The sequence below is a fragment of the Pseudomonas sp. MYb541 genome (assembly GCF_037479595.1).
GTDB classification, from domain to species: domain Bacteria; phylum Pseudomonadota; class Gammaproteobacteria; order Pseudomonadales; family Pseudomonadaceae; genus Aquipseudomonas; species Aquipseudomonas canadensis.
In genome coordinates this window covers 169,130-282,978 of sequence record NZ_JBBGYS010000001.1, presented here as the reverse complement: position 1 = coordinate 282,978, position 113,849 = coordinate 169,130, and the positions used below count along the sequence as shown (strand labels likewise).

Genomic DNA, 113,849 nt, shown 5'->3' with positions numbered 1-113,849 from the left:
TGCTGGGCTATGAACTGGAAGTGCTGAACGAATCGGAAACCCCGCCGTTCCCGCTCAACGAATACTCCGACGTCGGCGAAGAAACCCGCCTGCGTTATCGCTTCCTGGACCTGCGTCGTCCGGAAATGGCCGAGAAGCTGCGCCTGCGTTCGCGCATGACCACCAGCATCCGCCGCTTCCTCGACGAAAACGGCTTCCTGGACGTCGAGACCCCGATCCTGACCCGGGCCACCCCGGAAGGTGCGCGTGACTACCTGGTACCGAGCCGTACCCATGCAGGTTCGTTCTTCGCCCTGCCGCAATCGCCGCAGCTGTTCAAGCAGTTGCTGATGGTGGCCGGCTTCGACCGTTACTACCAGATCGCCAAGTGCTTCCGTGACGAAGACCTGCGCGCTGATCGCCAGCCGGAATTCACCCAGATCGATATCGAGACCAGCTTCCTCGATGAGAAAGAGATCATGGGCCTGACCGAGCAGATGATCCGTAATCTGTTCAAGGAAGTGCTGGACCTGGAGTTCGGCGATTTCCCGCACATGACCTTCGAAGAAGCCATGCGCCGTTACGGTTCCGACAAGCCAGACCTGCGTAACCCGCTGGAACTGGTGGACGTGGCCGACCAACTCAAAGCAGTCGACTTCAAGGTGTTCAGCGGCCCGGCCAATGACCCTAAGTGCCGCATCGCCGCCCTGCGCGTGCCTGGCGGCGCGAGCATGCCGCGCAAGCAGATCGACGACTACACCAAGTTCGTCGGCATCTACGGTGCCAAGGGCCTGGCGTACATCAAGGTCAACGAGCGCGCCAATGGCGTTGACGGCCTGCAATCGCCGATCGTCAAAAACATCCCGCTGGACAACCTGAACGCGATCCTCGACCGCGTCGGTGCAGTCGACGGCGATATCGTGTTCTTCGGCGCCGACAAGGCCAAGATCGTCAGCGAGGCCCTGGGCGCACTGCGCATCAAGCTGGGTCACGACCTGAACCTGCTGACCTGCGAATGGGCCCCGATGTGGGTCGTTGACTTCCCGATGTTCGAAGAGAACGACGACGGCAGCTTCAGCGCCTTGCACCACCCGTTCACCGCGCCGAAGTGCTCCCCGGCCGAGCTGGAAGCCAACCCTGCGGGCGCGCTGTCCCGCGCCTACGACATGGTGCTCAACGGTACTGAGCTGGGTGGCGGTTCGATCCGTATCCACCGCAAGGAGATGCAACAAGCGGTCTTCCGCCTGTTGGGCATCAACGAAGCGGAACAGGAAGAGAAGTTCGGCTTCCTGCTCGACGCCCTGAAATACGGCGCGCCGCCGCACGGTGGCCTGGCGTTCGGTCTGGACCGCCTGGTGATGCTGATGACCGGCGCCCAGTCGATCCGTGAAGTGATCGCCTTCCCGAAAACCCAGAGCGCTGCGGACGTCATGACCCAGGCTCCGGGTGTGGTGGATGCCAAGGCACTGCGCGAGTTGCACATCCGCCTGCGTGAGACGCCTAAGGCTGAGTAAGGCTGCTGCGTGAAAGCGCACTGAGGTTTACGCAGTCTAAAAAGGCGCATCTTCGGATGCGCCTTTGCGTTAAAGGACTATTCCTCGCCTGGGGCGGGGTTGATCAAGGTTTCTATAGAATTTCGGAGTTGTGTTATGGCTGGCCATTCCAAGTGGGCGAACATCAAGCACCGCAAAGAGCGTCAGGATGCCAAGAAAGGCAAGATCTTCACCAAGTGGATCCGCGAGCTGACCGTCGCCGCCCGCCAGGGCGGTGGTGACCCCGGCTCCAACCCGCGTCTGCGCCTGGCGTTGGACAAGGCGCTTGGCGCCAACATGAGCCGCGACATCATCGACCGCGCCGTGGCCCGTGGCGCCGGTGCTGCCGATACCGACGATATGGTCGAACTGAGCTACGAAGGCTACGGCCCGGGCGGCGTGGCGGTGATGGTCGAGTGCATGACTGACAACCGCAACCGTACCGCGGCAGCCGTGCGCCACGCGTTCAGCAAGTGCGGTGGCAACCTTGGCACCGACGGTTCGGTGGCTTACCTGTTCGAGCGCAAGGGGCAGATCACCTTCGCCCCCGGCACGGATGAAGACGCGCTGATGGAAGCGGCGATGGAGGCAGATGCCGACGACGTGGTGACCAATGAAGACGGTTCCATCGACGTGTTCACCTCGTTCGCCAGCTTCTATGCCGTGCGCAATGCCCTTGAAGCCGCGGGTTTCAAAGGCACCGACGCGGAAATCGTGATGCTGCCGACCACCAGTGCCGAGCTGGACCTGGATGGCGCGCAGAAAGTGCTGAAGATGCTGGATATGCTGGAAGACCTGGATGATGTGCAGAACGTGTATTCGAATGCCGACATCCCTGAGTCTGTAGCCGAACAGCTAGGCTGAAGGGCAATGTAGTTTTAAATGTGGGAGGGGGCTTGCCCCCGATAGCGGTGGTTCAGTCGATTGAGAGATAACTGACACACTGTCATCGGGGGCAAGCCCCCTCCCACAATGGGCCTCCCCGGTATCAAAAAATGTGTTTACCCAACCCGCAGGCGTTATGACTTTAATCCTAGGTATCGACCCCGGTTCGCGCATCACCGGTTTTGGCGTGGTGCAACAGACCCCGCGCGGCTGTGTCTACGTCGCTTCGGGCTGCATCCGCACCGGCGCGGGCGAGTTGGCCGAGCGCCTGCAGATCGTCTATCGCGGCGTGCGTGAGGTGATCCAGACCTACGGACCGGTCACCATGGGCATCGAAAAGGTGTTCATGGCAAAAAATGCCGACTCCGCGTTAAAGCTTGGCCAGGCCCGTGGCGCTGCCATCGTTGCCGGGGCGGAGGAGGGCATGGAGATCGCCGAGTACACGGCGACCCAGGTCAAGCAGGCCGTGGTCGGCACCGGTGCGGCGAATAAAGAGCAGGTGCAGATGATGGTCATGCACATGCTCAAGCTCACTTCAAAACCGCAGATCGACGCCTCCGACGCCCTGGCCATTGCCATTTGCCATGCGCACACCCGTTCCAGCTTGCTGCCTCATGGGCTGGGTACGGCACGCAGTCGTGGCGGGCGGCTGCGTCTCTGATAGCATCAGCGCAATCGTAATTTCCGGTCAGGCCATGCGCTGACCCCAAGCTTTAAGGATCTGAACCGTGATTGGACGCTTGCGCGGCACCCTGGCTGAGAAACAGCCGCCGCACCTGATTCTGGATGTAAACGGGCTGGGGTATGAGCTGGAAGTGCCCATGACCACCCTGTATCGCCTACCGTCGGTCGGTGAGCCGATTACCCTGCACACCCACTTGGTGGTGCGCGAAGACGCGCAACTACTCTATGGTTTCATCGGCAAGCGCGACCGTGACTTCTTCCGCGAGCTGATCCGCCTCAACGGCGTGGGCCCGAAACTGGCCTTGGCGTTGATGTCGAGCCTGGAAGTGGATGAGCTGGTGCGAGCCGTTTCGGCCCAGGACACGTCCGCGCTGACCAAGGTGCCGGGTGTCGGCAAGAAGACTGCCGAGCGCCTGCTGGTGGAACTCAAGGACCGCTTCAAAGCCTGGGAAGTGGTACCGAGTATGTTCGCCCTGGTGCCGAATCAGCCGGATATGCCGGCGGGCCAGGTTGCCAGCGCCGAAAGCGATGCCGTCAGCGCGCTGATTTCCCTGGGCTACAAGCCACAGGAAGCCAGCAAGGCCGTGTCGGCCATCAAGGACAAGAACCTGAGCAGTGAAGACATGATCCGCCGCGCCCTGAAGGGAATGATTTAAGTGATTGAAGCTGATCGTCTGATTGCAGCCACTGGCCCGCGCGACCGTGAAGAGGTCCAGGACCGCGCCATCCGCCCCCTGAGCCTGGCCGAATACATCGGTCAGCCCACTGTGCGTGAGCAGATGGAGTTGTTCATCCAGGCTGCGCGCGGGCGCAGTGAGTCCCTGGACCACACGCTGATCTTCGGGCCGCCTGGGTTGGGCAAGACCACCCTGGCCAACATCATCGCCCAAGAAATGGGTGTATCGATCAAGTCCACCTCCGGCCCGGTGCTGGAGCGTCCGGGGGATCTGGCGGCGTTGCTGACCAACCTCGAGCCCCATGACGTGCTGTTTATCGACGAGATCCACCGGCTCTCGCCGATCGTCGAGGAAGTGCTGTACCCGGCGATGGAGGACTTCCAGCTCGACATCATGATTGGCGAAGGCCCGGCGGCCCGTTCGATCAAGCTCGATCTTCCGCCTTTCACCCTGGTGGGGGCCACCACCCGCGCCGGTATGTTGACCAACCCGTTGCGAGACCGTTTCGGCATTGTTCAACGTCTAGAGTTCTATAGCACGGCGGACCTGGCGACCATCGTCAGTCGTTCGGCGAGCATTCTCGGTTTGCCGCTGGACCCGGAAGGCGCGTTTGAAATCGCCCGCCGGGCCCGTGGTACGCCTCGGATCGCCAACCGTCTGCTGCGCCGTGTGCGGGACTTTGCCGAGGTGCGGGCCAAGGGGCATATCACCAAGGCGGTGGCCGATCTGGCGTTGAACCTGCTGGATGTGGATGAGCATGGCTTCGATCACCAGGATCGGCGTCTACTCTTGACCATGATCGAGAAGTTCGACGGCGGGCCGGTAGGCGTCGACAGCCTGGCCGCGGCCATCAGTGAAGAACGCCATACCATCGAGGATGTGCTGGAGCCATATCTGATCCAGCAGGGTTACATCATGCGTACTCCGAGGGGGCGAGTCGTCACGCGCCACGCCTATCTGCACTTCGGGTTAAACATTCCGTCACGATTGGGCGAGATGCCTGTAGTAGACGAATTCCTCGATGCAGTGGACGATTAAAAGCTTAACGCCAGACGATTTATCCGAGGTTTGTGCTGTCCTAGTGGCTGGTGACGTCATCCAGTCACTCGAAATGTTTCGATGGATTAAAAAACAGTTGCCCAGCCGGATTGGCAACCTGAGGAGTAAGCACTAGAGTATGCGCGCGCAAAACGGGGATCAGTCGTTCGCACATCGCTGTCGCGTTTATTACGAGGACACCGATGCGGGCGGCATCGTGTATTACGTCAACTACCTCAAGTTCATGGAGCGGGCTCGAACCGAGCGGCTACGGGAGCTGGGCTTTGCCCAATCCCAGCTGGCAGGGGAGGACCTGTTATTCGTCGTGCATTCCAGCGAGGCGCGCTATCACGCGCCGGCGCGGCTGGACGACGAACTGTTGGTCAGCGCTGAAGTAATCGAATTGAACCGTGTCAGCCTGCGTTTCAAGCAGCAGGTCAGGCGGGCAACGGATGCAACGCTGCTCTGTGAGGGGCAGTTCCTGGTGGCCTGTGTGCGCACCAATAGTTTGAAACCCCGGGCCATTCCCGAAGCTCTACGTGCGGCCTTTGCCGACGTAAGCGGCGCGGGTAAACAATCAAAGCAGGAGATTTAGCGTGGAACCTACCGTCGTCGACCATTCCTCCATGTGGAGCCTGGTCAGCAATGCCAGTGTTGTGGTTCAACTGGTCATGCTGACCCTGGTAGCCGCATCGGTTACCTCTTGGGTCATGATTTTTCAGCGCAGCAATCTGTTGCGTGCCGGTCGACGTGCCCTGGAGAGCTTTGAAGAGCGCTTCTGGTCGGGTATCGACCTGTCCAAGCTTTACCGTCAGGCGGGCAGCAACCCGGACCCGGATTCGGGCGTCGAGCAGATCTTCCGCGCCGGCTTCAAGGAATTCTCACGCCTGCGCCAGCAGCCAGGTGTTGACCCGGAAGCTGTGATGGAAGGCGTGGCCCGTGCCATGCGCGTCGCTATTTCCCGTGAAGAAGAGAAGCTTGAGCAAAGCTTGCCGTTCCTCGCCACCGTTGGCTCCGTAAGCCCGTATATCGGCCTGTTCGGTACCGTGTGGGGGATCATGAACTCCTTCCGTGGCCTGGCCCAGGCCCAGCAAGCGACCCTGGCCACCGTGGCTCCAGGTATTGCCGAAGCCCTGATCGCCACCGCGATCGGCCTGTTTGCTGCTATCCCCGCAGTAATTGCCTACAACCGTTTTGCCGCCACCAGCGAAACGTTGATCGGCCGTTACTACACCTTCGCCGATGAATTCCAGGCGATCCTGCACCGTAAAGTGCACACCAGCGAAGAATAAGCAGGTAATTCCCAATGGCTTTAATCGCTCGAGCTCGCAAAAAGCGCAAGCCGGTCGCCGAGATGAACGTAGTGCCTTACATCGACGTGATGCTGGTGCTGCTGGTTATCTTCATGGTGACCGCGCCGATGCTCAATCAGGGCGTGAAGGTTGATCTGCCCAAGGTTTCCAGCGAAGCCTTGCCGCAAGACAACAACACCCAGGTCCTGACCATTTCGATCAAGGCTGACAAGACCTATTACTGGAACCTTGGCAGCGAAGTCGATACCCAGAAACAGCAGGACAAGGCCATGACCTTGCCGCAGATGACCGACGCGGTGACCAAAATCATCCGCTCCGGCAATGAAGGTGGCAAGCACACCCAGGTCTTCATTCGTGGTGACAAAGTGGTCGACTATGGCTCTGTCATGGGCGCCATGGGCGGACTGCAGAAGGCCGGCGTGGGTAACGTTGGCCTGATTACCGAGGCGCCCTGATGCAGCAACAGCGAGAGCCGTCCGCCTCGGAAAGCTTCTTCTGGCCTAGCGTCTGGGCAATTGCCCTGCACGTCCTGGTGTTTGGCATGCTGTTCGTCAGCTTTGCCATGACCCCGGACCTGCCGCCAGCCAAGCCGATCGTGCAGGCGACCCTGTATCAGCTGAAATCGAAAAGTCAGGCCACCACCCAGACCAATCAGAAGATTGCGGGTGAGGCCCAGAAGTCGGCTGCGCGCCAGACTGAAGTCGAACAGATGGAACAGAAGAAGGTCGAGCAGGAAGCGGTGAAGGCTGCTGCGGAACAAAAGAAAGAAGAGGCGGCTCAAAAGGCCGAGGAATCGAAAAAGGCTGACGAAGCCAAGAAAGCTGACGAGGCGAAAAAGGCTGATGAAGCCAAGAAGTCCGAGAAAGCTGCCGAAGCTAAAAAGGCTGAAGAGAAACAATTGGCTGATATAGCCAAGAAGAAATCTGAAGAAGAAGCCAAGAAAGCTGCTGAAGAAGAGGCCAAGAAAAAGGCCGCTGAAGAAGCCAAGAAGAAAATAGTCGAAGACGCGAAGAAGAAAGCCGCCGAAGACGCCAAGAAAAAAGCTGAAGCAGACGAGGCGAAGAAAAAAGTCGCCGACGACGCGAAGAAGAAAGCTGCCGCCGACGCCCAGAAGAAAAAGGCCCAGGAAGCAGCGCGCAAATCCGCCGAAGAGAAAAAGGCCCAGGCCTTGGCAGACTTGCTCTCCGACACGCCGCAGCGTCAGCAAGCCTTGGCCGATGAACGTGGTGATGAAGTCGCGGGCAGTTTCGACGACCTGATTCGGGCGCGGGCAGCAGAAGGATGGACACGTCCACCTTCGGCACGTAAAGGCATGACAGTAGTGCTGCAGATCGGCATGTTGCCGGACGGTACGGTGACTTCGGTCAGCGTGTCCAAGTCCAGTGGTGACGGTTCGTTCGACAGTTCGGCGGTTGCCGCGGTCAAGAATATTGGCCGGTTGACCGAGATGCAGGGAATGAAACCAAGCGACTTCGCTCCCTATCGTTCATTCAAGATGACATTCACACCTGAGGATCTAGCCTTGTGAGAAACCTTCTTCGAGGAATGCTTGTCGTTATTTGCTGTATGGCAGGGATAGCGGCGGCGGATGAAAAGAACATCCTGGTCACCAGCGGTAGCGACCGGGCCACCCCGATCGCGGTAGTACCGTTCGGTTGGCAGGGCGGCAGCGTGCTGCCGGACGACATGGCCCAGATCGTCAGTGACGACCTGCGCAACTCCGGCTACTACGCACCGATTCCAAAAGGCAACATGATCAGCCAGCCAAACCAGGCCAGCGAAGTCGTGTTCCGCGACTGGAAAGCGGTGGGTGCGCAGTACCTGATGGTCGGCAATATCACGCCGGCCGGTGGTCGTCTGCAAATCACCTACACCTTGTTCAACGTGGCGACCGAACAGCAGGTCTTGACCGGCAGCGTGTCGGGCACTGCCGAGCAGATTCGCGACATGGCCCACTACATCTCGGACCAGTCGTTTGAAAAGCTCACCGGTATCAAGGGTGCTTTCTCGACGCGTCTGCTGTACGTAACGGCTGAACGTTTCTCTGTAGACAACACTCGTTACACTTTGCAGCGCTCGGACTACGACGGTGCACGGGCTGTGACCTTGCTCCAATCTCGTGAGCCAATCCTGTCGCCGCGCTTCGCGCCGGACGGCAAGCGTATTGCCTACGTGTCCTTCGAGCAGAAGCGTCCGCGTATCTTCGTCCAGCACATTGATACTGGCCGTCGTGAGCAGATCACCAACTTCGAAGGCCTCAACGGTGCACCGGCCTGGTCGCCGGATGGTTCGCGCCTGGCGTTCGTGCTGTCCAAGGATGGCAACCCGGATATCTACGTGATGAACATGGCTTCGCGCCAGATTTCCCGCGTAACCAGCGGCCCGGGCATCAACACCGAACCGTTCTGGGGCAAGGATGGTTCGACCATCTACTTCACCTCTGACCGAGGCGGCAAGCCACAGGTCTACAAGGCGAACGTGAATGGTGGTGGGGCAGAGCGTGTTACTTTTATCGGTAACTACAACGCCAACCCTAAGCTTTCGGCCGATGAAAAGACGTTGGTGATGATTCACCGTCAGGATGGTTTCACTAATTTCCGGGTTGCGGCCCAGGATTTGCAGCGCGGAACCGTAAAAATCCTCACAGATACCAACCTTGATGAGTCAGCCACTGTTGCGCCCAACGGCACCATGGTAATCTACGCCACCCGCCAGCAGGGCCGGGGAGTCTTGATGCTCGTGTCCATAAATGGACGCGTAAGGCTCCCACTTCCTACCGCACAAGGCGAAGTCAGAGAACCATCCTGGTCCCCTTACCTGAACTGACGCGGCGCTACAAAAAGAAGTACTTAACACACTGGGGTTCATTAGGAGTTTCACGATGGAAATGCTGAAGTTTGGTAAGTTTGCTGCTCTGGCTCTGGCTCTGTCCGTAGCCGTTGGTTGCTCGTCTAAAGGCGGCGACAATGCCGGTGAAGGCGCAGCTGTTGATCCAAACGCTGGTTACGGCGCTAACACTGGTGCGGTTGACGGCTCCCTGAGCGAAGAAGCTGCTCTGCGCGCTATCACCACTTTCTACTTCGAATACGACAGTTCGGACCTGAAACCAGAAGCCATGCGCGCTCTGGACGTTCACGCGAAGGACCTGAAAGCTAACGGCGCTCGCGTTGTACTGGAAGGTAACACTGACGAACGTGGTACTCGTGAGTACAACATGGCACTGGGCGAGCGTCGTGCGAAAGCCGTTCAGCGCTACCTGGTACTGCAAGGTGTTGCTCCAGGCCAACTGGAACTGGTTTCCTACGGTAAAGAGCGTCCAGTTGCTACTGGCCACGACGAGCAGTCCTGGGCTCAAAACCGTCGCGTCGAACTGCGTAAGTAATTCGTCATGCGAACGTGCCGTCGTGCTCTAACTGTATTGGCTCTCAGCCTCGCACCGCTTGCGGTGTGGGCTGCGGTTCCTGTGGAAGATAGCAACTCTGGCTATAACAATAGCGGGAGCAGTTATCCGCCAGCAGGTTATGGCACGAACGGCGCCTATGCGGGGGGAGCGGCTACGTCCGCTCCCTCGGCACAGGGCGAACTGTTCAACCAGCTGCAACGTATGCAGGATCAACTGGCGCAGCAACAAGGCACCATTGAAGTACTGCAGAACCAAGTGAACCAGCTGAAGCAAGAAGGCCTGGAGCGTTACCAGGATCTTGATCGACGCATTGGAGCCGGCGTTCAACCTGCCGCAACTCCTGATAATTCTTCTGCCGGTGGCGCGCCAAGCGCTGCTGCCGGTGGTGCAGCAGCAGGGGCGGCTGCCAGCCAAGCCCCTGCCGCGAGCAGCGAACCGGGTGATCCGGCTAAGGAAAAGCTGTATTACGATGCAGCCTTCGACCTGATCAAAGCCAAGGATTTCGATAAGGCCAGCCAGGCATTTACCGCTTTCCTGCGTAAATACCCGAACAGCCAGTACGCGGGCAACGCCCAATACTGGTTGGGTGAAGTCAACTTGGCCAAGGGTGATCTACAGGGCGCGGGCCAGGCATTTGCCAAGGTCAGCCAGCTGTACCCCAAGCACGCCAAGGTGCCGGATTCGCTGTACAAACTCGCTGACGTAGAACGCCGCCTGGGTCATACCGACAAGGTCAAAGGCATTCTGCAGCAGGTTGTGGCCCAATATCCGGGGACTTCCGCTGCCCAGTTGGCCCAACGGGATCTGCAACGCTTGTAAGCGATGCAGCCCGTTCAGAAGAAACCCGCGCCTGGCGCGGGTTTTTTCGTTAGAATCCACGCCCTTTTATGAAACACGCTTTTTGGGGTCTACGCGTTGGCGGGGTCCCTCAAAGTGCCTGACGGAGGCGGACAGCCTGTTTAGCTGTTACGCCCGTGGCGACTATGCAAGACACATTACGTATTACCGAAGTCTTTTACTCGTTGCAGGGTGAAACGCGAACGGCTGGCCTGCCCACAGTATTCGTGCGCCTGACCGGTTGCCCCTTGCGTTGCCAATACTGCGACAGCGCCTACGCCTTCAGTGGCGGCACGGTGCGCACCCTCGATGACATCCTGGAGCAGGTCGCCGGCTACAAGCCGCGCTACGTCTGTGTGACCGGCGGCGAGCCGTTGGCCCAGCCCAATGCCATCCCGTTGCTCAAGCAGCTGTGTGATGCCGGCTACGAGGTCTCCCTGGAGACCAGTGGCGCCTTGGACATCTCTGCGGTCGACCCCCGTGTCAGCCGCGTGGTCGACCTCAAGACCCCCGACTCCAAGGAAGCGCACCGTAACCGCTACGAGAACATCGAGCTGCTGACGGCCAACGATCAAGTCAAGTTCGTGATCTGCTCCCGCGACGACTACGACTGGGCGAACTCCAAGCTGATTCAATACGGGCTGGACCGCCGCGCAGGCGAAGTACTGTTTTCGCCAAGCCACCATGACCTGAACGCACGCGACCTCGCTGATTGGGTGGTTGCGGACAATCTCCCGGTGCGCCTGCAATTGCAGCTGCATAAATACCTTTGGAACGACGAGCCAGGACGCTGATATGACTGAACACACCATGGATCAAAAACGCGCGGTAATCCTGCTGTCCGGCGGCCTCGACTCGGCCACCGTGGTGGCCATGGCCCAGGCGCAAGGCTACAGCTGCTACACCATGAGCTTCGACTACGGCCAGCGTCACCGCGCCGAGCTGAACGCCGCCGCGCGTGTCGCCCGTGAGATGGGCGTGGTCGAGCACAAGGTGATCGGCCTGAACCTCAACGGCATCGGCGGCTCGGCGCTGACCGACAGCAGCATCGATGTGCCGGAAGCGCCCAGCGAAGGCATCCCGGTGACCTACGTGCCGGCACGCAACACCGTGTTCCTGTCCCTGGCCCTAGGCTGGGCAGAAGTGCTCAACGCTCGCGACATCTTCATCGGCGTCAATGCAGTGGATTACTCCGGTTACCCGGACTGCCGCCCAGAGTTCGTCGAGTCGTTCGAGCGCATGGCCAACCTGGCGACCAAGGCCGGTGTAGAAGGGCAGGGCTTCCGTATCCTGGCGCCGCTGCAAAACCTGAGCAAGGCCGATATCGTGAAGGCGGGCGTAGGACTTGGTGTCGATTATTCGCTGACTGTTTCCTGCTATCAGGCAGACGATGACGGTCGTGCTTGTGGGAAATGCGACAGCTGCCGACTGCGTGCAGAAGGCTTCCAAGCGGCCGGAATTACTGACCCAACGCGTTATTTCTGATTTATTTCAAATAAGGTGTTGAATAATCCTTAGAAATCAGTATTATACGCGCCACCACACAGCGGGTCGTTAGCTCAGTTGGTAGAGCAGTTGGCTTTTAACCAATTGGTCGTAGGTTCGAATCCCACACGACCCACCATTTTTGGCGGTTTAGAAAATCCGGAAGGCCCACGCAAGTGAGGATTTCCGGGTTTTTTTTTGCCTGTTGGAATACAGAGAAAGCCCCAGGCATACAAAGTGCCTGGGGTTTTTTGTATCCGGGCCATTGTCAGGCTCTGTTCAAAACCACTGGGTCATGATCGGGCTTCAAGGTCATTATTGGGAATGAAAAAACAGCTAAAGTCTTTGAATTCCCTAGGATTGTCCGACAATCACCCGCATGAAAAACTCTTCATAAACCCCTCGCTCGAACGTTGGTAGCTTCCTCGTCGCTGCCCCACAATTCGAGTCCTAATAATGAATAACAAAACTCTTAAAGGCGCCTTGGCGCTCGCCGTTTCCCTTGCCTCAACCCAGCTGTTCGCCGGTGGTTTCGCGCTCAATGAACAAAGTATCAGTTCAATGGGCACGGGTTATGCCGGTCGTTCCTCATCGGCCGAAGACGCCAGTACCGTGTTCGGCAACCCCGCCGGTATGTCTCGCCTGAAGCAGAATGAAGTCAGCCTCGGTGCGACTTACCTTGATGCCAAAACCAACATCAAGGACGCCAGTTCCTCACAGTTCGGTGCCGACAACCCAGGCACCAACAAGGGCGATATGGTGCCCGGCATTGCCGTGCCGATGGGGTATCTGGTCACGCCTATCGATGAGCACTGGGCGTTCGGTTTAGGTATCTATGCGCCGTTCGGCCTGGTGACCGACTATGAGCACAGCTTCCAAGGCAATGGCTTCGGCAACAAGAGCAAGGTGTCGGTCATCACCGTGCAGCCCACCGTCAGCTACGCATTCAACGACAAGATTTCGGTAGGCTTTGGCCCGACCTTCAACCGCATCAGCGGCGAGCTGGATTCCAATGTGCCACTGGGTGGCGGCGCTGGCGAAAGCGTGAAAGTCAAAGGTGATGACAACGCCACCGGGTTCAACGCCGGTATCCTGGTGCAACCCCTCGAAAGTACGCGTATCGGCGTGACCTACCACTCGCAGGTGGTCTACCACCTCACCGGCAAGACCCACGTCTCCGGGGTGATTTCCGATGCCTTCGACGGTGGGCCCCAGCACTATGACGCCAGTTTGAACGTCACCACGCCATCCTCGGTGGATTTCTCGGTTACCCATCAACTGAATGACGACTGGACCCTCTACCTCGGCAGCACCTACACCCGTTGGAGCCAGTTGAAGAAGATCACGATCAACAACGATGGCGTGTCCGATCTCACTGCTCAATTTGGTGGCCTTGGCTCGATCACCGAGCAACAGCACTGGCATGACACCTGGTCCCACGCCATCGGCGCGGCGTATCGGGTCAACAAACAACTGGTGCTACGGACCGGCTTCTCGGTGGACCAGACGCCGACCAATAACACCGACCGTTCCGTGCGGATTCCTACGGGTGACCGCACTGTTTTCAGCCTGGGCGCCGGGTGGACGCCTGTCGACAACCTGACCTTCGATGTGGCGTATTCCTACCTCAAGGAAGAGCCGATCAAGGTCCATCAGAACCTTTCCCAGGTGGGCCTGACCTACGATGCCAAGTACGAGAACAGCGCCAATGGCTTCGGCGGGTCGGTGACTTACCGCTTCTGATGTTCGCAAAATCGCAAGGAGCCAGCTTTTTGGCGTGGCTCTTTGCTATCTATGTGCTGTCAATCGATCGAAGTCTTGGTTAAATTGAGCATTGTCCAGCTCAAGACAGGGATCGTCATGACCACGCTTTCGCCTATTAATACCGGCAATACGCTTATCGCCCGTCCGACAGAAACGCCGCCTGCAACCCAGACGCACAACATTGAAGTCAGCCTGAAGAGGCCCTCTTCAGTCGTCAGCCTGGGCAACGTCGTCTCCGATACGCTTTCCGACACCTATTCCCGTCGCGGGCAATTACCGGGTCAAGAGACCGTGCGCGCCTGGGAAAGTGACAGCCAGGACGCGCTCAGCAAATCGCTCAACGCCAACTTCAATTCGCAGTCGACGGCCAACCGCTTCAGTGGCTTGGGTGCTGGCCTGATTGCGCAGTTCGCCAAGGGCGGGGCAGGGGTTTCCCAGTCGGTGATGTTCGCGAGTGCCGACCGCGCGGCGAACGCAGGTGAAATCAAAGTTGATCAGGGTCTGCTGCACACTAAGGCCGACAACCTGGTCAGCCTCAGCATCAAGACGGCCAGCGGCAAGACCGTCACCTTCAGCCTCTCGAGCCAGACCGATGGCCTGGGTGTGCAGGCCACGGTAGACGGTGGCACCTTGAGCGATGAGGAGCTCAAGGCCGTCGGCAAACTGGGCAGCGCCTTCCAGTCCGCCGTGGATGGATTGACGGCAACGCCGCCGAAGCTCGACCTGAGCCAACTGACGCAGTTTGATACCAAGTTGCTGGCGTCGGTGGACCTCAATGCCAAGCTCAAATCCCTGGACGGCCAGGACCTGAGCCTGGCGTTCCATGCCGACAGCCAAAGCCGCACCACCCGCATGGGGGGGCCGCTCGGCGAGTTGAACCTGGCCGTCGACCTGAAAAACGCCGCGATCCTCGGCAACGCCAAGCAACAGGCCAAGGCCCTGCAAAGCTATCTCGCCCAATTCGACCGGGCACAGGAGCGCGGCAGTGCCAAGCCAGAGCTGATGGCGATGTTCAAAGACGCCTTCAGCGCCATGAATAGCCATTATCCACAGGGCGTTACTCTGCCCGAAGCGTTGACGCGCAACTCAACCGATCAGGGCTTGCTGACCGGCTTGGCGGACTTCAAGGCATCCATCAAACAGGCCAGCGAATCGCCGAACCCGATGCGTCCGTCTGAGGTGGACAGTTTCGCCTATGAGGTTTCGCAAAAGACCCGCGTCGGCGGCACCAGCACCTTGGATCGCAGTGTCAGCCAGGACCAGCAGTCGAGCCTGTCCGCGAGTTTCCATAAAGGGCTCAAGGGCGGCAAAGCGCCTGCCCTGGACGGCAACGCAGAGTCGCAGAACTATCGCTACATACAAGTGCAGGACAGGGCCAGCAGCTCGGCCAAGCTCTCCTACAAGGACGGCCTGCTAGCCAGGGCAACCCTCGATCAAAGTGCCAGCCAGAACACCCGCACGCAGCAGTATGTGATGGGCAAGTTGGTGGAAGACACCACGGTGCCGAAAGAGGCGTCGGTCAAGCGCGACTACCTGGTGCTGCTCGAATACGCCGCCAAGGAAAGCAAGAAGTCCAAGGATGCGCTGGAGGAGTCCACTGTTAAGGAAGCCCTGGCCAGCCTGCATGCTTCGGTAATGTTGCAGGAAGATCCGTCCGCACTGGCACGCTGATACGGCTGTAAAAAAGGCGCCTCCAGTGATGGAGGCGCCTTTTTTTTGCCCGACAGACGCACCGGCGAATGCCAGATTAGGCTTTTGAAAGCCTTGGATATTCTGTAGCCTTGCGCAGCTTCACTTTAACCCGTGCTTGATGAACACAATCACTTCGTCCGGCGGCGCCCGAAGGGCTCCAGAGCCGGTGGTACACTCGACTTTCGCGCAACTGCGCCTGCAGGTCTTGCGAACATGACGCAAATTTCCGAACGCCTTCTGGTTCAAGCCCATCTCGACGCCAAGCAGCCCAAGGCCCTCAGCGCCGCAGAAGAGGCGAACCTGCGTACTGCCATCGCCGCCGAGCTCAAGGCTCAAGACGCGGTGCTGGTTGCCCACTTCTACTGTGACCCGGTGATCCAGGCCCTGGCCGAAGAAACCGGTGGCTGCGTCTCCGACTCCCTGGAAATGGCCCGCTTCGGCGCCGCCCACCCGGCCAAGACCGTACTGGTCGCCGGCGTGCGTTTCATGGGCGAAACCGCCAAGATCCTCACCCCGGAAAAACGCATCCTCATGCCCACCCTGGAAGCCACGTGTTCCCTGGACCTGGGTTGCCCGGTGGAGGAATTCTCGGCGTTCTGCGACCAGCATCCCGAGCGCACCGTGGTGGTGTACGCCAACACCTCGGCGGCGGTCAAAGCCCGGGCGGATTGGGTGGTGACTTCCAGCTGTGCATTGGAAATCGTCGAAAGCCTGATGGACAACGGCGAGACGATTATCTGGGGGCCGGACAAGCACCTGGGCACCTATATCCAGCGTCAGACCGGTGCCGACATGCTGCTGTGGGACGGTGCCTGCATCGTCCACGAAGAGTTCAAGTCCAAGCAGCTTGAAGACATGAAGGCGTTGTACCCGGATGCAGCGATTTTGGTGCACCCTGAGTCGCCGACGGCGGTGATCGAATTGGCGGATGCCGTAGGTTCGACCAGTCAATTGATTGCTGCCGCTCAGCGCCTGCCGAACAAAACCTTCATCGTCGCCACTGACCGCGGCATTTTCTACAAGATGCAGCAGCTGTGTCCGGATAAGGTCTTTGTCGAGGCGCCTACCGCTGGCAACGGCGCGGCGTGCCGCAGTTGCGCGCATTGCCCGTGGATGGCGATGAACACGCTGGAGCGCACGCTGCAGTGCCTGCGTGAGGGCAGCAACGAGATCTTCGTCGAGCCGTCAGTGATTCCGCAGGCAGTGCGCCCGCTCAAGCGCATGTTGGATTTCACCCAGGCCGCCCGCCTCAAGCTGGCCGGCAACGCATAACCTTGCAGGAGCCGGTTACTTTTTCTGTTTGGGGATACGAACCAGCTGGCTGTCGGAATAGATGTCATGCCAGCTGCGTTTGCGCTTATCCACCAGCGACCAGATAAACCCCAGCCCCACGCACAACCACGACGCAATCGACACCACAAAGCGCAACAGCGCCTGCCACAGGCTGATGCGCGAGCCGTCAGCGTTCTGTACGCGCACGCCCCACACCTGCATGCCCAGGGTCTGCCCGGAATGGGTCCAGAACTTGGCAAAGAAGCCGAACAGCACAAACAATAGAATCGTCGACAACAACGGGTCGCCGTCCAGCGCGCCGGATTCGGTGAGGGTGCGCATCTTCGCCTCGCCGACAAACGCGATCCAGATCAGCTTGTAGATAAACGCCGTGACGATCAGCAGGGCAGTGCACAACAGGAAGTCATAGAACATCGCTGCCAGACGACGGCCCAGGCCAACGGCGGGGAACTCGCCTTGGGGGCTCAGCAGGGGTTTTGACATGGCAGGGCTCTCTGATTAAAAAAGCCATTTTACGAGCATACGCATATAAAAAAGCCCCTGATGTCACCATCAGGGGCTTTTTGTCGCAGCAAGGATCAGCCTTCTGCTTGTACTTCGTCAGCCTGCATGCCTTTCTGGCCTTGCACGGCTTTGAAAGTGACCTTTTGGCCTTCTTTCAGGCTCTTGAAGCCGTTGCCCTGAATAGCGCGGAAATGCACGAACAGATCCGGACCGCTTTCTGGAGTGATAAAACCAAACCCTTTTTCGTCGTTAAACCACTTGACGGTACCGCTCTGACGATCAGACATTTTCTTCTTTCCTTTGACGCTAAAAATTAATGACAGCCCCTTTCGCATGAAAGAGTACTGGGCTGGGTTGCAGGAAAGTAAGAGACGTCGAACGGGTTGTAGCGCAACTACTTCAGCTACTGCCCAGGTCCAGGTTCCAAGCGACCCATGCAAACACAGTGGATAAACTCTACGCCAACTAATAGAGAAAAAACAAGCCCTGCCAAAAGCCCAGGTTTTGCTAGGGCTTATGGCACTTGGGTGGATGTAGTGGATCCCACTTATTCGATAGAGTTGATCACTTGTTATAGCTTGGTCCCTATAAGAAAGACTATCGGGAGTGCACTGTTTTATGGCGATTGCGTTACAAATTAGTGCGCGTTAACGCAATCGCGTTACTTATAGAAACAGTCAATCAGCCACGGTAGTAACGTTGCGGCACAAATGGCATTTTACTTACACGAAGTGGCACCTTTTTCCCACGTACCAACGCAGACACTTCGGTATCCAGCGCGATGAATGCGCTGTCCAGGTAACCCATGGCCAGCGGACCGCCCAGGGTCGGACCGAAGCCACCGCTGCACACGCTGCCGATCACGGTGCCGTCTGCGTCGACGATTTCCGCGCCTTCACGTACGGGCGTGCGCTCTTGTGGCAACAAACCTACTCGTTTGCGGCTCACACCGGTTTGCTGCTGGGTGAAGATGTTGTCCGCACCCGGGAAGCCACCGGCACGCGTACCGTCGGCACGGCGGGCCTTGGAGATCGCCCACAGCAGGCTGGCTTCGATTGGCGTGGTGTCGGCGTTCATGTCGTGGCCGTACAGGCACAGGCCAGCTTCCAGGCGCAGCGAGTCGCGGGCACCCAGGCCGATGGCCTGTACTTCGGTCTCGGCCAGCAGGCTGCGCGCGAGGCTTTCGGCATTGGCGGCAGGCACGGAGATCTCGAAGCCGTCTTCGCCGGTGTAGCCCGAACGGCTGACATAACAGTCCACGCCCAGCAGACGCAGCGTGGCGAACTGCATGAAGGTCATCTTGGTGACTTCCGGTGCCAGGCGCGCCAGTACCTTCACCGCCGCCGGACCTTGCAGGGCCAGGAGTGCGCGTTCTTCGAACAGCGGCTCAATGGTGCACTGGTCACCGATATGCTGGCGCAGGTGTGCCAGGTCCTGGTCCTTGCAAGCGGCGTTGACCACCAGGAACAGTTCGTCGTTACCCAGGTTCGCCACCATCAGGTCATCGAGAATACCGCCCTGGTCATTGGTGAACATCGCGTAGCGCTGCATGCCCACCGGCAGGTCGATGATGTCGACCGGCACCAGGGTTTCCAAGGCTTTAGCAGCATTGGCCCCGGTGAGGCGGATCTGGCCCATGTGGGACACGTCGAACAGCCCGGCCTGATCACGGGTGTGCAGGTGTTCCTTCATCACGCCCAACGGGTATTGCACCGGCATGTCGTAGCCGGCGAAGGGCACCATGCGTGCGCCCAGCTCGATGTGCAGGGCGTGCAATGGAGTTTTCAACAGGGTTTCGGTGGACATATTCAGCTCCTGAAAAACGTGCTGGCGCGCCTTGGGGCGTCAGCACTCGATAATGTTGACCGCCAAACCGCCACGGGCGGTTTCCTTGTATTTGCTTTTCATGTCGGCGCCGGTCTGGCGCATGGTGCGGATGACCTTGTCGAGGGACACAAAGTGCTGCCCATCACCGCGCAAGGCCATGCGCACCGCATTGATCGCCTTGACCGAGCCCATCGCATTGCGCTCGATACAGGGCACCTGCACCAGCCCGCCAATCGGGTCGCAGGTCAGGCCGAGGTTGTGCTCCATGCCGATTTCGGCGGCGTTTTCCACCTGGGAAACGCTGCCGCCCAAGACTTCGCACAACGCACCGGCTGCCATGGAGCAAGCCACGCCGACTTCACCCTGGCAGCCAACTTCCGCGCCGGAGATCGACGCGTTTTCCTTGTACAAAATCCCGATGGCAGCGGCGGTGAGCAGAAAGCGCACCACACCGTCTTCGTTCGCGCCGGGGATAAAGCGCATGTAGTAATGCAGCACCGCCGGCACGATGCCCGCCGCTCCGTTGGTGGGCGCCGTAACCACGCGGCCGCCGTTGGCGTTTTCTTCGTTGACGGCCAGGGCGTAAAGGTTGACCCAGTCGAGTACCGACAGTGGGTCGCGCAGCGCCGACTCCGGGTGTTTGCACAATTGGCGATGCAGGGCCGCGGCGCGACGCTTGACCTTCAAGCCGCCGGGCAGAATCCCTTCGTTGCGACAGCCCGCGTCCACACAGTCCTGCATCACTTGCCAGATCTTCAGCAGCCCGGCGCGGGTTTCCGCCTCCGGGCGCCAGGCGCTCTCGTTGGTCAGCATCACCTGGCTGATGGACAGCCCGTAGGTGGTGCAATGGCCGAGGAGGTCTTTGGCATGCTTGAAGGGGAAGGTCAGCGGTGTGGCATCCTCGACAATCCGGTCGGCGCCGGCGGCGTCTTCATCCACCACAAATCCACCACCGACCGAATAGTACTCGCGGCTGCGGATCTGGATATTGGCGGCGTCGAAGGCACGGAAAATCATGCCATTGGGATGGTAGGCGAGGGGTTTGCGAATCATCGCCAGGTGTTCTTTCTCGTTGAACGCAATGCTGTGTTCGCCGAGTAAATTCAAGTGGCCGTCCTTGCGCATCTGCGCCAGGCGGGTGGCCACGGTTTCGGTATTCACGGTGTCCGGGTGTTCGCCTTCCAGGCCCAGCAACACAGCCTTGTCACTGCCGTGGCCTTTGCCGGTGGCGCCCAGCGATCCGTAGAGTTCCACCTTGATGCCGGCGGTAGCGCTCAGCAGGTTGTCACGCTTGAGGCCCTCGACGAACCGAGCGGCGGCGCGCATCGGGCCGACGGTGTGGGAGCTGGAGGGGCCGATGCCAATCTTGAACAGGTCGAACACGCTTAAAGACATGGTTGTTCTCCGGTTTCTTATTATTTATCAGGTGTACTCGGTCAAATGTGGGAGCGGGCTTGCTCGCGAAAGCGGTTTCTCAGTTGATACACCTGGTGACTGATCCCCGCATTCGCGAGCAAGCCCGCTCCCACATTTACACCGAGTACATCCTCAGGTTACGCGTAGCTCTCGATCGATGGGCACGCACACACCAGGTTGCGATCGCCAAACACGTTATCCACACGCCCCACCGGCGGCCAGTACTTGCCTTCGATCAACGATGGCACCGGATACACCGCTTGCTCGCGGGTGTAGGGATGGGTCCACTCGCTCACCAGTTCAGCGGCGGTATGCGGCGCGTTTTTCAGCGGGTTGTCGTCCTTGTCCAAGGTGCCGTTTTCCACCGCGCGGATTTCTTCGCGGATGGCAATCATCGCGTTGCAGAAGCGGTCCAGTTCTTCCTTGGATTCGCTTTCGGTCGGCTCGATCATCAAGGTGCCGGCCACCGGGAACGACATGGTTGGCGCATGGAAGCCGAAGTCGATCAGGCGCTTGGCCACGTCGTCTACGCTGATGCCGCTGCTGTCTTTGAGTGGGCGCAGGTCGAGGATGCATTCGTGCGCCACCAGCCCGTTGCTGCCGGTGTAGAGCACTGGGTAGTGCTCTTCGAGGCGACGGGAGATGTAGTTGGCATTCAGGATCGCCAGTTGCGAAGCGCGCTTGAGGCCCGCACCGCCCATCATGCTGATGTACATCCAAGTGATCGGCAGGATGCTCGCGCTGCCGAACGGCGCCGCACACACCGCGCCTTCCTTGCGCGCCATGGCCGCGTGGCCGGGCAGGAACGGCGTGAGGTGCGATTTGACGCCAATCGGGCCAACGCCCGGGCCACCACCGCCGTGAGGGATGCAGAAGGTCTTGTGCAAGTTCAGGTGGGACACGTCGCCGCCGAACTTGCCTGGTGCGCACAGGCCGACCATGGCGTTCATGTTGGCGCCATCGATGTACACCTGGCCGCCGTTGTCGTGAATGATGCCGCAGATTTCGCGGATACCTTCTTCGAACACGCCGTGGGTGGACGGGTAGGTGATCATCAGCGCGGCGAGATGGTCACGGTGCTCGATGGCCTTGGCGCGCAGGTCTTCGATGTCCACGTTACCGCGTGCATCGCACGCAGTCACGACAACGCGCATGCCCGCCATGTTGGCGGTGGCCGGGTTGGTGCCGTGGGCCGACGAGGGGATCAGGCAGATGTCGCGGCGCTCATCGCCACGGCTCTGGTGATAGGCGCGGATGGCCAGCAGGCCCGCGTACTCGCCCTGGGAACCGGCGTTCGGCTGCAGGGAAATCGCGTCATAACCGGTGGCGGCGCAGAGCATGGCCTCCAAGTCGGAGGTCAGCTCCAGGTAGCCAGCGCTTTGCTCAGCCGGGGCGAACGGGTGCAGGGCGCCAAACTCGGCCCAAGTCACCGGGATCATTTCGCTGGCAGCGTTGAGCTTCATGGTGCACGAGCCCAGCGGGATCATGGTGCGGTCCAGCGCCAAGTCCTTGTCGGCCAGTTTGCGCAGGTAGCGCATCAGCTCGGTTTCGGAGTGATAACGGTTGAACACCGGATGGCTGAGGACTGGCGACTGGCGCAGCAGCGCGGCCGGCAGGGTGCTGTCTACTTTGGCGGCGAAGTCCGGCAGGGCCTTACCGTCGGCGAAGATTGCCCACAGGGTTTCGATATCGGCCTGGGTGGTGGTTTCGTCCACCGACACACCAAGACGCTCACCATCCACCACACGCAGGTTGATGCGCTGGGCGCGCGCCTTGTCGTGCAGCGCGGCAGTGTTGGCGCCGGTGTTGAGGGTGATGGTGTCGAAGAAGTTTTCCTGCTCGACCTTCAAGCCCAGGGCGGTCAGGCCCTTGGCCAGAATCGCGGTCAGCTGGTGCACACGCTGGGCAATCTGGGTCAGGCCTTTAGGGCCATGGTACACGGCGTACATGCTGGCGATGTTCGCCAGCAGCACCTGGGCGGTGCAGATGTTCGACGTGGCTTTCTCGCGGCGGATATGTTGCTCGCGGGTCTGCATGGCCAGGCGCAGGGCCGGCTTGCCGAAACGGTCCACGGACACACCGACCAGACGGCCCGGCATGTCGCGTTTGAACGCATCCTTGGTGGAGAAATACGCCGCGTGCGGGCCACCAAAGCCCAGCGGTACGCCGAAACGTTGCGCGCTGCCGATGGCCACGTCGGCGCCGAACTCGCCCGGTGGGGTCAGCAGGGTCAGGGCGAGCAGGTCGGCGGCCACGGCCACCAAGGCATTGGCGGCGTGGAAGCGCTCGGTCAGTGCGCGGTAGTCGAACACGTCACCATTGCTGGCCGGGTACTGCAGCAGGGCGCCGAAGAACGGGCTGACGTCGGTCAGTTCACGTTCATCGCCCACCACCACGTCGATGCCCAAGGGCTCGGCACGGGTACGCAGCACGTCGAGGGTTTGCGGGTGGCTGTGGATCGAGGCGAAGAAGGCATTGCTGCCCTTGTTCTTGCTCAGGCGCTTGCAGAAGGTCATGGCTTCGGCGGCGGCGGTGGCTTCGTCGAGCAAGGATGCGTTGGCGATCGGCAGGCCGGTGAGGTCGCTGATCAGGGTCTGGAAGTTCAGCAGCGCTTCCAGGCGGCCTTGGGAAATCTCGGGTTGATACGGGGTGTAGGCGGTGTACCAGGCCGGGTTTTCCAGCAGGTTGCGCAGGATCGGCGACGGCGTGTGGCAGTTGTAGTAGCCCTGGCCGATGTAAGTCTTGAACAGCTGGTTCTTGCCGGCGATGGCCTTGATCTTGGCCAGTGCGTCGGCTTCGCTCAGGCCGTCTTCCAGGCCGAGCACGCTGGTGCCCTTGATGCTTTCCGGGATCACGCTGGCGCTCAGGGCTTCTAGGGAGTCGAAGCCCAGGCTGGCGAGCATCTGCTGCTCATCTTCCTGGCGCGGGCCGATGTGGCGGGCGATGAATTCGTTGGCGGTGCTGATGTTGATAGACATGGCGCGCTCCTCAGGCTTCAGCGTTGGCTTTGATCAGGCGGTCATACGCGTCCTGATCCAACAGTTTAGCGACCGCACCGGCATCGGCCGGTTTAAAGCGGAAGAACCAACCTTCGCCCATCGGGTCTTCGTTGACCAGCTCCGGGCTGCCATCCAATTTGTCGTTCACTTCAAGGACTTCACCGTCCAGAGGCATGTAGACGCCGCTGGCCGCTTTGACCGACTCAACGGTGGACGCCTCGGCACCCTTGTCATAGGCCTGCAACTCCGGCAGTTGCACGAAAACCACATCACCCAGCGCGTTCTGCGCGAAAGCGGTGATACCCACGGTGACGCTGCCGTCGGCTTCGGCGCGCAGCCATTCGTGATCTTCAGTGAAACGCAACTCGCTCATGGAAACTCCTCAGGGCCAGATTCGTCTGGTGGACGGGATTGGAATAATGAGGAGTTGCTTAGCAATATCGCGGCCAACGTTGTTAAGTCGTTATAAATCAACGAGTTAAATAAAACGGTTATGACGATATGCCGGTTGGCTGTAGCGATTTCGCTACACTCGGGCGCCTGAAAAAAAGCCTATGTGGATCAAAGCCTTGCATGGCGCGCAAAAAACAAGGTTGTAGCGAAATCGTTCCACTGTAGCGCTTTCAGTACACTGGATGTCGTTCCTGGACCAAAACTTAAAGCTCGAATTGCAATTCCTGCGATAGCGGTGTGCCTGGCCCACCGCTATCGCAGGCAAGCCAGCTCCCACATTTTGATCGGCGCTCGGCTTCAGGGCTTATTTGGAATGCCGTATTTGCGCAGGCGATGGGCGATGGCCGTGTGCGAGGTCTGCAACCGGCTGGCCAGTTGGCGGGTCGAGGGGTAGCTGGTGTAAAGCGTTTCCAGCAGGTTGCGCTCGAAGTCTTCCACCGCCTGCTCCAGGCTGTCGATTTCACCGTCGCTCTGGCGCGCCACTGACGTGCCGGCGATGTCCAGGTCGCCAATGTCCACCAGGCTGCTTTCGCAGATGGCTGCGGCGCGGAAGATCACGTTCTGCAATTGGCGCACGTTACCCGGCCAGCGGTTGCCCAGCAGTGCCGGGTAAGTACCAGGCGCCAGGCGGCACACCGGGCGCTGGATCTGCGCGCAGGCCTGCTGCATGAAGTAGCGGGCCAGCAACAGGATGTCCTGGCCGCGTGCGCGCAACGGCGGTACTTCGACGTTCAGCACGTTGAGGCGGTAGAACAGGTCCTCGCGGAAGGTGCCCTCGCTGACCATTTTTTCCAGGTCGCGGTGGGTGGCGCTGAGGATGCGCACATTGACCTTCACTTCACGGTCCCCGCCCACGCGCCGGAAGCTGCCGTCGTTGAGAAACCGCAGCAGCTTGGCCTGCAAGTACGGCGACATCTCACCGATCTCATCCAGAAACACCGTGCCTTGGTTGGCCAGCTCCATCAGCCCCGGCTTGCCACCGCGTTGTGCGCCGGTAAAGGCGCCCGGTGCATAACCGAACAACTCGCTTTCCGCGAGGTTTTCCGGCAGCGCCGCGCAGTTCAACGCCAGGAAGGGTGCACTGTGGCGCGCGCTGATCGCATGGCAGGCACGCGCCACCAGCTCTTTGCCGGTGCCGGTTTCGCCCTGGATCAACAACGGTGCATCCAACGCCGCCACCCGCTGCGCGCGGGCCTTTAGCGTGCGGATGACCGGGGATTCACCGAGCAGCGCGTCAAACCCTTCGGCATGGTCATGGTGCAGCGCCGACAGTTGTTCGCCGATGCGATTGGGCTGATAGAGGGTGAGCAGGGCGCCGGCGTCGGTGATCGGCGTGGCGTCCAACAGCAGGGTCTGACCGTTGACGCTGATCTCGCGCAGCGGCAAGCGAAAGCCGTGTTCCAGCAGGGTGTCCAGCAGCGCCGGGTCATTGAACAGCTCGCTGATGCTTTCGCCGGCTGGCTCACGCCCATACAGGGCGATGAGCGCCGGGTTGGCCAGCAGGATCTTGCCCGCGCTGTCCAGCGCCAGTACCGGGTCGGTCATGGCGGCCAACAGGGCGTCGAGTTGCAGGTGGCGGCGTTGGCCAGGGAGGATGTCCACCACGGTGACGGCCTGTACGCCGTGCACGCTGAAAAGGGCGTCGCGCAGTTCTTCAAGCACCTCGGCGCTGAGGGTCGGTGCGTCGATGTAGACATTGGGCGGCACCATCTCCACCGCATCCAGGTTGAGATTGCGCCCACCGAGCAGGGCCAGGACTTCCTGGGTGATGCCGACGCGGTCGATGAAGCTGACGTGGATACGCATGGGACGGTTGTTGGTTCTGGCGTACTGAGGGTGGCCAGTATGCCTGACAGGTGATGGAGATCAAAAATGTGGGAGCGGGCTTGCTCGCGAATACGGTGGGTCAGTGAAAAAATTGCTGACTGACACACTGCATTCGCGAGCAAGCCCGCTCCCACATTTGATTGTTGGTGCCTGGGAAATCGGGTTATTCGAGGTGTTCGGGCTTGACCGGATCGCCTGCCTTCACATCCAGTTGATGCCGTACATCCTCGAACATCTGGTCGTACTGCTTGTGCATCGAGCCGTTCAACACGGCAATCTTCGGCATGCCGTATTTCTGCGCGATGTTCATCGCATGCCGCGCAAAGTCGAACGCCCGGTCCTTGGGCAGGAAAAACTCCTCCTTCAGGTCCTTGCCCTGCACCGAGCCATGCAGCTTGAACAGCATCCCCTTGCCTTCCTTGGGATCCTGGCTGACTTCGTAGTCGATGCACAGGTTGTAGCTGTAGTCATCCTTGTTCAGCGCGTGACGTTCAACGTGCAAGTGACCCGGTTCAAAGGTGGCCATAGGCGTCTCTCCTCTACTTCACAGATAGGTGATGCCAGGTGTTGCCGTGCTGATGCGCGTACCGGCGCTGCCCTGGACGATGGCTTCGATGTCCGAGAGTGAACCGATGACGGCGGTTTTGCTAGTCTGGCGGGCGAACTCGCAGGCGGCTTGTACCTTGGGGCCCATGGAACCGGCGGCGAAGCCGAGTTTTTCCATGTCGTCGGGGTGGGCCTGGCCGATGGCTTTCTGGGTGGGTTTGCCGAAATCGATAAAAGCGGCGTTGACGTCAGTGGCGATCACCAGCAAATCGGCTTCCAGTTGGCTGGCCAGCAGCGACGAACACAGGTCTTTGTCGATCACCGCTTCAATGCCGCGCAGCTTGCCGTCCTCGCCGTACATCGTCGGAATGCCGCCGCCGCCGGCACAAATCACGATACTGCCTTTGTCCAGCAGCCACGTGATCGGGCGAATTTCAAAGATGCGTTTGGGCCGTGGGCTGGCGACCACGCGGCGGTACTTGTCGCCATCCGGGGCAATGGCCCAGCCTTTTTCGGCGGCGAGTTTTTCCGCTTCGGCTTTGGAGTACACCGGGCCGATGGGCTTGGTCGGGTTCTGGAAGGCCGGGTCCTTGGCGTCCACTTCGACTTGGGTGAGCAGGGTGGCGAACGGCACTTCGAAGTCCAGCAGGTTGCCCAGTTCCTGTTCGATGATGTAGCCGATCATGCCTTCGGTCTCGGCGCCGAGCACGTCCAGCGGGTACGGCGACACCTGGGTGTAGGCCGCCGCCTGCAACGACAGCAGGCCGACTTGCGGGCCATTGCCGTGGGCGATCACCAGCTCGTTGCCGGCATGAATCTTGGCGATCTGTTCGGTGGCGATGCGGATATTGGCGCGTTGGTTGTCCGCCGTCATGGGTTCACCACGGCGGAGCAGGGCGTTGCCGCCCAGGGCTACGACGATGCGCATAGCATATGTCCTTCTAAAAGCTCGGCTGAAGGAACGCGGTCAATGTGGGAGCTGGCTTGCCTGCGATGGCGGTGTATCAGGTATACCGCTATCGCGGGCAAGCCCGGCTCCCACATTGGATCGCATTGCCAGCTTGATGGGTTAGATATCTGCGAGTGCCGACACCAGAATCGCCTTGATGGTATGCATGCGGTTCTCCGCCTGCTCAAACGCGATGTTGGCCGGCGACTCGAACACGTCCTCGGTCACTTCCACGCCATTGGCCAGGTTTGGATAACGCGCGGCGATGTCCTTGCCCACCTTGGTTTCGCTGTTGTGGAACGCCGGCAGGCAGTGCATGAACTTCACGCGCGGGTTACCCGAGGCTTTCATCATCTTGGCGTTGACTTGGTACGGCAGCAGTTGCTCGATGCGCTCGTCCCACGCTTCCACCGGCTCGCCCATGGACACCCAGATATCGGTGTGGATGAAATCCACGCCTTTCACCGCTTCCTTCGGGTCTTCGGTGATGGTGATACGCGCGCCGCTTTCTTCGGCAAACGCCTGGCATTGCTTGATGAAATCTTCGTGCGGCCACAGGGCTTTCGGCGCGCCGATGCGCACGTCCATGCCCAGCTTGGCGCCGATCATCAGCAGCGAGTTGCCCATGTTGTAGCGTGCGTCACCCAGGTAGGCGTAACTGATGTCATGCAGCGGTTTGTCGCTGTGCTCGCGCATCGTCAGGGTGTCGGCGATCATTTGGGTGGGGTGGAATTCAGCAGTGAGGCCGTTGAACACCGGCACACCGGCGAACTTGGCCAGCTCCTCGACGATTTCCTGTTCGAAGCCACGGTATTCGATGGCGTCGAACATCCGGCCCAATACGCGGGCGGTGTCTTTCATGCTTTCCTTGTGGCCGATCTGCGACGACACCGGGTCGATGTAGGTGACGTGGGCACCCTGGTCATGGGCCGCGACTTCGAAGGCGCAGCGGGTGCGGGTCGAGGTTTTTTCGAAGATCAGCGCGATGTTCTTGCCCTTCAGGTGCGGACGCTCGGTGCCGGTGTACTTGGCGCGCTTGAGGTCGCGGGACAGGTCCAGCAGGTAGTGCAGCTCGCGGGTGGTGTGGTGCATCAGCGACAGCAGGCTGCGGTTGCGCATGTTGAAAGCCATGATGGATCTCCTTCTGTTTAGGTTATCCCCTTGGCCGGCGCCTTATGGGCGACGGCCAAGGCCTGGAAATTAATAGTCGATAGGGTCGCGGATGATCGGGCAGGTCATGCAGTGGCCGCCGCCACGGCCACGGCCCAGTTCACCGGCACTGATGGTGATGACTTCCACACCAGCCTTGCGCAGCAGGGTGTTGGTGTAGGTGTTGCGGTCGTAACCGATCACCACGCCCGGCTCCACGGCCACCACGTTGTTGCCGTCGTCCCACTGCTCGCGTTCGGCGGCGAAGCTGTTGCCGCCGGTTTCGACGACGCGCAGCGCCTTGAGGTTGAGGGCTGCGGCGACGGTTTCGAGGAAGTTGGTTTTCTCGCGCTGGATGTCGATGCCGTGTGGCTTGCTTTCATCCGGGCGCAGGGTGAACGGCACGATTTGGTTGACCACTTCGGGGAAGATGGTGACCAAGTCGCGGTCGCAGAAGCTGAACACGGTGTCCAGGTGCATCGCCGCGCGGGATTTCGGCAGGCCGGCCACGATGACTTTCTCCACCGCCTTGTTCTTGAACAGGTTGCGCGCCAGTTGGCCGATCGCCTGGTGGGACGAACGCTCGCCCATGCCGATCAGGACTACGCCGTTGCCGATGGGCATCACGTCGCCGCCTTCCAGTGTGGAAGCGCCGTGTTCCTGATCCGGGTCGCCGTACCAGATCTGGAAGTCGGCGTTGGTGAACTCCGGGTGGAACTTGTAGATGGCCGAGGCCAGCAGGGTTTCCTGGCGTCGTGCCGGCCAGTACATCGGGTTCAGCGTGACGCCGCCGTAGATCCAGCAGGTGGTGTCACGGGTGAACTGGGTGTTGGGCAGTGGCGGCAAGATGAAGCTGGAATGCCCGAGGAAGTCGCGGAACATCTCGATGGTCTTGCCACCGAAGCTGCTCGGCAGGTCATCGGCCGACACGCCACCAATCAGGAATTCGCTGATTTTGCGCGGCTCCAGGCTGCGCAGCCAGGAGCTGACTTCATCCACCAGGCCCAGGCCGACGGTGTTGGCGGTGATCTTGCGCTCCAGGATCCAGTCCAGCGCTTCGGGGATGGCGACGATGTCAGTGAGCAGGTTGTGCATTTCCAGCACATCAATATCCCGCTCGCGCATCTTGGTCACAAAGTCGAAATGGTCGCGCTTGGCCTGGGCCACCCACAGCACATCATCGAACAGCAGTTCATCGCAGTTGTTGGGGGTCAGCCGCTGGTGGGCCAAGCCTGGGGAGCACACCATGACTTTGCGCAGTTTGCCGGCTTCGGAATGTACGCCGTACTTCACTTTTTCCGTGGTCATTACAGATCCTCCAGTGAACAAAAGATTCAGGTGTTACAGGGTCAGGAAGCCGTCGTAGAGCCCATAGGCCGCCACCAGGGCGCCCATGACCACTGCGGTGAAAATCAGCTTCTCGACGTTGGTGAAAATCGGTTTGCCCAGTTCACGCTTGGCCTTGGCGAACAGAATCGCGCCGGGCGCATAGAGCAGGGCGGAGAGCAGCAGGTATTTAGTGCCGCCGGCATACAGCAGCCAGATCGCGTAGATCAGGGCGATGGCGCCGATGAACAGGTCTTTCTTGCGCTCTTTGAGGGCGTTTTCGTAGGTCTCGCCGCGCACCGCCAGCAACAGGGCGTAGGCCGCCGACCACAGGTAAGGCACCAGGATCATCGAGGTGGCGAGGTAGATCAGCGACAGGTAAGTGCTGGCGGAAAACAGCGTGATCACCAGGAACAGTTGCACCATGGCGTTGGTCAGCCACAGGGCGTTGACTGGCACATGGTTGGCATTTTCCTTGCGCAGGAACTCCGGCATGGTGTGGTCCTTGGCGGCGGCGAACATGATCTCCGCACACAGCAGCACCCACGACAGCAGCGCTCCCAACAGCGAGATGATCAGGCCGACGCTGATCAGCACCGCGCCCCAGTGGCCCACCACGTGTTCCAACACGGCGGCCATCGATGGGTTTTGCAGCTTGGCCAGTTCCGGTTGGGTCATGATGCCCAGGGACAGCACGTTCACCAGCATCAGGAACAACAGTACGGTGATAAAACCGATCACCGTGGCCTTGCCCACGTCGGAGCGTTTTTCCGCACGGGACGAGAAGATGCTCGCGCCTTCGATGCCGATGAATACCCAGACGGTGACCAGCATCATGTTGCGCACCTGGTTCATCACACTGCCCAGGTCCGGGTTTTTCACGCCCCAGATGTCAGCGGTGAAGATGTCCAGCTTGAATGCAAACAGCGCGATCAACACGAACAGCACCAGTGGCACGACCTTGGCGACGGTGGTCACCAGGTTGATGAATGCCGCTTCCTTGATGCCGCGCAGCACCAGGAAATGCACGGCCCACAGCAGCACCGACGCACCGATCACCGCTGCCGGGGTATTGCCTTCGCCAAAGATCGGGAAGAAGTAACCGAGGGTGCTGAACAAGAGTACGAAGTACCCCACGTTGCCCAGCCAGGCGCTGATCCAGTAGCCCCAGGCTGAAGAGAAGCCCATGTAGTCGCCGAAGCCGGCCTTGGCGTAGGCATACACGCCGCCGTCGAGGTCGGGTTTGCGGTTGGCGAGGGTCTGGAACACAAACGCGAGGGTCAGCATGCCGATGGCGGTAATCACCCAACCAATCAACACGGCGCCGACATCGGCACTGGCGGCCATATTTTGCGGCAGTGAGAAGATCCCGCCGCCAATCATTGAGCCGACGACAAGTGCAACCAGTGCGCCCAATCGAAGTTTTCCGGGAGATTCAGACATCGCATAACTCCAATGCAGGAGAAGAGAGACCACAGAATAAATCCGTGCGCTAATCAAACAGCTGACTCAGATCACTTCATTGGCACATTCCATTGTGAATTAATGACTTAGGGTGCAAAGCCGTGGGCAATAGTTTTCCGCGCAAAGGGGCTTTCCAGAGCGATCCCTGCGGTATTGGTTAATCATTTAGTGCTACGTGTGGACGTTTTAAGCTAGTCCGTTTTTCCGAATGTGCAAACTTTTCATACAGGCGACAATAAGTAGCCAATACACGACAAAGTAGTTGCTGTATTTAAATTCTAAATAAGCCTAAACCCTATAAACTGACATGCCCTTGGGTTATTAGCGCCGTGTTTTATCGCGGTCTCTAATAAACGCTACACTCGCTGGGTTAATTAGTTGAGTGCACAGTTGTCAGCTAAAAGCGTTTTATTCATTCAGGAGTGTTCATGTCCCAACCCGCCCAGAAACTTCGGCTCAGTGCCCTGATCGCCCTGGTAGTGGGGTCGATGATCGGCGGGGGGATTTTCTCGTTGCCGCAGAATATGGCCGCACGCGCCGAGGTGGGCGCCGTGCTGATCGGTTGGGCGATCACCGCCGTGGGTATGTTGACCCTGGCCTTCGTGTTCCAGACCCTGGCCAACCGCAAGCCTGAATTGGACTCGGGTGTGTATGCCTATGCCAAGGCAGGCTTCGGCGACTACATGGGCTTCTCGTCGGCCTGGGGTTACTGGATCAGCGCCTGGATGGGCAACGTTGGTTACTTCGTGTTGCTGTTCAGCACCCTCGGTTATTTTTTTCCGATATTCGGTCAGGGCAACACGCCGGTGGCCATCGGCTGCGCGTCCTTGCTGCTGTGGGCCGTGCATTTTCTGGTGCTGCGTGGGATCAAGGAGGCCGCGTTTATCAATCAGATCACCACCGTGGCCAAGATCGTGCCGCTGCTGATGTTTATCGTGATTGCCGGCGTGGCATTCAAGGCAGAGATCTTCACCCGTGATATCTGGGGCGCGGGCAACCCGACTATCGGCAGCGTGGTGGACCAGGTGCGCAACATGATGCTCGTCACCGTGTTTGTGTTTATCGGCATCGAAGGCGCCAGCGTGTACTCGGCGCGCGCCGAGAAACGCTCGGACGTGGGCCGCGCCACGGTCATCGGTTTTCTGGGCGTGCTGGCACTGCTGGTGCTGGTGAATGTGTTGTCCCTGGGGATCATGAACCAGCCGGAACTCGCGCACTTGCAGAACCCGTCCCTGGCAGGTGTGCTGGAACATATCGTCGGCCCTTGGGGCGCGATGGCGATCAGCATCGGCCTGGCGGTTTCGCTGCTCGGCGCCTTGCTGTCCTGGGCGTTGCTCTGCGCGGAAATCCTCTACGCCACGGCCCAGGACAAAACCATGCCGGCCTTCCTGAAAAAGGAAAACGTCAACCAGGTGCCGGTCAATGCGCTGTGGCTGACCAACGTGATGATCCAGGTCTTCCTGGTGATCACGCTGTTTTCCCACAGCACCTACACCACCCTGATCTACCTGGCATCCTCGATGATTCTGGTGCCCTACCTGTGGTCGGCCGCCTATGCGGTGCTGTTGAGCGGGCGCGGCGAAACCTATGAAGGCGCCCACGGCCAGCGCATGAAGGACCTGCTGGTGGGTCTGATTGCCCTCGGCTACGCCGTGTGGCTGCTCTATGCCGGGGGCTTGAAATACCTGCTGCTGTCGGCGCTGTTGTATGCGCCGGGTGTGATCCTGTTTGCCCTCGCCAAGCGTGAGCAGGACCAACCCTTGTTTACCCACATGGAAAAAGGCATTTTCAGCTGCGTGATCGCTGGCGCAGGGCTGGCGGCGTATGGGTTGTACAGCGGGGTGTTGTCGTTGTGAGACTGACGTATCAGCCGCCCTACGACTGGGCGGCAATGGTGGGGTTTCTGTCGGCGCGGGCGATCGGCGGGATGGAGACGGTCGAGGCGGGGGTGTACCGGCGCAGTATCAGCCTCGACGGGCAGCACGGCTGGATCAGCGTGGCAATGGGGGATGGCGATTGGCTAGACGTGAAGGTGGATTTTCCAGAAGCGGCGGCGTTGCCTGAGATCGAACGGCGTCTGCGCACGATGTTCGATCTGGATGCCCAACCCCAGTTGATCAACCCGCAACTGGCGACGGACCCATTGATGGCGCAACTGGTCGCAGCGCGCCCGGGCTTGCGTGTGCCGGGCACCTGGGAGGGTCTGGAGCTGGCGATTCGCGCGGTGCTGGGCCAGCAAATCACCGTGGTGGCCGCGATTCGTCTGGCGGGCAAGTTGGTGGCGCAATACGGTCAGCCGTTGGCAACGCCGCATGTCGGTATCACCCATGTGTTCCCCGCTGCTGAGGTGTTGGCGGCGGCGGACCTGGCGACCCTGGGCATGCCCAAGGCGCGTGGGCGGACCTTGTCGGGTGTGGCCCAGGCGTTGCTGGATGATCCCCGATTGTTCGAACCCCAGGCCAGCCTCAAGGCCGGTGTGGCGCGGTTGGTGGCGTTGCCGGGCATTGGCGACTGGACCGCGCAGTACATCGCCATGCGCCAGATGCGCGAGGTGGATGCGTTTGCGTCGGGGGATATCGGCTTGATCAATGCGCTGGTGGCGTTGGAAGGTGGGCCGGTTTCGGCGCGGCAGTTGTTGGCGCGGGCTGAGGCTTGGCGCCCGCTCAGGGCGTATGCGGCGCAGCATTTGTGGACGTCGTTGCAAAGGTCGGATTGATAGTGCCTGTACTGGCCTCTTCGCAGGCAAGCCAGCTCCCACACTTGACCGAGTTGCCTGATTGGAATGCGGTCACCTGTGGGAGCTGGCTTGCCTGCGATAGCGGTGGTCAGCTCACCACTGCGGCCGGTGCGACCCCAATTCCCCAGCCGGTAAGTCCCACTGCAACGGCGTGCCGCTGATAGCGACCGGTGGCAACAATCGATGTGCCGGGCCCCAGGCTGTCTGCTCCGCCAACAGGCCTTGATCTGCTGGCTCTTCGGCGCGCAACGCTGGCTGCTCCGGCACCTGTCCCGCCTCTACCAGCAACTTCGCCGTACGCGCCAATGACAACCGCGCCGAACCACCCCGCCCGGTTTTCACCCGCTCACTGAATGCCTGGATCGCACTGGCCGCCATCAAATACCCGGTCGCGTGATCCAGCGCCTGCAACGGCAGGGGCACCGGTTTGTCCGTCTGTTTCCAGGCCATGCCAGCGGCGGCGATTCCGCTGCTCATCTGCACCAGGCTGTCGAAACCACGACGGTTGCGCCACGGGCCGCTCCAACCATAGGCGTTGAGGCTCACGTCGATCAGGCCGGGGGCGAGGGTTTGCAGTCCATCGGCGGTGTAACCCAGCTGTTCCAGGGCATCGGCGCGGTAGCCGTGGAACAGGATGTCGGCTTCCTTGAGCAGGCCTTCGAAAACCTGCCGGCCTTCCGGGCTTTTCAAATCCAGGCGGGCGCAGCGTTTGCCCAGGGTCATTTCCGGTACTACGCCGGGCTCATTCCAGGTGGGCGAATCGATGCGCAGCACGTCAGCGCCCAGGCCTGCGAGAAAGCGGCTGGCTACCGGGCCGGCCAACACGCGGGTCAGGTCCAATACCTTGAGGCCCGCCAGTGGCCGCGCAACCGCGCCGAGCCAGGGCTTGTGGGTGGTGGTTGCAAAGGTCTGGCGCTGCACCAGTTCCTCAGCATTCACTGCCAGCCCTTGGGGATGTGCCTGCCAGGCTTGCCACTCACGCATCTGCGCGGCGCAACCCCCTTCATCGACAAGCGCCTGCTCCAGTTCGGCGGCGTTCCATTTGGCGACCTTGACGGCCATTTCGGCCCGGTCGGTCACCTTGCCCAGCACACGCTCAGCCGCCGCGCGGTGATGGGGCGCATTGGTGTGCAGTCGAATCCAGCCATCGGCGCTGGCATAGTCGCCGGCCACCGGGTCCCATAGCGGCGGTACTTGCCAGCCAACCGGGCGGATCGAAGAAGAAAACCAGAACGACGCAAGTCGCCGGTCCACGCTGACGCTGGGCAGGCGCCCGGTCTGTTGCTGGATCAGTTGCGCCACCGCCTGGCCGGCAGCGCCGATGCTGGCGCTGGCCAGCTCAGTCACGGCGAAGGTCGAGGGCAGGGCGCCGGCTTCGGTAAAGGTCAGTGGTGTTTGTGGTAGAGCGAGTGCGGCTTGGATGGGAGTCAGCAGGTCAGTCATCAAAGGCCCTCCGTAAGAGAAGGGCCACTATAGAAGATCATCAGGCCGGTGTGACAACCCCAGGTTCCAACGGCAGGTCGATACTGGCAACAAAACCGCCGTCAGGATGATTGGCCAAGATCAGGCTGCCACCATGGCGTTCGGCGGCGCGACGCGCAATCGCCAGGCCCAGGCCATGGCCTTGTGCGGTCTGGCCGGGGGCGCGGTAGAAGGGTTCGCCGAGCTGGCTCAAGTGTTCGGCCTCAACGCCGGGGCCGTTGTCGCGCACGCTGATCAGGATCCGATCACCCTGGCGCTGGGCGTGCAGTTCAATCGGCTGGCCCGGTGGATTGAAGCGCTGGGCATTGCGCAGCAGGTTATCCATCGCGCGTTCGATCATGGTCGGCCAGCCCTTCAGGTGCAAGTCGGTGTCGGCGTTCAGTTGCACTAGCTGGTCCGGCGCGCCGAGTTGGGCGTCCTTTTGCAGGGTCTTGAGCAGGGAAGTGAGGTCGACCTCTTCGGCGCTGGCGTTGTCGGCATCGACACGGGCCAGTACCAGGATTTCGCTGATCAAGGCTTCCAGTCGGTCGCATTCACGGGTCAAGCGCGGCCAGAGTTTTTCCCGCTCTTCGGGGCTGGCGCGTTCGGCCAAAGCCAGGGCGATACGCAGACGTGCCAGGGGCGAGCGCAGTTCGTGGGACACGTCGCGCAGCAACTGGCGCTGGCTGCCGATCAGGCTTTGCAGGCGGGCGCCCATGCGGTTGAAGTCGGTAGCCAGCACGCCGAATTCATCGCGGCGGTTGGCCAGGCGCGCCAAGCTGTTTTGCTGATAGGTGGCCTGGCCAAGGTCATGCACCGCGCCACGCAAACGGCTGAGGGGCCGGGTGATGGACAGTGTCACGAACAGGCTGAACAGGGTCAGCACCACCAGCGCAATTGCCAACGCGCTCAACGGCCACAAGAGGCTGCTGCGGTGCCAGGCGTCGAGTTCCGGGTGGGGGATGCGGTAGATCAGCAGGTAGGTGTCGCCGGTCTTTTCGCTCGTGTACTCGGCGGTCAGGCGGCGCCAGGGCAAGTGGCCGTCCTGGCTGTCATTCTGGCGCGCTTCGAAAGCGGCGGCGCGGCGCGGAAAGGTGCCGCGCACCACCGGCTCGCCGCTTTCATTCAGCACTTGTACGTCGATGTGGTACTGGCGCTTGCGCTGTTGCAGCAGATCCTGGGCGGCATCCTCGCCCTGGGCTTCGTAGAGTTGGGTCCACTCTTCGGCCAGGTTATTGAGGCCGGGGTGACGGCTGAGAATCCAGGCGTCTTGATTGAGCATGTGCCCCAGCAGGATCGACAACCCGGCAACCAAGGCGATGGCCAGCCAGAAGCTGGCCAGGATGCGCCAGAACAATGAACGCACAGGAAACCCTCAAACAGGAAAAGCCCAGTGGCGAGGGCCACTGGGCTGGGAGTGTTAATGCGGGTGCATTATTGCGCTTTTTGCGGCTGTTGCGCTTTCCAGGCCTGGAATTCCTTCCATTCGGCGCGACGCTGTTCCTGCTGCTTCACGATCTCGTCGAACTTCTTCTGCTGGTCAGGCTTGAGGACCGCACGGATGTCCGCCTGGGTTTTCTGCTTGCCGGCGGCGATTTCGTCCTGCATGGCTTTCTGGTCAGCGGCTGGCAGTTTGTCCAAGTACTTCTTGGTCAGGTCTTTGCGAGCGTGCCATTGGTCGCCCATCAACTTGCCGATCTGCTGGCGCTGTTCCTTGCTCAGGTCCAGTTGGCTGAAAGGGCCGCCTTTGCCACGCGGACCGTGTTCACCGCCGTGGCCCGGGCCACCCATCATGTGGCCTTCCGGGCCGCCCATCGGGCCTGGGCCTTCAGGCATTGCCGCCATGGCAACGGTGGGCAGGGCAGCGGCGAACATCAAAGCGATAAGGGTCTTGCGCATGGTGATTCTCCTGTCTCTATTCCGGTGAGTCCGGATGTGAGTAGATTACGGAGATCAAGGTCAGCGGCGGTCAGGTGTGGGTAAAGCTTGGGTAAAGACGATTGGGGGGGGAGCTGACAAAACCAGGAGCCCAGGGGCTCCCGATTTCAGAGGCTGTAATAGTAGCCCCGGCTACGCAATGCCACGATCCGTGGCCGGCCGTCCGGGTGTGGGCCGATCTTTTTGCGTAGGTTGCTGACGTGCATATCCAGGCTGCGATCGTAGAGGGTCAGCTTGCGGCCCAGGGCGATCTGCGCCAGTTCCTGCTTGTCCAGCGGTTCGCCGGGCTGGCGCAGCAGGGCTTCCAGCAGGCGGCTTTCGGAAACAGTCAGGGCAAACTCCTGCTCGTCGATGCTGACCACGCCGCGCACCGGGCTGAAGCACAGGTCGCCCAATTCCAGCTGGGTCGACACGGCAGCCGGATGGCTGCGGCGCAATACGGCACGCAAGCGGGCGGTCAGCTCGCGTGGGTCGCAGGGCTTGGCCAGGTAATCGTCGGCGCCCAGTTCGAGGCCGAGGATGCGGTCCAGCGGTTCGCCACGGGCCGAGAGCATCAGCACCGGCAGTTCCGGGTGGTCGTTGCGCAATTGCTTGAGCAACTCAAGGCCACTGCCGTCAGGCAGCATCACGTCGAGCACCACCGCAGCCGGGGCACTGTCGGCCAAGGCTTTGCGGGCGCTCAAGCCGTCATGGCAGGCACGCACCTGGAAGCCTTCCTGGCTCAACCAACTGGTCAGCAGCTCGCAGAGCTCCTGGTCATCATCTATCAGTAACAGCTCGCTCATGACTCACTCAATTTAGCCATTGTCGACGGCGACGGTGCCCACCACTGGCGAAGATCCCGCACAGCAGGGCGATCAGTGCGACGGCCCCGCCGGTGACGAACCATTGCTGTTGCTCGGTCAGCCAGCGGGTCAAGGCGCCGCCCTGTGTCTCTTTGAGTTGCTGGGCCAGGCGTTGGTTCTCTTGGCGAAGGCGACTCAATTGGGCGCTTTCGCGGGCAGCATCTGCGCTTTGCAGTTGCTTGCTCAGTTCTTCACGCTGGCGTTCGCTTTCTTTCAAACGTTGCTGCAACTCGGTGATCTGGGCGCCGACACTCAAGGACAGGGGCGTGGAACTGCCGGTGTTCGAGGTTTCTTCAGCGTGGGCCGAAGCCCCGATCATTACCACTGCCAACAGACACAACTGACGTAAGCGCATCGGAACTCCTGATTCCACACGAATATTCAGAACGTTGTCGGCAGGTTACCGAGAATAATGAGCCATTAGGCGTACGCCGAACCGATAAGGTTCGGCGCGGCCGTTATCAAGGCAGGACTTGCTTGAACGGCTTGATCACGACGTCAGCGTAAACGCCGGCGGCGACATAAGGATCAGCCTTGGCCCACGCCTGGGCATCGGCCAGGGAGGCGAACTCGGCAACGATCAGGCTCCCGGTGAAACCCGCATCGCCTGGGTCGTTGCTGTCTACCGCGGGGTGCGGGCCGGCCAGCACGATACGGCCTTCGGCCTGCAGCTGCTTGAGGCGCTCGACATGGGCCGGGCGTACGCTCAGGCGTTTTTCCAGCGAGTTGGCCACGTCGGTGGCAATGATTGCGTAGAGCATGTCAGTCCTCGGTTTTAGGCGTGGTAGGGGCAACGTCATGCAGGTGGCGCGACAGGTAGATACCCTGGCCTACCAGGAACAACACGGTCATGGCCAGGCTGCCGAACACTTTGAAGTCGACCCAGTAATCCTGGAAGGTAAAGGCCACGAACAGGTTGGCGGCGCCGCAGAACAGGAAGAACACGATCCAGGCCACGTTCAAGCGTGTCCACACCGGCTCCGGCAGGGTCAGCGCATGGCCCATGATTCGCTTGATCAGCAGGCGATCACCAATGAAGTGGCTGCCGGTAAACACCAGCGCGAACAGCCAGTTCACCACTGGCGCTTTCCATTTGAGGAAGGTTTCGCTGTGGAAGGCCAGGGTCAGTCCGCCGAATACCAGGCAGGCGATGAGGGTGAGCCATTGGCTTTTTTCCAGCTTGCGCTGGGAGATGAAGATAGCGCCATAGACGACGATAGAGCTGATGATCAGGACGGCGGTGGCGCTGTAGATGCCCCCGAACGACACCGGGTGACCGGCGATATCGATGACCCTGGGGTCGAGTTTGGTAACGATGAAAAACAGCAACAGCGGGATGAAGTCGATGAATTGTTTCACAGTAAGAGCCAGAAGCTGGATGTGGCGGCATAATAACAAACATCCTTGGTAGCGAAAGCGCCAGCTGACTTGAGGTTACACATCCCCGTGAATGTTGATTTGCACTGCCACAGCACGGCCTCCGACGGCGCCCTGGCGCCCGCGGTACTGGTTGCGCGTGCGTTTGAAAAAGGCGTGCGAGTCCTGGCGTTGACCGACCACGACACCCTCGAAGGCCTCGACGAAGCCCGGGTCGCGGCCCACAGCCTAGGCATGCAGCTGGTCAACGGCGTGGAATTGTCCTGCACCTGGGGCGGCGCCACCATTCATGTGCTCGGCTACGGTTTCGATCAACAGGCCCCGCCGCTGGTGCAGGCCATCGCCGATTTGCACGATGGCCGCTGGCTGCGGTCCGAAGAAATAAGTCGCAAGCTCAGCCTCAAAGGCATGCCCAACGCCCTTGATGGCGCCCGCGCCATCCAGCAGGAACTGGGCGACAGCGGCAATGCACCGGCCCGGCCGCACTTTGCCGACTGGATGGTGCGTGAAGGGTTTGTCAAAGATCGCGCCGAAGCCTTTCGCAAGTGGCTGGGCGCCGGCAAGTTGGGCGATGTGAAGCAACACTGGCCGACCCTGGAAGACACGGTCGGGACTCTGCGTGCCTCCGGCGCCTGGGTGAGCCTGGCCCATCCTTGGCATTACGATTTCACCCGCAGCAAGCGCCGCAAGCTGATCAGCGACTATATTGGAGCGGGCGGCCACGCGATCGAAGTGGTCAACGGGCATCAACCCGCCGAACAGGTTGGCAGCCTGGCGATTCTTGCCCGCGAATTTGGTCTGCTGGTCAGTGCCGGCAGTGATTTTCATGGTCCAGGTGGGTGGTCCGAAATCGGCGAGTATCGCCAGGTACCCGAAGACCTGCCGCTCTTGTCGGGGCGATTCAAGCATGACCCCATTACTGCCACCGTCTGAACAGGTAGAACACGTGAGTCAATTCTTCCAGATTCATCCGGAAAACCCCCAGGCGCGCCTGATCAAACAGGCCGTCGAGATCATTCGCGCCGGCGGCGTGGTGATCTACCCGACTGATTCGTCCTACGCCATCGGTTGCCAGATCGGCGACAAGGGCGCGGTGGAGCGTGTAAGACGCCTGCGCCAGTTGGACGACAAGCACAACTTTGCGCTGATCTGCAGCGATCTGTCCCAGCTTGGGCTGTTCGCCAAGGTCGATACCGGCACTTTCCGCCTGCTCAAGGCGCACACGCCGGGGCCCTACACCTTTATTCTCAACGCCACCCGCGAAGTGCCGCGCCTGCTGTTGCACCCCAAGAAGCGCACCATCGGCCTGCGGGTACCGGAACATCCCATCGCCCTGGCGCTGCTCGAAGAACTGGGTGAGCCTTTGATGAGCGTGTCGCTGATCATGCCGGGCGAAGATGAGCCGTTGTACGACCCATACGAAATGCGCCGCCTGCTGGAAAAGCATGTCGACCTGATCATCGACGGCGGTTACGGCGGCAACAAAGCCTCCACCGTGATCAACCTGGCCGACGGCGAACCCGAGGTGATCCGCGTGGGTTGCGGCGACCCGGCCCCGTTCATGGTCGAGGCCTGAATGTCAGCCGTGGAAACCGTTGATCCCCAGGCGGGCGCCCAGCAGGAACTGCCGTTTGCCATGGTGTATGGCCAGGCGGTCATGGAAATGCCCCTGGACCTGTACATTCCGCCGGACGCCCTCGAAGTCTTCCTTGAAGCCTTCGAAGGCCCGCTGGACTTGCTGCTCTACCTGATTCGCAAGCAGAACATCAACATCCTCGACATCCCGGTAGCGGAAATCACCCGCCAATACATGGGCTATGTCGAGTTGATGCAGTCGGTGCGCCTGGAGCTGGCCGCCGAGTATCTGGTGATGGCCGCCATGCTCGCCGAGATCAAGTCGCGCATGCTGCTGCCGCGCTCGGAGACAGTGGAAGCCGAAGAAGACGACCCGCGCGCCGAACTGATCCGCCGCCTGCAAGAGTACGAACGCTTCAAGGCCGCCGCCGAAGGCATCGACGGCTTGAGCCGCGTGGGCCGCGACGTCGTAGTGCCGAAACTCGACGCGCCTGAAGCCCGCGCGCGCAAGTTGCTGCCGGACGTGAGCCTGGAAGAATTGCTGATGTCCATGGCCGAGGTGCTGCGCCGTGGCGATATGTTTGAAAGCCACCAGGTCAGCCGCGAGGCGTTGTCGACCCGCGAGCGCATGAGCGATGTGCTGGAACGCCTCAAGGGCGGCGGTTTCGTGCCCTTTGTCGAGCTGTTCACCGCTGAAGAGGGGCGCCTGGGGGTGGTGGTGACCTTTATGGCGATCCTTGAATTGGTCAAGGAATCGTTGGTCGAGCTGGTCCAGAATGAGCCTTTTGCGGCTATCCACGTGCGGGCGCGAGCCGAATAAAGAGCTGAATCGATGAATCTGACTGAACCCCGCGAACTGGCGCCGCTGCTGGAGGCGTTTCTCCTGGCCTCTGGCAAACCGCAATCTTTGGAACGCCTGTTCGAGCTCTTTGAAGAAGCCGAGCGCCCTGAGCCGCCGGTGTTCAAGAAGGCGCTGGAGATCCTGCGCAAGTCCTGCGAGGGCCGCGCCTTTGAATTACGCGAAGTGGCGTCGGGTTACCGCCTGCAGATCCGTGAGAAGTTTTCCCCCTGGGTCGGCCGTTTGTGGGAAGAGCGTCCGCAACGTTATTCGCGGGCGATGCTGGAGACCATGGCGCTGATCGCCTATCGCCAGCCGATCACCCGGGGCGAGATCGAGGATGTGCGGGGCGTGGCGGTCAACAGCCATATCGTCAAGACCTTGCTGGAGCGCGAGTGGATCCGCATCGTCGGCTACCGCGACGTGCCCGGAAAACCGGCGATGTTCGCCACCACCAAGGTGTTTCTCGACCATTTCAACCTGAAAAACCTCGACGACCTGCCGCCGCTGGCCGAACTGCGCGAGATGGAAGCCGAGCCGGTGCTCGATTTCGACGACGCGCCGGTGCCCGCGAGCCTGCAGGAATTGGCCGACGCCAGCGCCGAGCCGGAAGAGCCGAAGGACGAGACCAGTTTTCATACGTTGTTGCTGGAATTGGACGACATGGAGCAGGGCATCAAGACTGACTTCGACGACCTGCTGCGTGACGGCGTCGCCGAACTTGAAACTCAACCGAACGTTGAGGCTGAGCCTGAAGTCGAAGCAGAACCTGAGCCAGAGGAAGACATCCTTGGCGTTGCTGAGGCCCGCGAAAAACTCCTCGCCGCCGTCGCCGCTCTCGAACAACCGCCTTTGAGCGACGAAGAAGACGAAGCCCGGGCCCTGGCCGAAGCCATCGAAGCCGAGCGCCGCCAGTTCGAAGACTGACGCGATACACCTGTGGGAGCGGGCTTGCTCGCGAATGCGGTGTATCAGCTTGCAGATGCATTGACTGAGCCACCGCATTCGCGAGCAAGCCCGCTCCCACATTTAGATCTCCAGTGTCAGGTACAAAACATGAGTTCCACCAAAGACCCCTGCATCAGCATCTGCAAATTCAGCGATGACATCTGCGTTGGCTGTGGCCGCAGCAAGCGTGAGATCCGCGCCTGGAAGAAACTCGACAAAGCCGACAAGCGCAGCGTCCTGGCCGAAGCCGAGCTGCGATTGCTGGCCCTGGGCGCCACCGGTCGGCGGAAAAGCAAATGACTTGGCGCTTATCGACTAGTCTGTGATGCGCAACGCGCGTCTTGCGCGTATGATTCGCGACCCTTTGCCGAGCTATTCGGCCAAAGCCCCGCTTTCAACACTCTTCAGGCCACGCCTGAATCGACCCACCGGGAGGTGCTTAAGATGAACGACAAAGACCAGAACGACAGCCAGGAAATCGGCCCAGCAGGCGAAAAACTGCAGAAGGTGCTGGCGCGTATCGGCGTGGGCTCGCGCCGCGACGTCGAAGCCTGGATCACCCAGAAGCGCATCAAGGTCAATGGCGTCGAGGCCACCCTCGGCCAGCGCGTCGACCTGCACGATGCAATCACCATCGATGGCAAGGTCATCAAGCGTGAAGAGGCCGCCGAATCGGTGCGCCGCGTGATCATGTACAACAAGCCCGATGGTGAGATCTGCACCCGTGACGACCCGGAAGGCCGTCCGACCGTGTTCGACAAGATGCCTAAGCCGAAGGAAGGCCGTTGGATCAACATCGGTCGTCTAGACATCAACACCACCGGCTTGCTGATGTTCACCACTGACGGTGAGCTGGCCAACCGCCTGATGCACCCGTCCTACGAGATGGACCGCGAGTACGCCGTGCGTGTACGTGGTGAAGTCGATGATGAGATGATCGAGCGCCTGAAGGCTGGCGTGGTGCTGGAAGACGGCCCGGCCAAGTTCACCGACATCAAGCAAGCGCCTGGTGGTGAAGGTTTCAACCACTGGTACCACTGCGTGGTAATGGAAGGCCGTAACCGTGAAGTACGTCGCCTGTGGGAATCCCAGGGCCTGGTGGTCAGCCGCCTGAAGCGCGTGCGTTTCGGTCCGGTGTTCCTCAACTCCGATCTGCCGATGGGCCGCTGGCGCGAAATGAGCCAGTACGAAGTCGACATTCTCAGCGCCGAAGTCGGCCTGACGCCCGTCGCTATGCCGCAGATGAACGCCAAGAGCAAAGACAAGCTTGAGCGTATGCAGCGTAAATCGTCGCGCCCCGTGGCTCGCACCGAACGGGTTGCCCGCACCCTGCGCCCGGCGCTGAATGCACCGGCGACCGGCGGTCGTATTTCCCGTGAGCCGCAGATTGAAGGTGAGCGTCGCCCAACCGCGCCGTCGCGTCAGGAAGGCGAGCGCGCGCCACGTGCGCCGCGTCCTGCTCCGTCGGGTGGTCGCAGCAACCGTGGTGAAGCCGATCGCCCGGCCGACAACGCCAGCACTAAGCGTCCAGCCAAGCCAGCGGCGAACAAGCGCCCTGGCCCGAAACTGGTCGCGGACGAGCCATCGGGCAAGCGCCGTGGCGCCCCGGCCGGTTCGGGTCAGCGTCCGGGTTTTGGTCGCAAGAAGCCGCAGTGATGCGCTAAAAGCTGCACAAAAACGCCAACCCTCGGGTTGGCGTTTTTTTTGGATTTAGATTTGAAATGCAGTCAATTGTGGGAGCTGGCTTGCCTGCGATGGCGGTGGGTCATTGGGTAAATATGCCAACTGATCCACCGCCATCGCGGGCAAGCCCGGCTCCCACAGGGGGCCTCGTCATCCTGATGTCCTTCTAAAACGCGAAGGTGCCATCAAACACCGGCTTGTCGTCGAGCGCCAACACCCCGCTGGCAAAGATCAAATCCAGGTGATGACTGCCTTTCTGCCCGCCCCCCAGGCCCAGGTGCAACCCACAATGGCGCTCCTCAAACCCGGCATTGCGCGCATACAGATCTTTCACGCCTTCGTTGGTACCAATCCCCAGCTCCTCGACGCGCCGGTTCGACGGGTTGGCGTTCAGGTACTTATTGAAATCATCCGCCAGCCCCGGCACGTCACTGGCCACGCTGCAGATGGTCGAGTTCTCGATCCACAGCTCCAGCGGTGACGCCAGCACGCCATATTTGCGCGCGAACGGGATGGTGCTGAGAAAGGTGCCGACAAACCGCACCTGGCCATTGATGGCCTCGCTGTGGGTGGCGATCTCGCCGGGGGCCAGGTCGTGGTTGCCGATGCCGTTGATGTTGGTCCACTTCTTGATACTGCTCATCGGCGCTTCCAGGCGTGAGCCGTGCTTGTCGGTAAAGCTCAACACCGTGGCCTGGGACATGCGCCGGATCAGCGTGGCATTGAGGTCGGCAATGCGCTGGGGCTCGACGCTGAAGGTGTCGTAGAAGTAGTCGCCGTAATCCTTGAACAGCAGGGACTTTTTCCAGTGCTCAGCCATCACGCCTTGCAGGGCGCGGATAAAGTCCGGGCCTTCGGCGCTTGGGTTGGGCAAGGTCGAGGAATCGTAGAGAAACAGGTACAGGTCGCAGGCTTCAATGGCCTCGGTCAGGGTGTCGCTGGCGGCCAGTTCCAGGCGCTGCAGCTGGAAGTTGAAGCGGGCGGCGCTGCTGTGGGTGATCGCCTGGGCGATGGCGTCGTAGCGCTCGGTATGGCCCAGCAGCACGGTGGGGCGGCTCAGGCCATTGAGGGCCGGATGGTGCGCGAGGTAGTAGAGAAAGTGTTCGACGGCGCGGGCCTTGTCCATGACGTACTTCCTTCTGTGCCTTGGGTAAGGGGGCAGGTGCCGTGCACGGCACCTGCCGAATGCCTGCCGGTTTTTAGAATGGCCACATCGCTGTGCCGAAGGGCACGACGGCATCGGCTTGCATCATTTCAACGGCGGCCTCATGGGTCGGCGCTTCAAACCAATCGTCGAGTTGCAGTTCGGTTTCCAGGTCGTTTTCCAGTGCTTGCATGGTGTATCTCCTAGAGGACGTTGTTTGAGAACGGCTTGCCAACGGGCTTCGCTGGCAAGTGGGAAGAACCTAGGAGAGAGTGTTTCAAAATGCAAAATTTTTATTGACACGGTTTCATTTGGATTTTTTGTTCTGTTTTTTGGGGCGGACTATTTCTTGAATAAATACAGGGAGCTGGCGCGACTAATCTTTCGGAAATTTCCTACCGCCAATTTTTATCGAGATCATGGCTGTAACGTTAATTTTCCGTGCTGTAACGATTAATTTACGAGTAAATGGCGACATTATTGGTCGATCCAGCCCTGTAAGGATTACCTGACAGATCGTCGCACGCTTCTTTCGAGGGCGCCCTCAAGCTGGCGAGCGGTGTACAATCCGCCGCGTTTTACTGTGACCCCCTTGCGTAACCACGCAAAAGGCCAAGACCTCGGGGTTTATCCACCCTGATCACTCCGCCTGGCCACGAGCCGGACGGGTTCGATTTCGTCACAGATAAAAACAAACAGGTGACGCATGACCGTTAGAAAGACGCTGTACTCCTGGTGCCTGCGCTGGGGTTTGAGCGGCGCTGCTTGAGTCGGTAATTCAAGGCAGCAACCTGCATTCAACATCATCAAACCTTGCGTGAGAGCCTTTTCATGAGTGTTCCCCCTTCCTCTTCAGGCGAGCTGAAACGCGGCCTGAAAAACCGGCATATCCAGTTGATCGCCCTGGGTGGCGCCATCGGCACCGGCTTGTTCCTCGGCTCGGCCGGGGTGCTCAAATCCGCCGGCCCGTCGATGATCCTGGGCTATGCCATTTGTGGCTTCATTGCCTTCATGATCATGCGCCAGCTCGGCGAAATGATCGTCGAAGAGCCGGTCGCCGGTTCCTTCAGCCACTTTGCCCACAAGTACTGGGGCGGTTTCGCCGGCTTCCTGTCGGGCTGGAACTGCTGGATCCTGTACATCCTGGTGGGCATGTCGGAGCTGACTGCTGTCGGCAAGTACGTGCACTACTGGTGGCCGGAGATTCCGACCTGGGTCTCGGCCGCAGCCTTCTTCGTGCTGATCAACCTGATCAACCTGGCCAACGTCAAGGTTTTCGGTGAGGCAGAGTTCTGGTTCGCCATCATTAAGGTGGTGGCCATCGTCGGTATGATCGCCCTGGGCAGCTATCTGCTGGTCAGCGGCAGCGGCGGGCCACAGGCCTCGGTGACCAACCTGTGGGAACACGGCGGCTTCTTCCCCCATGGCGTCGGCGGGCTGGTGATGGCCATGGCGATCATCATGTTCTCCTTCGGCGGCCTGGAAATGCTCGGCTTTACCGCCGCTGAAGCGGACCAGCCACGCACGGTGATCCCAAAAGCGATCAACCAGGTGATCTACCGCATCCTGATCTTCTACATCGGTGCTCTGGTCGTACTGCTGTCGCTGACCCCATGGGACAGCCTGTTGACCACCCTCAACGCCTCCGGTGATGCCTACAGCGGCAGCCCGTTCGTGCAAGTGTTCTCGATGCTGGGCAGCAACACCGCTGCGCATATCCTCAACTTCGTGGTCCTGACGGCGGCGCTGTCGGTGTACAACAGTGGCACCTACTGCAACAGCCGTATGCTGCTGGGCATGGCCGAGCAGGGCGACGCGCCCAAGGCCCTGGCTAAGATCGACAAGCGCGGTGTGCCAGTGCGTTCCATCCTCGCGTCGGCGGCGATTACCCTGGTCGCCGTGTTGATGAACTACCTGATCCCGCAACACGCGTTGGAACTGCTGATGTCCCTGGTGGTGGCCACATTGGTGATCAACTGGGCGATGATCAGCTTCTCGCACTTCAAGTTCCGCCAACACATGAACCGTACCGGCCAGGTGCCGTTGTTCAAGGCGCTCTGGTACCCATACGGCAACTATGTATGCCTGGCGTTCGTGGTGTTTATCCTGGTGATCATGCTGATGATTCCGGGGATCCAGGTGTCGGTGTACGCGATCCCGGTGTGGGTGGCGTTCATGTGGGTGTGTTACGGCATCAAGAACAAGCGCATTGCGCAGCGAGCCTTGGAGGTGGCTGCTCCAGCAGTGAAGTGAGGCGTGCGTGAGATAAACCAAACCCGGCCTTGTGCCGGGTTTGTTGTTTCAGGAATGGCCGCGCGCATTCGCGTATCCTTGGTTGCCCCCACAGAGGATCCCGCTGCCTATGCTGGTGATTTCCAACAACGTCCACCTGCCCGATGCCGAGATTGAGCTGACCGCCATTCGCGCCCAGGGTGCGGGTGGGCAGAACGTCAACAAGGTGTCGAGTGCGATGCACCTGCGTTTTGACATCCCGGCGTCGTCGCTGCCGGAGTTCTATAAGGAGCGCTTGCTGGCGCTGCGCGACAGTCGTATCACCAGCGAGGGCGTGCTGGTGCTCAAGGCCCAACAATATCGGACTCAGGAGCAGAACCGCGCGGATGCGTTGGAGCGTCTGGTGGAATTGATCCTCAGCGCCACCAAGGTGGAGAAGAAACGCCGCCCGACCAAGCCGACCCTGGGGTCGAAAAAGCGCCGCCTCGAATCCAAGACCAAGCGCGGCAGTATCAAGGCCGGGCGCGGCAAGGTCGACTTCTAGTCGCCACGCGCCTCACGGGCCTTGGGTGCCTGGCGGTACAGGTACACGCTCAGCAACAGACCACCGAGGGCGGCAAGCGCGGCGAACAGGAAGATCGACGCAAAGCCGAAGCCGGCTGCCACAGCCCCGGCGAGTGGTCCGGTGATGCCCAGTGACAGATCGATAAACAGCGAGTAGGCGCCCACCGCCGAGCCGCGGCTGGAGGCTGGCACCAGGTTGACGGCTTCGACGCCCAAGGCCGGAAACACCAGGGAAAAGCCGAACCCACTCAACGCCGCGCCGGCCAGGGCCAGGTTTGCGTCCGGTGCCAGCCACAGCAACAGCAGGCCGAGGATCTCCACTGACAAGCAGGCAATCGCCACGCGAAAACCGCCGATCCGGTTGATCAGGTTGCCGAACAACAACCGCGCACCGATAAAGCTGGCGCCGAACAGGCTCAGGGCCCACACCGCGTTATCCCAATGCTGGGTGGTGTAATACAAGGTGATGAAGGTGGCGATGGTGCCAAAGCCAATGGAACCCAGCGCCAAGGCGCAGCCGTGGGGCAATACGCGGCCCAGCACATTCATGAAGGGCAGGCGTACGCCGGCAACAATCGGTGCAGCGACTTTGTTCCAGGCCAGCAGCAGGCCGACGATGGCCAGCAGGATAATGCTGACCCCCATGCTCCACAGTCCGAAATGCCTCACCAGCAACACGCCCAGTGGTGCGCCGACGGCCAGCGCGCCGTAGCTGGCGATACCGTTCCAGGAAATTACCTTGGCGGTGTTCTGCGCACCGACCCGGCCGATGCCCCAACCGATGGCGCCCGAGCCCACCAGGCTTTCCGCGCTGCCAAGGACCAGGCGGCCGATTAACAAGCTGCCCAGGCTCAAGGCCGGCAGGCTTGAGAACCACGCCGCGAACAGCATGAACACACCGCTCAGGCCACAGCCCACCAGGCCGATCAGCACGGCGCGCTTACTGCCCAGGTTATCGATGATTTTGCCCGCATACGGGCGGCTCAGCAGGGTGGCCAGGTATTGCACGCTGATCACCAGGCCGGCAATCACCGCGCCGTAGCCCAGTTCACTGTGGACATAGCCTGGCAATACGGCGAGGGGAATGCCGATGTTCAGGTAGCCAATGAAGGTGAACAACACGATGGAAACAACTTGCAGCGTGACCGCCATGGGGCGCTGGGTATCGGGCATGGGAGAGGTCCACTGTCGCGGCAGGTAAAGATAGGCTGCTAATGATACCGGTGGTTTGGCTCGCGCAGGGCGGTAAAACGCAAAAACCTCAGCTCAGAAAGACGTCAGGCTTGGGTAGGGGCGAGCAATTGGGTGGTGACCAGGGCGGCCAGTGCGTTTTCCTGGGTGCCGAAACGCTTGAGCAGCAGCGCTTGTTTGTCGGCGCTGAGGCGGTTCCAGATCTCGACCATCTGCAAGGCAGCGTCGAGTACGGCGGTGTCCGGGTTGTCGGGGAGGGTATCGGTCATGGCGGGCGTCTCGATTGATTCAGGCAGTGTGGAAAGCGCTCAATGTTGCGCTTTCCACACGGTCTGGTACGGCGTCAGTCCTGGCTTTCGCTGTCGACTGGTTTTGCTTCTTTGGCCTCAGGCTGTTTGTCACTGGCCTGCTGCGGTGTTGGCTGCTCTGTAGGGTGCAGGCTTGGGAAGGGGAGATTAGGTATCTCGTGCATCGTCGTCGCTCCTCGCAAGGTCTGTTTTTTCAATCGCAGGTGATTCCGCGCTCTCAAAAAGCCTTGGCAGGATACAGCACTGCAAATGACAAAAAGATTTTAATGTCGGCAGATGGATGAACTTTCATCGTTTAAACGGTCGTTTGGCTAGAAGGGTACCTTGCCCAGGATCATGTCGCGGTACATCACGAAATCCCCCAACAGGCTGTAGAACGGGTGTTGAAAGGTCGCTGGGCGGTTCTTTTCGAAGAAGAAGTGGCCGATCCAGGCAAAGCTGTAACCGGCGATCGGCAAGGCGATCAGCAGGAGAAGCGAACCTCTGCCAATGGCATACGCCAAAATGCCGATCACCAGCGTGGTGCCGATAAAGTGCAGGCGCCGGCACGTGCTGTTGGCGTGTTCGCTCAGGTAATACGGGTAGAACTCAGCAAAGCTGTTGAATCGCTTGACGTTTTCCACGGTGACCGGCCCTTTTGATTGTTTTGCCGCCCAACAGATGTTCGGCGGGGAGCTTATTTGAGTCTAGAGTGATCAGTGGTAACAGCCAGTGACAATAGATGCCACTTTAGTATCCTTGGCTTCCTGGCTGCCGTTTGAGCCTGCTTTATTAAGAAGACGCCATGAGCGAACGAACAACTTCTGCAAGCTGGGCGATGGGGATAGTCAAGGCATTGGAAATGGACGGCCTGGATTGCCGCGCCTTGTTCAAGCAGCTCGGCCTCGACTACGCCGCCCTGAACGACCCCGATGCGCGGTTCCCGCAGGATTCCATGACCCGCCTGTGGCAGCGGGCGGTGGAGCTGTCGGGCAACCCGGCGATCGGCCTGAACATGGGCAAAGTGGTGCGCCCGGCGTCGTTTCATGTGGCCGGCTACGCGCTGATGTCCAGCAATACTCTGGCCGAAGGCTTCATGCGCCTGGTGCGCTACCAGCGGATCATCGCCGAAAGTGCCGACCTGAGTTTCAGATTGGTCCCCGAAGGTTATGCGCTGATTCTGACGGTACACGGTGACCACCTGCCGCCCACCCGCCAAAGTGCCGAAGCCTCGCTGGCCAGCGCCCTGGCCCTGTGTGGCTGGCTGACCGGCCGTACCCTGCAGCCGCGCAAGGTGGTGTTGCAAGGTGAGCAACCGGCGGACCTGGCACCCTATAAACAAGCCTTCCATGCGCCGCTGGAATTCAACGCGCCCTATGACGCGCTGATTTTCGAACAGGCGGACATGGACGCGCCGCTGCCCACGGCCAATGAGGCCATGGCCCTGCTGCATGATCGATTTGCCGGTGAATACCTGGCGCGTTTCTCGGAAAGCCGCGTGACCCATAAGGCGCGGCAGGTGTTGTGCCGCCTGTTGCCCCAGGGCGAGCCCAAGCGTGAAGTGGTAGCCCAGACGCTGCACTTGTCCCAGCGCACTTTGCAGCGGCGCTTGCAAGAGGAGGGCACCAGCTTCCAGACCTTGCTCGACGACACCCGCCGTGAACTGGCCGAGCAATACCTGGCGCAGCCCAGCATGACCCTGCTGGAAATTGCCTACCTGCTGGGCTTTGCCGACCCAAGCAACTTCTTCCGCGCGTTTCGACGCTGGTTTGATGCCACGCCCGGCGAATACCGGGCGCGGTTGCTGGAAGTGTCGGGCGTCAGTGGCGCCAAAACGCCGGAATGCACAGAACAAAGACCGTAATGATCTCCAGCCGGCCGAGCAGCATGCCCAGCGACAGGATCCACTTGGCCGCATCCGGCAGGCTGGCGAAATTACCCGCCGGGCCAATGGTTTCGCCCAGGCCCGGGCCCACGCCCGAGACGGTACTCGCGGCACCGGTCAAGGCAGTCATCCAGTCCAGGCCGAGCAGCGACAAGGCCAGGGCAATGGCGCAGATGGTGATGGCGAAGAAGAACGAAAAGGTCAGGATCGAGCGTACGATTTCTTCGTCAAGACGGTGGCCGTTGTACTTCTGCTTGATCACCGCACGTGGGTGAATAAGCTGGTTCAAGTTGGCCTTGAGCAGGATATAGGCGACCTGGAACCGGAAGATCTTGATCCCGCCCGCCGTGGAGCCCGAGCAGCCGCCGATAAAGCCCAGGTAGAAGAACAGCATCAGTGAGAAGTTGCCCCACAGGCTGTAGTCGCCCAGTGCAAAGCCTGTAGTCGTCACCACCGACGTGACGTTCAGCGCCACATGACGCAGTGCGTCCAGCCAGTGCAGGTTGGTGGTCCACCAGTACCAAGTGCCGAGCACCAGCCAGGTCACGATCAACAAACCGAGCAGGCCTTGTACCTGCTGGTCCTTGATCAGCGCTCGGCGGTTGCCGCGCAATGTGGCCACGTACAAAGTGAACGGCAAACTGCCGAGGATCATCACCACCACCGCCACCCAGTGCACCGCCGGTTGTTTCCAGTGCGCCAGGGATTCATCAGAGGTGGAGAACCCACCTGTGGAAATCGCCGACATCGCGTGGTTGATCGCATCGAACAAGCCCATCCCAGCCCACCAGAACGCCAGGCTGCCGAGAATGGTAATACCCACGTAGGCCGCCACGATCAGCCGCGCCACCATGTGCGAGCGGGGCATGACCTTTTCCGAGCGATCCGAGGACTCGGTCTGGAACAGGCGCATGCCACCGATGCGCAGCAGCGGCAGGATCGCTACTGCCATGCCGATAAAGCCGATACCGCCCAGCCAGTGCAGCAGTGAACGCCACATCAGGATGCCCGGCGACATGGCATCCAGGCCGCTCAGCACCGTGGAGCCGGTGGCGGTGATGCCAGACATGCTTTCGAAAAACGAGTCGGTGTAGCTGATGTGCTGGGTCAGCAAAAAGGGCAACGCGGCGAAGATACACACCACCACCCAGCTTGTAACGGTCAGCAGGTACATGTCCCGCGGGCGCAAGTGCACATGCTCGGGACGACCGGGAATCACCAGCGCCAGGCCGGCGATAAAAGTGATCATGCTGGCCCACAGGAACGAGGGCAGGTCGCTGGTGCGTTCGAAGATCACCAGGGTTGCCATGGGCACAACCATCGCGATCGCAAGGGTGATCAGGAAGATGCCGATGATGAAACCGATGATGCGCAGGGTCGGCAACGCCATGAAATTCGCTCGGATGTTTGAGGTGGCGCCATTCTACCTGCGGTGCAGGTCTTGTAAACCGGGGCTTGGAAGCGATGTGAGTCTAATGTGGGAGCGGGCTTGCTCGCGAAGGCGGCGTGTCAGTTGAAGAATTTGTATCTGATAGACCGCATTCGCGAGCAAGCCCGCTCCCACATGGATTGTGTTGTGTCTGATTGATTGTCGACATCCGCGCACAAAAAAGGCGACCCGAAGGTCGCCTCATTTAATTGCGCACTGATCAGAACTCGTGATCAGCGCTGTCCGGGTTCAAGTCGCTGATGCCCAGCTTGCCCGCAGCGGCTTCGATCGAACCGGTCTGCTTGACCAGTGCCGCGATGGCGTCACGGACGATCTGATTGCCGGCATCGTTACCAGCAGCGATCAATTGGTCGTAGTGCTCACCCTTGTTGGCGTGGTCAACCATGACCTGGATCTTCGCTTCGGTGGCTGCCAGGTCCGCTTTGAGCGCGGTGTCGGCTGCCGGGTCGGCCTTGGCCACCAGGGATGACAGGCTGGCGCCGGTCATTTTGGTGCCGTCGACGCGGGTGTACTCGCCCAGGTAGACGTTGCGGATACCCTTGGCGTCGTAGAAGTGCGAGTTGTGGGTGTTGTCGCTGAAGCAGTCCTGCTCGTCTTCCGGCGAGTTGGCTTCCAGGGAAACCTTCATGCGCTCACCAGCCAGTTCGCCCAGGGACAGGCTGCCCATGCCGAACAGCATTTTGCGCAGGCCGTCGGTGGCAGGTTCTGCCTCCAGGGTGGCGCGGTAGTTGTCTTCGACGTTGGGTTTCCAGTTGCCGACCATTTCTTCCAGGTCGCTGACCAGCAGTTGGGTCACAGCGCTCAGGTAGGCGCGGCGACGCTCGTTGTGGCCGCCGGTGGAGCCGTCGCCGGTCAGGTAGTCCGACGCAGGACGGTTGCCGGCGCCTGGGCCGGTGCCGTTCAGGTCCTGGCCCCAGAGCAGGAATTCGATAGCGTGGTAGCCGGTGGCGACGTTGGCCTCGGAACCGCCCAGCTCGTTGAGGCTGGCGAGTTTTTCCGGGGTGATGTCTTTCACGTCGACCTTGTCTTCGCCGACCTGGATTTCGTTGTTGGCAATGATATTAGCGGTGGCACCTGGGTTACCCAAGGCGTGTTCGTAAGACTTGTCGACGTAGTCGATCAGGCCTTCGTCCAGCGGCCATGCGTTCACCTGGCCTTCCCAGTCGTCGATGATGGTGTTGCCGAAGCGGAACACTTCGCTCTGCAGGTAAGGAACGCGAGCGGCGATCCAGGCGGTGCGCGCGGCTTTCAGGGTTTCGTCGTTCGGCTTGGCGAGGAATGCGTCGATCGCGGTTTGCAGGGTTTTCGCGGTGGACTCGGCATCGCTGTAGACCGCGAACACCATGTCAGCGTAATGCGCGACCACGGCCTTGGCGGCGGCTTCGTCGACCTGGCCGGCAGGCGTGGCAGCCGCTGGAGCGGTAGTGCTGGCAGCCGGGGTCGGCGCCTGGGGCGCTGCGGCCTTGTCTTTACCTTCGCCGCAACCGGCGAGAGAAATGGCAATGGCCAGCAGACTGGCGGTGGCCAGGGGCATACGAATCATGGCGAACATCCTGCTTCGGTTGTTGATGGGGCGCGCGGGGGAGCGCAAAAACTGCGACATAATGCGAAAGATTTGCATTTTGTGTAAAGGGTTAAACGCGGGAAATATTCAGTATCGGTTTACCGGGTCAAAGAATTGCGGCGTTATTGCGTTCCGACTGCTTCAAGAACGCCGCCAGCTCTCGTGCCGGCAGGGGTTTGCTGTAGTGGTAACCCTGACCTTCATGGCAGCCTTCGGAGATGATATAGGCCTCCTGCTCGGCGGTTTCCACACCTTCGGCGATCACTTGCATGCCCAGGCTTTTGCCCAGTTGGATGATCGCCCGCACGATGGTGGCGTCGTCGTCATCATCCAGCAGGTCCTGCACGAAGCTCTTGTCGATCTTGATCTTGTCCAGAGGCAGGCTTTTTAGATAGCTAAGGGATGAGTAGCCGGTGCCGAAGTCATCAATCGCAATCAATGCCCCGGAACGGCGCAGGCTCAGCAGGTGCTGGGCGGCGGTGCTGATGTCTTCCATCAGGCCGGTCTCGGTGACTTCCAGTTCCAAGCTGCGCGGTGGTAGGCGGTAGATCTGCATCAGGTTGTTGACCACCCGCGGCAACTCGGTGTGGTGTAACTGCACGGTGGACAGGTTGACCGCCATGCGCAGCTCGGTGAAACCCAGGTCGTGCCATTCGCGTAGCTGTCGGCAGGCCTGGTCCAGCACCCATTCGCCAATCGGGATGATGGTGCCGTTCTGCTCGGCCAAGGGGATAAACAGATCCGGCGGCACCAGGCCGTGTTCCGGGTGCTGCCAGCGGATCAGCGCTTCCACGCCGACCACATGATGATCGCGGTAGCTGATCTGCGGCTGGTACACCAGGTGGAACTGGTCGCGGCTGAGGGCGTCGCGCAGGTCTTTTTCCAGCTCGCGGCGACGGCGCATTTCGCTGTCAACGCTGGCGATATAGAACTGATAGCGATTGCGCGAGCGGGTCTTGGCGAGGGTCATGGTCTGCTCGGCTTTCTGCAGCAGCTTTTCGGTGCTGTCACCGTCTTCCGGGAACAGGGTGATACCGATCGTGGCGCGCAGGCGGATGCTTTCGTGGTCGAGAGCGAATTCTGCTTCCAGGTCATCGAGGATGCTTTGCGCCAGTTCGGCGGCTTCGTAGGGCTGGTCGATATCGGCCTGCACCAGGGCGAACTGGTCGCCGCCCAATCGGGCCAATGCGCCAAGGCGACCGCTGTGGGCGCGCAAGCGGTCAGCCAACGCCAATAGCAGTTTGTCGCCAGCCTGGTAGGTGAACTGCTCGTTGACACTTTTGAAGTCGTCCAGCCCCACACACAGCACAGCCACACGGCGCTGGCGGCGGCCGGCGTCGATGAGGATCTTGTCCAACTGCTCCTGTAGCTTTTGGCGGTTCGGCAGGCCAGTCAGGAAATCGTACTGCGCCATGCGCAGCAGGCTGCTTTCAGCTTCATGGCGAAGATGGGTATTGCGTTCGATGGATTCAAGCAACTGATTGGCAGTATTGATCCACAACCCCAGTTCGTTGCGCTCGTGGCCCTTGAGCTGCGGGATCTTGTGTTCGCTGGGCCGGTCGGGGTTGATGGAGGTCAGGTGCCCGATGATCCGTGACAGCGGCTTGGTCAGCAGCCAGTGGTAGACCAGGTACAGCACCAGCCCCATCGCCAGCGCGCGCAACACCCCGGAAATAAAGATGATCACCGAACTGACAATAAACCCCTTGCCGTAGGTGGCCGTGTCAAGGGTGATGCTCAGGTCGCCGTAATACTCACTGTAGGGGCCTTTGCCGACCAAGGCGGTGGTGAATGTGCGTTCCTGGCCGAGTATCAGATCGGTCAACCAACGGCTGGACGATTGCTGCAGGGCGCGGTTTTTTTCGGCCAGCATGGTCTCGTTGGGATGGCCGATGGACGCCATGCGCACGGCATCATCCTGGAACAGGCCCTCAATCACTTGCATGCCCATCTCGCGGTCCAGGCTGTAGACGGCCTGGGTCGAGGGGTCGCGAAACATGTCGAGGATGCGCTGGGCATCGCCGGCCACGGCCTGGCGCGTCTTGTAGGCATCGAAAACGATCTGCGCCACGCTCAGCGCTACGCCCACGATCAATGCCGACAGCAGCACAACCCGTAGCAACTTCACCGACAAGCTGTTCTTGAGTTCCAGCTTCAAAGGGTCATTCCTTGTTCCATGCGGGTGGCCTCAATATGCCATGAGTATTGGCAATCTGGTGAGGGCAGTCAAAGGAACATTGGGGTAAAACCGGGTTTGAAGGGGGAGGCGAGGCGGATTGCTGTCCGCCCGCCCGTTACGAGGCCGCAGCGGCGGGTCGTTTAGAACGTCAGCGTGCGTTTTCCGATTTCCTGTGTGTTCGAAAAATCCACCGATTTCTGGGTGGGTTCGAAAGTCTGGTCAAGCATCTTGCCCAAAGCCTTGGCTGCGACGTCAGCAAAGGGTTGGGCCAGCGGTGCGAGGGACTTGGTGATGTCGCCAGCGGTTTTGACGAGGTCGCCAACGATAGGCAGAGCTGCGAGTGCGCCAATGGTCATGGTGATTTCTCCGACAGATAAGAAAGGCTGATTCCTCTCCAGAGACTGCGTGGTCAAGGCTTGTCACTCGGTTCCATGGCGCATGAAAAAGCCCGGCATTCGCCGGGCTCTTTTTTACTGCAAGCAGTGCTTAGGCAGTGAAGGTCTTGCCTTCGAACTGCTCAGCCACGAACTTCCAGTTGACCAGGTTCCAGAACGCTTCCACATACTTTGGACGCACGTTGCGGTAGTCGATGTAGTAGGCATGTTCCCACACGTCGCAGGTCAGCAGCGGAGTGTCGCCGTTGGTCAGCGGGTTGCCGGCGCCGATGGTGCTGGCCAGTGCCAGGGAACCGTCAGCCTTTTTCACCAGCCAGCCCCAACCGGAACCGAAGGTGCCGACGGAGGTTTTGGTGAACTCTTCCTTGAACTTGTCGAACGAACCGAACGCGGCGTTGATGGCTTCAGCCAATGTGCCGGTTGGTTGGCCGCCGGCGTTTGGCGCCAGGCAGTTCCAGTAGAAAGTGTGGTTCCAGACCTGAGCGGCGTTGTTGAAGATGCCGCCCGAAGAGGATTTGACGATCTCTTCCAGGGTCTTGCCTTCGAACTCGGTGCCTGGCACCAGGTTGTTCAGGTTCACGACGTAGGTGTTGTGGTGCTTGTCGTGGTGATATTCCAAGGTTTCCTTGGAGATGTGCGGCTGCAGGGCATCGTGTGCGTAGGGCAGCGGCGGCAATTCGAAAGCCATGATGATTCTCCTAATCAGGTCAGTTGCGGTGAGCGCAAGGCCGATCACGGGCGGCCAAACAAGCGCCGGGGAGTTTGTACTCTTTGCGGCGCAGGGTCCGGATCATAGCACCGGGGGTGCGGCAAAACCACGCAACAACTGTGTGGGATAGAGGTTCCAGAGCGTTTTGGAATATTCCTCAGGCGGTGATCAGTTGATAGGCCACGCTGAACATCATCGCGGCCACCAACAGGTCGAGCAAACGCCACGTGGCCGGGCGTGCCAGCCAGGGGGCCAGCCACGCCGCGCCGAGTGCCAGGGTGGCGAACCACAGGAACGACGCGCTGGCGGCACCGGCCACGTAGGCGCCGGGCTCGGTCTGTTGGGCGCCGAGTGAGCCGATCAGCAACACGGTGTCCAGGTACACGTGCGGGTTGAGCAAGGTCACGGCCAGTGCGCTCAGCAGCACCGCGCGCAGTGAGCGCACCTTGAGATTGTCGCCTTGGTCCAGGCTTTGTTTCGAAAACGCCCGGCGCAGTGCGCAGGCGCCGTACCAGATCAGGAATGCCGCGCCGCCCCAACGTGCCACCGCCAGCAGCACCGGGCTTTGCGCCAGCACCGTCGCCAGGCCGAACACCCCAGCGGCCACCAGCAGGGCATCACACACCACGCATAGCGCGGCGACTGGCAGGTGATGTTCGCGGCGCAGGCTTTGCGCCAGCACAAAGGCATTCTGAGTGCCGATGGCCATGATCAGGCCCAGTGCCACCAGCAAACCATTCAGATAACTCTGCCACATAGCATTTACTCCGCGTCTGCTGCCAGTTGCCGCAACACCTGCAGGGCGCGCTCGGCATCGGCACGCCCGACGAACAGGTGGTCGTGGTAATAGCCGGCAATCACATTGCAACTGATGCCGGCCTGGCCCAGCGCACTGGCGAAAGCGGCGGTGAGGCCTACGGCTTCCAGGGCCGAATGCACGTTCAAGGTGATCCACGCGGCGACGTAGTCAAACGCCAGGCCGGCCTGTTCCGCTTGTTGACGTTCAACGATCAGGGTCAGGCCTTCCTGCTCGCGAAAGCTGCCGATCACCTCGCAGCCAGCCGGGATGCGGTTGTCGGGCACGGTGCAGAACACGTAGTCGCCGTCATTGAGCTGGGGGCTCATGCTGCGCAGCAGGGTTGCCAGGGCGGTTTCGCCAGCCATGGGAGGTTCCTTATAAAGAGAGAAGCGATGCTGGCTATTCTCAGGGTGCAGGCTGTATAAGAAAAACCAATATTGCTGATCGCTCATTAGAGAAACTGATGTTCGACTATAAATTGCTCTCTGCCCTGGCTGCAGTGGTGGAACAGGCCGGCTTCGAACGCGCCGCACAAGTGCTGGGACTGTCGCAATCGGCAATCTCCCAGCGCATCAAGTTGCTGGAGGCGCGCATTGGCCAGCCGGTATTGGTGCGGGCCACACCGCCGACGCCCACCGATATCGGCCGGCGCCTGCTCAACCATGTGCAACAGGTGCGCCTGCTGGAGCGTGACCTGCAAAGCCAGGTGCCAGCGCTGGATGCAGAGGGCATGCCCGAACGCCTGCGCATCGCGTTGAACGCTGACAGCCTCGCCACGTGGTGGGCCGAGGCCGTCAGTGGGTTTTGCGCTGAGCACCATCTGCTGCTGGACTTGGTCGTGGAAGACCAGACCGTTGGTCTCAAACGCATGCGCGCGGGTGAAGTAGCGGCTTGTATCTGCGCCAGCGAGCGTCCGGTGGCGGGCGCGCGCAGCCTGTTGCTGGGTGCCATGCGCTATCGGGCACTGGCCAGCCCGGCGTTTATCGCCCGGCACTTTCCCCAGGGCGTACGGGCGGATCAACTGGCGCGTACCCCGGCATTGGTGTTCGGGCCGGATGATTTCCTGCAGCACCGCTACCTGGCATCCCTCGGCGTGGACGGCGGTTTCGAGCATCATTTATGCCCATCGTCCGAAGGCTTCATCCGCTTGACGGAGGCGGGCCTGGGGTGGGGGCTGGTGCCGGAATTGCAGGTTCGCGACCAGCTGGAAAAGGGCATATTGGTCGAGTTATTGCCAGATAAGCCCATCGATGTGCCGTTGTACTGGCATCATTGGCGCAGTGGCGGGCAACTGTTGGGGTTGTTGACCAACCATCTGGCCCAGGCCTGTGGTCAATGGTTGGTGCCGTTGGAGTGATGGCGCGCGTCAAGGCAACAGCGATGAAAAACGAAAGAACATGGGGTAATACATGAAGATTCTGGTCACCGGCGCAAGCGGCTTCATTGGCGGACGCTTTGCGCGTTTCGCCCTGGAGCAGGGCCTGGACGTGCGGGTCAACGGGCGACGTGCCGAAGGTGTGGAGCACCTGGTCAGGCGCGGCGCCGAGTTTATCCAGGGTGATCTGAATGACGCCGACCTGGTACGCGACCTGTGCCGTGACGTTGAAGCCGTGGTGCATTGCGCTGGCGCCGTCGGCCTATGGGGCAAGTATCAGGATTTTCATCAAGGCAACGTGCTGGTCACCGAGAACGTCGTCGAAGCCTGCCTCAAGCAGCACGTCGGGCGTTTGGTGCATTTGTCATCGCCCTCCATCTACTTTGACGGCCGCGACCACCTGGGCCTGACCGAAGAGCAAGTGCCCAAGCGCTTCAAGCACCCTTATGCCGCCACCAAATACCTGGCCGAGCAAAAGGTGTTCGGTGCCCAGGAATTCGGCCTCGAAGTGATTGCCCTGCGCCCGCGATTCGTCACGGGCGCCGGCGACATGAGCATCTTCCCGCGCCTGTTGAACATGCAGCGCAAGAACCGCCTGGCCATCGTCGGCGACGGCCTGAACAAGGTCGACTTCACCAGCGTGCACAACCTCAACGAAGCCTTGCTCAGCAGTTTGCTCGCGCCGGGCTCGGCACTGGGCAGGGCCTACAACATCAGCAACGGTGCGCCGGTGCCGGTGTGGGATGTGGTGAACTACGTGATGCGTCAAATGGAAATGCCGCAGGTGACACGGTATCGGTCCTACGGTTTGTCCTACAGCGTGGCGGCGCTCAACGAGGCGTTTTGCGCGATGTGGCCCGGGCGTCCAGAGCCGTCACTGTCGCGCCTGGGCATGCAAGTGATGAACAAAGATTTCACCCTCGACATCAGCCGCGCCAGGCATTATCTGGACTACGAGCCCAAGGTCAGCCTGTGGACTGCCCTGGACGAGTTCTGCAGTTGGTGGAAAGCCCAGGATCCGGGGGGCAAGTAAGCACACAAGCGGCAACACTTCGGGAACCGAATCCGGCGTTCCGAGTCGATCAGTGCGCCGGGAACGCGGTTTATACTCCCGTCGCTCGCCACTTCACCGATTCAGGGTTGATACATGCGCAACGATGCTAAAGACGACTTCGACAACGTTCCCAGCCTGCGGGCCGATGTCGGGGATGACGATGATTTCGAACCGACCCCAGCCACCTCGGTGCGCTCGCGCAACACCAAGGTGGTCAAGGTCAAGAGCGCCAGCACCGGGCCATTGTGGGCCTTGATCGGCGCGCTGCTGATCGCGTTTGCGGGCCTGGCCTGGTGGAGCTTCCAGCAGATCTCCCTGATGGGCCAGCAGTTGGTGGCCACCCAGGAAAGCTTCGCGCGCATCAGTGAGGAAGCGGCGGGGCGCCTGCAGGACATTTCCGGCAAGGTGGTGGCCAGTGAGGCCAGCGTCAACAACGGCAGTGAAGCGCTGAAACTGCAGATCAAGCAGCTTGAAAATCAGTTGCTGGAGCAGGGCAAGCAGCAAGTCGGCGTGGCCGGGCAGGCCACCGAGTTGGATAAGCGCCTGGCGCAAATGACCGCCAGCACCACCGACCTGTCCAATGCCAACAGCAAGCTGCAGGGCCAGGTCCAGGCGTTGACCGACGCCGTGGCGACACTTAAAGCGTCGCAAGGTGATGTCGGCAAGCGTGATAGTGAAATCAAAGAGCTTTCCGCTGACGTGGCCGCCTTGAAGAAACAGGGCAACCCAAGTGCCGCCATTGCACGTATCGAGCAGGACCTTGTGGTGCTCAAGAGCGCCCAGGAGAACCAGCCGGCCAACAGCGATGCACCGACCAATAAAGAGTTCGACGTGTTCCGCATCCAGACCACGCGCAACATCACCACGTTGCAAAGCCAGGTGCAGAACCTGAACCAGCAACTTAACGCGCCGGCGAAGATCACCCCTCTCGGCCAATAAGGCGGCGATGGAAATGTCACCATTTGGTGACATTTCCCATCCCCTTCGTTACTTGCCGCCACCTCGCCCTTGTTTAGACTCCGGTCATCCCACAAAAAACAATAAGGGCTACCCATGACCATGCAACCGCTGCCTGCCAGCAGTTGGCTGAACGCGCCTGCCCATCACGCCTGGCTCGCGGCCGAAGGTCAGCGCCTGCTGGCGTTTGCCAAGGCGTCCCGACTGGCCGACGGCTTTGGCAACCTGGACGACAAAGGCCAGTTACCGGCCGATGCCCACGCCGAAACCATGAACACTGCCCGCATGACTCACAGCTTTGCCATGGCTCACGCCTTGGGCTTGCCGGGGTATGCCGAGCTGGTTGCACATGGCGTTGCAGCCCTCAGTGGCCCGCTGCGTGACAGTGAACACGGTGGCTGGTTCGCCACGGCCTACGCCCTTGATGGCAACCGTGGCAAGGCCGCTTACCTGCACGCGTTTGTTGCCCTGGCCGCCAGCTCGGCGGTAGTGGCCGGTGCGCCGGGTGCACACACCCTTCTGACCGACGCCATCCATATCATCGACCAGTTTTTCTGGAGCGAGGAGGAAGGCGTGATGCTCGAATCGTTCGCTCAGGACTGGAGCGGCATCGAAGCCTATCGCGGCGCCAACAGCAACATGCACGCCACCGAAGCCTTCCTCGCGCTGGCCGATGTGACCGGCGATACACGCTGGCTGGATCGGGCGTTGCGCATTGTCGAGCGCGTGATCCACACCCACGCCGCCGGCAACCAGTTCATGGTGATCGAACATTTCGACACGCACTGGCAACCCTTGCTCGGTTACAACGAAGACAACCCCGCCGACGGCTTTCGCCCCTACGGCATCACCCCCGGCCACGGTTTTGAGTGGGCGCGGCTGGTGCTGCACCTGGAAGCCGCGCGCCTACAAGCCGGGCTCGCCACGCCCGAGTGGCTGGTGACCGATGCCAAGGGCCTGTTCGCCAGCGCCTGCGAATACGCCTGGTCCGTGGATGGCGCCCCCGGCATTGTCTACACCCTCGACTGGAACCAGCGCCCGGTGGTGCGTGAACGTCTGCATTGGACCCACGCTGAAGCCAGCGCCGCTGCCCAGGCCCTGCTCAAACGTACGGGCGAGTTGCATTACGAAACCTGGTACCGGCGTTTCTGGGAGTTTTGCGAAACCCACTTCATCGACCGTGTCCACGGCAGTTGGCACCACGAACTCAGTCCACACAACCAACCCAGCAGCAACATCTGGGGGGGCAAGCCGGACCTGTACCATGCCTGGCAAGCGGTATTGCTGCCTGCGCTGCCGCTGGCGCCAAGCATGGCCAGTGCCATCGGGGCTGGGCGCTATGTCACCAGATGGTGACATTTGTGCATCCCTTTGTTACCTGCGCCTGAAAAATCCATGTTTAAACTCCGTGCAGCGCAAGCCTAAGACTTGCATGCATAACAACAAGAAAAGGTACTCAGATGAACGCGATTAATCGCCTCGCCGTTGCTATTTCCATTGCCTCGTTGTTTCCTCTCTCTGCATTTGCCGCCGACTCGAAAGGTACGGTTGAAGTTGTGCATTGGTGGACCTCGGGCGGTGAGAAGGCGGCCGTAGATGTCCTGAAGGCCCAGGTTGAGAAAGATGGCTTCGTCTGGAAAGACGGCGCCGTCGCAGGTGGCGGTGGCGCCACCGCCATGACCGTGCTGAAAAGCCGCGCGGTCGCCGGTAACCCGCCAGGTGTTGCCCAGATCAAAGGCCCCGACATTCAGGAATGGGCGTCCACTGGCCTGCTCGACACCGACGTGCTCAAAGACGTCGCCAAAGAAGAGAAGTGGGACTCCCTGCTCGACAAGAAAGTCTCCGATACCGTGAAGTACGACGGTGACTACGTCGCCGTACCGGTCAACATCCACCGCGTGAACTGGCTGTGGATCAACCCGGAAGTCTTCAAGAAAGCCGGTATCACCAAGAACCCGACCACCCTCGAAGAATTCTACGCAGCCGGCGACAAGCTGAAAGCCGCGGGCTTCATTCCGCTCGCCCACGGTGGTCAGCCTTGGCAGGACAGCACCGTGTTCGAAGCGGTCGTTCTGTCTGTGATGGGTGCCGATGGCTACAAGAAAGCTCTGGTTGATCTGGATAACGCTGCGCTGACCGGTCCGGAAATGGTCAAGTCGCTGACCGAACTGAAGAAAGTCGCGACCTACATGGACGTCGACGGTAAAGGTCAGGACTGGAACCTCGAAGCGGGCAAGGTCATCAACGGCAAGGCCGGCATGCAGATCATGGGTGACTGGGCCAAGTCCGAATGGACCGCCGCCAAGAAAGTCGCCGGCAAGGACTACGAGTGCGTAGCCTTCCCAGGCACCGACAAAGCCTTCACCTACAACATCGACTCCCTGGCGGTGTTCAAGCAGAAAGACAAAGGCACCGCTGCTGGTCAGCAGGACATTGCCAAAGTCGTATTGGGTGAAAACTTCCAGAAAGTGTTCAGCATCAACAAGGGTTCGATCCCTGTTCGCAACGACATGCTGAACAAAATGGATTCCTACGGCTTCGACTCCTGCGCCCAGACCGCTGCCAAGGACTTCCTGGCAGACGCCAAGACCGGCGGCCTGCAGCCAAGCATGGCGCACAACATGGCCACTACCCTGGCGGTGCAAGGTGCGTTCTTTGATGTCGTGACCAACTACATCAACGACCCGAAAGCCGACCCGGCCGACACCGCCAAGAAACTTGGCGCTGCGATCAAGTCAGCCAAGTAACACAACCCATCTGTAGGAGCGAGCTTGCTCGCGAAAAACTCAAGATCACCGCGTTCATCCTGTATGCACGCGTTATCGTTGAAGTCCTTCGCGAGCAAGCTCGCTCCTACAGGGGACGGTTCATCTGCTAGTCCTTTTTCCCTGTACTGGATTTTCCCATGAGTTCTGTTGCTGTGTTCAGCAAAGCCTCGCCGTTCGATGCACTGCAGCGCTGGCTACCCAAACTGGTGCTGGCGCCCAGCATGTTCATCGTGTTGGTGGGCTTCTACGGCTACATCCTGTGGACGTTTGTACTCTCGTTCACCAATTCCACGTTCCTGCCAAGCTACAAATGGGCGGGCCTTGCGCAATACGCGCGGTTGTTCGACAACGACCGCTGGTGGGTAGCGAGCAAGAACCTGGCCGTGTTTGGCGGGATGTTCATCGGCATCACGCTGGTTATCGGCGTGACCCTGGCGATCTTCCTCGACCAGAAAATCCGTCGCGAAGGCTTTATCCGCACCATTTACCTGTACCCGATGGCGCTCTCGATGATCGTCACCGGTACGGCCTGGAAATGGCTGCTCAACCCAGGCATGGGCCTGGACAAACTCCTGCGTGACTGGGGCTGGGAAGGCTTTCGTCTCGACTGGCTGATCGACCCGGACCGCGTGGTCTACTGCCTGGTGATCGCCGCTGTCTGGCAAGCCTCCGGCTTCATCATGGCGATGTTCCTCGCTGGCCTGCGCGGTGTGGATCAATCCATCGTGCGCGCTGCACAGATCGACGGCGCGAGCCTGCCGCGCATTTACTGGAGCGTGGTGCTGCCAAGCCTGCGTCCGGTGTTCTTCAGTGCGGTGATGATCCTGGCGCACATTGCGATCAAGAGCTTCGACCTGGTGGCGGCGATGACGGCTGGCGGCCCCGGCTACTCGTCCGACCTGCCGGCGATGTTCATGTACTCGTTCACCTTCAGCCGTGGCCAGATGGGCATGGGTTCGGCCAGTGCCATTCTGATGCTCGGTGCGATCCTCGCGATCATCGTGCCTTACCTCTACTCCGAGCTGAGGACCAAACGTAATGACTAGTCTCGCCTCCAAATCGCCTATCAGCCTGAGTCGCATCGCGATCTACGCGGTGTTGATCCTTGCCGTGCTGCTGTACCTGGTGCCGCTGGTGGTGATGCTGCTCACCAGCTTCAAGACCCCGGAAGATATCAGCTCCGGCAACCTGCTGAGCTGGCCGACCGTGGTTACCGGCATTGGCTGGGTCAAGGCCTGGGCCACTGTGGACGGCTACTTCTGGAACTCGATCAAGATCACCGTTCCAGCCGTACTGATCTCCACCGCCATCGGTGCATTGAACGGTTATGTGCTGTCGTTCTGGCGCTTCAAAGGCTCGCAGCTGTTCTTCGGCCTGCTGTTGTTCGGCTGCTTCCTGCCGTTCCAGACCGTGCTGCTGCCGGCGTCGTTCACCCTCGGCAAAATGGGTCTGGCCAGCACCACCACCGGCCTGGTGTTTGTGCACGTGGTCTACGGCCTGGCGTTCACCACGCTGTTCTTCCGTAACTACTACGTGAGCATTCCGGATGCGCTGATCAAGGCCGCGCGTTTGGACGGTGCAGGTTTCTTCACCATCTTCCGTCAGATCATTCTGCCGATGTCGACCCCGATCATCATGGTCTGCCTGATCTGGCAGTTCACCCAGATCTGGAACGACTTCCTGTTCGGCGTGGTGTTCTCCAGCGGCGACTCTCAGCCCATCACGGTGGCGCTGAACAACCTGGTCAACACCAGTACCGGGGCCAAGGAATATAACGTGGATATGGCGGCGGCGATGATCGCCGGGCTGCCGACCCTGCTGGTCTATGTGATCGCAGGCAAGTATTTCGTGCGCGGCCTCACGGCCGGCGCGGTCAAGGGGTAATCATGGCTACGCTTGAACTTCGCAATGTAAACAAGACCTATGGCGCCGGCCTGCCCGACACCTTGAAGAACATCGAACTGTCGATCAAGGAAGGCGAATTCCTGATCCTGGTCGGCCCTTCGGGGTGCGGCAAATCCACGCTGATGAACTGCATCGCCGGGCTTGAGACCATCACTGGCGGCGCGATCATGATCGGCGACCAGGACGTGAGTGGCATGAGCCCCAAGGACCGTGACATCGCCATGGTGTTCCAGTCCTACGCGCTGTACCCGACCATGAGCGTGCGCGAGAACATCGAGTTCGGCCTCAAGATTCGCAAGATGCCCCAGGCCGATATCGACGCCGAAGTGGCGCGCGTGGCCAAGCTGCTGCAGATCGAACACCTGCTCAACCGCAAGCCTGGCCAACTCTCCGGCGGCCAGCAACAGCGCGTGGCCATGGGCCGTGCCCTGGCGCGTCGGCCGAAGATCTACCTGTTCGACGAACCGCTGTCCAACCTCGACGCCAAGCTGCGTGTCGAGATGCGTACCGAAATGAAGCTGATGCACCAGCGTCTCAAGACCACCACGGTCTACGTGACCCACGACCAGATCGAAGCGATGACCCTGGGTGACAAGGTCGCGGTGATGAAGGACGGCATCATCCAGCAGTTCGGCACGCCGAAAGAGATCTACAACAACCCGGCCAACCAGTTCGTGGCGAGCTTCATTGGTTCGCCACCGATGAACTTCGTGCCGCTGCGCCTGCAACGCAAGGACGGTCGCCTGGTGGCCCTGCTCGACAGCGGCCAGGCCCGTTGCGAACTGGCGCTGAACACGACCGATGCCGGCCTTGAAGACCGTGACGTGATCCTGGGCTTGCGTCCGGAGCAGATCATGTTGGCGTCGGGCGAGGGCGACAGTGCGTCGAGCATCCGTGCCGAGGTGCAGGTCACCGAGCCGACCGGCCCGGACACCCTGGTGTTCGTGCAACTGAATGACACCAAGGTCTGCTGCCGCCTGGCGCCTGATGTGGCACCGCAGGTGGGCGAGACCCTGACCCTGCAATTCGATCCTTCCAAGGTACTGCTGTTCGACGCCAACACCGGCGAGCGACTGGGCACTGCTTCTTCATTGCCCGCACAGGGGCATGCCGACAATGTGGCCCAATTCAAAGGCCGTTGAAGCAGATAACTTGTTGTTTTAGATAAAAAAAGTAAACCGCGTTAGATAAAAACAGTTTAATAACAATAAAGACGAGGATGTAGGGATGAAAAAGCAACACAACAACACTCGGCTGATCTGCCAACTGTCAGCTGCAGCAGCCCTGGTATTGTCCGCCAATGCGATGGCAGACGATGCATTCAGCTCCAGTTCCAAGTGGATGACGGGCGATTGGGGTGGCGAGCGTACCAAGCTGATCGAGCAAGGTATCGACATCAAGGCTGACTACGTTGGGGAGATGGGCTACAACGCCAAAGGTGGTTACAACGACGACAAGACCGGTCGCTACTCTGACCAGTTCGGTCTCGGTGTGGCACTTGATCTGCAAAAGCTGTGGGGCTGGGATAACACCCAGGCCAAGATCCAGTTGACCAACCGTAATGGCCAAAACATCTCCAACGACCGTATTGGCGACCCGCGTGCCGGCACGCTGAGCTCGTCCATGGAAGTCTACGGTCGTGGCCACATGGTGCGTCTGACCCAGTTTTGGATCCAGCACCAGATGTTCGACAACAAGTTGGACGTAAAACTCGGTTACTTCGGCGAAGGCGAAGACTTCAACACCTTCCCGTGCGACTTCCAGAACCTGTCGTTCTGCGGCTCGCAAGTGGGTAACTATGTAAACACTTGGTACAACTGGCCAGTCAGCCAGGCCGCGATCCGCGTGAAGTACAACATCACGCCTGAGCTGTATGCGCAAATCGGTGCGTACAACCAGAACCCATCGCAACTGGAGCACGGCAACGGCTTCAAACTCAGCGGCAGTGGCACCAAGGGCACCGTGATTCCGGTGGAATTGGTTTGGTCGCCGAAGGTCAACAACCTGCCTGGCGAATACCGTGTGGGTTACTACAAGAGCGCGGCTGATGCTCCGGATGTGCGTGAAGACGTCAACGGTGGCAATGCGGTCCTCACGGGTGAAAGCTTCCGTACCCGCAGCAGCAAGAAAGGCTACTGGTTCGTTGCCCAACAGCAACTCACCACGCATAACGGCGACGCTTCCCGCGGCCTGAACATCGCGGCCAACGCCACCTTCCACGACAAGGAAACCAACCTGGTCGACAATTACCAGTCGATCATGCTGGTGTACAAAGGCCCATTCGACGCGCGTCCAAAAGACGACATCGGTATTGGCGTGGCTCGCCTGCACGTGAATGATGACGTAAAGAAAAACTCTGAACTGCTCAACGCCGCCAATGGCGTGAGCGACTATGACAACCCGCTGTACACGCCGATTCGCGAGACCGAGTACAACGTCGAACTCAACTACGGCATCAAGGTGACCAACTGGCTGACCGTGCGTCCTAACCTGCAATACGTCGTCCAGCCTGGCGGCGTGGACAAAGTCGACAACGCGTTGGTGGCCGGCCTGAAAATCCAGTCTACGTTCTAACGCTGTTGCGATAAGCTCCTCCTCTCTGTGCGCATTTTGCGGGTAGCCATGGCTACCCGCTTTTTTTGGGCGGCACCGTGAAGACATTCAGGACTGTGGCACATGCATGAGCAACCGCTGCAACGCTTTTTCAAATCCCTGCGCGAGCGCCCGGTGTTCGCCTGGGAGCGCTTCCAGATGCGTGACGTGTTGGTGATCGACCATCCGCTGTGCCAAGCGGTGTTCAGTCGCCAGGGCGCGCAATTGCTGCACTTTCAGCCTACCGGTCAGAAGCCTTGGTTGTGGTGTGCGGCCAAGTGGCCGCAAGTCGGCGCCATCCGTGGTGGCGTTCCGGTGTGCTGGCCGTGGTATGGCCGTCACCCGAGCGAAAATGCCTGGCCTTCCCATGGCTGGGCGAGGCTGATCGACTGGAAACTGCTCGACAGCAGCACCGACGACGACGGCGTACGCCTGCACTGGCAATTGCAGTTGTGCGACTGGCAAGTCGACCTGCACGCGCATCTGGGCGAAACCCTGGAACTGCGCCTGAGCACCGAGCATCAGGACGAACTGCCGTGCCAACTGAGTCACGCGTTGCATGCTTACTGGCGTATTGGTCACGTCGATGAGGTAGCGCTGTCTGGGCTTGAGGGCGCGCAGGGTTACGACCAGCTCAATCGCCAGGTTTGCCAGCAGGAAGGCGAGCTACGCGTGGAGGGCGGGTGCCAACGGGTGTTCCAGCACGAAGGCGAATTACAGCTCAAGGATCACGCCTGGCAGCGTGAATTGTGCATTGATACGGGCGACAGCGCCGACACGGTGGTGTGGCACCCAGGCAGCCGGCCACTGTTGGGCGTGAGCTTCAATGAGGCGTCGGGGTTTGTGTGCGTGGAGTCGGCGATGGCCGGGGCGAGCCTGGCGCCGGGGGAGCGGGCGCATTTGAGTTTGCAGGCCAGGGCTGGGGTTTAGTGGTGTGGCTGCAGGCCTCATCGGGGGCAAGCCCCCTCCCACGTTGTTAGCGCATTCCCCTGTGGGAGGGGGCTTGCCCCTGATAAGGCTAATACGGCCAACACAAAGGCCGGCTTAGTTGAACTCATCCCCCACCGGATACCGGCTGTCATTCAAGCTCTCTTTGATCTTGCGCAAATGCGGCTGGAAATCCACCCCGCGACGCAACGTCATGCCGGTTGCCAGCACGTCCAGCACCGTCAGTTGGATAATTCGCGAGGTCATCGGCATGTAGATGTCGGTGTCTTCCGGCAACGGGATGTTCAGACTCACGGTACTGGCCTTGGCCAGTGGCGAGTTCTCGGCGGTCACGCCCAGCACCGACGCACCGTTTTCCCGCGCAATACGCGCCACTTCCACCAGTTCACGGGTACGCCCGGTGTAGGAAATGATCACGAACAGCTCGCCCGTGTGTGCCACTGAGGCGATCATGCGCTGCATCAGTACGTCGGCGTGGGCCGTCACCGCCAGGTTGAAGCGGAAAAACTTGTGCAACGCATCCATGGCTACCGGGGCCGAAGCACCGAGGCCAAAGAAGTGAATCTGGCGGGCCTGGATCAACAGGTCCACGGCTTTGCTGATCAGGGCAGGGTCCAGGGCCTGGCAGGCGCTGTCGAGCGAGGCAATGGCGCTGCCAAAGATCTTCTGGGTGTAGGCCTCAGGGTTATCATCGGCCTCCACCGCGCGGCTGACGTACGCGGCACCACTGGCCAGGCTTTGCGCCAGCTGCAATTTCAGTTCAGGGTAACCGCTGACACCGAACGAACGGCAGAAACGGTTGACCGTCGGTTCACTGACCGAGGCGGCCTGGGCCAGGGCGGCGATAGAGAAGCGGGTCGCCTGCTGCGGGTTGAGCAGGATGACCTCGGCGACTTTTTTCTCGGCCTTGTTCAATTCTTCGAGGCGGTTCCGGATCTGTTCCAGAAGATTTCGCACGCGGTCCATTCAGTCTTTCCTTCGGGCGACGATGCAAATAAAAGGTGGCAACCAATCGATGAGTGGTCTTTTGCGGTGGCCTATCCTACTGAGGGTAGCTGAACACCACCACTCGGAATGCGTATTTCGGGAAAATGTTGTGGTTATTACTACATTTTTCCTTGAGTGATGCCTTGAAAAAAGGTATTTGTAGCTTAACTTGATAAAAGAACAAACATCATGCCTTCGATAACCGTAGAACCCTGCACCTTTGCCCTGTTTGGCGCCTTGGGTGATCTGGCGCTGCGCAAGTTATTTCCTGCCCTCTATCAACTCGATGGCGCCGCGCTCCTGCACGACGATACGCGCATCCTGGCCCTGGCCCGTGAAGCCGGTTCCGAGCAACAGCACCTGGCGCACATTGAAAAAGAATTGCGTAAATACGTCGGCAAGGAACTGGACGAAACCATCGCCCAGCGTTTCCTGGCGCGCCTGACTTATGTTCACGTCGACTTCATGAAAGCCGATGACTACGTGGCCCTGGCGGAAATCGCCGGCACCGAACAACGCTTGATCGCCTACTTTGCCACCCCGGCGGCGGTGTACGGCGCGATTTGCGAGAACCTGTCCAAGGTCGGCCTGGCGGAAAACACCCGCGTGGTGCTGGAAAAGCCCATCGGTTCGGACCTGGAGTCCTCGCGCAAGGTCAACGACGCCGTGGCGCAGTTCTTCCCGGAGAACCGCACCTACCGCATCGACCACTACCTGGGCAAAGAGACCGTCCAGAACCTGATCGCCCTGCGTTTCGCCAACAGCCTGTTCGAAACCCAGTGGAACCAGAACTACATCTCCCACGTGGAAATCACCGTGGCCGAGCAGGTCGGTATCGAAGGCCGTTGGGGCTATTTCGACAAGGCCGGCCAACTGCGCGACATGATCCAGAACCACTTGCTGCAGTTGCTGTGCCTGATCGCCATGGACCCGCCGGCCGACCTGTCCGCCGACAGCATTCGCGACGAGAAGGTCAAGGTGCTCAAGGCCCTGGCGCCGATCAGCCCGGACGGTCTGACCACCCAAGTGGTGCGCGGCCAGTACATCGCTGGCTACAGCGCCGGCAAGCCTGTGCCGGGGTACCTGGAGGAAGAGAATTCCAACACCCAGAGCGACACTGAGACCTTCGTCGCCCTGCGTGCCGATATCCGCAACTGGCGTTGGGCCGGAGTGCCGTTCTACCTGCGCACCGGCAAGCGCATGCCGCAGAAGTTGTCGCAGATCGTCATTCACTTCAAGGAACCGTCCCACTACATCTTCGCTCCCGAGCAGCGCCTGCAGATCAGCAACAAACTGATCATCCGCCTGCAGCCGGACGAAGGTATTTCCTTGCGCGTGATGACCAAGGAGCAGGGCCTGGACAAGGGCATGCAACTGCGCAGCGGGCCACTGCAACTGAATTTTTCCGACACCTACCGCAGCGCCCGGATCCCGGATGCCTACGAGCGGTTGTTGTTGGAAGTGATGCGCGGCAATCAGAACCTGTTTGTTCGCAAAGATGAAATCGAAGCCGCGTGGAAGTGGTGTGACCAGTTGATCGCCGGGTGGAAGAAATCCGGTGATGCGCCCAAGCCGTACGCGGCGGGTTCCTGGGGGCCGATGAGCTCGATTGCACTGATCACGCGGGATGGGAGGTCGTGGTATGGCGATATCTGATTTGAAACTGCCCCAGGGCGTAACCCCCCATGAGTACCGCACCCCGGTGCTGTTGGCGGAAGGGCTGGCCAATGACGTGGCCGAGCAGTTGCGCACGGCCATCAGTGCCCGTGGCGAAGCGACCCTGGTAGTGTCCGGTGGCCGTAGCCCCGTGGCGTTTTTCCAGCACTTGGCCAAGCAGGGCCTGGACTGGTCCAAGGTCACCATCACCCTGGCCGACGAGCGTTGGGTGCCGGTGGAACACGCCGACAGCAATGCGGGCCTGTTGAAGCAGCACCTGCTGCAAGGCCCGGCGGCCAAGGCCAAGTTCCTGAGCCTTTACAGCGCTGCCGCCAACCTCGAAGACGCTGCCGAGCAGGCCGATCGCCTGCTGGCCGAATTACCAGCCATTGATGTGCTGGTCCTGGGCATGGGCGATGACGGTCATACCGCGTCGCTGTTCCCCAATAGCCCGAACCTGAGCGAAGCACTGGAGGCCGACGGTACCCGCCGTTGCTGGCCGATGCTGGCGCCGACCGTGCCGCACCAGCGCCTGACCATGAGTCGCGCGTTGCTGGCCACGGCGAAGTACACCGTGCTGTCGATTTCCGGCAGTTCGAAATTGACCACCTTGAGCGCCGCGCTGGCCAGTGACGACGTTGCTGCCATGCCGATTCGCGCGTTTCTGCAACCTACATTAGAGATTTACTGGTGCCCATGAGCCAAGGATCAGCCGCTATGAAAAGCCCTCAACCGACCGTGTCCATGGCGGATAAAGTTGCCTTGATCGACAGCCTCTGCGCCAAGGCGCGGATCCTGCCGGTGATCACCATTGCTCGCGAACAGGACATCCTGCCGCTGGCCGATGCCCTGGCAGCCGGTGGTTTGACCGCATTGGAAGTGACCCTGCGTTCCGAGTTCGGCCTCAAGGCCATTCAGGTCCTGCGCGAGCAACGCCCTGAACTGTGCACCGGTGCCGGCACCGTGCTCGACCGCCACATGCTTGAAGCCGCCGAAGTGGCCGGTTCGCAGTTCATCGTCACCCCAGGCATCACCCGCGACCTGCTGGAAGCCTCGGTGCACAGCCCGATCCCGCTGCTGCCCGGCATCAGCAATGCCTCGGGCATCATGGAAGGCTATGGCCTGGGCTACCGCCGCTTCAAGCTGTTCCCGGCCGAAGTCAGCGGCGGCGTGGCTGCAATCAAGGCCCTGGGTGGCCCGTTCGGCGAAGTGAAGTTCTGCCCGACCGGCGGCGTGGGCCCGGCCAACATCAAAAACTACATGGCGTTGAAAAACGTGATGTGCGTGGGCGGTAGCTGGATGCTCGACCCTGAGTGGGTCAAGAACGGCGACTGGGCACGCATCCAGGAAGTCACCGCTGAGGCGCTGGCGCTGCTGGATTGATCTGATTTACCGAATCGTTGTTGCTGTGCTTAACGGCATTTTTGCGGTGCACTTGGTCGGTGTACCGCTTTTTTTTGCCTGTAGAAAACCTCAAGAACACCGATGTTCAAATGTGGGAGCTGGCTTGCCTGCGATGGCGGTGTCTCAGTGCCAGATAGGTTGCTGACCCACCGCCATCGCAGGCAAGCCAGCTCCCACATGTTTAATCTGCGTTCAGTTTGGTAATCGCGTTCACCAACACGCTGATATCCGCAACTGAAGTCACCAACCCTGGTGTCACCCGAATGCACGTCCCAAACGCCGCACCCACGCGCGTGGTAGTAAACAAGTCAAAGTCCCTGAGCAACCGATCCACCATCACCTGCTGGTCCCTTCCGACAAATTTGAACGCCGTAATCCCGCAATACAGCCTGGGATCATCCGGCGTCAGCACTTCAATCCCCGGCAAAGCCCGCACCTGTTTCACCCACAAATCCCGCAGGTAATTAACCCGCGCACCCTTGGCCGCCGAGCCACCCAATTCCCGGTGCTCTTCAAACACCAATGGCAGTGTCATCAGCGCCGGGAAATTCGGCGTGCTGTAGGGCGTACGTGCGCGAACGTCGGTGGCGGGGTAGTGGAACTCGCCCATGTCCGGATCAATGTCTGCCAGACGCTCTGGGGCGATGTACAGAAAGCCCAACGTCAGCGGGGCGCCAATCCATTTGTGCAGGTTGAAACCGGCAAACTGGATCCCCAATTCGGCCAGGTTGAATTCGATCTGGCCCAGGGCATGGGCGCCGTCGAGGATCACATCGATGCCCTGCTCGCGCGCAGCCTGGGCAATCGCGGCCACCGGCATGACCAGCCCGGTGCGGTGGGTCACGTGGGTCAGTGCCATCAGTTTCAAGCGCGGGTACTGCACGAATGCATTGCGATACGTCTGCACCAGGCTGTCGAAACTCGCCGGGTGCGTGTGGGACAGTTCGATGACTTCCACGCCGCGATAGCCCGCCAGCCAGCGCATGGCGCCTTTAACGGTGTCGTACTCCAGGTCGCTGATCAGCACCTGATCGCCCGGTTGCAGGCGGTTGTAGTTGCGGATCAGCGATTGCAGGGCTTCGGTGGCATTGCGGGTGAAGGCCACTGCGGCGGGGTCGGCGTCGATCAGCCCGGCCAGTTGGCAGCGGATCGCGTCGTTTTCGCCACGCTCGAATTGCTGGCGCACATGCAACGAGTTGCTACGGTTGATAAACGCAACGTGTTCCAGGTACTGCGCCTGTACTGCTTGGCTCATGCGGCCGAAGTAACCGTTTTCCAGGTTGATAGGGCCGGGCTCCAGCGCGTAACGCTGGGCGATGGTGTACCAGTGAAGTTCGTTGTCTGCATTCCGTGGCATGGGCTGGGCTCTTAATGACGAGGGGCGGGTTTGCCGTGTTTTGCGCGCAGCGGTTCTAACAATTCAGACAAGCCGTTGCTGTCGATTTCCTGCATCAGGGCCAGCAGACCACCCAGCTCGCCATGGGGGAAACCTTCGCGGGCAAACCAGTTCAGGTAGGGGCCGGGCAGGTCGGCGATGATCCGTCCCTTGTATTTGCCGAAGGGCATTTCGCGGGTGATCAGCAGTTCGAGTTTTTCGGGATTCATGAAGGCTCAGGTGTTTGTATCGAGAGCTTGGAAAATACAGGCATTCTGCATGAAGGCCAAATGACAGATCATGCAAATAACGTACATACAGATGGTTCAATTTATCGTAACTTATTGAAATATAAGATTAATTATGTTTTTGAAAACCTGGCACGGGCGCTGCAACTACTAAGACAACCTTCTAACCCGTACAAGGAATTGAAAAATGACTGACATCAATAAAGAATCGATCTCCGTACTGAACGACCTGATCGAGACCAGCATCGACGGCCAAAAGGGTTTCAAGGAGTGCGCTGAAGACATCAAGCACCCAGAACTCAAAGCCCTGTTTGCCAAGCGTTCCGCTGACTGCGCCACCGCCGCCGCTGAACTGAAAACCGCCGTACGTGCCTTGGGCGGTGATCCTGAAGATTCCGGCAGCGTTGCGGGTGCCCTGCACCGTGGTTGGGTCGACGTCAAGTCGATGCTCACCGGCAAGGATGAAGAGGCTGTGCTGAACGAAGCCGAGCGTGGTGAAGACCATGCCCTGAAGGCTTATAAAGACGCGCTCGAGAAGATCAACAAGCACAACCTGCTGGGCATTCGTGATCTGGTTGAGCGTCAGTATCACGGCGTACAACGCAACCACGACCAGGTGAAAGCCCTGCGTAACCAGGCTCGCGCTCAGTCTTGAGGCGTAGCTGAATAGGAAAAGCCCCGCTGATGCGGGGCTTTTTTATGCGCAAGGATCAGCCAATGCTGATCGGCGGCAATTCGGTCAAGGTCACGACTTGCTGCTTACGCGGCGCAAGAATCTCCGCCTCACCGTCCACCACCAACTCATCACGCTGGTTGAACACACGGGTGGCGATGCGCACGCGGAATTTCGGCAGCTTTTCGAGGATTTCCAGGCGCACGGTCAAGGTGTCGCCGATCTTTACCGGCTTCTGGAAGCTCATCTGCTGGCCGATGTAGATGGTGCCCGGCCCAGGCAACTCGCAGGCAACGGCCGCGCTGATCAAGGCGCCGCTGAACATGCCATGGGCGATACGCTCCTTGAACATGGTCGCCTTGGCGTACTCGGCGTCCAGGTGCACCGGGTTGTGGTCACCGGACATCGCGGCGAACAGCTGGATATCGCGCTCTTCCACCAATTTGCTGTAGCTGGCGGTCTGGCCGACTTCGAGGGCTTCGTACGGGGTGTTGGTTACCTGGGTCATCTAAAGGTGCATCCTGTGGCTAATCGGTAATTTAATTGACTGATTTTAAACGAAAAATTATTCGCAGCGGGTCGGCCTGCGTAATGTCAGCGCCTGGTCGAGCCACGCCAGCACATCCGCTGTGACAGCGTCGCGGTTGGTTTCGTTGAACACTTCATGACGCGCCTGCGGGTAGACAGCCAGTTGCAGGTGCTGGCAGCCGGCGTCGCGCAACGCGTCGGCCAGACTGTTGAGACGCTTGCCCTCACTCACCGGATCACATTCGCCGCCCATCACCAGGATCGGCAGGCCCGGATCTATCTGCGCGAGATTGGACGCTTTGCTGATCTGCTGCAAGCCGCCTAGCAGGTCGATCCAGAGCTGGTTGGTACAGCGGAACCCGCACAGTGGGTCGTTGATGTACTTGTCCACCTCATCCGGGTCACGGCTGAGCCAATCGAAGGCGGTGCGATTGGGTTTGAACGCTTTATTGAACGAGCCAAACGACAGGAATTCGATCAGCGCACTACGCCCGCGCAACCCCTGGCGCAGGCGCTCGAACCGCGCGATCACCCGTGCGGCGCGGTACAGCGCCACCGGCTGGAAGTTCGAGCCACTGAGAATCGCCCCATGCAGGCTGGCGCTGTGGTGCAGCAGGTAGGCCTGGGCGATGTAACTGCCCATGCTGTGGCCCAGCAGAATGATCGGCAACCCCGGCTGTTGCTGGCCGATATGCTGGTTGAGGCTGGCCAGGTCGCCCACCACCTTGTTCCAGCCGTCCTTCTCGGCGTACAGGCCCAAGGTGCCTTCATCGGCGGTACGGCCGTGTCCGCGCTGGTCCAGCGCATACAGGCCGTAGCCGGCGCCGCACAGGGCCTCGGCCAGGCGTGCATAGCGCCCACTGTGTTCGGCCATGCCATGGGACAGCATTACCACGGCCTTCGCCGGGCCGTCGGGCATCCATTGATTGACGTACAGGCGGCTGCGGTCATTCGCGGCCAGCCAGAAGGTGCTGTGGTTCATGGCGCTTCCTTTGCTCAGGGTCGTTGCAGTGTATAGCTCATCTATTGAAGGGCAGCGTATCTGTCTATGCATCCTAGGCATCAGGGGCAAGATTCATACAATCAATGACACGATTTAGCGTATTTGCCTGTTTGGTCATAGCTGCTAACGTCCCCAAAGCTCCGCTTTTTATAGCGTTAGGAAAGCGGCCGGACACACTCAGGTAAGAGGACAAGAATAATGCAACCTGATTTCTGGAATGACAAACGCGCGGCGGGCGTTCCCAATGATATCGACCTGTCTGCCTACAAGTCGGTGATCGAGGTCTTCGAGCGCTCCTGCAAGGCTTTTGCCGACCGTCCGGCATTCAGCAACATGGGCATCACCCTGACTTACGCCGAGCTTGAGCGCCAGAGTGCGGCGTTCGCCGGCTATCTGCAACAGCACACCGACCTCAAGCCGGGCGACCGCATTGCGGTGCAGATGCCCAACGTGCTGCATTACCCGATTGCCGTGTTCGGCGCCTTGCGCGCCGGGCTGATCGTGGTCAACACCAACCCGCTGTATACCCCGCGTGAGATGCGTCACCAGTTCAAGGACGCCGGCGTACGTGCGCTGGTCTACCTCAACCTGTTCGGCTCGCGGGTGCAGGAGGTGTGCAGCGACACCGAGATCGACTACCTGATCGAAGCCAAGATGGGCGACTTCATGCCCGCCGCCAAAGGCTGGCTGGTCAACACCCTGGTCGACAAGGTCAAAAAGATGGTGCCAGCCTACAGCCTGCCGCGCGCGGTGTCGTTCAAGCGCGCACTGCGCATGGGCGCGGGCCTGGGCGTGACGCGCCACCCGGTGACCCTGGACGATATCGCCGTGCTGCAATACACCGGCGGCACCACCGGCCTGGCCAAGGGCGCGATGCTCACCCACGGCAACCTGGTGGCAAACATGCAACAGGTGCGCGCCTGTATGTCCCAGACCGGTGAGGACGGCCACCCGTTGATCAAGGAAGGGCAGGAGGTGATGATCGCGCCGCTGCCGCTGTATCACATCTATGCCTTCACGGCGAATTGCATGTGCATGATGGTCTCGGGCAACCACAACGTGCTGATCACCAACCCGCGGGACATCGGCGGCTTTATCAAGGAGCTGAAAAAGTGGCGCTTCACCGGGCTGCTGGGGCTCAACACGCTGTTCGTGGCGTTGATGGACCATCCTGACTTCAAGTCCCTCGACTTCTCCCACCTCAAGCTCACCAACTCCGGCGGCACTGCACTGATCAAGGCCACTGCCGAGCGCTGGCAGCAGATCACCGGTTGCGCCATCGGCGAAGGCTACGGCCTCACGGAAACCTCTCCGGTGGCCAGCACCAACCCCTACGGCAATAAATCCCGCCTGGGCACCGTGGGCATCCCGGTGCCGGCCACGGCGATGAAAGTGATCGATGATCAGGGCGTCGAGTTGCCCTTGGGCGAACGTGGCGAGCTGTGCATCAAGGGCCCACAGGTGATGAAGGGCTACTGGCAGCAACCGGCTGCTACCGCTGAAGCGCTGGACGCCGAAGGCTGGCTCAAGACCGGTGACATTGCGGTGATCGACGAAGATGGCTTTGTGCGCATCGTCGACCGCAAGAAAGACCTGATCATCGTCTCGGGTTTCAACGTGTACCCCAACGAAATCGAAGACGTGGTGATGGCTCACCCGGCCGTGGCCAACTGTGCGGTGATCGGCGTGCCGGACGAGCGCACGGGGGAGGCGGTGAAGCTGTTTGTGGTGGCACGTGCCGAAGGGGTGAGCCTTGAGGAGCTGAAGGCTTATTGCAAGACCAACTTCACCGGGTACAAGGTGCCCAAGCACATTGTGTTGCGGGAGTCGTTGCCGATGACGCCGGTGGGCAAGATTTTGCGGCGTGAGCTTCGCGACATCGCCTGATGTGAAATGCGGTCAAGAATGTGGGAGGGGGCTTGCCCCCGATAGCGGAGAGTCAGTCACCAGATGTATCGACTGGGGCACTGCAATCGGGGGCAAGCCCCCTCCCATATTTGTTTTAGGTTGGCCTGAAGAGCTTGTTCCAGAGCCTTTTATGGAGGTATTTCAGCTATATTTAAACCGTGACCAAATATTGTAGGACAGTCGCGTTTATGACCGTGGGGCCCATCTTTGGCTCTAGGCGACCTTTGGCAAAGCTGCTACTCTCGGCGCGCTTTGTGACGTCTCGGCCTGCTTGAAAGCGCCAGATTCACCTAAAAAAACATACACCAATAATAATCGCATCAAATGCGATGATGAATTCGCGTCGCTGACGTCGCTGAGGAGTGGGCTTCCATGAACGAAGACTTTTGGAAGGATAAGTACCCCGCCGGGATTGCTGCAGAAATCAATCCAGACGAGTATCCGAATATTCAGGCGGTACTGAAGCAGTCCTGCCAGCGCTTCGCCAACAAACCGGCTTTCAGCAACCTGGGCAAGACCATCACCTACGGTGAGTTGTACGAATTGTCCGGCGCCTTCGCCGCGTACCTGCAACAGCACACCGACTTGAAGCCCGGCGATCGCATCGCCGTGCAACTGCCCAACGTCCTCCAGTACCCGGTTGCCGTGTTCGGTGCCATCCGTGCCGGGCTGATCGTGGTCAACACCAACCCGCTGTACACCGCGCGGGAAATGGAACACCAATTCAACGACTCCGGTGCCAAGGCCCTTGTCTGCCTGGCCAACATGGCGCACCTGGCGGAAAAGGTCGTGCCCAAGACCGCCGTCAAGCATGTGATCGTCACCGAAGTCGCCGACCTGTTGCCGCCGCTCAAGCGCCTGCTGATCAACAGCGTCATCAAGTACGTGAAGAAAATGGTCCCGGCCTATCACTTGCCCAACGCGATCAAATTCAATGACGTGCTGGCCAAGGGGAACGGCCAACCGGTCAACGATGCCAGCCCGGCCAGTGGCGATGTGGCGGTGCTGCAATACACCGGCGGCACCACCGGCGTGGCCAAGGGCGCGATGCTCACCCACCGCAACCTGGTCGCCAACATGTTGCAGTGCAAGGCGCTGATGGGCTCCAACCTCAATGAAGGTTGCGAGATCCTGATCACCCCGCTGCCGCTGTACCACATCTATGCGTTCACCTTTCATTGCATGGCGATGATGCTGATCGGCAACCACAACATCCTGATCAGCAACCCGCGCGACCTGCCGGCGATGGTCAAGGAACTGTCGAAGTGGAAGTTCAGTGGATTTGTCGGCTTGAACACGCTGTTCGTGGCGCTGTGCAACAACGAGGCATTCCGCAAGCTGGACTTCTCCGCGCTGAAAGTCACCCTGTCCGGCGGCATGGCCCTGCAATTGGCCGCCGCTGAGCGCTGGAAGGCCGTGACCGGGTGTGGCATCTGCGAAGGCTACGGCATGACCGAAACCAGCCCGGTGGCCACCGTGAACCCGATCCAGCACATCCAGATCGGCACCATCGGCATTCCGGTGCCGTCCACCGTGTGCAAAGTCATCGCCGACGACGGCACTGAACTTGCCCTGGGTGAAACCGGCGAGCTGTGCGTCAAGGGCCCGCAAGTGATGAAGGGCTACTGGCAGCGCCAGGACGCTACCGACGAGATGCTCGACAGCGAAGGCTGGCTCAAGACCGGTGACATCGCGATCATCCAGCCCGACGGCTACATGCGCATTGTCGATCGTAAGAAGGACATGATCCTGGTTTCGGGTTTCAACGTGTATCCCAACGAGTTGGAAGACGTGCTGGCAGGCCTGCCGGGCGTGCTGCAGTGCGCGGCCATCGGTGTGCCGGACGAGAAGTCCGGGGAACACATCAAGCTGTTTATCGTGGTCAAGCCGGGCGCGACCCTGACCAAGGACCAGGTGATGGAGCACATGCGCGCCAACGTCACCGCCTACAAAGTGCCCAAGGCTGTGGAGTTCCGCGATGCATTGCCGACCACCAACGTGGGCAAGATCCTGCGCCGTGAGTTGCGCGACGAAGAGTTGAAGAAGCTCGGTCTTAAAAAGTAACGCTATACCAATGTGGGAGGGGGCAAGCCCCCTCCCACATTTTGAACCGCGTTTTTTATAGGGCGAACTGCGCGAATCCCACGCCAGCCCCCGCCGGACGCACATCCTTCAAGAACGAATCCTTGTCCGCACTCAGCTCCAGCGTAATCTCCGGCTTGCGCTTGCCGGCATTGCGTACCACCAAGCCTTCGATGTGCTCACGCAAAAACGCCGTCGGCACCTTCAGGTGCAGCAACTGGTCAGTCTCGGCGTTGTGCATCAACAGGTGGATCCACTCGTACTGGCCCACGGCAATCCGGCCCACCGGCAGGTCGAACCACCAGATGTTGCGTTTGCGGTCCAGGTCGGTGAAGTGGCAGTTGTTGACGCCGAGTACGGCACCGCCCAGTTCGGTGTTTCGGCGGGCGATGGCCTGTGCTTTATTGAGTTTCATAACCTTCCTACGGGATCTGTTATTCAGCGTTTGAGCCTGAATGTGCCGGGCATTCTCAGGGGTTGGCGGCAAAACATAAAGCCAAACCTGCGGCCTGCGATGAAATGCGTGGGCAAAAATAATTGAAACTCTGCTGAACGGCCTCGGGTCAATCTTTAGGTAATGACCCAAAACCCTTGATTGTTCTTTCGGAGAAATACCATGAGCAGTACATCTGACAAGGTTAAAGGCGTGGCAAACGAGGCGGTCGGCAATATCAAGCAAGGTGTCGGTAAAGTCACTGGCAACGACAAACTGCGCGCTGAAGGTGTGGTCCAGGAAAAGAAAGGCGAAGTGCAGAAAGCGGTAGGCGACACCAAGGACGCGGTCAAAAAAGCGACCAAATAACACTGAATCGCTGGCTGGTTACACGCAGCCCGACGGCCATCCACGGATGGCCGTTTTTGTGTCACCTGATGCGGTTAAAGTTTCGAAATTGTTTCAAGGTCGCCAAATAGGCTACCTTGATGTAGAAAACGGCCCCTGAGTCGCCCACGAACTCAACCTTTTTGCGGCGAAAGGAGACGCTATGATTTTTCCGGTTCTCGATGGTCTCAAGCTGCATAAAGTGCTGCTGCGCACCGTCAAGGAATTCGTCGATGACGAAATGCCCACGTACGCCTCGGCACTGGCCTACCAGATGCTGTTTTCGCTGTTTCCCTTCCTGCTGTTCCTGATTGCCCTGATCGGCTTCCTGCACCTGCCAGACTTTTTCACCTGGCTGCGCCTGCAGTCGGAACTGGTGTTGCCGCCGCAGGCGCTGGAGCAGGTCAACCCGGTGATCGACCAATTGCAGCAATCCAAGGGTGGCCTGCTGTCGGTGGGTATCGTGATCGCATTGTGGACGGCCTCGGCCGGCGTGCGCCTGATGATGAGCGCGATGAACGCCGCTTATGACGTGGTTGAAGGCCGACCGATCTGGAAACGCTTCCCGCTGTCGATTTTCTACACCGTTGGCATCGCCGGCATGCTGCTGGCCGCCGCCGCACTGATGGTGCTGGGCCCGCAAGTGATGGAGTGGCTGGCCGGGCAGATCGGCATGCAGGAGTTCGTGGTCACCCTGTGGACCATCCTGCGCTGGCCGTTGATTGTGATTTTGCTGATGTTCGCCGTGGCCCTCATGTACTACGTGATGCCCGATGTCGAACAGAAATTCCGCTTCATCACCCCAGGCTCGGTGTTGGCGGTGGTGGTGTGGATCGTCGCGTCACTGGGTTTCGGCTACTACGTCAAAACCTTTGCCGACTACAACGCCATGTATGGCAGTATCGGCGCAATCATCGTGTTGCTCCTGTACTTCTACATTTCCGCCGCCGTGCTGTTGCTGGGCGCGGAGATGAATGCGGTGATCGAGCACATGTCCGCCGAAGGCAAGGATCCGGGTGAAAAAGAGTTCGATGAGCCCGGCCACACCGATGAAAAACAACACGTCTCAGGCCTCGGCCGGGACCACTCCAAGCCCACTGCCGATGAAGTCTGATCGATGATCCGTGAAATCCTGAAAATGGGCGACGAGCGCCTGCTGCGTATCGCGCCTCCGGTTCCGCCGGAAATGTTCGACAGCCCCGAGCTGTGGCAATTGATCGATGACATGTTCCAGACCATGGAACACGTGGGCGGCGTCGGCCTGGCCGCTCCGCAGATCGGTGTCGACCTGCAATTGGTGATCTTCGGTTTCGAGGCCAGCGAACGCTACCCGGACGCGCCGCCGGTGCCGCAGACGATTCTGATCAACCCGCTGATCACGCCGTTGAGTCCGGTGCTGGAGGAAGGCTATGAAGGTTGCCTGTCCGTGCCGGGTTTGCGGGGGGCAGTGGATCGCTATCAGCAGATTCGCTACGAAGGTTTTGATCCCAAGGGTGAACCCATCGTGCGCTTTGCCGATGGTTTCCATGCGCGGGTGGTACAGCATGAATGCGATCACCTGATCGGCCGGTTATATCCGTCGCGGATCACCGACTTCACCAAGTTCGGGTTTATCGAGGTGATGTTCCCGGACTTGGATCCCACGGCCGACGATTGATCCCGCATCTGAATGTAAGGCTGCTTGTTGTGGTGAGCGGGCTTGTTGTGGTGAGCGGGCTTGCCCCGCGCTGGGCTGCGAAGCGGCCCTATCCAAGCCACCGCGGCGCGTCAGGCGCACTGCGGTGAAAGGTTTGGGTCTGCTCCGCAGCCCAGCGCGGGGCAAGCCCGCTCACCACAGAAGCAAGGGACAAGCCCGCTCACCACAGAAAAGCGATACTTCAATAATTGTTATCGGGTCGGTTTAATGAACCGCAGCGTCATCCGATCCGACTCCCCGATCGCCACATACTTCGCCTTGTCCTGCTCGCCCAATCTCAGGGTCGGCGGCAACGTCCACACGCCAGCCGGGTAGTCCTTGGTGTCCTTCGGATTAGCATTCACCTCGCTCTGTCCCGCCAGCTTGAACCCGGCATCGGACGCCAGCTTCACCACCTGCGCCGTTGTCAGGTAACCGCTGTCCTTGATCGCTTCCAGATCCGCCCCATCCTTGGCCCGGTGATCTTCCACGCCCAGCACGCCGCCCGGTTTCAGTACCTTGTAGAACGCACTGAACGTGGCCGGCGCAGTACCTGCCTCGACCCAGTTATGCACATTGCCGAACGTCAGCACTGCATCCGCCGACGCGGGTTTGCCGAACACCGGCGCCTTGGAATCGAACTCGACGACTTCAGCTTTACCGTACCGAGCCGGATCAGCCACGAATTTCTTTTTCAGGTTCTCTTCGGACGTGCGCGCATAGGCGCTGCTGCTCGCCGCCTGCACCGCGGCGATGTAGTGCCCATGATCCTTGAGCAGCGGCGCCAGCACTTCGCTGTACCAGCCGCCACCGGGGGTGATCTCAATCACCGTCTGCTTGGCGCCCAGGCCAAAGAATTCCAGCGTCTGTTGCGGGTGGCGATAGCCGTCGCGGGCGCTGTTGGCCGGGTCGCGCCAACTACCGGCGAGTACGCTCTGGTACTGCTCGGCGGTGATGGCTGCGTCGGCTGCCTGGCTCGAGACCGGGACGAGCAGGGCGGTGAGGGAGAGAACTGCAAGCGTCGTTTTCATGATCATCCTGTAAAGGGCCACTGTGCCGCCGAGGCTAGCATGGGCCCTGCAGGCGCTGATCACACATTATTTGCGGTCGACCTCACCAAACGATCTAAGCCCATCGCGATCATGGGTTTGTTGCGCTTGTAGCGTACCAAGCGTTCGCTGAGGGATTGCGGCAGCACGGTGTCCTGAGTGAAGCCCATGCGTTGATACAACCCTTCCAGGTCTGGATGACACAACAACCACAGGGTGCCGTCGACATCGGCAACCGCTGCCTCGATCACCCGCGCCGCCAGCCCTTGGCCGCGATAGGCAGGGTCAACGAACACCCCGGTCAACCATTGCCCACCTACCACGGGTGTCAGGCACAACCCGGCGACGATCTCACCGTCCCGCGCCACCCACAAACGCCCACCCTTGAGCGCCTTCATCGACGAATTGTGGTTGCGGTAAAACTTGTTTAGCAGCGGCCACAGCGGCTCTGCCAGCGGTTCGATGTTCAATTCGGGCATGGTGTTCAGGCAGCGTTATCCAGGGCCGGGGATTATAAGCGCCTTCTACCGGGCAATAGGTGGTATACCCAGTGCTACATCCCCTGTCAGTGGAGCATGCATCATGGCCAAAGGTATGGATTCAAAGAAAGCCGCGAAGAAAAAACCGGCAAAGACCGCCGATGAAAAACGCGCAGACAAAAAGGCCAAGAAGTCTGAAACAGGCCTGTTCGGTCACTGAGTTACAAGCTTAGAACCAAACGATCTGCAAGATTTTCCCGCCCCATTGCACAGAGCAGGAAACACCTGCTCTGAGCTGCCGATGGCTAACTACCTTGATCTGACCCAGCGCCGGGAAATCGAAGCCCTGGCCACCACCTTTACCGCAAAAACCGAATGGCCAACCTGGCTGCTGCTGATCGGCGTGTACGTCGGTTGGTTCGCCGTGATCCTGGGTAGCCATTGGCTAGGCTTGGGGTTGAGCCTCTTGCTGCTGATTCCTATCGTGACGCTGTGGCTGTCGGTGCAACACGAATTGCTCCACGGCCATCCCACCCGTTCGCTGCGGCTCAATAAGCTGCTTGGCTATGCGCCCTTTGCCGTGTGGTATCCCTACACGCTGTACCGCGACAGCCACCTGTTGCACCACAACGACGAAGACCTGACCCTGCCGGGCATCGACCCGGAAAGCCGCTACCTCAACCAGCAGCAATGGGACACCAGCTCGCTGTTCGAGCGTGGCGTGCATTGGCTGACCAAGACGGTGCTCGGCCGCTTCCTGCTGGCGGCACCCTTGGCGATTGGCCGTCTGGCCCGTCACGAATACCGGCGGCTGCCCCAGGTGTGGCCGATGTGGCTGGTCCACAGCGCCGTTACCGTATTGCTGCTGGGTTTCATCGCCCACTACAGCGCGCTCTCTGTGTGGCATTACCTGCTGCTGGTCAGCGTGCCGGCCTTGTCCCTGGCCTCGATCCGTTCCTACTATGAACACCGCCCGCACCCGCAGCCAGAGCAACGCACGGTGCTCAACGAAGCGTCCTGGCCGTGGACCTGGCTGTTCCTCAACAACAACCTGCACTTGGTGCACCACGACCTGCCGAAACTGCCCTGGTACTTGCTGCCCACGGTCTACCGCGCCCGGCGTGAGCAATGGGTGGCGCGCAGCGGCGGCTTCCTGGTGCAGGGCTATGGCCAGTTGATCAGCCGTCACGGCCTCAAGGCCATCGACAGCCCCCGTCACCCTTTTGCGTGAGAGATAACCATGAGTGACCACTATGCTGAGCTGTTGATGTATGTCGCGCCCGCACCGATCGAGCAGGCCAACCAGCAGTGGATTGCGCGCATCCTCGACCACCTGGGCATGGGGCGACTCGACGCCGCGCATCTCGAACTGCACAGTCTGTGGCTCGCGCCTGAATTACTCCTGACCCAGACTTGCGGTTATCCACTGATGACCCAGCTGCGCGGGCAAGTCCGTGTCATTGGCCGCCCGCGCTACGAGCTGCCCCACAGCAGTCAAGGCGAGCACTGCAGCCTATTGCTGACCCGCGATGACAACTCTCGATTTACCCTGTCGGACTTCTACAACAGCCGTGGCGTTATCAACGGCCACGACTCCAACAGCGGCATGAACCTGCTGCGCGAACACCTGGCACCCTTGCAGCGCGACGGGCGTTTCTTCGCCAGCGTCGCCATCAGCGGCGCTCACCGCGAGAGCCTGCGCTGGCTGCGCGAAGACCGCGCCGACCTCGCCGCCATCGACAGCGTCACCTACGAGTACCTCGCCCGTTTCGCGCCGCAGGAAGTGGCGGGGCTGCGCATCGTCAGCCGTAGCGCGCCGAGCCCGACCTTGCCCTATATCGGCCCATTAGGCTTGAGCGATGAACAGGTCATTCAACTCCGCCAGGCCATGAATCAGGCGTTGCAGGACTTGCCGCAAGTCGCCGAGACGCTGGGCCTGCAGGCCGTGCTACCCGCCAGCGAAGACGACTACGAAGTGCTCCTGGAGTACCAACGACAGGCCATCGACGCCGGCTTCCCGATACTTCAATAAGGTTATATAAAAATACCTTTTAAATATTATTAAAGAATAAGCAGCCTTGCTAGGATCGCTCCACCGGAACACCGGACATAACGCGCAGCCTACTCAGATGGAGCCACTATGTCCGGCGCCGACACTTCTCACAGCGATTACGTGGGCGGATTGTTCCGCAGTCATTACGACTGGCTGTGCAGCCGTTTGCACCGCCACCTCGATTCCCGTGCCCACGCCGAAGACATCGCCGCCGACACCTTCGTCCAGTTGCTGAGCGCGCCGGGTGTCGTGCCCATCCGCCAGCCGCGTGCGCTACTTACCACCATCGCCCAGCGGCTGATGTATCAACTGTGGCGGCGCCGTGATCTGGAACGGGCCTACCTCGACGCCCTCGACAACGACGAAACCTCCACCGCGCCGTCTCCCGAAGAGCTGGCACAAATGCTCGAAGCCCTGCAAGCCATCGACCAGTTGCTCGACGGCTTGCCGGCCAAGGTCAAGGCGACCTTTTTGCTCTCGCAGCTCAATGGCCTGACCTACCCGGAAATCGCCAGCGAACTGGGGATTTCCCAGCGTTCAGTCAGCGACTATATGACCCGCGCCTTCAACCGCTGCCTGCGGCTGTGCCTGGAATGAGCGACGAGCTGATCGACAGCGCCACGCGCTGGTACGTGCTGCTGCGCTCCGGCCAAGCCACGGCGGGCGACTGGCAACGCTATGAACAATGGCGCGCTGCCGACCCGCGTCATGATGCCTTGTGCCGACAGTTGGAAAGCCGCCTGGGCATGTTCCAGGTTCCCCAGGCGCAAGGGGTGAGTGGCAAGGTGGTGCAGCAGGCGCTGGAGGCATCGTCCAGTCGACGTCATGTGTTGCAGGTTGCTCTGGCCGGAGCTGGTGTGGCAGTTGGCGCGGCCTTGCTGGCCAAGCCGCTCGGCGTGCCGTTGACTGAACTCACGGCGGATATCCGCACCGGCACCGGCGAGCGCCGTGCCGTCACGTTGGACGATGGCAGCGAATTGCTGCTCAACGCGCAAAGCGCGGCCGACATCCAGTTTGATCCGCAACGCCGCCTGGTACGTCTGCGCGAAGGCGAGTTGTTGGCCAAGGTCGCCAGTGATCGCATCCGACCGTTTTTGATCCAAACCGACCAGACCCGCCTGCGCGCCTATGGCAACCGGTTCCTGGTGCGTGAACGGGAAGGGCTGGGTCAGGTGGTCGCCCTCAACGGCGCGGTGGAAATCGACGGCCAGAACGGCGAACGCCTGCAACTCGCCGCTGGCCATGAAGTGCATTACGACCGCGCTGGATTCGGTCCGGTGCAGGCCAGTTCCTCCGGCGCCACGGCCTGGGTCGACGGCTTCCTGCAAGTGCGCGACCGCCCGCTGGCTGAAGTCATCGACGCACTGCGGCCCTATCACAATGGCGTGCTGCGCCTGGACCCCGCCGTGGCGGGCCTGCGCGTCAGCGGCTTGTATCGGCTGGACAACCCCCAACAAATCCTCGACACCCTGGCGCGCACCTTGCCGATCCACATCACCCGCCGCACCGGTTTGTGGGTGACTGTCAATGCGGTCTAGCAGGTTCACGCAGTCCCTGTGGGAGCTGGCTTGCCTGCGATGCAGGCGACTCGGTGCATCAGCCCTACCGAGGCGATTTCATCGCAGGCAAGCCAGCTCCCACACTGATCGGGTTCTCACTTCAAGTGTGGGTTCTAAGAACATAACCAAACGATCTGCAAGTTTTCCCCCCGCCGTCCCACATCACTCCCGTAAGCGCTGCGGGGAGCAGCGTTGTCGAGTTTCCTTGGGGGGAGCCAAAGTGAATCAGTTCAACCGTGTGCCGCTTCGAACCTTTGCCCTGGTGCCGTTGGCCAGCCTGTTGTTCTCGTTTGCGGCCAGCGCAGAAGAGGTGCGCCAGGTCTACCACATTGCGCCTGGCCCGCTGGATGAGGTGCTGCTGAACATCAGTCGCCAAAGCGGCCAGGTGATCTCGTTTACGCCGCAGTTGGGTAACTATTCTTCGGCCAGCGTGGACGGTTCGCTGTCGGCGCAACAGGCAGTGGACGCCGCGCTCAAGGGCACCGGCCTGCAAGTCCAGGTCAGTCCGGACGGTGCGTTCATCATCAAGGAAGGCGCGAGCAAAAACGCGACCAGCAACGTCAAGGCGCAAACCAGCGCAGCGCAAGCGCCGACCCTGGACCGCGTGGTCGCCATCGGCACCCGGCGCAGCGACGCCACCGCCTTGACCAGTGCGGCCCCGGTGGACGTGATCAACGCCGAAGAACTCAAGCAGACCGGTGCCACCAGCCTCAACCAGGCGCTGTTCCAACTGCTGCCCTCGTTCAACTTTCCGCAGAACCAGAGCGCCACCCGTGGCCAGAACCCCAAGGGCGCGTCCTTGCGCGGCCTGGCGCCGGACCAGACGCTGGTGCTGATCAATGGCAAGCGCCGCCATGCCTCGGCGGTGGTGAACATCTCCGGTGGCGTGCCGTTCATTGGCGCGCAGCCGGTGGACCTGGACATGATCCCCATCAGCAGCATTGATCATGTCGAAGTGCTGCGCGATGGCGCGTCGGCGCAATACGGCTCGGATGCGGTGGCGGGCGTGGTCAACATCGTGCTCAAGGAGCGTGACAGCGGTGGCCAGGTCAACACCCAACTGGGTAAATACGCCCAGGGCGACGGCTTCAGCAAAACCACCGACGGCTGGTACGGCCTGGGTTTGCCGGGGGATGGCTTTCTCACCCTGAGCTTCAACACGCTCAACAACAAACCCACTGACATTGGCGACAAATACGTCGCCGACGGCCAACTGCAAGACCCACGCTGGGGCGGTGCAGGGCGCGATAAATTCAACCTGGCGGCGAATGCCGAAGTCGGCCTGAGTGACCAATGGCGCCTCTACAGTTTCGCCACCTTCGGCCAGGACAAGTCGGTGAACAACACGCCACCGCTGCTGGCGAATAATCCGAACAACGTGCAGGGCATCTACCCCAACGGCACCATTCCCAAATACCGCTACCGCTATGAAGATGGCGCGCTCACCGTCGGCACCCGCTATGAAGACGACGCCCTCGGGCGCTTCGACCTCAGCGCCACCTATGGTCGCGACAAGCACGATGAGTTGGCGTTCAACACCGTCAACCCGAGCTACGGCCTGAACAGCCCGACCAAGTTTGATGTGGCTACGCTGGTCAACGAGCAGACCAACCTTGGCCTGGATTACGTCAAGGATCTGGACGTCAACTGGTCGAGCCATCCGCTGACCGTCTCGGCGGGCATTGCCTACCGCCATGAGCAGTATGGTCTGGAGGAGGGCGACTACGAGTCCTACTCCTTTGGCGGCATCAACGGTGTGCAGGTCGGCGCGGTGCAAGCCTCCGGTCTCACGCCAGACGACGCCGGCACCTACAAGCGTGATGTCGGCGGCGTTTACTTTGGTCTTGAGCACCAGCTCACCGACAAATTCCAGGTCGGCCTGGCCGGGCGTACCGAGCACTATTCGGACTTTGGATCGGCCACCACCGGCAAGCTGTCGGCGCGGTATGACTTCACGCCGCAGGTGGGCTTGCGCGCCACGGTGAACAACTCCTTCCGTGCGCCGACCCTGGGGCAGATCGGCACGTCGTGGACCACCACCACCAACGTCGACATCAACGGCAACCCGGTGCTGACGCGCATGTTGCCCGCCGACAACCCGGCCGCCCGTGCGCTGGGTGCCGAGCCGCTCAAACCGGAAAAATCCACCAACTACTCCCTGGGCCTGGTGCTGCGCCCGATTGAAAACGCTTCGCTGACTATCGACGCCTACCAGATTTCGATTCGTGATCGCCTGCTCTACAGCGGCGGCATTTCCGGGCCGCGCGCCGAGCAGATCCTGCAGCAAGCCGGGTTTGGCCAGTACACCTGGGCGCAGTTCATGACCAACGCGGCCAACACCCGCACCCGTGGCGTCGACATCGTCGGCAAGTACAACCTGGACCTGGCGCAGTACGGCGCGTTGAGTCTGTCGGCCGGCTACACCAAGGCACGCACCACGATCGAGAAGGTCCACGAAAACCCCAACGGCTTCGACATCCTCACCCGCGAAGCCCGTGGCTTCCTGGAACACGGTTACCCCGAAGACAAGCTAGTGCTCGGCGCGACCCACCGCATCGGTGCGTGGACCATCGCCCTCAGCGAAACCCGCTACGGCGAATACCGCAAATACGCCGCCAGCGAAGCCAACGCCCAGTACGACCAGACCTTCGGCGCGCAGTGGAACACCGACCTGGACGTGAACTACGCCTTCACTAAACAACTGCGTTTGTCAGTCGGCGCCAACAACCTGTTCGACAGCAAGCCCGACGACTTCAACACCCGCCTGCGCCAGACGCCGGGCCAGCAGTACAGCTACCTGTCGCCGTCGGCGCCGGAAGGGGCGTTTTACTACACGCGGCTCAGTTATGACTTTTAACCGATCTTGAATACCGCAGAGATCGAATGTGGGAGCGGGCTTGCCCGCGAATACGGTGGGTCAGCCAGCTCATGCATCACTGACCCACCGCATTCGCGAGCAAGCCCGCTCCCACACTGGATCTTCTGTGTTCTAGAAAATGATTCACCACGAGGTTCTGCATGAAAAGACTTAAAACACTGCTCGGTGGCTCACTGCTGGCACTGGCCGTTTTAGCGCAACCCACAACCGCCGCTGAAACCGTCAAACCCATCCACTTCGGTGACATCACCTGGGAAAGCGGCAGCTTGATCACCGAGGTACTGCGCCTGATTGTCGAGAAAGGCTACGGCCTGCCGACTGACACTTTGCCCGGCAGCACCGTGAGCCTGGAAGCCGCCCTGGCCAAGGACGATATCCAGGTGATCGGTGAAGAGTGGGCCGGGCGCAGTCCGGCATGGGTCAAGGCGGAAAACGAAGGTAAAGTGTTTGGCCTGGGCGACACGGTCAAAGGCGCCACCGAAGGCTGGTGGGTGCCGGAGTTCGTGATCAAGGGCGATGCCGCGCGCGGTATCAAACCCCTGGCGCCGGACTTGAAGTCGGTGGCCGACCTGCCGCGCTACAAGGACGTGTTCCGCGACCCCGAAGACCCGAGCCGTGGACGCTTCCTCAACAGCCCAACGGGCTGGACGTCGGAGATCGTCAACAGCCAGAAGCTCAAGGCGTACAAACTCACCGACAGCTTCGTCAACTTCCGCACCGGCTCCGGCGCGGCGTTGGATGCCGAAGTGGCGTCGTCGATCCGTCGTGGCAAGCCGGTGCTGTTCTACTATTGGTCGCCGACGCCGCTGCTGGGCCGGTTCAAGCTGGTCAAGCTGGAAGAGCCGCCCTTCAACGCCGAAGCCTGGAAGACCCTGTCGGACGCGAAAAACCCCAACCCCATCGGCACCCGCTCGATGCCAGCGCGGCTGGCGATTGGTGTGTCGGCGCCGTTCAAGGCGCAGTACCCGCAACTGGTCAGCGTGTTTGAAAAGGTCGACCTGCCGATTGATCTGCTCAATGGCATCCTCGGCGAAATGAGCGAGAAACGTACACCGCCGCGTCAGGTCGCTGAAGCGTTCCTCAAGGACCACCCAGACGTCTGGCAGCAATGGGTGCCGGTCGATGTGGCGGCCAAGCTGAAGGGAGCGCTCTGATGCTTAAAATCTTCGCTGCTGCGGTACTTTCGCTGGTCGCCGGTCAGGTGCTGGCGGCCGAACCTGCCACGTTACGCATCGGTTACCAGAAAAGCTCGGTGAGCATGGTATTGGCCCGTGAGCACAAACTCTTCGAGGAAGCATTGCCCGGCACCCAGGTGCAGTGGATCGAATTCCTCGGCGGCCCGCCGCTGATCGAAGCGCTGAACGGCGGCAGCCTGGACATCGGCAATATCGGTGATATCCCGCCGATTTTCGCCCAGGCCGCTGGCATCGACTTGCAGTATTTCGCCGTAGAACCCAACGAGGGCAAGACCGAAGCGGTGTTGGTGCCAAAAGCCAGCAGCGTACAGAGCGTGGCGGAACTCAAGGGCAAGCGCGTGGCGCTGCTCAAGGGCTCCAGCGCCCACAACCTGTTCCTTAAAAGCCTGCTGCGCGCCGGTTTGCAATGGAAAGACGTGAATGTGGTGTACCTGTCGCCATCCGACGGGCGTGCCGCTTTTGAGCAAGGCAAAGTCGACGCGTGGGTGGTGTGGGACCCGTACTACTCCGCGGCCGTGGTCGACGGTTCCGCCCGCGTGTTGGGCGATGGCCAGGGCCTCAATCCGGCGGGCAGTTTCTTCGTGGTGAGCAGCCCGTTTGCCAAGCAATATCCGCAATCCATTGGCGCGATCATCCAGACACTGGCCAAGGCGCAGCGCCTGTCCCTCGACCAGCCCGAAGCGAGCATCGCGCTGATGGCCAAGACCCTGGGCCTGCAACCAGCGGTGGTCAAAAGCTACTTCGAACACCGTTCCTCCACGCCGATTCGTCCGCTGCAAGCCGCCGACATCGCCACCCAGCAACACACCGCCGACCTGTTCTTTGCCAACGGCCTGATCCCGAAAAAGGTCGATGTACAGCAAGCTGTCTTCAAGGCGCCATGACCATGCAACCGATCTACATCGATTTTCTCAACGGCCTCGACATCGACGAACTGGGCCTCACCAATGATGAAATCCTCACCGCCATCGAAGCCAGCCTGGCGATCCAGGGCCGTGGCGAGGCGGTGATCGAACCGCGCACCCACCTGATTCCCGGCGGCGAGATCAACGGCCACTTCAACGTATTGCGCGGCGTGTTGGGTGGCGATATCGGTTACGCCGGGGTCAAGGTGGTGGGGGATTTTGTCGACAACTACCGCAAGGGTTTGCCCTCGGAATTGGCGATCCTCAACTTGCTGGACCCCGCCACCGGGATTCCCAAGGCCATCCTGGATGCCTCGGCGATCACCGACATGCGCACCGGTGCCATCACGGCCATCGGCGCCAAATACCTGGCCCGGCCCGACAGCAAAGTGCTGGCGCACATTGGCGCGCGTGGCACGGCGTATTGGAACGTGCGCTTGCTGGATCACCTGTTCGACTTCGACGAAATCCGTGTGCACTCACGCCGCAGCGAAAGTCGGGAAGCCTTCGCCGAGCGCCTGCGCAAGGACCTGGGCAAGTCGGTGATCGTCACCGACGATTGGGAGTCCACCGTGCGTGGCGCCGACATTGTGGTCGAGGCGTCGCGCCTTGATCAGCCCGAACCGCTGCTGCGCACCGACTGGATCAAACCCGGTGCTTTTGTGGTGCCCTACGGCACCATGAGCGCGGTGGAATTGTCCCTCACCGACATCATGAGCAAGCTGGTGGTTGATGATTGGGGCCAATGCAAAGGCGGGCTATTTGGCTCGCTGCGCGCCCATGTTGAGACTGGCAAACTCAGTGCCGAGACCCTGCATGCCGAACTGGGCCAAATTGTTGCCGGCTTGAAAAAAGGCCGGGAAACCGCCGAGGAAACCATCCTGTTCTGGCACCGCGGCCTGAGCCTCAGTGATATCGCGTTGGGCCATGCGCTGCTGGAAAAAGCCGGGCGCCTGGGGATTGGCCAGCGGTTGCGCTGGGCATGATTCACTTCGATCCCGAAGGCTTGAGCCTCGTCGATTTGCTGGCGATTGCCCGCCAGGACGTACCGGCGGATTTCTCTGCGCAGACCCGTCAGCGTATTGAAGAAGGCCACCAGTTGTTGGTGAAACTGGCGGCTGAAGGCACGCCAATTTATGGGGTAAATACCGGCCTCGGTGCAGCGGTGGATACGGCGGTGGCGCCCGTGCAGGCGAGTATTCCGTTGGGGCGTGCGGTGGGGGTCGGGCGCCTTGCCAATCGCCAGGAGCTGCGCGCGATCACGGCTGCGCGGCTGGCCGGATTGGCTCAGGGGCGTTCGGGTATTTCTCCGGGGGCGGCGGATGCACTGCTAGCGTTGCTCAATTCCGGCGTCGAGCCCGATGTACCGTTGCTCGGCTCGTTGGGCGAGAGTGACCTGGCGCCACTGGCGCACCTGAGTCTCGCGTTGTCAGTGCCGCTGACCGGCAAAGATGGCTTGGCGCTGGTCTCTGCGAATGCGGCCAGTGTTGGGCTGGGCGCGTTGCTGGTGGCTGAGGCGCAGCGGGCCTTGGAGGTTTTGCTGGCGGCGCTGGCGTTATCGTGTGAAGGCTATCGGGCCAACCTCAGTCCGTTCCAGCCTTGGGCTTCGCGTCTGCGGCCGGCTCCGGGGCAAAGCGAGCAGTCGGCGGCGTTGTTGCAGTTGCTGGCGGGTGGTGAGTTGGCGGACAGCCCACGGCGCTTGCAGGACCCGTTGAGCTTTCGCTGTGCCACGGTGGTCCAGGGTGCGGCGCAGCAGGCGCTGCACGCCCTGCATGAATTGGTTGAATTGGAACTGCGCAGCGGTGCGGATAACCCGGCGTTGATCAGCGAAGCGTCGCTTGTGTTGGCCACGGCGAATTTCGACAGCACCCACTTGGCGCTGGCCACTGAAGGGTTGGGCCTGGCGCTTACCCGTGTCGCCGCGTGCAGCGCTGAACGCATTGCCAAGCTGCTGTCGCCGGCTTCCAGCGATCTGCCGCGCTTCCTGATCACTCAACCCGGTCATGTCGGCATGGCCGCCTTGCAGCGCACCAGTTCGGCGTTGGTCGCCGAAATCGGGCACCTGGCCAATCCGCTGCCGGCGATCAGCGTGCCGGTGGCGGACCGTGTTGAAGACTATGCGGGCCAGGCCATGGCGGTGGTCGACAAGACTCGTCGCTTGACCGAGCGGGTGCTGTGGCTGGCCAGTATTGAACTGATCGTCGCCGCGCAGGCGGTGGATTTAAGGGGGGCGCTGCGACTGGGGCAAGGTGTGCGGCTGGTCCATCAAGCCGTGCGCAGCCAGGTGGCTCATCTTGATGAAGACCGCTCAGGCTCAGTGGATGTATTGGCATTGGCCACCTTCCTCGAATCCACCCCATTCCCTCTGTAGGAGCCTTATGGATTCTCGGCGGCCAACGCCGCAATCACCGCCTGCCGCTCACCCACCCGCTGCTGAAACGCCGCCAGCGCCGGCCACTTATCCAAATCAATCGCGTGAAACGCCGCCCAGCGCAGCACCACAAACAGGTAGGCATCTGCCACCGAGTACTGCGCACCCAACAGGTAATCCTGGCGCTCCAGCGTCTGCACCAGCACCGTGAAACGCTTGAACAGCGTGGCCTGGAATGCAGCTTTCACCTCGCCCTGGATCGCGCCGTTGAAGAATACGGCCAAGCCGCCATGAATCTCGGTGGCAATGAAGTTCAGCCACTCCTGCAGGCGCACGCGTTCCCAGCTGCCATTAGCCGGCGCCAGGCCTGCGGCGGGTTTCAGGTCGGCCAGGTATTGCAGGATCGCGCTGGCTTCGGTCAGCACCTGGCCGTTGTCCAGTTTCAGCGCCGCGACGTAGCCCTTGGGGTTGATCTGCAGGAAGTCTTCGCCGTCGGCGGTGGTCTTGGCTTGGTTATCCACCAAGACCAGGTCGAACGGCAGCGCCAATTCGCGCAGCACGATATGCGGGGCGAGAGAACAGGCGTGGGGGAAGAAATACAGTTTCATCTGGGGCAGCTCCGTTGAATTTGCGCCAGTCTCGCGGGCGTGGCACCGTGCGTAAAATTAAATGTTCAGACCCCTGCCATAAGGACAGCTACTGCCATGATGAACCTGATGCACTGGCGCTTGCTGGTGGCCGTGGCCGATCACGGCAGCATCACCGCCGCCGCCGAGCGCGTGGGCATGACCCAATCCGCCGCCAGCCAAGCCATGGCCGGTATGGAAGCGACGCTGGGCGCGCAGCTGTTTACCCGCGAACCGCGCAAGACCTTGCCCACCGCCCTGGGCTTGAGTGTGATCGAGCAGGCGCGAGTCATGCTTGGGGCGTTGCAGGCGATTCGTAGCACCGTGGACGAAGCCAGGCCCATGTTGCGTGGGACGATTCGCATCGCCAGTTTCCCCATGGTGCTGGCGACATTTCTGACACCCGCATTGCAGCGTTTTGCGCAGCTCTATCCCGGTATCGACGTCACCAGCTTGGATGTCACTGACAACGAAGTGCTTACCTTGCTCGACACCGGCCTTATCGACTTGGGCGTGGTGCTCAACCCCCCGCCCGAGCGCAATGCGACGGTGTTGGGCCGTGACTTGTGGATGGCCGTACTGCCAGTGGAGCACGCGCTGGCGCAACGCCCCGCCGATGCCACGGTGTCGCTTGAGGAATTGCTTGAGCAGCCTTTCGTGCTGGCTACCGGTGGCTGCACCGCCAATGCCCGCAGCCTGGGCGCCGCCGCCGGGCTGACCCTGCGCGATGTCCGCGTTGAGGTGCGTGAATGGAACAGTGCCTTCAGCCTGGTGCGTGAGGGCGTCGGCGTCACACTGGTGCCGGAAATGGCCTTGCCGTCCCAGCGCAAGGGCCTGCGCGTGATGGCGTTGGATGTGCCGCTGCACCGCGAATTTGCCTTGGTCGGCTCGCCGGATCGCCCACTGTCAGCCGCCGCCCTCGCATTGTTAAAAATGCTGGCTGACTAGTGGCCTTGCATAGCGCCAAGCCCTGTCTATGCTCACCCGGAACCGTTTATGACGCTTGGCATATAAAGCGATTTGGATGGTTATTTCCCCATGACGGTGTGCCAGCAATAGCCAACAAATGAATGGAATGCGCCTTCCAGGCGCCGGGAATCTAGGGTGATCTGACCATGTTCTACCGCCATCACAAATCCGACCTGCAACAAATCGAACGTTTTTCCTGCGCACTCACCGAATCCAACGCCAAACTCGCCGCTATCAGCCGTTCCATGGCCATGATCGAGTTCGACCCCAGTGGCGTGATCCTCGACGCCAACGACAATTTCTGCAAAACCATGGGCTATAGCGTCGAGGAAATACGCGGTAAACCTCACCGCCTCTTTTGCGACGAGCCCTACACCCACACCGATGCCTACGCCAAGCTATGGCGCGACCTGGCGCGGGGCGAGGCCCTCAGTGGCACCTTCATGCGCTTGAACAAGCATGGCCAGGAAGTCTGGCTGGAAGCCAGCTACATGCCGGTGCTGGACAAGGACAATCACGTTCAGAGCGTAATCAAAGTCGCGTCGGACATTACTGCGCGAGTCCATCACGAGCATGAAAACCAGAGCCTGATCGATGCTATTGGCCGTTCCATGGCGGTGATCGAGTTCACCCCGCAGGGCCAGATCATCAACGCCAATGAAAACTTTCTGAAGACCGTGCAGTATTCCTTGGATGAAATCGTCGGCCAGCACCACAGCATGTTCTGCCACCGCAATGAAGTGGAATCGCCGGCCTACAAGGCGTTCTGGGCGTCGCTCAATCGTGGCGAATACCACTCGCACCGCTTCGAGCGCAAAAACAAGTACGGCAAGACCCTGTTCCTGGAAGCCTCCTATAACCCGATCTTCGACACCAATGGCCGCCTGTACAAAGTGGTGAAGTTCGCCAGCGACATCACTGACCAAGTCACCACCCTGCGCACCGCCGCCGACTCGGCCCACGCCACCTCGGTGCAAAACGACGCCTGCGCACGCAAGGGCTCGGAGGTGGTGCAGCAAACCGTACAGATCATCGAAGAAATTTCCCACGATTTGAACCAAGCGGCGCAGAGCATCGATGCGGTGAGTAAACAATCGGACATCATCGGCGCCATCGTGCAGACCATCCGTAGCATTGCCGAGCAGACCAACATGCTCGCGCTCAACGCCGCGATTGAAGCGGCGCGGGCCGGCGAACACGGGCGCGGCTTTGCAGTGGTGGCCGACGAGGTGCGCAGCCTGGCCGCACGGACGAGCCATGCGACGGTGGAAATCGTCGATGTGGTGCGCAAGAACCACGACCTGTCGCTGAGCGCGGTGTCGAGCATGCAATCGAGCTTGAGCCGCACGGGGCTGGGGGTGGAATTGGCGAATGAAGCGGGGCAGGTGATCCTGGAAATTCAGGAAGGGTCACGGCACGTGGTGGATGCGATCGGGCAATTCAATTCGACGCTGCAACTGCAATAAACCCATTGTCAGCTTGATAACCCGATCACGGTGGGAGCTGGCTTGCCTGCGAAAGCATCACCTCGGTACATCAGGAACACCGAGTGATCCGCATCGCAGGCAAGCCAGCTCCCACACAAGGCTGTTTTCACAGTTGATGTGCGGTGCTGTTTAGATCGCAGCCAGGGTTTCTTTCACTGCCTGCACCTGCGGGTCAACGGTTTTGGCCGCTACCTGTTGCTCTTGTTGTTGCTTCAGGCGTTCAGCCACTTGCTTGGAAATCGCGTCCTGCTTTTCCTGGGACATGTTCTGTACGTCCGCCTCGGTCAAACCCTGCTCCTTGAGCAACTGCTCACGGATACGTTCGGCCGGGGTTTTATTCATGTAGTCAGTGAACTCGGAGCGCGCGGAGCTGGCGGTCGAACCGGTTTTTGGTACGTCCGGCGTCGTGGTAGAGGCAGTGACGGCTTCTGTGGTGGTCTGCAACTGCACGCGGGTCTTGGCAAAGGCTTCGTCGATGCGGTCGGCGGCCTTGTCCAGTTCCTTCTGCGCGGCGGGCACGGTCACGCTTTGCTGCGCGGCTTGCAAGGCGCCGCTGTACAGCGCGCTGGCGGCGGCGTTGGCGGGGTCCATGTCGGGCCGCTTGATCTGTTGAACAGTCGAAACGGCTTGGGTGTTGTTGTTAACCAGCATGATCGGTCACCTGGGGGAATGTTCGGTGCCACAGGTGGAGCAAATAGCGTGCCGGGCGTGAAGTGCCCGGTTCTATTGGGGATCGTTTGGCCGCTGCGGCAAGCATTGTCCCGCAGGCGGCCAATCATTGCCGTCAGTGGGCGATGTTTTCCAGCGCCAGGTTCCGCGTACGCGGCCCGAACCAACTGATGGTGATCATCACGATCAACATGCTGCTGGCAATGAACGCCAACACGCCCGGCGTGCCCAGGTGTTCGAGGATAAAGCCGATCAACAAACTGCTGAACACCGTGGACAAGCGGCTGAACGAGTAACAGAACCCTACTGCCCGTGCGCGGATGTTGGTGGGGAACAATTCACTCTGGTACGAGTGATAACTGAAGCTCAGCCAGGCGTTGCAGAACGTGATCATCACCCCACAGATCACCAGCCCCACCGCCGTGGTTTGCAGGGCAAACAGGCTGCCGAAGATCATCGCGCCGAGGGCCGAGCCGACGATCTGCCATTTGTTTTCAAAACGGTTGGCCACCTTCACGAACAGCAGCGGCCCCAGCGGATAGGCGAGGGTGATGATGAAGGCGTAGAGCAAGCTGTGGGTCACGCTCACACCCTGGCCGGACAGCAACGCCGGCAGCCAGTTGCCGAAACCGAAGAAGCCGATGGCCTGGAACACATGGAATACGATCAGCATCAAGGCGCGGCGGCGATACGGTGGTTGCCAGATATCGGCAAAGCGGCCGCTACCCTGCACGCTGACGGCTTCGGGTTCGGGCTCATCCAAGGGTTTGCCATGGTCTTTCTGGCAGCGCGCTTCGAGGTTGTCCATGATCAGACCGGCCTCTTCAAAACGCCCTTTTTGTGCAAGCCAACGCGGCGACTCCGGCAAACGCTTGCGCAATTGCCAGATAAACAGCGCAAACACGGCGCTCGACAACACTACCCAACGCCAACCTGACACGCCGAACGGCGCTTGCGGCACCAGCCACCACGACATCAACGCCACCGCCGGAACCGACAGGAACTGGATAAAGAACGCAAAGGCAAACGCCGAGCTGCGCATACGCTTGGGCACCAGTTCCGAGAGGTAGGCGTCGATGGTCACCAGTTCAATGCCCAGGCCAATGCCGACCAGGAAACGCATGCAGATAATGCCCACGGCTGAGGTCTGGATGCCCATGAATACTGTGGCGACGGTGTACCAGATCAACGCAAAGGTGAAGATCGCCCGCCGTCCGAAGCGGTCGGCGATGGGGCTGAGCAGGCTGGCGCCGAGGAACAGGCCGAGAAAAGTTGCCGAGGCGAATGCAGCCTGGTCCGAGAAGCCGAATACGCCCTCGCTGCCGGTGTGGAAAATTCCGTCACTGATCAGGCCGGGGCTGATGTAGGCGGTCTGGAACAGGTCATACAGCTCGAAAAAACCGCCAATCGACAGTAACGCCACCAGGCGCCAGACGGTGGCGACGGCGGGGAGGCGGTCGATACGTGCGCTGATGTGGGCGGCGCGGATGGGGTCGATGCCGTCGGTGGTAGAGAGTGCGGGCATGGGAAAACTCAATAAGTGATCGGAATCTCAAATGTCTGAAACGCATCATCCTGGGGATGGTAACCCAGCACCCGCATGGTTTCGCTCAGGTCCAGGCGCTTGAAGCGGTTATTGGATATGCCATGGGCGATCAGGTGCTTCACGCCCTCGGCTTCCACCGAACGTTGCAGCAACTGCACGGCATCGCGTGGGCTGAGCCAGGCGCTGAGGTCGCGGGCGTTATTGAGGTCGTGGGTTTCGGGGAGTTCGAAAGCGCCGATGCGCAGGGCAATGGTCGACAGCGGGGTTTTGGCCGCGTAATAGCCGCACAACGCTTCGCCGTAGCATTTGCTCACGCCATACAGATTGGCGGGCATCACCTGCATGCCGGGCGTGATCTGGCGGTCCACCGGGTAGCCTTCGATGGTTTGCGCGCTGCTGGCGAACACCAAACGTTTCACGCCAGCGGCCACGGCGGCTTCGAACAGGTAGGTGGTGGCAAGGATGTTATTGGGCAGAAGTTCTTCGAACGAGGCACTGGCGTGGGGGATGCCCGATAGGTGCACGATCACGTCGATGCCGTCGAGCAGGGCGGCGAGGCTGGTTTTATCGCTGAGGTCGGCGTGAATGAAGCGGTGCGTGCCCAGGTCGAAATCCGGCGCGATGCGGTCGGTGAGGGTGAAGCGGTAACGGTCTTTCGAGGCGTCGAAAAACGTCTTGCCGATTCTGCCGCAGGCGCCGGTGAGCAGTACGTTGAGTCCTTTCACAGTGGCGTCCTTGTTTTTAGTTATGGCCGTCGAGGGCGAAGGTTTTAAAGCCAGGGCGCTGGCTGAGGCGCTGGTAATACGCCTCCACCGCAAGGTAGGGCGGATGTTCCAACGGGGCGTTGCGCCAGCGGTGTACTGAGAGGCCGACAAGGATGTCTGCCAAGGTGAACTCAGCGCCGGTGACGTAGGCGCCGGTCTTGATCAGTTGTTGTTCGAGCAGGCCCATCTTGTCGTTCCAGGCCTGCACGCCGGCTTGGAGGCGCTGTGGGTCCTGGTAGTCCGGGTTCTGGCGCACCAGCGCATGGAACGCGTAGCCCCAGGACGGGTTGAGTTCGGTGGCTTGCCAGTCCATCCATTGCTCGACCCGGGCCCGTGGCGCGGGTTCGGCGGGGAGCAGGTCGTGGCGTTGATAGAGGCTGACCAGGTAACGGCAGATGGTGTTGGATTCCCACAACACGCCGTGGTCATCGATCAACACCGGCACCTGGGCGTTGGGGTTCAGGGCGAGGAAGTCGGCGGATTGGGTGGGCTTGAAGCCGATGCCCCAGTCTTCGCGCTGGTAGTCGATGCCGAGTTCCTGGCAGGTCCAAAGCACTTTGCGCACGTTGATGGAGGACGTGCGGCCCAAGATTTTCAGTGAGTGTCCCATGGTGCTTTCCTAGCGGTGGAGAGCAACCAATCTAGCAGGGTCAGGTACTCTCCCGCACCTGCAACTCAAACCCCATGTCCACCACCGGCTTGGCGATCTTGTTGCCTGCCATGATTGTCAACAAGTGCTCCGCCGCACGCCGCCCAATCGCCTCACGCGGGGTGCTGATGCTGCTCAGGCGCGGCACCATGAAGGACGAGGCTGGCAGGTCGTTGAAACCCAGCACCGCGACGCGCTCCGGCACTTTGATGCCATGGCGCATGGCTTCCAGCAAGGCGCCCTGGGCCAGGTCGTCGTTGCCGAAGAAGATTGCATCCACGTCGGGATGGGCGGCCAGCAGTTGCAGGAAGAGTTCGCCACCCAGGCCGACTGAGGAAGGGCGGGGTGTCAGCAGTTCCAGCGCCGGGTCGTACAAGCCGGCGTGTTGCAGCGCTCGACGGAAACCTTCGCCGCGCAGCAACGTGCGTTGGTCCAGTTGCGCGCCGATATACGCCAGGCGTTTGTACCCACGGGACAACAGATGCGCCGCCGCCGTTTCGCCCGCGCTCAGTTGCGAGAAACCCACGCAGTTCACCCCGGCGTTGGGGTCCAGGTCCATCATGTACACGCACGGCACATTGCTGGCCTCGACCATCCGTCGGGCGCTTTCGGTGCGATCAAATCCGGTGAGCAGCAAACCCCGTGGCTGGTAGGCCATGTAGTTGCGCAGCAGGTTTTCTTCTTCATCGCGGGAATAATGGAAGTTGCCGATCAGCACTTCAAAGCCCTTGGGTCGCAGCACTTGGTGGATGGCTTCGAGGGTTTCGATAAACAGCAGGTTGGACAGCGACGGCACCAACACCACCACCGAATGGCTCTGGGCTGAGGCCAGGGCGCGGGCGGCGGGGTTGACCACGTAGTTCAGTTCGGCGGCGGCCTGCTGCACTTTTTCCACCAGTTCGGTGGCGACGGTGCTGATGCCGCGCAGCGCGCGGGACGCGGTAATCGGGCTGACGCCAGCCAGGCGGGCGACTTCGTTTAGGGTCGGGCGACCCGTGGTGCGCAATTTTTTATCGTTCTTGGAGGTCATCAGGCGGCTTGCCAAACAAAAATCGAGGCACTAAGGTAGCGCTGTCTCCAAAAGGCTGCAAATTCTTGAACAAAGGGTTGCCTGATCCTGTTCAAAGCGTTGGAGCGGATGCACGCGTCACTCCATAAAAAAAGACAAGACGGCGCGGGAAAAGCCTGTTTTTGCACTAGCCTTACAGCGTGCAAAGGTAGCGCTATCTGCGTCCTGAGGTGTTTCATGAGTCAACCTGTTACCGCCCTGGTCATCATGGGTGTTTCCGGCTGTGGCAAGTCCAGCGTCAGCGAGGCCCTGTGCCGCCTGAACGGCGCTACCGCCATTGAAGGCGACAGCTTTCACCCAGCCGCCAACATCGAAAAGATGAGCGCCGGCCACCCCCTCAACGACGACGACCGCGCCGGCTGGCTCGACATCCTCTGCGATGAACTGCGCCGTTCTCTCAAAGCGGGCGAGCATCCTGTGCTCACCTGTTCCGCCCTGAAAAAGAAATACCGCGACCACCTGCGCGAAGCCGCGCCGGGCCTGGGTTTTGTCTTTTTGGAGCTGACCCGCGCCGTGGCCGCCGACCGCGTGTCCCATCGCCCTGGGCATTTCATGCCGGCCAGCCTCATCGACAGCCAGTTTGCCACCCTTGAATCGCCCAAAGGCGAACCGCTGACCCTGGCTCTGAACGCCAGCGAAGACAGCATCGAGGAACTGGCCGAGCAGACCAACGCCTGGTGGCTGCAACACGGCTTTGAACCTACTTATTAATTTTTTGCCGGAAAAGATAGCGCTATCCCCGGCAGGAAATTCAACACCCGCTTTAATAACAACAACAAACAGGAGAGACCCCCCATGTTTGGCATGTCCCACGAGTCTTACCTGCTGCTTGATGCAGTGGTCACTATCATCGGGTTGATCGTTCTGATCACCAAGTTCAAGGTGCATCCGTTCATTGCACTGATCATCGCGGCCGGCTTCCTCGGCCTGACCTCGGGCATGCCCGTGGACAAGATCATCAAGGCGTTCCAGGACGGCTTCGGCGGGGTGCTCGGCTTTGTCGGCATCATCCTCGCGCTGGGCACGATGCTCGGCAAGATGATGGCCGAATCCGGCGGTGCCGATCAGATCGCCCAGACCCTGATCCGCGCCTTCGGCAAAGAGAAGGTCCAGTGGGCCATGATGTTTGCCGCGTTCCTGGTGGGCATCCCGCTGTTCTTCGAGATCGGCTTTGTGCTGCTGATCCCGCTGGTGTTTATCGTCGCGCGCCGCACCGGCGTGTCGCTGATCAAGATCGGTATCCCGCTGCTCGCCGGCCTCTCGGCGGTACACGGGCTGGTGCCACCGCATCCGGGCCCGCTGCTGGCGATCGGCGTGTTTGGCGCGGACATCGGCAAGACCATCCTCTACGGCCTGATCGTCGCACTGCCGACCGCCATCATCGCCGGCCCGATCTTCGGTACGTTCATCGCCAAGTACATCCCGGGCAACCCGTCCCAGGAACTGGTCGATCAACTGGCCCGCGAGTCGGAACACAAGAACCTGCCGAGCTTCAGCATCACCCTGATTACCGTGCTGTTGCCGGTGTTCCTGATGCTGCTCAAAACCTTCGCCGATATCGGCTTGCCGGACGGCCACATCGTGCGTAACTGGATGGACATGATCGGTCACCCGATCTCCGCCCTGTTGCTGGCGTTGCTGCTGTCGCTGTACACCTTTGGCCATCGCCAAGGCATTCACTCCAAGCAGATCCTCAAATTGCTCGACGCCAGCCTGGCGCCGACCGCTGCGATCATCCTGATCATCGGTGCCGGCGGTGGCTTCAAGCAGATGCTGGTGACCAGCGGTGTGGGCGACGTGATTGGCCATATGGCGGTGAACGCGCAGATCAATCCGATCCTGCTGGCGTGGCTGGTGGCGGCGGTGATCCGTGTGGCAACCGGTTCGGCCACGGTGGCGACCATTACTGGTGCGGGCATTGTCGTGCCGGTGGTGGGGATGATTCCGGGGGTTAACCGTGAGCTGCTGGTGTTGGCAACGGGGGCGGGTTCGTTGATCCTGTCTCACGTCAACGATGCGGGGTTCTGGCTGGTGAAGCAGTACTTCAACATGACCGTGGCCGAGACGTTCAAGACGTGGACGGCGATGGAGACGATTCTGTCGATTGTGGCGTTGATCTTCATCATGTTGTTGTCGTTGGTGGTGTAAGCCGCACCACCGTTACCCATGTGGTAACCCGATCAAGTGTGGGAGCTGGCTTGCCTGCGATGCAGACACCTCGGTGTAGCAGATACACCGAGGTGATGCTATCGCAGGCAAGCCAGCTCCCACATTTTTGATCACATTTCTACAGGTGGATTGCGTCAGGCTTTAGTGACCAGTCCATCCGCCCTGAACATCCCGCGAATCCCCCGCACCGCCTGGCGAATCCGGTCCTGGTTCTCGATCAGCGCAAAGCGCACATGGTCATCGCCATACTCGCCAAAACCGATGCCCGGCGAGACACACACCTTGGCCTCCAGCAGCAGTTTTTTGGCAAATTCCAGCGAACCCATGGCGGCATATGCTTCGGGAATCTTCGCCCAGACGTACATCGACGCCTTCGGGTTCTCGACCATCCAGCCCAGCTCATGCAGGCCCTTGACCAGCACATTGCGGCGCTGGCGGTATTGTTCGGCGATGTCTTTCACGCACTGCTGGTCGCCTTCCAGTGCAGCAATAGCGGCGACTTGCAGCGGGGTGAAGGTGCCGTAGTCGTGGTAGCTCTTGATGCGTGCCAGGGCGTTGACGAGTTCCGGGTTGCCCACCATGAAGCCGATGCGCCAGCCGGCCATGTTGTAGCTCTTGGACAAGGTGAAAAACTCCACCGCGATGTCCTTGGCGCCCGGCACTTGCATGATCGACGGGGCTTTCCAGCCGTCGTAGACGATGTCGGCGTAGGCCAGGTCGTGGATCACCAGCACGTCGTACTGCTTGGCCAGCGCGATCACACGTTCGAAGAAGTCCAGTTCCACGCACTGCGCGGTGGGGTTGGACGGAAAGCCGAGGATCATCATCTTCGGCTTGGGGATCGAGCCGCGAATCGCCCGTTCCAGCTCCGCGAAGAAGTCCACGCCAGGCACCAGCGGCACCGAACGCACTTGCGCGCCGGCAATTACCGCACCGTAGATGTGAATCGGGTAGCTGGGGTTGGGCACCAGCACGGTGTCGCCCTGGTCCAGGGTGGCCAGCATCAAGTGTGCCAGGCCTTCCTTGGAACCGATGGTCACGATGGCTTCCGACTCGGGGTCGATGTCCACTTCATAACGGTCCTTGTACCAGCGCGAAATCGCCCGGCGCAGACGCGGAATGCCTTTGGACGTGGAGTAGCCGTGAGTGTCTTCACGCTGGGCAACTTGCACCAGCTTTTCGACAATGTGCGGCGGCGTGGCGCCGTCTGGGTTGCCCATGCTCAAGTCGATGATGTCTTCGCCGCGCCGACGCGCAGCCATCTTCAGCTCGGCAGTGATATTGAAAACATACGGGGGGAGTCGATCTATGCGCGCAAAGCGGCGCGGCGAACCTTGGTCTGCCATTGTTGCCTCGAAGTACGTAAGCGCCCGGAACCGTCCGAGCGACGTCGGCCACTGCGGTGGCCTGCGGGGCAGACAATACGGTCGATGATGGCCCGTTGTCCAGATGCGCAGAAAAATTTTCTACATGGAGTACGACGTGGATATGCCCCTATACTCGATGCGGGTTTGTTCCCTCATAAGAAGGAGACTGTTCGTATGGATCAGCAGACAAAACAACCGTTAGAGCCACGCATGGAAGCCGGTAAAGCCCTGGTGATCGCCGGGGTGCAAGGGCGTTATTCGAAGGCCACCGTGGGGGATATCCCCAAACTGTGGGAGTTGTTCGATACCTGCATCGAGGGCATCAAGAAGCGTGTGGGCGGTGTGACGTATGGCGTTTGCTATAACCCCAAGCATGGCGAATTCGACTACATGGCCGGTGTCGAAGTCCCGACCAAAGCCGATGTGCCAGGCAACTTCGAATGCATCGAAATCCCACCGCTCAACTATGCCGTGTTCCCGCATTACGGGCCGGTGCAGGCGCTTGAGCAAACCTACGAACGCATCATGTTCGAATGGCTGCCGCATTCGGGATACAAGGTGATGGGCGCGGATTTCGAGCGCTACAGCGCGGATTTCCATGCGCGCAAGGGCACCGGGACCGTGGAGATCTGGTTGCCGGTGGGCGAAAGAGGCTGACGCCCTAGGCGATGTCACGTAAACAGGACATTGACGTCTGAAGGTCATGTTTACGTGACATCAATGGGCCCGGTTAAACACCCACCGCAACCTCCGTTCATACCCAATCCGCCCCTTGTACGCCTCTCCGCCATCCACCCACCCAGCCCCCAGATACAGCCTCATCGCCGTCACATTGTGCGCATCCACCGACAACTCCAGTCCCTTGATCTGCGGCCACGCCTGCAATGCCGCTGCGGGCAGCGCTTGCAGGCAGGCTTTGCCAAACCCACGCCCTTGCTGATGCCGATCCACCTGCAACGCATGCAAGGTTGCGCTGTGTGCATCTGCCCAGTGGGGCAGGCAAGGCGGGCGTTTGAGCAGCAGGAAAGCCACGGGCGTTTCGTCGGCGAGCAGGGCGAAGCCTTTGATGGCATCGGGATGGGGATTGACCAGCAGGCTGTTCAGCGCACAGTAGATATCGCCGGAATACGCCAGTTGTTCGGGGTGCACTTGCAGGGTGTCGAGTTGCTGTTTCTGCGCAAGGCTCAGCGTCTCATAAAGGGCGAGGCGGGTTTCCATCGGGGGCGTATCCGAAATCCTACAAAGAGGCGTCGATTCTAGCGGGTTTGCCGGGAGCGAAATTATTTTTAAGCGGCTTGTCGATTTGCCGGTTGGCCATTCGACTAAGGGTGTCTTCCGTGATGTTTTCTACCCCAAGGAGTATCGCCATGAGCACTGCCATCAACACCCTGATCGAACAATGGAAACAAGCGGTCACCGCCAAGGATGTCGAGAAGATTGTCAGCTATTACGCCGACGATATCGTCGCGTTCGACGCCGTTGGCGCCCTGCAGTTCAAGGGCAAAGCTGCGTACCAGGCGCATTGGCAGGCCTGCATGGAATTCTGCCCTGGCCCCGGCGTTTTCGACTTTCATGAGCTGCATATCGTTGCCGGAGCAGACAGCGCCTTTGCCCATTGGCTGGCCCACTGCGGCGGCACCGGGCCGGACGGCGTGCTCAAGACGTGCTGGATGCGCGTCAGCGCCGGTTATCAACGCATCGATGGCCAATGGAAAGTGGTGCATGAGCACTGGTCCGCGCCGTTCGACATGGAAACCGGCGCCGGTCTGTTCGACCTGAAACCTTGACCTGCGCGATCTATAGTCAGTAGTCCGAAAACGGAGAAGCCCATGAAATACCTCTGCCTGATCTACAGCAACGAACAGGTGCTGCACACCTCGCCGGATAGCCCGGCAGACCCGGAGTGCTTCGCCTACGCGCAGTCCGTTCAGGCCAGCGGTCGCATGCTGGCTGCCGAGCCGCTGCAGTCGGTGAGCACCGCCACCACCGTGCGTATGCGCAATGGCAAGTTGTCGATCACCGACGGGCCGTTTGCCGAGACCAAGGAGCAGCTCGCCGGTTTCTACCTGATCAAGGCCCGTGACTTGAATGAAGCGGTCCAGGTGGCCGGTGGTATTCCGGCCGCTCGGGTCGGCAGTGTGGAAGTGCGCCCCGTGCGTGAATTGAATCTCTGAATACAACAACCCTAAGACTCAAGAGGTTTACACCATGTCTACGCAACCTGCCGAGTTTGAATTGTCCATCCGCCGTGTGATCGATGCACCGCCCAGCCGCGTGTTCCGTGCCTGGACCGAGCCCGCCTTGCTCCAGCAATGGTGGGGGCCTCACGGCATGACTACCCCCGAGTGCGAAATGAACCTGTGGGTCGGTGGTTTGTTTCGCACCTTGATGCGGGCGCCGGACGGTGCCGAGTACCCGACGCAAGGTGTGTTTCTGGAAATTGATGCGCCCAATCGGCTGGTGTTTACCGACGCCTTCATGCCCGGCTGGATACCCTCGGGCAAGCCGTTCATGAGCGCCGAAGTCACCTTCGAAGAGGTCGACGGCAAGACGCTTTACACCGCCCGCGCCATGCACTGGAGTGCCGAAGACAAGCAGGCCCACGAAGCCATGGGCTTTCATGATGGCTGGGGCCAGAGCCTGGATCGGCTGGTCACCCTGGTGACCGAGGGCATGCCCGATTGACCCAGCCGGTCGAGGCCATTTATCGCCGCGAATCACGTCGAGTCCTCGCGACGCTGATTCGCTTGCTGGGCGATTTCGACCTGGCCGAAGAAGCCCTGCACGAAGCGTTTTTTGTGGCGGTGCAGCGTTGGCCGCAGGAAGGTGTGCCGGACAATCCACGCGCCTGGCTGGTGTCGACCGGGCGCTTCAAGGCCATCGATCGTTTGCGCCGCCAGGCGCGGTTCACCCCGTTGTTGCAGGAGCAGGCCGATGCGCTGGAAGCGGCTGACTGGAGCGATGAAGACGTGGAAGACGATCGCCTACGGCTGATTTTCACCTGCTGCCACCCGGCACTGGCGGCCGACGCCCAGGCGGCGCTGACCTTGCGCGAGATCTGTGACCTCACCACCGAAGAAATCGCCCGGGCGTTCCTGGCCACGCCGGCCACCATCGCCCAGCGCATCGTGCGGGCCAAGGGCAAGATCCGCGAGGCGAAGATCCCGTATCAAGTGCCATCCCGAGACGAATTGCCCGAGCGGCTGGACAGCGTGTTACGGGTGATTTACCTGGTGTTCAACGAGGGATATTCGGCGTCCATGGGGGCCGATATGACCCGCGAGGATTTGACCCGTGAGGCCATTCGCCTGGGGCGTTTGTTGACGGAGCTGCTGCCCGAACCGGAAGTCATGGGCCTGCTGGCGTTGATGCTGCTGCACGAATCCCGTCGCCCGGCACGCACCACGGCCAGTGGGGAGTTGGTGTTGTTGGATGAACAGGACCGCTCGCTGTGGGATGTGTCCATGATCGGCGAAGGCTGCGCACTGGTGGAGCATGCACTTGGCACACGGCGCTTTGGTCCGTATTGCCTGCAAGCCGCGATTGCGGCTGTACACGCCGAAGCGTCCAGTGCGGGTGAAACCGACTGGCCGCAGATCGTCGGGCTTTACGATGTGTTGCTCAGGATGATGCCGTCAGCGGTGATCGAACTGAACCGTGCCGTGGCGCTGGCCATGCGCGATGGCCCCTTGGCGGGATTGCAGCAGGTAGAAGGGATTCTGGCGCGTGGCGAGTTGCTGGATTATCACCTGGCGCACTCGGCACGCGGGGAGTTTTACCGGCAGTTGGGCCGTGTCGAAGAGGCGCGAGTCGCCTACGAACGGGCGCTGGCCTTGGCCCAACAAGCACCCGAACGCAGGTTTATCGAAAAGCGTTTGGCTGGACTCTGAATCAAGGCTGCTGACGCGTTGCCGCCAATACGATTTCGCGAATGCACACATGCTGCGGCTGCTGGTAGGCATAGGCAATCGCCGAGGCCACGTCATCGGCGCTGAGTACGGTGCCGCCCATGTCCTGTTTCCACGCCTGATAGCCGGTCTTGATCGCCTCATCGGTGGTGTGGCTGAGCAATTCGGTTTCCACTGCACCTGGGGCAATGGTAATGACGCGCACGTTGCTCGGCGACAATTCTTCGCGCAGGTTTTCCGAAATCCCGTGTACTGCGAACTTGGTGCCGACATACGCCACATGATTCGGGAAGGTCTTGCGCCCGGCCACCGAGCTGACATTGATGATGGTGCCGCCTCGGCGCGCAACCATGCTGCCGGCCACGGCGTGGATGCCGTTGAGCAGGCCTTTTACGTTCACATCCAGCATCTGTTCCCACTGCGCCGGGTCTTGCTCGCTGACTGCGCCCAGCAGCATTACGCCGGCATTGTTGATCAGCGCATCGGCTGGGCCGAACTGGGCTTCGGCTTCTTGCACGGCGGCGACCAGGGCCGCGCGGTCGGTGATGTCGACGCCACGGTTCAAGGTGTTTGGCAGGCCCAGATCGTTGAGGCGATCAATGCGACGCGCCAGCAACAACAGCGGGTGGCCGGCGGCCGACAACAGGCGGGCGGTGGCTTCGCCGATACCGGAACTGGCGCCGGTGATGATGATCAATGGCTTGCTCATGCATGAACTCCTGGAATAAGAAAAACCGACAACTGAATCGTGGTCGCAGTATATTTACCGTCGCAAAGGCTGAAAAATGCCTTATTTCTCTGTCAGCCATCGGATTCAGCTATGGATGTTCGTCACTTCAAGGCATTTCTCGCGGTTTTTGAAGAGCGCAATATCACTGCGGCGGCCCAGCGTTTGTTCATCAGCCAGCCGACCTTGTCGGTAACCATCAAACAACTGGAAGACGAACTGGGCGTGGCGTTGTTTGTGCGTCAGCCACGGGGAGTGGAGGTGAGTGCCGAGGCGCGTGTGCTGTACCCCCAGGCGCGACGCATGGTGGCTGAAGCCGATGCGTTGAGCCGCCTGTTTCGCGGACGCGAAAATCGCATCGCCCTGGAACTGGGGGTGGAAGGCGATATTGCCGACAGCCAGATCGAAACCTTCCTGCGCATGGCGCACCAAGGCCTGCCGGGTTTGCTGCTGACCTTGCAGGAAGGCTGCGAAGGCGAAGGGCGCCTGGCCGTGGAGGAAATGTGCTGCGAGGACGAGTTGTTTCTGCCGCTTTGGGAAGAGTCGTACGTGATGGCGTTGCCTGCCGCGCATCCCATGGCGCAGCCGGGCAAGGAACAGGCCTGGAC

At 60.5% G+C, this 113,849-nt stretch carries 114 protein-coding genes, 1 tRNA gene and 1 pseudogene (2 of these 116 running past the window's edge); 68 read left to right on the top strand and 48 right to left on the bottom strand.

Going from position 1 to position 113,849, the window contains the following annotated elements; translation table 11 throughout:
• The 18 genes from aspS to nadA all read left to right on the top strand — a co-directional run.
• Positions 1–1,493, top strand: the 3' portion of a protein-coding gene (gene aspS, locus WH299_RS01415; RefSeq protein WP_028617743.1) for an aspartate--tRNA ligase. Its footprint begins 283 nt before the window's first position; only the last 1,493 of its 1,776 coding nucleotides appear in the window; its start codon lies beyond the left edge, outside the window; its stop codon occupies positions 1,491–1,493.
• Positions 1,494–1,628: 135 nt separating this feature from the next.
• Positions 1,629–2,375 carry a YebC/PmpR family DNA-binding transcriptional regulator gene (locus WH299_RS01410; protein ID WP_071489392.1) on the top strand — a complete coding sequence of 249 codons (747 nt, stop codon included), beginning with the start codon at positions 1,629–1,631 and terminating at the stop codon, positions 2,373–2,375.
• Positions 2,376–2,532: 157 nt separating this feature from the next.
• Positions 2,533–3,057 (top strand): crossover junction endodeoxyribonuclease RuvC, encoded by a 525-nt coding sequence (gene ruvC / locus WH299_RS01405; protein ID WP_016975450.1) that lies wholly within the window; start codon positions 2,533–2,535, stop codon positions 3,055–3,057.
• A gap of 67 nt (positions 3,058–3,124) precedes the next feature.
• On the top strand, positions 3,125–3,736 hold the full coding sequence (gene ruvA, locus WH299_RS01400) for a Holliday junction branch migration protein RuvA (protein WP_003175802.1): 612 nt from the start codon (positions 3,125–3,127) through the stop codon (positions 3,734–3,736).
• Positions 3,737–4,795, top strand: coding sequence for a Holliday junction branch migration DNA helicase RuvB (gene ruvB / locus WH299_RS01395; RefSeq protein WP_003193867.1), 1,059 nt, complete (start codon positions 3,737–3,739; stop codon positions 4,793–4,795).
• Between the two features lie 139 nt (positions 4,796–4,934).
• On the top strand, positions 4,935–5,390 hold the full coding sequence (gene ybgC, locus WH299_RS01390; RefSeq protein ID WP_015885610.1) for a tol-pal system-associated acyl-CoA thioesterase: 456 nt from the start codon (positions 4,935–4,937) through the stop codon (positions 5,388–5,390).
• A 1-nt stretch (position 5,391) separates the two neighbouring features.
• Positions 5,392–6,087: a protein TolQ gene (tolQ, locus tag WH299_RS01385; RefSeq protein WP_015885609.1), complete on the top strand. Its 696-nt coding sequence runs from the start codon at positions 5,392–5,394 to the stop codon at positions 6,085–6,087.
• A 23-nt stretch (positions 6,088–6,110) separates the two neighbouring features.
• Positions 6,111–6,563 (top strand): protein TolR, encoded by a 453-nt coding sequence (tolR, locus tag WH299_RS01380; RefSeq protein ID WP_161630238.1) that lies wholly within the window; start codon positions 6,111–6,113, stop codon positions 6,561–6,563.
• Complete coding sequence (gene tolA / locus WH299_RS01375; protein WP_122728571.1) at positions 6,563–7,636, top strand: cell envelope integrity protein TolA; 1,074 nt, start codon at positions 6,563–6,565, stop codon at positions 7,634–7,636. The genes tolR and tolA overlap by 1 nt, the downstream gene beginning before the upstream one ends.
• 17 nt (positions 7,637–7,653) lie before the next feature.
• Entirely contained in the window at positions 7,654–8,934 is a 1,281-nt protein-coding gene (gene tolB / locus WH299_RS01370; protein WP_032864323.1) for a Tol-Pal system beta propeller repeat protein TolB, read from the top strand.
• A 55-nt stretch (positions 8,935–8,989) separates the two neighbouring features.
• Positions 8,990–9,490 (top strand): peptidoglycan-associated lipoprotein Pal, encoded by a 501-nt coding sequence (gene pal, locus WH299_RS01365; protein WP_003209827.1) that lies wholly within the window; start codon positions 8,990–8,992, stop codon positions 9,488–9,490.
• Between the two features lie 6 nt (positions 9,491–9,496).
• Positions 9,497–10,330 (top strand): tol-pal system protein YbgF, encoded by an 834-nt coding sequence (gene ybgF / locus WH299_RS01360; protein WP_016975447.1) that lies wholly within the window; start codon positions 9,497–9,499, stop codon positions 10,328–10,330.
• Between the two features lie 164 nt (positions 10,331–10,494).
• On the top strand, positions 10,495–11,142 hold the full coding sequence (gene queE / locus WH299_RS01355) for a 7-carboxy-7-deazaguanine synthase QueE (RefSeq protein WP_010208116.1): 648 nt from the start codon (positions 10,495–10,497) through the stop codon (positions 11,140–11,142).
• Between the two features lie 16 nt (positions 11,143–11,158).
• Positions 11,159–11,833: a 7-cyano-7-deazaguanine synthase QueC gene (gene queC, locus WH299_RS01350; protein WP_028617741.1), complete on the top strand. Its 675-nt coding sequence runs from the start codon at positions 11,159–11,161 to the stop codon at positions 11,831–11,833.
• A 63-nt stretch (positions 11,834–11,896) separates the two neighbouring features.
• A tRNA-Lys gene (locus WH299_RS01345) sits at positions 11,897–11,972 on the top strand.
• A gap of 317 nt (positions 11,973–12,289) precedes the next feature.
• Complete coding sequence (locus tag WH299_RS01340; protein WP_339549421.1) at positions 12,290–13,576, top strand: OmpP1/FadL family transporter; 1,287 nt, start codon at positions 12,290–12,292, stop codon at positions 13,574–13,576.
• Positions 13,577–13,693: 117 nt separating this feature from the next.
• A complete protein-coding gene (locus WH299_RS01335; protein WP_339549420.1) occupies positions 13,694–15,268 on the top strand; it encodes a lactate dehydrogenase in 1,575 nt (524 codons plus the stop codon).
• A gap of 234 nt (positions 15,269–15,502) precedes the next feature.
• A complete protein-coding gene (nadA, locus tag WH299_RS01330; RefSeq protein ID WP_068935015.1) occupies positions 15,503–16,561 on the top strand; it encodes a quinolinate synthase NadA in 1,059 nt (352 codons plus the stop codon).
• A gap of 15 nt (positions 16,562–16,576) precedes the next feature.
• Here the strand turns inward: nadA and WH299_RS01325 are convergent, their stop codons facing one another.
• The 12 genes from WH299_RS01325 to arcD (WH299_RS01270) all read right to left on the bottom strand — a co-directional run bounded on the left by WH299_RS01325 (position 16,577) and on the right by arcD (WH299_RS01270) (position 31,021).
• Positions 16,577–17,065, bottom strand: a complete 489-nt coding sequence (locus WH299_RS01325) for an RDD family protein (RefSeq protein WP_122728567.1) — start codon at positions 17,063–17,065, stop codon at positions 16,577–16,579.
• A gap of 95 nt (positions 17,066–17,160) precedes the next feature.
• Positions 17,161–17,373, bottom strand: a complete 213-nt coding sequence (locus WH299_RS01320) for a cold-shock protein (protein WP_034109143.1) — start codon at positions 17,371–17,373, stop codon at positions 17,161–17,163.
• 394 nt (positions 17,374–17,767) lie between these two features.
• Complete coding sequence (gcvT, locus tag WH299_RS01315; protein WP_068935011.1) at positions 17,768–18,892, bottom strand: glycine cleavage system aminomethyltransferase GcvT; 1,125 nt, start codon at positions 18,890–18,892, stop codon at positions 17,768–17,770.
• A 39-nt stretch (positions 18,893–18,931) separates the two neighbouring features.
• Positions 18,932–20,308 (bottom strand): L-serine ammonia-lyase, encoded by a 1,377-nt coding sequence (locus WH299_RS01310; protein WP_068935009.1) that lies wholly within the window; start codon positions 20,306–20,308, stop codon positions 18,932–18,934.
• Positions 20,309–20,466: 158 nt separating this feature from the next.
• Complete coding sequence (gcvP, locus tag WH299_RS01305) at positions 20,467–23,307, bottom strand: aminomethyl-transferring glycine dehydrogenase (RefSeq protein ID WP_122728565.1); 2,841 nt, start codon at positions 23,305–23,307, stop codon at positions 20,467–20,469.
• 10 nt (positions 23,308–23,317) lie between these two features.
• Complete coding sequence (gene gcvH, locus WH299_RS01300; protein ID WP_010208126.1) at positions 23,318–23,701, bottom strand: glycine cleavage system protein GcvH; 384 nt, start codon at positions 23,699–23,701, stop codon at positions 23,318–23,320.
• Positions 23,702–24,078: 377 nt separating this feature from the next.
• Positions 24,079–25,587, bottom strand: coding sequence for a sigma-54-dependent transcriptional regulator (locus WH299_RS01295; protein WP_095017427.1), 1,509 nt, complete (start codon positions 25,585–25,587; stop codon positions 24,079–24,081).
• Positions 25,588–25,771: 184 nt separating this feature from the next.
• Complete coding sequence (locus WH299_RS01290) at positions 25,772–26,134, bottom strand: DUF5064 family protein (protein WP_339549419.1); 363 nt, start codon at positions 26,132–26,134, stop codon at positions 25,772–25,774.
• An 18-nt stretch (positions 26,135–26,152) separates the two neighbouring features.
• Complete coding sequence (gene arcC, locus WH299_RS01285; protein ID WP_339549418.1) at positions 26,153–27,082, bottom strand: carbamate kinase; 930 nt, start codon at positions 27,080–27,082, stop codon at positions 26,153–26,155.
• Positions 27,083–27,223: 141 nt separating this feature from the next.
• On the bottom strand, positions 27,224–28,234 hold the full coding sequence (locus WH299_RS01280; RefSeq protein WP_016973242.1) for an ornithine carbamoyltransferase: 1,011 nt from the start codon (positions 28,232–28,234) through the stop codon (positions 27,224–27,226).
• A 69-nt stretch (positions 28,235–28,303) separates the two neighbouring features.
• The gene (arcA, locus tag WH299_RS01275; RefSeq protein ID WP_122728559.1) at positions 28,304–29,560 is read right to left on the bottom strand and encodes an arginine deiminase; all 1,257 of its coding nucleotides are present in this window, start codon (positions 29,558–29,560) and stop codon (positions 28,304–28,306) included.
• A 33-nt stretch (positions 29,561–29,593) separates the two neighbouring features.
• Positions 29,594–31,021: an arginine-ornithine antiporter gene (gene arcD / locus WH299_RS01270; RefSeq protein ID WP_122728557.1), complete on the bottom strand. Its 1,428-nt coding sequence runs from the start codon at positions 31,019–31,021 to the stop codon at positions 29,594–29,596.
• Positions 31,022–31,470: 449 nt separating this feature from the next.
• Between arcD (WH299_RS01270) and arcD (WH299_RS01265) the strand changes: the two genes are divergently transcribed.
• Positions 31,471–32,898, top strand: coding sequence for an arginine-ornithine antiporter (arcD, locus tag WH299_RS01265; protein WP_122728555.1), 1,428 nt, complete (start codon positions 31,471–31,473; stop codon positions 32,896–32,898).
• Complete coding sequence (locus WH299_RS01260) at positions 32,895–33,758, top strand: DNA-3-methyladenine glycosylase family protein (RefSeq protein ID WP_323624790.1); 864 nt, start codon at positions 32,895–32,897, stop codon at positions 33,756–33,758. Before arcD (WH299_RS01265) ends, WH299_RS01260 begins: the two co-directional genes overlap by 4 nt.
• Positions 33,759–33,872: 114 nt before the next feature.
• Here WH299_RS01260 and WH299_RS01255 read toward each other — a convergent pair whose 3' ends face one another.
• The 7 genes from WH299_RS01255 to WH299_RS01225 form a co-directional block, all read right to left on the bottom strand.
• The gene (locus WH299_RS01255; protein WP_339549417.1) at positions 33,873–35,222 is read right to left on the bottom strand and encodes a CoA transferase; all 1,350 of its coding nucleotides are present in this window, start codon (positions 35,220–35,222) and stop codon (positions 33,873–33,875) included.
• Positions 35,223–35,262: 40 nt separating this feature from the next.
• Positions 35,263–36,606 (bottom strand): sensor histidine kinase, encoded by a 1,344-nt coding sequence (locus tag WH299_RS01250; RefSeq protein ID WP_339549416.1) that lies wholly within the window; start codon positions 36,604–36,606, stop codon positions 35,263–35,265.
• Positions 36,607–36,674: 68 nt separating this feature from the next.
• Positions 36,675–37,139, bottom strand: a complete 465-nt coding sequence (locus WH299_RS01245) for an LTXXQ domain-containing protein (RefSeq protein ID WP_016975427.1) — start codon at positions 37,137–37,139, stop codon at positions 36,675–36,677.
• A gap of 146 nt (positions 37,140–37,285) precedes the next feature.
• On the bottom strand, positions 37,286–37,963 hold the full coding sequence (locus WH299_RS01240) for a response regulator transcription factor (protein ID WP_003193803.1): 678 nt from the start codon (positions 37,961–37,963) through the stop codon (positions 37,286–37,288).
• Between the two features lie 7 nt (positions 37,964–37,970).
• A complete protein-coding gene (locus WH299_RS01235; protein WP_028617723.1) occupies positions 37,971–38,378 on the bottom strand; it encodes a translation initiation factor 2 in 408 nt (135 codons plus the stop codon).
• Positions 38,379–38,484: 106 nt separating this feature from the next.
• A complete protein-coding gene (locus WH299_RS01230) occupies positions 38,485–38,784 on the bottom strand; it encodes a YciI family protein (protein WP_015885584.1) in 300 nt (99 codons plus the stop codon).
• A 1-nt stretch (position 38,785) separates the two neighbouring features.
• Positions 38,786–39,382 carry a septation protein A gene (locus tag WH299_RS01225; RefSeq protein WP_016975424.1) on the bottom strand — a complete coding sequence of 199 codons (597 nt, stop codon included), beginning with the start codon at positions 39,380–39,382 and terminating at the stop codon, positions 38,786–38,788.
• 87 nt (positions 39,383–39,469) lie between these two features.
• On the opposite strand from WH299_RS01225, the gene WH299_RS01220 reads away from it, so the two are divergent.
• The 6 genes from WH299_RS01220 (at position 39,470) to rluB (ending at position 44,417) form a co-directional block, all read left to right on the top strand.
• Positions 39,470–40,333 carry a PHP domain-containing protein gene (locus tag WH299_RS01220; RefSeq protein ID WP_028617721.1) on the top strand — a complete coding sequence of 288 codons (864 nt, stop codon included), beginning with the start codon at positions 39,470–39,472 and terminating at the stop codon, positions 40,331–40,333.
• A 13-nt stretch (positions 40,334–40,346) separates the two neighbouring features.
• Positions 40,347–40,976 carry an L-threonylcarbamoyladenylate synthase gene (locus tag WH299_RS01215; protein ID WP_016975422.1) on the top strand — a complete coding sequence of 210 codons (630 nt, stop codon included), beginning with the start codon at positions 40,347–40,349 and terminating at the stop codon, positions 40,974–40,976.
• 60 nt (positions 40,977–41,036) lie between these two features.
• Positions 41,037–41,795: a segregation and condensation protein A gene (locus WH299_RS01210; protein ID WP_171905498.1), complete on the top strand. Its 759-nt coding sequence runs from the start codon at positions 41,037–41,039 to the stop codon at positions 41,793–41,795.
• 12 nt (positions 41,796–41,807) lie between these two features.
• Positions 41,808–42,740 carry an SMC-Scp complex subunit ScpB gene (scpB, locus tag WH299_RS01205; protein WP_339549415.1) on the top strand — a complete coding sequence of 311 codons (933 nt, stop codon included), beginning with the start codon at positions 41,808–41,810 and terminating at the stop codon, positions 42,738–42,740.
• A gap of 129 nt (positions 42,741–42,869) precedes the next feature.
• Positions 42,870–43,061, top strand: a complete 192-nt coding sequence (locus WH299_RS01200) for a DUF1289 domain-containing protein (protein ID WP_028617718.1) — start codon at positions 42,870–42,872, stop codon at positions 43,059–43,061.
• A 144-nt stretch (positions 43,062–43,205) separates the two neighbouring features.
• Positions 43,206–44,417, top strand: a complete 1,212-nt coding sequence (rluB, locus tag WH299_RS01195) for a 23S rRNA pseudouridine(2605) synthase RluB (protein ID WP_025858414.1) — start codon at positions 43,206–43,208, stop codon at positions 44,415–44,417.
• A gap of 193 nt (positions 44,418–44,610) precedes the next feature.
• Here the strand turns inward: rluB and WH299_RS01190 are convergent, their stop codons facing one another.
• Positions 44,611–45,570 carry a leucyl aminopeptidase gene (locus WH299_RS01190; RefSeq protein ID WP_122728541.1) on the bottom strand — a complete coding sequence of 320 codons (960 nt, stop codon included), beginning with the start codon at positions 45,568–45,570 and terminating at the stop codon, positions 44,611–44,613.
• A gap of 73 nt (positions 45,571–45,643) precedes the next feature.
• The gene (locus WH299_RS01185) at positions 45,644–45,781 is read right to left on the bottom strand and encodes a hypothetical protein (RefSeq protein ID WP_003175756.1); all 138 of its coding nucleotides are present in this window, start codon (positions 45,779–45,781) and stop codon (positions 45,644–45,646) included.
• Positions 45,782–46,419: 638 nt separating this feature from the next.
• Here WH299_RS01185 and WH299_RS01180 point away from each other — a divergent pair.
• Both WH299_RS01180 and arfB read left to right on the top strand, forming a co-directional pair.
• Positions 46,420–47,841, top strand: coding sequence for an amino acid permease (locus WH299_RS01180; protein WP_339549414.1), 1,422 nt, complete (start codon positions 46,420–46,422; stop codon positions 47,839–47,841).
• Positions 47,842–47,950: 109 nt separating this feature from the next.
• Positions 47,951–48,364 carry an alternative ribosome rescue aminoacyl-tRNA hydrolase ArfB gene (gene arfB / locus WH299_RS01175; protein ID WP_122728537.1) on the top strand — a complete coding sequence of 138 codons (414 nt, stop codon included), beginning with the start codon at positions 47,951–47,953 and terminating at the stop codon, positions 48,362–48,364.
• Here the strand turns inward: arfB and WH299_RS01170 are convergent.
• The 3 genes from WH299_RS01170 to WH299_RS01160 all read right to left on the bottom strand — a co-directional run bounded on the left by WH299_RS01170 (position 48,361) and on the right by WH299_RS01160 (position 50,506).
• Positions 48,361–49,557, bottom strand: coding sequence for an MFS transporter (locus tag WH299_RS01170; protein ID WP_028617714.1), 1,197 nt, complete (start codon positions 49,555–49,557; stop codon positions 48,361–48,363). The genes arfB and WH299_RS01170 overlap by 4 nt on opposite strands.
• Before the next feature lie 104 nt (positions 49,558–49,661).
• On the bottom strand, positions 49,662–49,844 hold the full coding sequence (locus WH299_RS01165) for a hypothetical protein (protein WP_095017413.1): 183 nt from the start codon (positions 49,842–49,844) through the stop codon (positions 49,662–49,664).
• 350 nt (positions 49,845–50,194) lie between these two features.
• Positions 50,195–50,506 carry a DUF962 domain-containing protein gene (locus WH299_RS01160; protein ID WP_016975413.1) on the bottom strand — a complete coding sequence of 104 codons (312 nt, stop codon included), beginning with the start codon at positions 50,504–50,506 and terminating at the stop codon, positions 50,195–50,197.
• Positions 50,507–50,667: 161 nt separating this feature from the next.
• Between WH299_RS01160 and WH299_RS01155 the strand changes: the two genes are divergently transcribed.
• On the top strand, positions 50,668–51,726 hold the full coding sequence (locus WH299_RS01155) for an AraC family transcriptional regulator (RefSeq protein ID WP_122728533.1): 1,059 nt from the start codon (positions 50,668–50,670) through the stop codon (positions 51,724–51,726).
• On the opposite strand, the gene WH299_RS01150 is transcribed toward WH299_RS01155, so the two are convergent.
• The 7 genes from WH299_RS01150 to WH299_RS01120 form a co-directional block, all read right to left on the bottom strand.
• On the bottom strand, positions 51,683–53,137 hold the full coding sequence (locus WH299_RS01150) for a TrkH family potassium uptake protein (protein WP_028617711.1): 1,455 nt from the start codon (positions 53,135–53,137) through the stop codon (positions 51,683–51,685). The genes WH299_RS01155 and WH299_RS01150 overlap by 44 nt on opposite strands.
• A gap of 259 nt (positions 53,138–53,396) precedes the next feature.
• Positions 53,397–54,740 (bottom strand): imelysin family protein, encoded by a 1,344-nt coding sequence (locus tag WH299_RS01145; protein ID WP_339549411.1) that lies wholly within the window; start codon positions 54,738–54,740, stop codon positions 53,397–53,399.
• A gap of 127 nt (positions 54,741–54,867) precedes the next feature.
• Positions 54,868–56,919 carry an EAL domain-containing protein gene (locus WH299_RS01140; protein ID WP_122728527.1) on the bottom strand — a complete coding sequence of 684 codons (2,052 nt, stop codon included), beginning with the start codon at positions 56,917–56,919 and terminating at the stop codon, positions 54,868–54,870.
• Between the two features lie 161 nt (positions 56,920–57,080).
• Positions 57,081–57,296 carry a hypothetical protein gene (locus WH299_RS01135; protein ID WP_028617708.1) on the bottom strand — a complete coding sequence of 72 codons (216 nt, stop codon included), beginning with the start codon at positions 57,294–57,296 and terminating at the stop codon, positions 57,081–57,083.
• Between the two features lie 130 nt (positions 57,297–57,426).
• Entirely contained in the window at positions 57,427–58,023 is a 597-nt protein-coding gene (locus WH299_RS01130; RefSeq protein WP_339549408.1) for a superoxide dismutase, read from the bottom strand.
• A gap of 178 nt (positions 58,024–58,201) precedes the next feature.
• Positions 58,202–58,801: a LysE/ArgO family amino acid transporter gene (locus tag WH299_RS01125; protein WP_028617707.1), complete on the bottom strand. Its 600-nt coding sequence runs from the start codon at positions 58,799–58,801 to the stop codon at positions 58,202–58,204.
• Between the two features lie 5 nt (positions 58,802–58,806).
• The gene (locus WH299_RS01120; protein WP_016975404.1) at positions 58,807–59,208 is read right to left on the bottom strand and encodes an ACT domain-containing protein; all 402 of its coding nucleotides are present in this window, start codon (positions 59,206–59,208) and stop codon (positions 58,807–58,809) included.
• A 98-nt stretch (positions 59,209–59,306) separates the two neighbouring features.
• Between WH299_RS01120 and WH299_RS01115 the strand changes: the two genes are divergently transcribed.
• The 10 genes from WH299_RS01115 (at position 59,307) to WH299_RS01070 (ending at position 70,424) form a co-directional block, all read left to right on the top strand.
• Positions 59,307–60,200: a LysR family transcriptional regulator ArgP gene (locus WH299_RS01115; protein WP_339549406.1), complete on the top strand. Its 894-nt coding sequence runs from the start codon at positions 59,307–59,309 to the stop codon at positions 60,198–60,200.
• 52 nt (positions 60,201–60,252) lie between these two features.
• The gene (locus WH299_RS01110; protein WP_122728521.1) at positions 60,253–61,251 is read left to right on the top strand and encodes an NAD-dependent epimerase/dehydratase family protein; all 999 of its coding nucleotides are present in this window, start codon (positions 60,253–60,255) and stop codon (positions 61,249–61,251) included.
• 114 nt (positions 61,252–61,365) lie between these two features.
• Positions 61,366–62,211 carry an ATPase gene (locus WH299_RS01105; RefSeq protein WP_122728519.1) on the top strand — a complete coding sequence of 282 codons (846 nt, stop codon included), beginning with the start codon at positions 61,366–61,368 and terminating at the stop codon, positions 62,209–62,211.
• 114 nt (positions 62,212–62,325) lie between these two features.
• A complete protein-coding gene (locus WH299_RS01100; RefSeq protein ID WP_126570675.1) occupies positions 62,326–63,585 on the top strand; it encodes a D-mannose isomerase in 1,260 nt (419 codons plus the stop codon).
• A gap of 104 nt (positions 63,586–63,689) precedes the next feature.
• Positions 63,690–64,976, top strand: a complete 1,287-nt coding sequence (locus WH299_RS01095; protein ID WP_028617702.1) for an ABC transporter substrate-binding protein — start codon at positions 63,690–63,692, stop codon at positions 64,974–64,976.
• Between the two features lie 158 nt (positions 64,977–65,134).
• Positions 65,135–66,043, top strand: coding sequence for a carbohydrate ABC transporter permease (locus WH299_RS01090; RefSeq protein ID WP_028617701.1), 909 nt, complete (start codon positions 65,135–65,137; stop codon positions 66,041–66,043).
• Complete coding sequence (locus WH299_RS01085) at positions 66,036–66,881, top strand: carbohydrate ABC transporter permease (protein WP_016975397.1); 846 nt, start codon at positions 66,036–66,038, stop codon at positions 66,879–66,881. Before WH299_RS01090 ends, WH299_RS01085 begins: the two co-directional genes overlap by 8 nt.
• Before the next feature lie 2 nt (positions 66,882–66,883).
• The gene (locus tag WH299_RS01080; RefSeq protein WP_016975396.1) at positions 66,884–68,044 is read left to right on the top strand and encodes an ABC transporter ATP-binding protein; all 1,161 of its coding nucleotides are present in this window, start codon (positions 66,884–66,886) and stop codon (positions 68,042–68,044) included.
• Positions 68,045–68,129: 85 nt separating this feature from the next.
• Positions 68,130–69,476, top strand: a complete 1,347-nt coding sequence (locus WH299_RS01075; RefSeq protein ID WP_339549405.1) for a carbohydrate porin — start codon at positions 68,130–68,132, stop codon at positions 69,474–69,476.
• A gap of 102 nt (positions 69,477–69,578) precedes the next feature.
• Positions 69,579–70,424 (top strand): D-hexose-6-phosphate mutarotase, encoded by an 846-nt coding sequence (locus tag WH299_RS01070; RefSeq protein WP_028617698.1) that lies wholly within the window; start codon positions 69,579–69,581, stop codon positions 70,422–70,424.
• 114 nt (positions 70,425–70,538) lie between these two features.
• Here WH299_RS01070 and WH299_RS01065 read toward each other — a convergent pair whose 3' ends face one another.
• Entirely contained in the window at positions 70,539–71,399 is an 861-nt protein-coding gene (locus tag WH299_RS01065) for a MurR/RpiR family transcriptional regulator (protein ID WP_170039859.1), read from the bottom strand.
• A gap of 219 nt (positions 71,400–71,618) precedes the next feature.
• Here WH299_RS01065 and zwf point away from each other — a divergent pair, with 219 nt between their 5' ends.
• From zwf to WH299_RS01050, 3 genes are read left to right on the top strand one after another with little or no spacing between them, the layout of a single operon-like run.
• Positions 71,619–73,085: a glucose-6-phosphate dehydrogenase gene (gene zwf / locus WH299_RS01060; protein ID WP_025858439.1), complete on the top strand. Its 1,467-nt coding sequence runs from the start codon at positions 71,619–71,621 to the stop codon at positions 73,083–73,085.
• Entirely contained in the window at positions 73,072–73,785 is a 714-nt protein-coding gene (gene pgl / locus WH299_RS01055) for a 6-phosphogluconolactonase (protein ID WP_126570674.1), read from the top strand. The genes zwf and pgl overlap by 14 nt, the downstream gene beginning before the upstream one ends.
• A gap of 17 nt (positions 73,786–73,802) precedes the next feature.
• Complete coding sequence (locus WH299_RS01050) at positions 73,803–74,468, top strand: bifunctional 4-hydroxy-2-oxoglutarate aldolase/2-dehydro-3-deoxy-phosphogluconate aldolase (protein WP_025858441.1); 666 nt, start codon at positions 73,803–73,805, stop codon at positions 74,466–74,468.
• Between the two features lie 202 nt (positions 74,469–74,670).
• Here the strand turns inward: WH299_RS01050 and WH299_RS01045 are convergent, their stop codons facing one another.
• Positions 74,671–75,846: an aminotransferase class V-fold PLP-dependent enzyme gene (locus WH299_RS01045; protein WP_339549404.1), complete on the bottom strand. Its 1,176-nt coding sequence runs from the start codon at positions 75,844–75,846 to the stop codon at positions 74,671–74,673.
• Positions 75,847–75,857: 11 nt separating this feature from the next.
• Positions 75,858–76,094, bottom strand: a complete 237-nt coding sequence (locus WH299_RS01040; RefSeq protein ID WP_010208204.1) for a DUF3820 family protein — start codon at positions 76,092–76,094, stop codon at positions 75,858–75,860.
• Between the two features lie 205 nt (positions 76,095–76,299).
• On the opposite strand from WH299_RS01040, the gene WH299_RS01035 reads away from it, so the two are divergent.
• Positions 76,300–76,767, top strand: coding sequence for a ferritin-like domain-containing protein (locus tag WH299_RS01035; protein WP_126570672.1), 468 nt, complete (start codon positions 76,300–76,302; stop codon positions 76,765–76,767).
• 55 nt (positions 76,768–76,822) lie between these two features.
• Here WH299_RS01035 and WH299_RS01030 read toward each other — a convergent pair whose 3' ends face one another.
• Together WH299_RS01030 and WH299_RS01025 are read right to left on the bottom strand one after the other, a co-directional pair.
• Positions 76,823–77,293, bottom strand: a complete 471-nt coding sequence (locus tag WH299_RS01030; RefSeq protein ID WP_010208208.1) for a MaoC family dehydratase — start codon at positions 77,291–77,293, stop codon at positions 76,823–76,825.
• Between the two features lie 57 nt (positions 77,294–77,350).
• A complete protein-coding gene (locus WH299_RS01025) occupies positions 77,351–78,295 on the bottom strand; it encodes an alpha/beta hydrolase (RefSeq protein ID WP_123474654.1) in 945 nt (314 codons plus the stop codon).
• A 219-nt stretch (positions 78,296–78,514) separates the two neighbouring features.
• On the opposite strand from WH299_RS01025, the gene fadD2 reads away from it, so the two are divergent.
• The gene (fadD2, locus tag WH299_RS01020; RefSeq protein WP_068932381.1) at positions 78,515–80,203 is read left to right on the top strand and encodes a long-chain-fatty-acid--CoA ligase FadD2; all 1,689 of its coding nucleotides are present in this window, start codon (positions 78,515–78,517) and stop codon (positions 80,201–80,203) included.
• Positions 80,204–80,596: 393 nt separating this feature from the next.
• Positions 80,597–82,288 (top strand): long-chain-fatty-acid--CoA ligase FadD1, encoded by a 1,692-nt coding sequence (gene fadD1 / locus WH299_RS01015; RefSeq protein ID WP_028617690.1) that lies wholly within the window; start codon positions 80,597–80,599, stop codon positions 82,286–82,288.
• A 55-nt stretch (positions 82,289–82,343) separates the two neighbouring features.
• Here fadD1 and WH299_RS01010 read toward each other — a convergent pair whose 3' ends face one another.
• Positions 82,344–82,721, bottom strand: a complete 378-nt coding sequence (locus tag WH299_RS01010) for a hypothetical protein (protein ID WP_010208214.1) — start codon at positions 82,719–82,721, stop codon at positions 82,344–82,346.
• Between the two features lie 201 nt (positions 82,722–82,922).
• On the opposite strand from WH299_RS01010, the gene WH299_RS01005 reads away from it, so the two are divergent.
• The 3 genes from WH299_RS01005 to def all read left to right on the top strand — a co-directional run bounded on the left by WH299_RS01005 (position 82,923) and on the right by def (position 84,783).
• Positions 82,923–83,108 carry a CsbD family protein gene (locus tag WH299_RS01005; RefSeq protein WP_028617689.1) on the top strand — a complete coding sequence of 62 codons (186 nt, stop codon included), beginning with the start codon at positions 82,923–82,925 and terminating at the stop codon, positions 83,106–83,108.
• 181 nt (positions 83,109–83,289) lie between these two features.
• Positions 83,290–84,240: a YihY/virulence factor BrkB family protein gene (locus WH299_RS01000; protein WP_016975971.1), complete on the top strand. Its 951-nt coding sequence runs from the start codon at positions 83,290–83,292 to the stop codon at positions 84,238–84,240.
• 3 nt (positions 84,241–84,243) lie between these two features.
• Positions 84,244–84,783 carry a peptide deformylase gene (gene def / locus WH299_RS00995; RefSeq protein WP_122728507.1) on the top strand — a complete coding sequence of 180 codons (540 nt, stop codon included), beginning with the start codon at positions 84,244–84,246 and terminating at the stop codon, positions 84,781–84,783.
• A 230-nt stretch (positions 84,784–85,013) separates the two neighbouring features.
• On the opposite strand, the gene WH299_RS00990 is transcribed toward def, so the two are convergent.
• Both WH299_RS00990 and WH299_RS00985 read right to left on the bottom strand, forming a co-directional pair.
• The gene (locus WH299_RS00990) at positions 85,014–85,832 is read right to left on the bottom strand and encodes a class I SAM-dependent methyltransferase (RefSeq protein ID WP_339549403.1); all 819 of its coding nucleotides are present in this window, start codon (positions 85,830–85,832) and stop codon (positions 85,014–85,016) included.
• Positions 85,833–85,891: 59 nt separating this feature from the next.
• A complete protein-coding gene (locus tag WH299_RS00985; RefSeq protein ID WP_122728503.1) occupies positions 85,892–86,329 on the bottom strand; it encodes a GNAT family N-acetyltransferase in 438 nt (145 codons plus the stop codon).
• Positions 86,330–86,630: 301 nt separating this feature from the next.
• Between WH299_RS00985 and WH299_RS00980 the strand changes: the two genes are divergently transcribed.
• From WH299_RS00980 to WH299_RS00940, 9 genes are all read left to right on the top strand, one after another.
• On the top strand, positions 86,631–87,560 hold the full coding sequence (locus tag WH299_RS00980; RefSeq protein WP_122728502.1) for a fatty acid desaturase: 930 nt from the start codon (positions 86,631–86,633) through the stop codon (positions 87,558–87,560).
• A 9-nt stretch (positions 87,561–87,569) separates the two neighbouring features.
• Complete coding sequence (locus WH299_RS00975; RefSeq protein WP_339549402.1) at positions 87,570–88,361, top strand: phosphate/phosphite/phosphonate ABC transporter substrate-binding protein; 792 nt, start codon at positions 87,570–87,572, stop codon at positions 88,359–88,361.
• 108 nt (positions 88,362–88,469) lie between these two features.
• Positions 88,470–88,979, top strand: a complete 510-nt coding sequence (locus WH299_RS00970; RefSeq protein ID WP_016975977.1) for a sigma-70 family RNA polymerase sigma factor — start codon at positions 88,470–88,472, stop codon at positions 88,977–88,979.
• Positions 88,976–89,920 (top strand): FecR domain-containing protein, encoded by a 945-nt coding sequence (locus WH299_RS00965; protein WP_122728498.1) that lies wholly within the window; start codon positions 88,976–88,978, stop codon positions 89,918–89,920. Before WH299_RS00970 ends, WH299_RS00965 begins: the two co-directional genes overlap by 4 nt.
• A 241-nt stretch (positions 89,921–90,161) precedes the next feature.
• Positions 90,162–92,798: a TonB-dependent receptor gene (locus tag WH299_RS00960; protein ID WP_339549401.1), complete on the top strand. Its 2,637-nt coding sequence runs from the start codon at positions 90,162–90,164 to the stop codon at positions 92,796–92,798.
• A 161-nt stretch (positions 92,799–92,959) separates the two neighbouring features.
• Positions 92,960–93,973 carry an ABC transporter substrate-binding protein gene (locus WH299_RS00955; RefSeq protein WP_099494319.1) on the top strand — a complete coding sequence of 338 codons (1,014 nt, stop codon included), beginning with the start codon at positions 92,960–92,962 and terminating at the stop codon, positions 93,971–93,973.
• Positions 93,973–94,899: an aliphatic sulfonate ABC transporter substrate-binding protein gene (locus tag WH299_RS00950; RefSeq protein ID WP_068932369.1), complete on the top strand. Its 927-nt coding sequence runs from the start codon at positions 93,973–93,975 to the stop codon at positions 94,897–94,899. Before WH299_RS00955 ends, WH299_RS00950 begins: the two co-directional genes overlap by 1 nt.
• A gap of 2 nt (positions 94,900–94,901) precedes the next feature.
• On the top strand, positions 94,902–95,906 hold the full coding sequence (locus tag WH299_RS00945; RefSeq protein ID WP_123474644.1) for an ornithine cyclodeaminase family protein: 1,005 nt from the start codon (positions 94,902–94,904) through the stop codon (positions 95,904–95,906).
• Positions 95,903–97,291, top strand: coding sequence for an aromatic amino acid lyase (locus tag WH299_RS00940; protein WP_339549400.1), 1,389 nt, complete (start codon positions 95,903–95,905; stop codon positions 97,289–97,291). Before WH299_RS00945 ends, WH299_RS00940 begins: the two co-directional genes overlap by 4 nt.
• 5 nt (positions 97,292–97,296) lie before the next feature.
• On the opposite strand, the gene gstA is transcribed toward WH299_RS00940, so the two are convergent.
• A complete protein-coding gene (gene gstA / locus WH299_RS00935) occupies positions 97,297–97,899 on the bottom strand; it encodes a glutathione transferase GstA (protein WP_311893425.1) in 603 nt (200 codons plus the stop codon).
• Between the two features lie 96 nt (positions 97,900–97,995).
• On the opposite strand from gstA, the gene WH299_RS00930 reads away from it, so the two are divergent.
• From WH299_RS00930 to WH299_RS29575, 3 genes and pseudogenes are all read left to right on the top strand, one after another.
• Positions 97,996–98,865, top strand: a complete 870-nt coding sequence (locus tag WH299_RS00930) for a LysR family transcriptional regulator (RefSeq protein WP_068932363.1) — start codon at positions 97,996–97,998, stop codon at positions 98,863–98,865.
• Between the two features lie 167 nt (positions 98,866–99,032).
• A pseudogene (locus WH299_RS29580) lies at positions 99,033–99,809 on the top strand (PAS domain-containing protein); the annotation flags it as partial.
• Entirely contained in the window at positions 99,783–100,352 is a 570-nt protein-coding gene (locus tag WH299_RS29575; protein ID WP_372514816.1) for a methyl-accepting chemotaxis protein, read from the top strand. The pseudogene WH299_RS29580 and the gene WH299_RS29575, both read left to right, overlap by 27 nt.
• A 150-nt stretch (positions 100,353–100,502) precedes the next feature.
• On the opposite strand, the gene WH299_RS00920 is transcribed toward WH299_RS29575, so the two are convergent.
• The 5 genes from WH299_RS00920 to WH299_RS00900 form a co-directional block, all read right to left on the bottom strand.
• Entirely contained in the window at positions 100,503–101,024 is a 522-nt protein-coding gene (locus WH299_RS00920) for a hypothetical protein (protein WP_126570663.1), read from the bottom strand.
• Positions 101,025–101,157: 133 nt separating this feature from the next.
• On the bottom strand, positions 101,158–102,567 hold the full coding sequence (locus WH299_RS00915) for an MFS transporter (RefSeq protein WP_339549397.1): 1,410 nt from the start codon (positions 102,565–102,567) through the stop codon (positions 101,158–101,160).
• 8 nt (positions 102,568–102,575) lie between these two features.
• The gene (locus WH299_RS00910) at positions 102,576–103,313 is read right to left on the bottom strand and encodes an NAD-dependent epimerase/dehydratase family protein (protein WP_339549396.1); all 738 of its coding nucleotides are present in this window, start codon (positions 103,311–103,313) and stop codon (positions 102,576–102,578) included.
• Positions 103,314–103,329: 16 nt separating this feature from the next.
• The gene (locus WH299_RS00905) at positions 103,330–103,962 is read right to left on the bottom strand and encodes a glutathione S-transferase family protein (RefSeq protein ID WP_122728477.1); all 633 of its coding nucleotides are present in this window, start codon (positions 103,960–103,962) and stop codon (positions 103,330–103,332) included.
• 40 nt (positions 103,963–104,002) lie between these two features.
• On the bottom strand, positions 104,003–105,034 hold the full coding sequence (locus tag WH299_RS00900; protein ID WP_028617669.1) for a LacI family DNA-binding transcriptional regulator: 1,032 nt from the start codon (positions 105,032–105,034) through the stop codon (positions 104,003–104,005).
• A gap of 213 nt (positions 105,035–105,247) precedes the next feature.
• Between WH299_RS00900 and WH299_RS00895 the strand changes: the two genes are divergently transcribed.
• Together WH299_RS00895 and WH299_RS00890 are read left to right on the top strand one after the other, a co-directional pair.
• On the top strand, positions 105,248–105,781 hold the full coding sequence (locus tag WH299_RS00895) for a gluconokinase (RefSeq protein WP_122728473.1): 534 nt from the start codon (positions 105,248–105,250) through the stop codon (positions 105,779–105,781).
• An 84-nt stretch (positions 105,782–105,865) separates the two neighbouring features.
• Positions 105,866–107,218 carry a GntP family permease gene (locus WH299_RS00890; protein ID WP_068932357.1) on the top strand — a complete coding sequence of 451 codons (1,353 nt, stop codon included), beginning with the start codon at positions 105,866–105,868 and terminating at the stop codon, positions 107,216–107,218.
• Positions 107,219–107,373: 155 nt separating this feature from the next.
• On the opposite strand, the gene alaC is transcribed toward WH299_RS00890, so the two are convergent.
• A complete protein-coding gene (gene alaC, locus WH299_RS00885) occupies positions 107,374–108,585 on the bottom strand; it encodes an alanine transaminase (RefSeq protein ID WP_122728471.1) in 1,212 nt (403 codons plus the stop codon).
• 195 nt (positions 108,586–108,780) lie between these two features.
• Here alaC and WH299_RS00880 point away from each other — a divergent pair, with 195 nt between their 5' ends.
• Positions 108,781–109,263 carry a GyrI-like domain-containing protein gene (locus tag WH299_RS00880; RefSeq protein WP_126570660.1) on the top strand — a complete coding sequence of 161 codons (483 nt, stop codon included), beginning with the start codon at positions 108,781–108,783 and terminating at the stop codon, positions 109,261–109,263.
• Positions 109,264–109,323: 60 nt separating this feature from the next.
• Here WH299_RS00880 and WH299_RS00875 read toward each other — a convergent pair whose 3' ends face one another.
• The gene (locus WH299_RS00875) at positions 109,324–109,824 is read right to left on the bottom strand and encodes a GNAT family N-acetyltransferase (protein WP_126570659.1); all 501 of its coding nucleotides are present in this window, start codon (positions 109,822–109,824) and stop codon (positions 109,324–109,326) included.
• A gap of 149 nt (positions 109,825–109,973) precedes the next feature.
• On the opposite strand from WH299_RS00875, the gene WH299_RS00870 reads away from it, so the two are divergent.
• The 4 genes from WH299_RS00870 to WH299_RS00855 are packed head-to-tail and all read left to right on the top strand — an operon-like array spanning position 109,974 to position 112,496.
• Positions 109,974–110,393, top strand: a complete 420-nt coding sequence (locus tag WH299_RS00870; RefSeq protein WP_122728464.1) for a YybH family protein — start codon at positions 109,974–109,976, stop codon at positions 110,391–110,393.
• 42 nt (positions 110,394–110,435) lie between these two features.
• The gene (locus WH299_RS00865) at positions 110,436–110,780 is read left to right on the top strand and encodes a YciI family protein (RefSeq protein WP_122728462.1); all 345 of its coding nucleotides are present in this window, start codon (positions 110,436–110,438) and stop codon (positions 110,778–110,780) included.
• Positions 110,781–110,814: 34 nt separating this feature from the next.
• Positions 110,815–111,291 (top strand): SRPBCC family protein, encoded by a 477-nt coding sequence (locus WH299_RS00860; RefSeq protein WP_122728459.1) that lies wholly within the window; start codon positions 110,815–110,817, stop codon positions 111,289–111,291.
• Positions 111,288–112,496, top strand: a complete 1,209-nt coding sequence (locus WH299_RS00855; protein ID WP_123474631.1) for an RNA polymerase sigma factor — start codon at positions 111,288–111,290, stop codon at positions 112,494–112,496. The genes WH299_RS00860 and WH299_RS00855 overlap by 4 nt, the downstream gene beginning before the upstream one ends.
• A gap of 1 nt (position 112,497) precedes the next feature.
• On the opposite strand, the gene WH299_RS00850 is transcribed toward WH299_RS00855, so the two are convergent.
• Positions 112,498–113,223, bottom strand: coding sequence for an SDR family oxidoreductase (locus WH299_RS00850; protein WP_123474630.1), 726 nt, complete (start codon positions 113,221–113,223; stop codon positions 112,498–112,500).
• 111 nt (positions 113,224–113,334) lie between these two features.
• Between WH299_RS00850 and WH299_RS00845 the strand changes: the two genes are divergently transcribed.
• Positions 113,335–113,849, top strand: the 5' portion of a protein-coding gene (locus WH299_RS00845) for a LysR family transcriptional regulator (protein WP_339549395.1). 328 nt of this gene lie beyond the right edge of the window; only the first 515 of its 843 coding nucleotides appear in the window; the start codon lies at positions 113,335–113,337; its stop codon lies beyond the right edge, outside the window.

Coding starts and splice junctions, on each gene's coding strand:
- WH299_RS01410 (WP_071489392.1), top strand. CDS start 1,629: ATGGCTGGCCATTCCAAGTGGGCGAACATCAAGCACCGCAAAGAGCGT.
- ruvC (WP_016975450.1), top strand. CDS start 2,533: ATGACTTTAATCCTAGGTATCGACCCCGGTTCGCGCATCACCGGTTTT.
- ybgC (WP_015885610.1), top strand. CDS start 4,935: ATGCGCGCGCAAAACGGGGATCAGTCGTTCGCACATCGCTGTCGCGTT.
- tolA (WP_122728571.1), top strand. CDS start 6,563: ATGCAGCAACAGCGAGAGCCGTCCGCCTCGGAAAGCTTCTTCTGGCCT.
- tolB (WP_032864323.1), top strand. CDS start 7,654: ATGCTTGTCGTTATTTGCTGTATGGCAGGGATAGCGGCGGCGGATGAA.
- pal (WP_003209827.1), top strand. CDS start 8,990: ATGGAAATGCTGAAGTTTGGTAAGTTTGCTGCTCTGGCTCTGGCTCTG.
- ybgF (WP_016975447.1), top strand. CDS start 9,497: ATGCGAACGTGCCGTCGTGCTCTAACTGTATTGGCTCTCAGCCTCGCA.
- queE (WP_010208116.1), top strand. CDS start 10,495: ATGCAAGACACATTACGTATTACCGAAGTCTTTTACTCGTTGCAGGGT.
- queC (WP_028617741.1), top strand. CDS start 11,159: ATGGATCAAAAACGCGCGGTAATCCTGCTGTCCGGCGGCCTCGACTCG.
- WH299_RS01340 (WP_339549421.1), top strand. CDS start 12,290: ATGAATAACAAAACTCTTAAAGGCGCCTTGGCGCTCGCCGTTTCCCTT.
- WH299_RS01335 (WP_339549420.1), top strand. CDS start 13,694: ATGACCACGCTTTCGCCTATTAATACCGGCAATACGCTTATCGCCCGT.
- nadA (WP_068935015.1), top strand. CDS start 15,503: ATGACGCAAATTTCCGAACGCCTTCTGGTTCAAGCCCATCTCGACGCC.
- WH299_RS01325 (WP_122728567.1), bottom strand. CDS start 17,065: ATGTCAAAACCCCTGCTGAGCCCCCAAGGCGAGTTCCCCGCCGTTGGC.
- WH299_RS01320 (WP_034109143.1), bottom strand. CDS start 17,373: ATGTCTGATCGTCAGAGCGGTACCGTCAAGTGGTTTAACGACGAAAAA.
- gcvT (WP_068935011.1), bottom strand. CDS start 18,892: ATGTCCACCGAAACCCTGTTGAAAACTCCATTGCACGCCCTGCACATC.
- WH299_RS01310 (WP_068935009.1), bottom strand. CDS start 20,308: ATGTCTTTAAGCGTGTTCGACCTGTTCAAGATTGGCATCGGCCCCTCC.
- gcvP (WP_122728565.1), bottom strand. CDS start 23,307: ATGTCTATCAACATCAGCACCGCCAACGAATTCATCGCCCGCCACATC.
- gcvH (WP_010208126.1), bottom strand. CDS start 23,701: ATGAGCGAGTTGCGTTTCACTGAAGATCACGAATGGCTGCGCGCCGAA.
- WH299_RS01295 (WP_095017427.1), bottom strand. CDS start 25,587: ATGCGTATCCACGTCAGCTTCATCGACCGCGTCGGCATCACCCAGGAA.
- WH299_RS01290 (WP_339549419.1), bottom strand. CDS start 26,134: ATGGCCACCTTTGAACCGGGTCACTTGCACGTTGAACGTCACGCGCTG.
- arcC (WP_339549418.1), bottom strand. CDS start 27,082: ATGCGCATCGTCGTAGCCCTGGGCGGCAACGCCCTGCTCCGCCGTGGT.
- WH299_RS01280 (WP_016973242.1), bottom strand. CDS start 28,234: ATGGCTTTCAACATGCGCAACCGCAGCCTGCTGTCGCTGATGCACCAC.
- arcA (WP_122728559.1), bottom strand. CDS start 29,560: ATGACCACGGAAAAAGTGAAGTACGGCGTACATTCCGAAGCCGGCAAA.
- arcD (WP_122728557.1), bottom strand. CDS start 31,021: ATGTCTGAATCTCCCGGAAAACTTCGATTGGGCGCACTGGTTGCACTT.
- arcD (WP_122728555.1), top strand. CDS start 31,471: ATGTCCCAACCCGCCCAGAAACTTCGGCTCAGTGCCCTGATCGCCCTG.
- WH299_RS01255 (WP_339549417.1), bottom strand. CDS start 35,222: ATGACTGACCTGCTGACTCCCATCCAAGCCGCACTCGCTCTACCACAA.
- WH299_RS01245 (WP_016975427.1), bottom strand. CDS start 37,139: ATGCGCAAGACCCTTATCGCTTTGATGTTCGCCGCTGCCCTGCCCACC.
- WH299_RS01240 (WP_003193803.1), bottom strand. CDS start 37,963: ATGAGCGAGCTGTTACTGATAGATGATGACCAGGAGCTCTGCGAGCTG.
- WH299_RS01235 (WP_028617723.1), bottom strand. CDS start 38,378: ATGCGCTTACGTCAGTTGTGTCTGTTGGCAGTGGTAATGATCGGGGCT.
- WH299_RS01230 (WP_015885584.1), bottom strand. CDS start 38,784: ATGCTCTACGCAATCATTGCCACCGACGTGGCCAACTCGCTGGAAAAA.
- WH299_RS01210 (WP_171905498.1), top strand. CDS start 41,037: ATGGTGTATGGCCAGGCGGTCATGGAAATGCCCCTGGACCTGTACATT.
- scpB (WP_339549415.1), top strand. CDS start 41,808: ATGAATCTGACTGAACCCCGCGAACTGGCGCCGCTGCTGGAGGCGTTT.
- WH299_RS01200 (WP_028617718.1), top strand. CDS start 42,870: ATGAGTTCCACCAAAGACCCCTGCATCAGCATCTGCAAATTCAGCGAT.
- rluB (WP_025858414.1), top strand. CDS start 43,206: ATGAACGACAAAGACCAGAACGACAGCCAGGAAATCGGCCCAGCAGGC.
- WH299_RS01190 (WP_122728541.1), bottom strand. CDS start 45,570: ATGGACAAGGCCCGCGCCGTCGAACACTTTCTCTACTACCTCGCGCAC.
- WH299_RS01185 (WP_003175756.1), bottom strand. CDS start 45,781: ATGCAAGCACTGGAAAACGACCTGGAAACCGAACTGCAACTCGACGAT.
- WH299_RS01180 (WP_339549414.1), top strand. CDS start 46,420: ATGAGTGTTCCCCCTTCCTCTTCAGGCGAGCTGAAACGCGGCCTGAAA.
- arfB (WP_122728537.1), top strand. CDS start 47,951: ATGCTGGTGATTTCCAACAACGTCCACCTGCCCGATGCCGAGATTGAG.
- WH299_RS01170 (WP_028617714.1), bottom strand. CDS start 49,557: ATGCCCGATACCCAGCGCCCCATGGCGGTCACGCTGCAAGTTGTTTCC.
- WH299_RS01165 (WP_095017413.1), bottom strand. CDS start 49,844: ATGACCGATACCCTCCCCGACAACCCGGACACCGCCGTACTCGACGCT.
- WH299_RS01155 (WP_122728533.1), top strand. CDS start 50,668: ATGAGCGAACGAACAACTTCTGCAAGCTGGGCGATGGGGATAGTCAAG.
- WH299_RS01150 (WP_028617711.1), bottom strand. CDS start 53,137: ATGGCGTTGCCGACCCTGCGCATCATCGGTTTCATCATCGGCATCTTC.
- WH299_RS01145 (WP_339549411.1), bottom strand. CDS start 54,740: ATGATTCGTATGCCCCTGGCCACCGCCAGTCTGCTGGCCATTGCCATT.
- WH299_RS01135 (WP_028617708.1), bottom strand. CDS start 57,296: ATGACCATTGGCGCACTCGCAGCTCTGCCTATCGTTGGCGACCTCGTC.
- WH299_RS01130 (WP_339549408.1), bottom strand. CDS start 58,023: ATGGCTTTCGAATTGCCGCCGCTGCCCTACGCACACGATGCCCTGCAG.
- WH299_RS01125 (WP_028617707.1), bottom strand. CDS start 58,801: ATGTGGCAGAGTTATCTGAATGGTTTGCTGGTGGCACTGGGCCTGATC.
- WH299_RS01120 (WP_016975404.1), bottom strand. CDS start 59,208: ATGGCTGGCGAAACCGCCCTGGCAACCCTGCTGCGCAGCATGAGCCCC.
- WH299_RS01115 (WP_339549406.1), top strand. CDS start 59,307: ATGTTCGACTATAAATTGCTCTCTGCCCTGGCTGCAGTGGTGGAACAG.
- WH299_RS01110 (WP_122728521.1), top strand. CDS start 60,253: ATGAAGATTCTGGTCACCGGCGCAAGCGGCTTCATTGGCGGACGCTTT.
- WH299_RS01105 (WP_122728519.1), top strand. CDS start 61,366: ATGCGCAACGATGCTAAAGACGACTTCGACAACGTTCCCAGCCTGCGG.
- WH299_RS01100 (WP_126570675.1), top strand. CDS start 62,326: ATGACCATGCAACCGCTGCCTGCCAGCAGTTGGCTGAACGCGCCTGCC.
- WH299_RS01095 (WP_028617702.1), top strand. CDS start 63,690: ATGAACGCGATTAATCGCCTCGCCGTTGCTATTTCCATTGCCTCGTTG.
- WH299_RS01090 (WP_028617701.1), top strand. CDS start 65,135: ATGAGTTCTGTTGCTGTGTTCAGCAAAGCCTCGCCGTTCGATGCACTG.
- WH299_RS01085 (WP_016975397.1), top strand. CDS start 66,036: ATGACTAGTCTCGCCTCCAAATCGCCTATCAGCCTGAGTCGCATCGCG.
- WH299_RS01080 (WP_016975396.1), top strand. CDS start 66,884: ATGGCTACGCTTGAACTTCGCAATGTAAACAAGACCTATGGCGCCGGC.
- WH299_RS01075 (WP_339549405.1), top strand. CDS start 68,130: ATGAAAAAGCAACACAACAACACTCGGCTGATCTGCCAACTGTCAGCT.
- WH299_RS01070 (WP_028617698.1), top strand. CDS start 69,579: ATGCATGAGCAACCGCTGCAACGCTTTTTCAAATCCCTGCGCGAGCGC.
- zwf (WP_025858439.1), top strand. CDS start 71,619: ATGCCTTCGATAACCGTAGAACCCTGCACCTTTGCCCTGTTTGGCGCC.
- pgl (WP_126570674.1), top strand. CDS start 73,072: ATGGCGATATCTGATTTGAAACTGCCCCAGGGCGTAACCCCCCATGAG.
- WH299_RS01050 (WP_025858441.1), top strand. CDS start 73,803: ATGAAAAGCCCTCAACCGACCGTGTCCATGGCGGATAAAGTTGCCTTG.
- WH299_RS01045 (WP_339549404.1), bottom strand. CDS start 75,846: ATGCCACGGAATGCAGACAACGAACTTCACTGGTACACCATCGCCCAG.
- WH299_RS01040 (WP_010208204.1), bottom strand. CDS start 76,094: ATGAATCCCGAAAAACTCGAACTGCTGATCACCCGCGAAATGCCCTTC.
- WH299_RS01035 (WP_126570672.1), top strand. CDS start 76,300: ATGACTGACATCAATAAAGAATCGATCTCCGTACTGAACGACCTGATC.
- WH299_RS01030 (WP_010208208.1), bottom strand. CDS start 77,293: ATGACCCAGGTAACCAACACCCCGTACGAAGCCCTCGAAGTCGGCCAG.
- WH299_RS01025 (WP_123474654.1), bottom strand. CDS start 78,295: ATGAACCACAGCACCTTCTGGCTGGCCGCGAATGACCGCAGCCGCCTG.
- fadD2 (WP_068932381.1), top strand. CDS start 78,515: ATGCAACCTGATTTCTGGAATGACAAACGCGCGGCGGGCGTTCCCAAT.
- fadD1 (WP_028617690.1), top strand. CDS start 80,597: ATGAACGAAGACTTTTGGAAGGATAAGTACCCCGCCGGGATTGCTGCA.
- WH299_RS01010 (WP_010208214.1), bottom strand. CDS start 82,721: ATGAAACTCAATAAAGCACAGGCCATCGCCCGCCGAAACACCGAACTG.
- WH299_RS01005 (WP_028617689.1), top strand. CDS start 82,923: ATGAGCAGTACATCTGACAAGGTTAAAGGCGTGGCAAACGAGGCGGTC.
- WH299_RS01000 (WP_016975971.1), top strand. CDS start 83,290: ATGATTTTTCCGGTTCTCGATGGTCTCAAGCTGCATAAAGTGCTGCTG.
- def (WP_122728507.1), top strand. CDS start 84,244: ATGATCCGTGAAATCCTGAAAATGGGCGACGAGCGCCTGCTGCGTATC.
- WH299_RS00990 (WP_339549403.1), bottom strand. CDS start 85,832: ATGAAAACGACGCTTGCAGTTCTCTCCCTCACCGCCCTGCTCGTCCCG.
- WH299_RS00985 (WP_122728503.1), bottom strand. CDS start 86,329: ATGCCCGAATTGAACATCGAACCGCTGGCAGAGCCGCTGTGGCCGCTG.
- WH299_RS00980 (WP_122728502.1), top strand. CDS start 86,631: ATGGCTAACTACCTTGATCTGACCCAGCGCCGGGAAATCGAAGCCCTG.
- WH299_RS00975 (WP_339549402.1), top strand. CDS start 87,570: ATGAGTGACCACTATGCTGAGCTGTTGATGTATGTCGCGCCCGCACCG.
- WH299_RS00970 (WP_016975977.1), top strand. CDS start 88,470: ATGTCCGGCGCCGACACTTCTCACAGCGATTACGTGGGCGGATTGTTC.
- WH299_RS00965 (WP_122728498.1), top strand. CDS start 88,976: ATGAGCGACGAGCTGATCGACAGCGCCACGCGCTGGTACGTGCTGCTG.
- WH299_RS00955 (WP_099494319.1), top strand. CDS start 92,960: ATGAAAAGACTTAAAACACTGCTCGGTGGCTCACTGCTGGCACTGGCC.
- WH299_RS00950 (WP_068932369.1), top strand. CDS start 93,973: ATGCTTAAAATCTTCGCTGCTGCGGTACTTTCGCTGGTCGCCGGTCAG.
- WH299_RS00945 (WP_123474644.1), top strand. CDS start 94,902: ATGCAACCGATCTACATCGATTTTCTCAACGGCCTCGACATCGACGAA.
- WH299_RS00940 (WP_339549400.1), top strand. CDS start 95,903: ATGATTCACTTCGATCCCGAAGGCTTGAGCCTCGTCGATTTGCTGGCG.
- gstA (WP_311893425.1), bottom strand. CDS start 97,899: ATGAAACTGTATTTCTTCCCCCACGCCTGTTCTCTCGCCCCGCATATC.
- WH299_RS00930 (WP_068932363.1), top strand. CDS start 97,996: ATGATGAACCTGATGCACTGGCGCTTGCTGGTGGCCGTGGCCGATCAC.
- WH299_RS00920 (WP_126570663.1), bottom strand. CDS start 101,024: ATGCTGGTTAACAACAACACCCAAGCCGTTTCGACTGTTCAACAGATC.
- WH299_RS00915 (WP_339549397.1), bottom strand. CDS start 102,567: ATGCCCGCACTCTCTACCACCGACGGCATCGACCCCATCCGCGCCGCC.
- WH299_RS00905 (WP_122728477.1), bottom strand. CDS start 103,962: ATGGGACACTCACTGAAAATCTTGGGCCGCACGTCCTCCATCAACGTG.
- WH299_RS00895 (WP_122728473.1), top strand. CDS start 105,248: ATGAGTCAACCTGTTACCGCCCTGGTCATCATGGGTGTTTCCGGCTGT.
- WH299_RS00890 (WP_068932357.1), top strand. CDS start 105,866: ATGTTTGGCATGTCCCACGAGTCTTACCTGCTGCTTGATGCAGTGGTC.
- alaC (WP_122728471.1), bottom strand. CDS start 108,585: ATGGCAGACCAAGGTTCGCCGCGCCGCTTTGCGCGCATAGATCGACTC.
- WH299_RS00880 (WP_126570660.1), top strand. CDS start 108,781: ATGGATCAGCAGACAAAACAACCGTTAGAGCCACGCATGGAAGCCGGT.
- WH299_RS00875 (WP_126570659.1), bottom strand. CDS start 109,824: ATGGAAACCCGCCTCGCCCTTTATGAGACGCTGAGCCTTGCGCAGAAA.
- WH299_RS00870 (WP_122728464.1), top strand. CDS start 109,974: ATGAGCACTGCCATCAACACCCTGATCGAACAATGGAAACAAGCGGTC.
- WH299_RS00865 (WP_122728462.1), top strand. CDS start 110,436: ATGAAATACCTCTGCCTGATCTACAGCAACGAACAGGTGCTGCACACC.
- WH299_RS00860 (WP_122728459.1), top strand. CDS start 110,815: ATGTCTACGCAACCTGCCGAGTTTGAATTGTCCATCCGCCGTGTGATC.
- WH299_RS00850 (WP_123474630.1), bottom strand. CDS start 113,223: ATGAGCAAGCCATTGATCATCATCACCGGCGCCAGTTCCGGTATCGGC.